This is a genomic window from Pseudomonas sp. PSB11 (assembly GCF_014596605.1).
GTDB lineage: Bacteria > Pseudomonadota > Gammaproteobacteria > Pseudomonadales > Pseudomonadaceae > Aquipseudomonas > Aquipseudomonas umsongensis.
In genome coordinates, this window is record NZ_NOIO01000015.1 from 1 (window position 1) to 112,752 (window position 112,752).

The window sequence follows — 112,752 nt, forward strand, 5'->3', positions numbered from 1 at the left end:
TCGACTTGATCGACGACCGACAATTTAAAAGTCAGTGTGTAATCTCGTTGACTGCGTTTTGTGCCCGTATCCATTGCACCTTCCTGATAAGAAGCCAGAAGGTGTAAACCTTATTCAGGACGAAGCAACGACCACAAAAAAGCCCCTGGACCTTTCGATTCAGGGGCTTTTCGATATTGCTGTCTGGCTCCACGACCTGGACTCGAACCAGGGACCCAGTGATTAACAGTCACTTGCTCTACCAACTGAGCTATCGCGGAATGGCGCCTATGTTACTGATTCAAAAAGAGAAGTCAAGCACCTGATAGTAAAATCGGGGTTTCATCGGGACGGACGGTGATTTATCGCTGATTGGCGGTTACCGGAATTGCTGGCGAGGGCTAACATGGCGACCCGGAAGTGGTTCCACGCGCTGCCGGCCATTCGCCGATAAGGTACGTGCCATGACTTGCTTGACCGTTACAAAGCTTCGACACAATGGGGTATTCCCATGAGCATCGCGCAAATCAGCCTGCCCAAAGGGGTCGGCCCGCACGCCGAAAAACTGTTCGATGCAATCACCCAGGCCAGCAGCGCCGATGAGTTGAACCGTGCAGGGGGCAAGGCCGAGGGTTTTGTCCTGGGCCTGGAAAGCACCAAGGCGATCAAGAGCCAGGTCGCTGAATCGCTGTATGTCGCCTATGACGATGCCGCCAGCCAGCGCGCGACCGAACTTTCCTAGCCGCCGAAGGTAATGGTGCCAAGCATCAGTTTGGCGTAGAGCGCCGTCGCACCCAGTTGCACCAGCCACAGGGCCAAGCCGCCGAGAAACACGCCGGCAGCGACTTGCATCACCAGGTTGTTGCCGCGTTGTCTGGCCGGGGTGCGGGGGATGAAGTCGTCCAGGTCATCGCGATCAGCGCGTAGGTCATCGTTTTTCATATCGGCTCTCGTAAGAAATCTCGGGTGTACACCACACCTTGCAGGAGCGAGCATGCTCGCGAAGAACCTGAGGGCACCGCGGGGCGTCAGGTTTTCCGAGTCATCGTTAACGACCATCGCGAGCATGCTCGCTCCTGCAGTGGATGGATGTGTGCAGTTTAGAGGGCTCGCTCTGGTTGCTGAAAATTATCTGCGCCAAACAAAAAACGGGAAGCCAGAGGCTTCCCGTTTTTCGCATCAGCAGACCAATCAGATCACCTGAACAATTGCATCCGTTACAACCTTGATGTTGCTCTGGTTCAGGGCAGCCACGCAGATACGGCCGGTGTCCAGGGCGTAGATGCCGAACTCATTGCGCAGGCGATGCACTTGTTCAACGCTCAGGCCAGAGTACGAGAACATGCCGCGCTGGCGACCGACGAAGCTGAAGTCACGCTGCGGCGCGTTTTTCGCCAGGGTCTCGACCATTTGCGTGCGCATGCCACGAATGCGCAGGCGCATTTCGGCAAGCTCCGCTTCCCACTGGGCGCGCAGCTCCGGGCTGTTGAGTACGGCGGCGACGATGCTTGCACCGTGGGTTGGCGGGTTGGAGTAGTTGGTGCGGATCACGCGCTTGACTTGCGACAGTACGCGCGCGCTTTCTTCTTTCGATTCGCTGACGATCGACAGGGCGCCAACGCGCTCGCCGTACAGCGAGAACGATTTGGAGAACGAGCTGGAAACAAAGAAGGTCAGGCCCGATTCGGCGAACAGGCGCACGGCAGCGGCGTCTTCATCGATGCCGTCGCCGAAACCTTGATATGCCATGTCGAGGAACGGCACGTGACCCTTGGCTTTTACCACTTCCAGAACGTTGTTCCAGTCCGCTGGGCTCAGGTCCACACCGGTCGGGTTGTGGCAGCAAGCGTGCAACACAATGATCGAGCCGGACGGCAGGGCGTTCAGGTCTTCCAGCAAACCAGCACGGTTCACGTCATGGGTGGCGGCATCGTAGTAGCGATAGTTCTGCACCGGGAAGCCGGCGGTTTCAAACAGCGCGCGGTGGTTTTCCCAGCTTGGGTCGCTGATCGCCACGACGGCGTTCGGCAGCAGTTGCTTGAGGAAGTCGGCACCGATTTTCAGTGCGCCAGTACCGCCAACGGCCTGGGTGGTGATGACTCGGCCAGCGGCGATCAGTGGCGAATCATTGCCAAACAGCAATTTTTGCACGGCCTGGTCGTAGGCGGCGATGCCGTCGATTGGCAGGTAGCCACGGGAAGCGTGTTGAGCGACGCGAATGGTTTCGGCTTCGACAACGGCGCGCAGGAGTGGGATTTTCCCCTCCTCGTTGCAATAAACACCGACTCCCAGGTTGACCTTGTTGGTACGGGTATCGGCGTTAAATGCTTCGTTGAGGCCCAGGATTGGATCGCGTGGTGCCATTTCGACAGCGGAGAACAGGCTCATTTTTGCGGCGGCTCTGAATGGAGAATGGAGGGACGTGTCGCGCTCCAGCCGAATGCACTAGAGCGGTGCACAAACGGGGAGCTAGTATAGAGGCCATCCGCGAGGGATGGCGACAGACGAATCGGCTTTTAAGGTAAGTTTTTTCTATTATTTTTCGACCATTAGTCGATTAGCGCCGTCAAAGGCTTTACGCGTTGTAGGACGTTTACCTTGAAAGCGCCCGCAATCGGCTCCACATTGAGCGCAATCCAGTTTTTTCCTCGGGCGACATCGGTCGTTTGCGGTCTTTCTCGTTCGTGCCGGTTTTTCTGGCAAGAGTGATCCCAGAGGTTTTACATGTCTGAATTCCAGCTAGTCACCCGCTTCGAGCCTGCCGGCGATCAACCAGAGGCCATCCGCCTGATGGTCGAGGGCATTGAGGCCGGTCTGGCGCACCAGACTTTGCTCGGTGTGACAGGTTCCGGCAAGACCTTCAGCATCGCCAACGTGATCGCCCAGGTACAGCGCCCGACCCTGGTACTGGCGCCGAACAAGACCCTGGCGGCGCAGTTGTACGGCGAGTTCAAGGCGTTCTTCCCGAACAATGCCGTCGAGTACTTCGTTTCCTACTACGACTACTACCAGCCTGAAGCGTACGTGCCGTCTTCGGACACCTTCATCGAGAAAGACGCCTCGATCAACGACCATATCGAGCAGATGCGGCTGTCCGCGACCAAGGCTTTGCTGGAACGCAAGGACGCGATCATCGTCACCACGGTGTCGTGCATCTACGGTCTGGGTAGCCCGGAAACCTATCTGAAGATGGTTTTGCACGTGGATCGTGGCGACAAGCTTGACCAGCGTGAATTGTTGCGCCGCCTGGCTGACCTCCAATACACCCGCAACGACATGGAATTTGCCCGTGCGACGTTCCGGGTGCGCGGCGATGTGATCGATATCCACCCGGCGGAATCAGATTTCGAAGCGATCCGCATCGAGCTCTTCGATGACGAAGTGGAGAGCCTGTCGGCCTTCGATCCGTTGACCGGTGAAGTCATTCGCAAGCTGCCGCGCTTCACCTTCTACCCGAAAAGCCACTACGTGACACCTCGGGAAACCTTGCTGGATGCCGTTGAAGGGATCAAGGTCGAGTTGCAGGAGCGCCTGGACTACCTGCGTTCCAACAACAAGCTGGTGGAGGCGCAGCGCCTGGAACAGCGCACCCGGTTTGACCTGGAGATGATTCTTGAGCTGGGTTATTGCAATGGCATCGAGAACTACTCGCGCTACCTGTCCGGTCGCGAAGCCGGGGCGCCGCCGCCGACCCTGTACGATTACCTGCCGTCCGACGCTTTGCTGGTGATCGACGAATCCCACGTCAGCGTGCCGCAAGTGGGCGCCATGTACAAAGGCGACCGCTCACGTAAAGAGACGTTGGTGGAATATGGCTTCCGCCTGCCATCGGCGCTGGACAATCGGCCGATGCGTTTCGATGAGTGGGAAAGCATCAGCCCGCAGACGATTTTTGTCTCGGCGACGCCAGGCAATTACGAGGCCGAGCACGCTGGGCGCGTCATTGACATGGTGGTGCGTCCGACCGGTCTGGTGGACCCGCAGATCGAGATCCGCCCGGCACTGACCCAGGTCGACGATTTGCTGTCGGAAATCACCAAGCGCGTCGCCCTGGAAGAGCGAGTGCTGGTCACGACGCTGACCAAGCGCATGGCCGAGGACTTGACTGACTACCTGGCCGATCACGGTGTGCGCGTACGCTATCTGCACTCGGACATCGACACCGTGGAGCGGGTGGAAATCATCCGCGACTTGCGCCTTGGCACCTTCGATGTGCTGGTGGGGATCAACTTGCTGCGCGAGGGCCTGGACATGCCGGAAGTGTCGCTGGTGGCGATCCTCGATGCCGACAAGGAAGGCTTCCTGCGTTCCGAGCGTTCGCTGATCCAGACCATCGGTCGGGCGGCGCGTAACCTCAATGGCCGGGCGATTCTGTATGCCGACCGGATCACTGGCTCCATGGAGCGGGCGATCGGCGAAACCGAGCGTCGCCGCGACAAGCAGATCGCCTTCAACCTGGCCAATGGCATCACGCCCAAGGGCGTGTTCAAGGACGTTGCCGATATCATGGAAGGCGCCACCGTGCCGGGTTCGCGCAGCAAGAAGCGCAAGGGCATGGCCAAGGCCGCCGAGGAAAACGCCCGGTACGAAGCCGAGTTGCGCTCGCCGGGTGAGATCGCCAAGCGTATCAAGGCGTTGGAAGAGAAGATGTACCAGTTGGCGCGTGACCTGGAATTCGAAGCGGCGGCGCAGATGCGTGACGAGATTGCCAAGTTGCGCGAGCGCTTGATTACAGTCTGAGGTTTGCGTTGCGTGCGCGGGCCTCTTCGCGAGCAGGCTCGCTCCCACAAGGTTTAGCGTAATTCCTGTGGGAGCGAGCCTGCTCGCGAAGGCCGCGACTCGGTCTCAATGTGCTTCCCCAGCCTTCAACCCTGCCGGCAATGTCCTGGTCAACAACACCGCCAACATGCTGATCCCCAGCGCAATCCCGACAAAATGAAACGCATCGTTGTAGGCCATGATTGACGCCTGCTGGTGGGCGATCTCACTGAGTTTGCCCAAAGCCGCTGTTTCGTTGCCCAGGGTGTTGGTCAACGTGGCCAGGCGTTCGGCCACCTGTGGATTGCTTGGCACGATGGACTCGCGCAAATAATCAAAATAGGTCTTGGTCCGTGCATCCAGCAGGGTGGCGAGGAGGGCGATGCCAATGGCGCCGCCGAGGTTACGCAGGATGTTGAACAGGCTCGAAGCCGACCCCGCATCCTGGGGCAGGATGTACGCTGTGGCGATCAGCGAAATGGTGACCATGATCAGCGGCTGGCCCAATGCGCGAATGATCTGGATCTGGTTGAACTGTGGCCCGGCGAAGTCCGGGTTGAGCACGCCGGAGTAGAAACTTGCCAGGCCGAACAAGCCAAAACCGATCGTGCACAACCATTTCGGCGAGACCACCTTCATCAATTTCGGCACCAGGGGAATCAGGAACAGCTGCGGCACGCCCATCCACATGATCACTTCGCCGATCTGCAGGGCGTTGTAGTTTTGGATCTGCGCCAGGTACAGCGGTAACAAATAAATCGAACCGTACAGGCCAACCCCCATTCCGACGCTGGAAATACTCGATAAACCGAAGTTGCGATTGCCCAGGATGCCGAGGTTGATCAGCGGATTGGGCTTGGAAAACTGTACGATCACAAAAGTGATCAAGCTAATTAGCGCGATGCTGCCCAAGGCCACGATCAGGTTGGACTCGAGCCAGTCCTTGCGATGCCCTTCCTCCAGGAACACCTGCAAACAGCCAAGGCCGACGCCCAGGGTAACGATGCCGGCGTAGTCGGTGCTTTTAAGCAATTCCCAGTGGGCCGCTTTCTTTTCCAGGCCGTACATCAGCCCGGCGATCATGAGCAGGCCAGGCGGTATGTTGATGTAGAAAATGTATTCCCAGCCCCAGTTTTCCGTCAGCCAGCCACCGAGCGTCGGGCCGATCGATGGCGCGAAGGTTGCCGTCATCGCAAACATGGCCATGCCTTTGGCGCGGTGATGTTCGGGAAGTTTGATCAGGGTCAGGGTGAAGGCCAGCGGAATCAGCGCGCCGCCCGTGAAGCCCTGCAGTGCGCGAAAGACGATCATGCTTTCCAGGCTCCAGGCCATGGAGCACAGCAGCGAGGCAACGAGAAAACCCAGGGAAACCCACACCGCGAGGCGTCGCGCTGATAACAGCTGAACCAGCCATGCGGTCAGCGGGATCATGATGATTTCCGCCACCAGGTACGAGGTGGAAATCCACGAGCCTTCTTCCAGGGTGGCCGACAGCGCCCCCTGAATATCCTTGAGCGATGAATTGGTGATCTGGATGTCGAGCACCGCCATGAAGGCGCCGAGCATCACGCTCATCACCGCGATCCAGTCCCGCCGGGTCGGTTCCCCGACCGGGCGGATCAGTTGATCACCGGCCATCGTCAAGGGTGTCTTTGCTGCTCACTTTGGTGGTGAGATCTTCCGGGGCGTCCTTGATATTCACCTTGGCGGTCACCGACATGCCCGGGCGGATCTTGCCGCGCAACGGGTTATCGGCGGCGAAGGTCAGCTTCACGGGGATCCGTTGCACGACTTTGGTGAAGTTGCCCGTGGCATTGTCCGGCGGCAACAGGCTGAACTGCGCGCCCGAGGCGGCGAACAGGCTGTCGACCCGGGCTTCGATCGGCGTGTCGCCGTAGGCGTCGAAGGTCAGCTCGGCTTTCTGTCCGGGCTGCATGTGGCCAATCTGGGTTTCCTTGAAGTTGGCCTGAATCCAGATGTCTTCATCAGGCACCACCGACAGTAGATAGGCGCCGGCCTGCACGTATTGGCCATTGCGCGCGGCACGCTGGCCGATCAGGCCGCTGATCGGTGCATGGATTTCACTGCGGGAGAGGTTCAGCTCGGCCTGGGCCAGGTCGGCCCTGGCATTGGCGATCTGCGCGTCGAGGCGTTTGATTTCGGCACTCAACGCGTTGATTTGCTGGCGCTGGCCCTGAGCGTCCGCCTGGGCCTTGAGCAGCTGTGAGCGGGCAATGTGGTTGTCGGCCGAGAGCGTGGTCACGCGTTCTTCCGAGACATAACCGGGCTTGCGCAAGGTTTCGGCGCGGGTCAGATCTATCTGTGAACGGCCCAGGCTCGCCTGGCTGGACGCGACTTGCGCGTCGCTGGCGGCAATCAGGCTGGCCTGCTGGGTCAGTTTGCTCTGGGCTTGCAGGCGTTCGGCCTGGCGGGTGGCGAGCGTCGCATTGGCGCGGTCGACGGCGAGGCGGAAATCATCGCCTTCGAGCCTTATCAGCAACTGGCCTTTCTCGACGTGCTGGTTGTCCTGCACCAACACCTCATCGATGCGCGCCCCCAACTGGCTCGACACGCGGGTGATTTCGCCTTGGACATAGGCGTTATCGGTGCTTTCATAAAACCGCCCGTTGAAAAACCAATGGGCGAGAAAGCCCCCGGCGATCAGCAGGACAATCAACAGGAAGAGGGACAGGCGACGCTTGAGTTGGGCAGGCATGGGGCAAACTGTAGTCGAGAATATGTAAGGAAAGTTATCAGCTGGTGAATCTGGCACACAGCCGATAAACGGTAAATGCCATCGGCTGATATTCGGCCATTCACCACGGCATACAGGCGTTGTAGACGCAAACTTGGCTTAAATGCCCTGTTCACTGGAGCGGGGCGGGTGTCGCCTGTTACCATTCGCCCTTTGTTTGATCTTCTTTTCGAGACTTGCCATGACCACCGTCCGCACGCGCATCGCGCCATCGCCTACCGGGGACCCCCACGTAGGTACCGCTTACATCGCATTGTTCAACTACTGCTTTGCCAAGCAGCACGGCGGTGAGTTCATCCTGCGGATCGAAGACACCGACCAGCTGCGTTCGACCCGCGAGTCCGAGCAGCAGATTTTCGATGCCCTGCGCTGGTTGGGTATCGACTGGAGCGAGGGCCCGGACGTCGGCGGTCCCCACGGTCCGTATCGTCAAAGCGAGCGCGGCGAGATCTATCAGAAGTACTGTCAGCAGCTCGTTGACATGGGCCATGCCTTCCCGTGCTTCTGCACCGCCGAAGAGCTGGACCAGATGCGCGCCGAACAAATGGCCCGTGGCGAAACCCCACGATACGACGGCCGAGCGCTGTTGCTGTCCAAGGAAGAAGTGGCGCGCCGCCTGGCCGCTGGTGAACCGCACGTGATCCGCATGAAGGTGCCGAGCGAAGGCGTGTGCGTGGTGCCGGACATGCTGCGTGGCGACGTTGAAATCCCGTGGGATCGCATGGACATGCAAGTCCTGATGAAGACCGACGGCCTGCCGACGTACTTCCTGGCCAACGTGGTCGATGACCATCTGATGGGCATCACCCACGTATTGCGCGGCGAAGAGTGGCTGCCATCGGCGCCGAAACTGATCCTCTTGTACGAATACTTCGGCTGGGAACAACCGGAGCTGTGCTACATGCCGCTGCTGCGTAACCCGGACAAGAGCAAGCTGTCCAAGCGCAAGAACCCGACTTCGGTGACGTTCTACGAGCGCATGGGCTTTATGCCCGAAGCGATGCTCAACTACTTGGGCCGGATGGGCTGGTCGATGCCGGACGAGCGCGAGAAGTTCTCGCTGCAGGAAATGGTCGATAACTTCGACCTCAAGCGCGTCTCCCTCGGCGGACCGATTTTCGACATCGAGAAACTGTCCTGGCTCAACGGCCAGTGGTTGCGTGACCTGCCGGTGGAAGAGTTCGCTGCGCGCGTGCAGAAGTGGGCATTCAATGCCGAATACATGATGAAGATCGCGCCGCACGTGCAGGGCCGCGTCGAGACGTTCAGCCAGGTTGCACCGCTGGCCGGATTCTTCTTTGCCGGTGGCGTGAATCCGGACGCCAGGCTGTTCGAATCGAAAAAGCTCTCGGGCGATCAGGTTCGCCAGTTGATGCAGTTGATCCTGTGGAAGCTCGAAAGCCTGCGCCAGTGGGAGAAAGACAGCATTACCGCGACCATTCAGGCAGTGGTCGAATCCCTGGAGTTGAAGCTGCGTGATGCCATGCCGCTGATGTTCGCCGCGATCACCGGCCAGGCCAGCTCGGTGTCGGTGCTCGATGCGATGGAAATCCTCGGGCCGGACCTGACCCGATTCCGCCTGCGCCAGGCGATCGACCTGCTGGGTGGCGTGTCGAAGAAAGAAAACAAGGAGTGGGAAAAGCTGTTGGGCGCTATTGCCTGATTCCCACTGTAGGAGCTGCCGCAGGCTGCGATCTTTTGATCTTGCTTTTAAAAGCCAACGTCAAAAGATCGCAGCCTTCGGCAGCTCCTACGGGTCTGCGTTCCTCGCAAACAACCCGATTTTTCGAGGGGAGGGCGGTAAGTGATTGTTATGTCGGCAAAAAATTTTAAATTTTTTGAAAAATAAGTTTGACAGACTTTCGATACGCCCTTAAGATTCGCCCCGTCCTCAGCGATGAAGCCAACGGCAACATCAACGATGAGGGGCTATAGCTCAGCTGGGAGAGCGCTTGCATGGCATGCAAGAGGTCGACGGTTCGATCCCGTCTAGCTCCACCAATTTACACTTCGAGGTCTGGCCACACCGGCCTCGAGGCGATCAACACTCAGCGTTGATCAGTTGTATAGAAGGGTTTGCGTCCCCTTCGTCTAGTGGCCTAGGACACCGCCCTTTCACGGCGGTAACAGGGGTTCGAGTCCCCTAGGGGACGCCAGTTTTACAGAAGCGATGTTGCAAGATCTCGCTCCGCCGCGAGGCGAAAAATCTGGGGCTATAGCTCAGCTGGGAGAGCGCCTGCATGGCATGCAGGAGGTCAGCGGTTCGATCCCGCTTAGCTCCACCAATTTTACAGTTCAAGGTCTGGCCACACCGGCCTTGAATCGATCAGTTCTCAGCGCTGATCATTGTATAGAAGGGTTTGCGTCCCCTTCGTCTAGTGGCCTAGGACACCGCCCTTTCACGGCGGTAACAGGGGTTCGAGTCCCCTAGGGGACGCCACGATTACCCGCTCTGCGGGATTTTATAAGGGTCATTCAATTATTGAATGGCCCTTTTGTTTGTCTGGCGTTTGGCCAAATCTCCCTCTTTCTCCCAAACTGTTCTTCAGACCAGCGGTCACATCCACGACTTGCAGAAAATTATTATGAGAATAATATTCTAGTCGTAATATTCGGAGGCAACGATGAACGATAAAAAAGCTCAAACCCGCGAACGCATTCTCAAGGCAGCCAGCGCCGCGCTGATCCAGCGTGGTCCGGCCGAGCCAAGCGTTGGCGAAGTGATGGGTGCGGCCGGCCTGACCGTCGGCGGCTTTTATGCGCACTTCGAAAGCAAGGACGCGATGATGCTGGAAGCGTTCAAGCAGTTGCTGGGTCACCGCCGTGACCTGATTGCCGACATGGATGCCGAGTTGACCGGTGAAGAGCGTCGCGCGTTGGTTGCAGCGTTTTATCTGTCACGCAAACACCGCGATTCCAGCGAGTCTGCGTGCCCGATCCCGGCCTCGATCGGTGAGCTCGGACGCCTGCCCGAGGCGTTTCGAATTGCACTGAATGAACACATGGAGTTGATGGTCGCGCAATTGGCGGCCAGTCCTGAAGACACCGACAAAGCCCTGGCTGATCTGGCCTTGATGGTGGGCGGCCTGGCGCTGGCACGGGCGCTGGGCCCCGGTGATTTATCCGATCGTTTGCTGCGCGCGGCCAAGTCGGCGGTGCGTTGACCTGAAGGCTGCGGCCTGGGGAGAATGCGATGAGCACGTTGAAGTGGGTTCGTGGCGTTAATGGCACCTTGGGCTGGTTCGCCCCGAAGCTGGTGGCGAGCAAAATGCGATTGGCGTTCATGACGCCGCGCGATTTTCCACCGCGTGATTGGGAACTGCCGCTGCTGGCCAAATCCGAACGCATTACTTTGCGTTTCGGCCTTTCAGCGTTGCGCTGGGGGCAAGGCCCGGCAGTGCTTTTGATGCACGGCTGGGAAGGTCGGCCCACACAGTTTGCCAGCCTGATCACGGCGCTGGTCGATGCCGGGTATTCGGTTGTCGCTTTGGATGGCCCGGCGCACGGTCGCTCGCCCGGGCGCGAGGCGAATGTCGTGCTGTTCGCCCGAGCCCTGCTGGAAGCCGCCGCCGAATTGCCGCCGCTGCAAGCAGTCATCGGCCACTCCATGGGCGGCGCCAGTGCCATGCTTGCCGTGCAAATGGGCCTGCGCACCGAAACCCTGGTCAGCATTGCCGCCCCGGCGCGGATTCTCGGGGTATTGCGCGGTTTCGCCCGCTACGTGGGGCTGCCCCCGAAAGCCCGCTCGGCGTTCATCCGCCAGGTCGAATCTGACGTCGGTATGCGCGCGGCGATGCTGGATGTCGCGCACTACCAGCTCGACATGCCTGGCCTGATCGTGCACGCCGAGGACGACACCCATGTCCCGGTCAAGGAATCACAACTGATCCACGAAGCCTGGTTCGACAGTCGTCTGCTGCGTTTGCAGGAAGGCGGTCATCAGCGGGTGCTGGCTGACCCGCGGGTGATTGATGGCGTGTTATCACTGCTGGCCGGTCGCAGCCTGCAATCGCGCCAATCGGCTTGAGCATCCGTTACACTGCCCCGGTCGAATCAATCTGACCGGGGAGTGGGGCATGGGCTGGGATCGGGCAACGCCGTTTATCATTGATCTGCAAGTGGGCGCCGAGGACATCGACGGGCTGGGGCACGCCAATAACGCGGTGTACGTAACCTGGCTCGAACGTTGTGCCTGGCGCCACTCCCAGCGCCTCGGCCTGGATCTGGTCGAATACCGTCGGCTGGACCGGGCAATGGCGGTGGTGCGCCACGAAATCGATTACCTGGCGGCCGCCTATGAAGGCGACGAGTTGCAGTTGGCGACCTGGATCGTCGATTGGGACCAGCGCCTGAAAATGACCCGGCATTTCCAGTTGAAGCGTCCCAGCGATAATTCGACCTTGCTGCGCGCGCAAACCACGTTCGTTTGCATCGAGCTGTCCACCGGCAAGCCCAAGCGCATGCCTGCCGAGTTCATCGAAGGCTATGGCCCGGCGCTGCAAGCCCCGGCCTGACACCCCCCTGTAGGAGCGAGCATGCTCGCGATGGTCGTCAACGATTACGCTGGGAACCTGACACCCCGCAGCGCTCTCAGGTTCATCGCGAGCAGGCTCGCTCCTACAGGGTTCTGCGATTTCTCGCGATATCCAGTAAACTGCCGCACGTTTTTCGTTGAGTGTGTTTTTCATGCAAATTGCCTTGGCACCCATGGAGGGGTTGGTCGACGATATCCTGCGCGACGTGCTGACCCGAGTGGGCGGTATCGATTGGTGCGTGACCGAGTTCATTCGGGTCAACGATCAACTGCTTACGCCTGCTTATTTCCATAAATTCGGCCCGGAACTGCTGAACGGCGCCCGGACTGCTTCTGGTGTGCCGCTGCGCGTGCAGTTGCTGGGTTCCGATCCGGTGTGCCTGGCGGAAAACGCCGCGCTGGCCTGCGAGCTGGGTTCCGAGGTGATCGACCTCAATTTCGGCTGCCCGGCCAAGACCGTGAACAAGTCCCGGGGCGGCGCTGTGCTGCTCAAGGAACCAGAGCTGCTCAACCAGATCGTCGAGCATGTCCGTCGCGCCGTTCCGGCGCACATCCCGGTAACGGCCAAGATGCGCCTGGGCTTTGATAGCCCGGACGGATCGCTGGTCTGCGCCACGGCGCTGGCTGAAGGCGGTGCCGAGCATATCGTGGTCCACGCCCGGACCAAGACTGACGGCTACAAGCCACCTGCCCACTGGGAGTGGATCCCGCGGGTACAGGACGTGGTCAAGGTGCCGGTGTTCGCCAACGGTGATATCTGGAGCGTCGAAGACTGGCGCCGTTGCCGCGAAATCAGCGGCGTGGAAGACATCATGCTCGGTCGCGGCCTGGTTTCGCGCCCCGATCTGGCCCGGCAAATCGCGGCGGCGAAGGCCGGTGAAGAGGTTGTCGAGATGACCTGGGCCGAGCTGCTGCCGCTGATCCAGGATTTCTGGCTGCAGGCCAAGGCTCAGATGACAGCGCGTCAATCGCCGGGCCGCTTGAAGCAGTGGCTGGCGATGTTGACCCGCAATTATCCTGAGGCGGTCGAGTTGTTCAGCGTCCTGCGCCGTGAGACCGAGCTGGATCAGGTTTCGCGTCTGCTGGGGCTGCAGGTGGCTGAAGCAGCCTGAAATTTTTTGTAAAAAATGCAGAAAATAATCTCTTGAAAACCAATCAGCGGTCCCTATCTAAGGATTACGCGATGCCGAATTCGGGTCGCGGAGACAAAAAAACTTGCTGATCTGTTTTCAGGAGATTTGAATCATGAGTACTGCATTTTCCATGGCACCACTGTTCCGTTCCTCGGTTGGCTTCGACCGTTTCAATGACCTGTTCGAAACCGCCCTGCGCAACGAGCCAGGCAGCACCTACCCACCTTATAACGTGGAAAAGCACGGCGACGACCAATACCGCATCGTCGTAGCGGCCGCCGGCTTCCAGGAAGAAGACCTGGAGCTGCAAGTGGAAAAAGGTGTGCTGACCATCAGTGGGGGCGGCAAACGTGAAGTGAACGAGGGCGTCACTTACCTGTACCAGGGTATCGCACAGCGGGCCTTCAAACTGTCCTTCCGCCTGGCGGACCATATCCAGATCAAGGCCGCCGACCTGAGCAACGGTTTGTTGAGTATCGACCTGTTGCGGGTGATTCCCGAAGAAGACAAAGCCAAGCGCATCCCGATCAACGGGACACAAAAACCGGCTCTGCAGCATTGAGTCGGACCGGGCAGGGTTGTCTGAGGACGACTTGACCGGCTGAAGCAAAAGACCCCGACTTGTCGGGGTCTTTTTTTTTGGAACGGTTTCTTTTAATCAAGTCCACCCATACCGAACCAGATGAAAGAAAATCGGTGCGGCAAAACACACCGAATCCAGGCGATCGAGCATGCCGCCATGGCCTTCGATCATATGCCCCCAATCCTTCACTCCGCGGTCGCGCTTGATCGCCGACATCACGATGCCGCCAGCGAAACCCAGCAGGTTGATCAGCAGGGCGATGAGCAGCGACTGCCAGGCAGTGAACGGCGTGATCCACCACAAGGCGCAGCCGATCAGTGAGGCCAGCAGGATGCCCCCGACAAAACCTTCCACGGTCTTGGACGGCGACAGGTTCGGCGCAATCTTGCGTTTGCCGAACAATTTGCCGCACACGTACTGCAGGACATCCGACATCTGCACCACGATCACCAGATAGGCGATCAACAGCAGGTTGCGCCCCTCGTAACCGGCAATATCGAGGGTCAACAGGGCGGGTACATGGGATACGCAGAATACCGCGATCATCAGGCCCCACTGGACTTTCGAGGCGCGTTCGAGGAAATGCGTGCTGTCGCCGCCCAGGGACGCCAGGATCGGCAGGAGCAGGAACACGTAGACCGGAATGAAGATCGAGAACAGCCCGTACCAGTCGTAGTAAATCAGCAGGTATTGCAGCGGCAGGGCCAGGTAGAAGGCCGCGACCAAAGCCGGATAGTCGCTGCGGCGAGTGGGCGTGAGTGTCATGAATTCGCGCAGGGCGTAGAAGGACACCGTGTAGAACAGCAGGATCACGGCGGTGGTGCCGAGCCAGAAGGCGATCCCGATCACCAGTACCATCACCCACCAGGCGTTAATCCGGGCGTTGAGGTTGTCGATCACCGGATTGGGGGCGCCATGGGTGCGTCGCTTGAGAACGAAACCGATCACCGAGGCCAGCAACAGAAACGCGCCAATCCCGCCGAACAACATCAGGGTTTGTCTATCCATGTCAGGCATGCTCCCCGGCCAGGCTCAGCAGCGCTTCGCGGCTGCGTTCGAGAAAGTGCGTCTTGCTTTCGTCTTCGTCCAGGGTCAACGCGGCGCCAAAGCTGATGGTGCATAAAAGCGGCAGCGGCAGGACCCGCCCCTTGGGCATGACGCGGTTGAGGTTGGCGATCCACACCGGGATCAACTGCGCCTGGGGATATTGCCTTGCCAGGTGGTAAAGCCCACTCTTGAACGGCAATAAACCCTCATCGGGGTTACGCGTGCCTTCGGGAAAAATGATCAGCGAGTCGCCGTTTTCCAGGGCATCGAGCATCGGTTGCAAGGGATTGTCGGCGGGTTCCTTGCGTTCACGGTCAACCAGTACGCCGTTGAACACCTGGTTGATGATGTAGCGCCGCAACGGGCTTTTCAGCCAGTAGTCCGAGCCTGCCACGGGCCGGGTGATGGTGCGCAGGGTCGGCGGCAGCGAGGCCCACAGCAGGACGAAATCGCCATGGCTGCTGTGGTTGGCAAAGTAGATACGCTGTACAGGTTCCGGTGCGCAGCCGAGCCACAGGCTGCGCGCGCCGGTCAGTATGCGCGCGGCCGAGGTGATGAGGGTGGCAACCACGGGTTCGAGCATGGGAACTCCTTATCCGGCAAAGTTCAGCCAAGGGTCGGCCAGAATGAAAAACAGGGTCAACAGCACCTGTGCCGCCACCAGCAGCGCCTGGTTGCGCAACAGCTTCAGGGCGCCGGTGATACGCTCGCTCCAGGGGCGCCCGCCATGCTCGGCGGGCTGCAGGTTCAGCGTTGTCAGGGCTTGATCCAGGGACAGGGTGTGCTCCGGAAGGTTTTCAGCTCGCTCGGCAAGGCGTTGGAACAGATCGGCATCGAATGCCACCCGCAGCGCCCAGTATTTTTGCCCCAGGCCGAGCAACAGCAGCCCACCGCTGCAGGTCGCGCTCCAGAACCCCTGGCCGTCCAGGAGGGACTGGCTCAGGCCGAACAAGGCGCCCAACAAGGTAAGCCCGTTGGACAGTCGATCCAGCATGTCGCCACGACGCAACAGACTGGCTGTCACCTGCAATTGCATATCAATGGACACCGCGTGCCTCCATGTGGGTCGCCAGCGGCTCTAGCGCCTCTCGGTGAAAGGGCCCCAGGACAATTCCCGGGCGCGCGCGCTGGATCAACAAAAAGGCTTCGGCAACACTGCTGGCCCGCCCGGTGTGCAACAGCCAGGCGGCTACGGCCGTGGCGCTGCGCGAATAGCCCAAGGCGCAGCAGACCAGGAGCGGTCCGTGCTGGCGCAGGCTTTCGATAGCCAGTGCGGCTTCCTGGCATTGCGCGGTGGTGGGGGCGGTCAAATCCAGGACAGGCAGTGTGCGGTAGGCGACGGTCCCCGGATCAAGCGACAGCTCGGCGCACAGATCGAACACTGCAGTAAAGGTGCTGCCCTTGAGTTCCCGACGGGTCGGTATGCGCCCGAGCCAGACACCATCGAGCACCTGGTCGGGCTGCGGATTGTTGCGGGTCCACAGGCGCGAGTTGAGCCAGGCGGCAGCCACGTAGGGCATCAGCAACCAGCGCGCGGCGGGGGACAGGCGTCCATCGGCACGCTTTTGAAAACCTCCTGCGTCGAGTACGGCGTAATTGAGCGATACCAACAGCAAGGCCATCGCAGGCCAAGCCAGCCACAGCCAGGCCCCCCCTAAGTAGAAGGCCGGGGCGGCGAACACGGCAGCTCCCGACAGGTAGTACAACGCCAGTCTCCAGCGTTTTTTTACGGTCGCCAGCCGGGCACCGTGCAGAGGCCCTGGTCCCTCCAGCGGCCATAGCCAGACACACAACCAGCCCAGCAGCGCTCCGCTTGGCAGATCAATGAAGTGGTGCTGGTAAGTGGTCAGCACCGAGAGCCCGATCAGGGTAAACCAGACATGCATCAATCCGCGCCATAGGCCCTGCAAGTGCTTGTGATAGCAGGTCCACAGGATGACCAACAGCGCAATGTGCAGCGATGGCGCCTGATTGAACGGCTTGTCGAAACCGGCCAGTACGTCGAACAGCCAACCAAATACACCGTCCAGTTCCGGTCGGGCGAAGGTGAAGCGCAACGGCCAGATCAGAAAGCAACTGACCGCAATGAGTTGCGCGGTCAACAGGCGCAAGGCGTGCCGCTTGAGTTCTTCGCGACTGTTGGGCAACAACAGGGACAACCCGTACAGCAAGTCGATAGACCAGTACGGGACGATGCTCCAGGCCCAGAACGGCATGTGGTTTTCCCAGCCGAACACCAGGCTGCCAACATCGTCGCGCTGGGTGGTGAACCAGGTGGCGAAACCGTAGGTGCCGAAGAACAACGGCGCCAGGAGCAGCAGCCAGAGCACCGCAGGTTTGAGCAGACCAGGCTCGCGTGCCGTCGTTGCACTGAGCAGCATCAAGACACCCGTTGCGCGAGAGCCACGCTGAAAATACCCCATTCGTCGACGCGCATGCCGACCTTGCGAAAGCCGGCCGCCTCCACCAGTTGGTCCATCTCCGCTTGGGTGCGTCGGCGCATTACCCAGGCTTGGCCTTCACGGTGGCTGGTCAAGGCTCGGGCGATCAGTTCCAGTTGCGGGTGCCAGGGTTGGCCGGTGTAGACCAGGTATCCGCCAGGTTCCACCGCGTCCGCCAAGCCCGCCAGGGAAGCACTGACCATCTGATTGTCGGCGAACAGCTCGTACAGTCCGGAGACCACCGCCAGGCTAGGTTTTGGATCCAGCGCAGCCAGGTCGGCACGGTCGAAGGCGTCGCCCTTGACGAACCGAGCGATCCCTTCCAGGCCTTTTTCGCGGATCAACGCGCTTCCGTCGCGCACGTTGATGTCGCTGTAGTCGCGCAACAGGATCGACTCGGGTAACGGGCTGACACCCTGCAAGGCTTCGAGAATGTAGCGCCCGTGTCCGGCGGCGATGTCGACGATGCGCACTTCGCGGCCCTGGTCGCGTAATTGCTGCATCGCCAGGCGCAGCAGTTCTTCGACGTGCAGCTTGCGTTGGCGAATGCCGCGCCAGCCGATGGAGTCGAGGTAGTTGCGATCGATCATGCGGCCGACAGCCGAGGTGCCCGTGGGGGTATTGCGATAGACATAGTCCAGGGTGCTGCCGGAGTCGAAGCCGGTGTCGAAGCCCAGTTTGATCCCGGACGACAGTCGGCTACCCAGGCGCATGCTGGCGCGGGTCATGCGCCAATACAGCTCGCGCAGGGAGTTGCGCGGCAGCGGCGCGGCCAATGATTCGGATTCGGCGCAGGTCAGGCCCAGGCGATCGGCGGCCAGCAGGGAAGGGCGGTCGCTTGGTTGCGCGAAGTTCTGCAGGATGAAGCGTCGTGCGCTGGCGACGGCGTGTCCACGGTTCTTTTCACCCAAGGTGTCGTGGAAGAACCCCGGCAGCACATGTTTTTCCTTGTGCAGAGTGCCCAGGCGCTCGAAAAACTGTTCCTGGGGTTGGCGATGCACGACGAAGTCGGCCCCGGATATCAACAACTGAGTGGGTATCGTTATGGCCTGGGCATCGGCCACCACGCGATCGGCGGCCTCGTACAGGCCGAGCAGGACATTCACTGAAATGGCCTTGGTGATCAGCGGGTCGCTGTCGTAGCTGGCGACGCGCTGCGGGTCATGGCTGAGAAAGCGCGCCTTGACGTAGCTGTTGACGAAAAAGTTACCGCGCCACCGGCGCATCAGTGCCAAGCCCTGGCGGGCGAAGGGCACATAGAGCTTGACCTTGAACGCCGGAGACGCCAGCACCAGCGCCCGTATGCGCGGTGCGTAATCGTGGGCCCAAGTGGCGACGATCACGGCGCCGACGCTCTGAGCGATCACCGCGAGGTTTTCCTCAACGATCTGGTAGGACGCGCTCAGGTGCTCGCAGAAGGTCTGCACGTCCCGCACGCTGGTGGCAAAGCTGGGGCTGTCGCCCCGAGCGCCTGGTGAAAGGCCATGGCCCCGGGCATCCCAGGCGAAAAAATCGAAGCCGGGCAGGTCCAGTTCATCCACCAGGTGGGCAATACGCCCGGAATGCTCGTGGCCGCGGTGGAACAGCAGTACGGCCTTGCGTGGGGTTCCCGGTTCTGGGGGGCCGGGCCAGTGGCGGTAAAACAATTGCACACCGTCGTGGGTGGTGAAGGTCTGTTCCTGTGCTTCGCGCATTGCCATTTCCTTAGGCTGAAGAGCTGTCGATTTGTGCTTCCCTGAGGCCCTGGCGGACCCGGTTGACCACGGTATAAGCCAGCAGCATCGCGATGATCGCGAACACCGCGTTGATCCAGAATGGGCTGATCCAGCCCGCTACGATGCCAGCGGCCACGACCCCCAACACGAAAGCCCGGTCACTTTTGCCCATGGGCCCGTCATAGCGCCGCGAAGCACCGACCATCGGTCCCAGCACGCCGCTGTATTCGCTGAACAAGGCGAGCAAGGTCACCAGCAGCACCAGCCACAGGCTGACGCCGGGCAGCAGGGCAAAGGGCAGGATCAAGGCGCAGTCAGCGGTGATATCGCACAACTCGTTGAGATAGGCCCCCAAGTGCGACTGCTGGTCGAATTCTCGAGCCAGCATACCGTCGATGGCGTTGAGCGCCATGCGCACCAGCATCCAGATCGGAACCAGCACGAATATCCAGGGGTGATGCACGAAACCTGCGATCAGCACGCCCACCAGGATTGAGCCGATGCCGGCGATCAGGGTGATCTGGTTGGCGGTGGTGCCTTTGTCGAACAGGCGCCGGACCAGTGGGCGCAGGAGGTTTTGGAATGCAGGTTTGATCTGGTAGATGCTGGGCACGTTGATGAGATCTCGGCGGAGGCGATATGGTTACTGAGTGTAGATGGCATCCGGGGATGGATTTGGGGGCGGCCCCTGGTGCGTGGGTTTAATGTTCAAGGCTTGCTCTTTCGCGATATCGCAACGTCAGGGATTCGTCCATGGCGTGGCCAGTGACAGCTTGATGAGGTAGCGCTCCTCGGTGGGATGCCTGTAATCCAAGAAGCGATTGACCACCAGCATCACCTGGTACTTGTCGCCAGCATGCCAATAGGATGTTCCGCCCTTGTTCTCGTCGCGCAATTGGGCTCGCCAGAGTGGAGTGTCAGCGAATGGTGGGTCTTCTTCGACGCGGATGGGTACCCAGCCGGCTGTACGCCATTGCTCTTGCAGATCCAGTACGACCTTGAGGGTGTCGTCGAGCAATAGTGGCTCTATTTGTGGGGACATATTGACACCGTTGATTGACTCGTCACGGTTGAAGGTAACCGTGAAGTAGCGCGCCAGCGGAGTTATGAACCCATACTGAGAATCGATGAAACGAAGGCGAGCGTCCGACTTAGGCAAACGCCCCCAAAAATGGCCGGCGATGGCTGGATCAATCGCTGCGGTGGAGCGCTTGCGCATATTTTCCCAAGGTTCGCCAATCAGCAAGGCGATTTCCGGCTCATCCGAAAGTGTTTGTGTAGCCACCACTATCAGGAGGGTCGCGACTGCCAGTGCCAACGCACCCCGTCGCCAGCCCACGCGCTTCAGCAGGCTCATCGCACGCCACCACCCAGGGCGATATCCCGAATCGACCGCTCAATCTGCTCGCTCTGTTCGCTTTGCAGCAGATCATCAAACTGCTTCGCCGCCCTGAGCACGAAGGGCATGCGCTGATTGATATCGGCAAGGTTGGCATTGATGCTGTTGCTGAATCCAATGGTGCGTCCGTCATCGATGCGCCGGCACTGACTGGCCAACGTCAGCTCGACGGCTTCGGCAGCGCCGGCCGGGATTCCAATGACGTAGGAAAAATGGTTACTGCGCAACAGCGCGTTGAGCCGCCAGTCGCTGTACATCGCCGGTTGCAGAATGTTCCGCTGCTCGTGCCAAGCCAGATGCTCAACGCTTTCGGCGATGTTACCGGCTTCAATAGCCTCGAAAGCCAGGAGAATTTCCTTCTGACTAGTACCGAACTCTAGTGTTTTTTGTCCGACCGGCCACAGCACCGGATGCTGACTACTGCCATAGATGTTTTTCCGAGAAGCCAGGCAATCCTTCAGCGCCTCTAACCCCCGCTCTTGGTAGAACACATGCAACGGATACACATCTAAGAACAGCGAGGTATTGCCCATCGCCAGCATCTCTTACACAAACCGGTACATCCGTTGCGAGTAATACAACGGACTCTCGGCCCCCCAATGGGTGAAGCCCCACACCGGGTTGTCACGATTGGCCTCCTCGTACTCGCGTTGGCGCTGCTCAAACTCGCGAATGATCGCGCGTTTTTCCCACTCACTGGGGCTGAGCAACCCCGCCAACCCTTGCCTGCTGCTGTCCTTCAGTTGCTGCATTGCCTCCTCTTCCGCCTGCATTTTCTCGATCGTGTCAGCCGCGTGCAGCAAGCCACAGCCCACCTGCTTGGAGGCGAAGGCTGCCAACCCGGCCCACTGAAACCACGGATCGTGGCGCCACAGCTGGGCGTAAGCGGCATTGATCGCCTTGTTGCGCGCCTTCGGGTCGGCGATCAACTTGCCGCCGGGTGCCACGACGTTTTCGACCCTTTGCTGATACCCGCGCCACAGGTTTTCACAGACCGTCCCTGGCCGTTCGCTGAGCGTCGGTGAGGGTGCTCGTGCTGACGTGAAGCTGGATTGTCGCGGCGCGACTGGATTGTTGGTGGTAGCGGGCGGGGCCTCCTGCGGAGGTGCACCCCTCGCGACTGGCGGCGCAGCATCCTGTCTGGACTCATAGGTGGAGTTGGTAAGCGAAGGAATGAGCCCGGCCTTGCAGGGACAGCTGCTGCGGCTGTCCAACGATCCCGCCACCAGTCTGCCGTGACTGTTGATGAACGAGATGCCGCCGATGATTTCGTAGGTTTCGTCGTTTTTGCCACAGGAAACCCGATCCCCTGCGCGAGCATGGGCGAAGCCGAACATCATGACGCGGGTATCAGCTTCCAGCACCTCGCCGCCGCAAGTGGTCTTGTCGCCCTTGCGAATGAAATACCCCTTAGCCATAGCTGCAACTCCTTGTCTGTTGGCCATCAAATTGCGTCTGCCTCCGAAGGATTGGAGGCAAGGCAAAGTGCAACGCAAGGTTTCTATACGAGGCTGTCAGGCGTAAATCAGACGTTTCCGGAATGTATGTAGGAAAGAGGGATTGAATCGATGGTGGGGATTTTTGTAGGAGCGAGCATGCTCGCGATGAACCTGAGAGCGCCGCGGGGTGTCAGGTTTCCAGCGTTATCGTTGACGACCATCGTCGGAACGCCGCCCGGAGCATGCTCGCTCCTACAGGAGCAGTTTTTGCAGGTCTTCCACCGGCAGCGGCCGGCTATGCAGATACCCCTGATAGAGATGGCAGCCCAGCCCCTGCAAAAACTCAAGCTGTTCCGAGGTCTCCACCCCTTCGGCGATGATTTTCAGCCCGAGGCTGCGGGCCATGGCGACGATGGCGCGGATGATCTCGGCGTCGTTGGGGTCGGTGGTAGCGTCGCGAATGAATGACTGGTCGATTTTCAGGGTGTCGACCGGCAGGCGCTTGAGGTAGGTCAGCGAGGAATAACCGGTGCCGAAATCGTCCATGGCAAAGCTCACGCCGAGTTTTTTCAGGCGCAGCATCTTGTTGATGGTGTCTTCCAGGTTCTGGATGACGATGCCTTCGGTGATTTCCAGCTTCAGTAGCGAGCTGGGCAGGCCGTAGGTGGCGAGGCTGCTTTCGATGCGTTCGACGAAGTCATTCTGGCGGAATTGGCGCGGGCTGATGTTGACGCACAGGCTGAATTTCAGCGGGTCCACCCGGCCATCGGCGATCAGTTGCCTGAAGGCCTGGCAGGCTTCGTCGACGATCCAGGTGCCAACTTCCAGGATCAACCCGCTGTCTTCCAGCACCTTGATGAACTCGGTGGGCGACTGCGCGCCGAGCTCCGGATGGTTCCAGCGCACCAGCGCTTCGGCACCGACAATGCGGTTATCCCGGGCGTCCACCTGGGGTTGATAGTGCACGCGAAACTCGCCGCGCGACAGCGCCAGGCGCAGGTCGGTTTCCATGCGCAGGCGCTCGCTTGCGGCCTTCTGCATGGTGTTGTGGTACATCTGCGCGGTATTGCGCCCTGAATCCTTGGCGCGATACAGGGCGATATCGGCACGCTTGAGCAGGTCGGTCGGCGTGGACCCATGGTCGGGAATCAACGCAATGCCGATACTTGGCGTCACCTGCAGGCGCTGACCGTCGAGGAACATCGGTTCAGACAGCAGCTCACGAATGGTATCGGCCAGCTCGCAGACCTGAGCGCTGACCTCGTTGCGCGAGCCTTCGAGGCCGCTGAGCAGCACCACGAACTCATCGCCGCCCAGGCGCGCGACGGTGTCTTCCATGCGCACGCTGGCTTCCAGGCGTGCGGTGATGATTTTCAGCACCGTATCGCCTACCGGATGACCGAGGGAATCGTTGATGTGCTTGAAGTGGTCGAGGTCGAGGAACATCAAGGCGCCGCGCAGGTTGTGGCGCTTGAGCAGGGCGATCTGCTGGCTCAGGCGATCCATCAGCAGTGCGCGGTTGGGCAGGTTGGTCAGCGGGTCGTGGTAGGCCAGGTGGCGGATCTGCGCCTCGGCATTTTTCAGCAGGCTGACGTCCCGCGCGGTCAATAGCAGGCACGCGGTTTCGTTGAGGGTGATTGGCTCCACCGACACTTCTACTGTCAGCAATTCGCCGCGTTTGTTGCGCCCGAGCATTTCCTGGTGATGTACCCGGCCCTTGATCTGCAGCTCAGCCAGCAGCATCGAGCGTTGTTTCTCTTCGGCCCAGATCCCTACCTGATACACGGTACGGCCGATCACTTCATCGGCGCGGTAGCCGGTCAGGCGGCAAAAGCCGTCGTTGACCTCCAGATAGCGTCCGGTATCGCGTTCGGTGATGGTGATGGCGTCGGGGCTTGAGTGGAAGGCCTTGGCGAACTTCTCTTCGCTGGCCTTGAGCGCCGCTTCCGAGCGTTGCTGCTGGGTGATGTCGCGCAAGGTGGTAACGATGCAGGACTGTTCGCTGACGCTGATCTGACGGCTGGAAATCACGCAGGTCAGCGATTGCCCATCCTTGTGCTGGACGAGGATTGCCACATTGTTCAGGCCTTGTTCGCGAATCACCTGTTCGATCCGCTGCAGGCTTTTTGCCGAAGCGTCCCACAGGCCGATTTCGTCGGCGCTGCGGCCGATCACGTCGGCGGCGCTCCAGCCAAAGGTCTGGGTGAAGCTGGAATTGATCTCGATGAATTGGCCGGTGTCCTGGCGCGTCACGCAGATCGGGTCCGGGCTGACCTGGAACAGGGTAGCGAATTTCTCTTCGGACGCTATCAGTCGCTGTTCGCGCTCGACCTGGTCGGTGATGTCGAGCAAGGTGCCGGCCATGCGCAGGGGGACACCGTTTTCATCGCGGTAGAGGCGGGCGCGGCTTTCCAGGTAGCGAGAGCTGCCATCCGGCATTTGCACCCGATAGGTCAGCTGATAGTTGCCGGCCGGGCCTTCGCGCAGGCTGCGGTACGCATCGCGCATGGTGTCGCGTTCTTCGCCGGGCACGCCTTCGAAAAAGTCGTCGAAGGATTCATGGAATGGAACGGGCTCCATGCCGTGCAACTGGGCGGCGCGCGCCGAGCCATACAGCATGCCGCTGGGTATGTGCCAGTCCCAGGTGCCCAGTTGCGCCGAGTCCAGGGCCAGGTCGAGGCGCTCCTGGCTGTCTTTGAGGGCGTGTTCGGCCGCTTTGCGTTCTGTGGTGTCGAGGAAGGTGCTCAGCAGGTAGGGCTGGCCTTCGAGTTCGACCTTTTGCGCACTGAGGATGCCATCGTGGACCTGCCCGTTGCTGGCGCGAAACTGCACCTCCATATTGGTCAGCTCGCCCTTGGCCTTGGTGGCCTTGACCAATTGGGCGCGTTGCTCGGGGTGCACCCAGAGGCCCAGTTCCAGCGTGGTGCGGCCGATCGCGTCCTGTACCGGCCAGCCGAACAGGCTTTCGAAATACTGGTTGGCTTCGGTGATCAGGCCGTCATCCTGGCGCGTCAGCAGGACCATGTTCGGGCACAGGTGAAACAGCGTCGCGAAGCGTTTTTCCGAACTGCTCAGCGCCTGTTCGCGCAGGCGCTGGTGGGTGATTTCGCGGATTACGCCAATCATTCGGGGGCGGCCGAGTTTGTCCGGCAGCAGGCTGCCGCTGATCTCCAGCCAATGCAGGCTGCCGTCGGGCCAGCGAACGCGGTGGTGCATCGCTTGCTCGAGCGGTGCGCCTGCGATCACGGCATGGAAGGCGCGAAGGGTCTTTGCCCGATCTTCGGCAGGCAGCAAGTCGAGGTATTCGAGGTCGGCCGGCAACGGTTGCCGGGGATCGAAGCCAAACAGCGCCTGCGTGCCCCGGGACCAACTGATCTGCCCACGCTCGATATCCCAATACCACGCGCCCAGCCGTGCGCCATTGAGCGCGGCCAGCAATTGCGAGGCACTTTCCCAGCTTTGTTCGGAGCTTTTCGGGTCAAGCGCCTGGATGCGCGGCATCGGCGGAATACGGTCAACAGATTTCGGCATTGGCAAGCCTTGAGCTGAATTGGGTCTCGGGTACAGAAATTCGGGCTCTATAGGAGTAGCACAAGTTAGCCTTGAGTCCCTGGCAGATCGATCTGGGCATCCAGTAAGGCCATGAAGGCCCGTGCTGCATTCGATAGCGTCCTTTCTGTGTGCAGGATATAGCCTAGCTGGCGAGTCAGTTGTATGCCCGGTAAAGGTATTCGCGCAACCTGGTCGTCGAGCATGGTGCGTGGCAAGACACTCCAGGCCAGGCCGATCGACACCATCATCTTGATGGTTTCAAGGTAATTGGTACTCATGGCGATGTTCGGCGTCAGGCCTTGGGCCTCGAACAGGCGTTGGACAATGTGATGGGTGAACGTGTTGCCACCGGGGAACACCGCCGGGTGTCGGGCGATGTCCGCGAGGCTGACCTTGCCGTTGCCGAGCAACGAATGCTCCGGGGCGACCACAAAGTCCAGCGGGTCGTCCCACACCGGTGTGGCCTTGACCAGGGCATGGGGCTCCGGCGCCAGAGTGATGACCGCCAGTTCAGCCCGACCATGGAGGATTTCTTCGTAGGCCACTTCCGAATCGAGAAACTGGATATCCAGCGCCACCTCGGGATAACGCCGGGTGAACTCTCTCAATAAAGGCGGCAAACGGTGCAGGCCGATATGGTGACTGGTGGCCAAGGTCAGACGACCGGTCACCTCCCCGGTGAGGTTGGTCAGGGCGCGGCGCGTATCATCGAGGACATTCAGGATCTGGTAGGCCCGGGGCAGCAGGGCGCGGCCGGCCTCGGTCAGGCCGACTTCGCGGCCCAGCCGATCGAACAGGCGCACCTTCAATTGCTGCTCCAGGCCAGCGATGCGCTTGCTGATCGCCGGTTGGGTCAGATGCAGTCGCTCGCCGGCGCCGGAGAAGCTTCCGGTCTCGGCGATGGCAATAAAGGCATTGAGATTGGCGAGGTCCATTGCTGTATTCCAGTTGGTTATCCAAAGCATAAAAAATATGAATTTGAGTTATTTAATCTAACCCCATAGGATCAGCCTCACAAGCCAAAGGGTTATTGAATCACTCAAGACCCAGGGCATAGAAACAAGCTGATGAGGAAACCGTCTGATGGCCGGCAAAACGCTCTACGACAAGCTCTGGGATTCGCATTTGGTCAAACAGCGCGACGATGGCTCGGCGCTGATCTACATCGATCGTCACATCATCCACGAAGTGACTTCGCCGCAAGCGTTCGAAGGCCTGCGGCTGGCCGGGCGCAAGCCTTGGCGCATCGATGCCAACATCGCGACCCCGGACCACAACGTACCGACTACCCCTGAGCGCAAGGGCGGCATCGCAGCCATTGCCGACCAGGTCTCGCGTTTGCAGGTCCAGACCCTCGACGATAACTGCGATGAATACGGCATCGTCGAATTCAAGATGAATGACGTCCGCCAAGGCATCGTCCACGTCATCGGCCCGGAGCAGGGCGCTACTTTGCCGGGCATGACCGTGGTCTGCGGCGACTCCCATACCTCGACCCACGGTGCGTTCGGTGCCCTGGCCCACGGTATCGGCACTTCCGAGGTCGAGCACGTGCTCGCCACTCAGTGCCTGGTCGCCAAGAAAATGAAGAACATGCTGGTTCGCGTCGAAGGCCAATTGCCGTTTGGCGTGACTGCCAAGGACATCGTGCTCGCCGTGATTGGCAAGATCGGTACCGCCGGTGGTAACGGCCACGCCATCGAATTCGCCGGCAGCGCGATTCGCGACCTGTCCGTTGAAGGCCGCATGACCATCTGCAACATGTCCATCGAGGCCGGTGCTCGCGTTGGCCTGGTGGCCGCCGATGAAAAAACCGTGGCTTACGTGAAGGGCCGTCCATTCGCCCCGAAAGGCGCGGAATGGGATTTGGCCGTCGAAGCCTGGAAAGACCTGGTGTCCGATGCCGACGCGGTGTTCGACACGGTTGTCGAGCTCGACGCGACCCAGATCAAGCCGCAAGTCAGCTGGGGCACTTCGCCCGAGATGGTCTTGGCGGTCGACCAGCACGTTCCGGACCCTGCGAAGGAAATGGACCTGGTCAAGCGCGGTTCCATCGAACGCGCCCTGAAGTACATGGGTTTGACCGCCAATCAGGCGATCACCGACATTCAGTTGGACCGCGTGTTCATCGGCTCCTGCACCAACTCGCGGATCGAAGACCTGCGCGCTGCGGCGGTGATCGCCAAGGGCCGCAAGGTGGCCTCCACGATCAAGCAGGCCATTGTGGTGCCGGGTTCGGGCCTGGTGAAGGCACAGGCTGAGTCGGAAGGCCTGGACAAGATTTTCCTCGAAGCCGGTTTCGAATGGCGCGAGCCGGGTTGCTCGATGTGCCTGGCGATGAACCCGGACCGCTTGGAGTCTGGCGAGCATTGCGCTTCCACGTCGAACCGCAACTTCGAAGGCCGCCAGGGTGCCGGTGGTCGTACCCACCTCGTGAGCCCGGCCATGGCCGCCGCCGCCGCGGTGAACGGTCGTTTCGTCGACGTCCGTGAATTGATCTAAAGGAGCGCAGCATGAAAGCTTTTACCCAGCACACTGGACTTGTCGCGCCTCTGGATCGTGCCAACGTCGACACCGACCAGATCATCCCGAAGCAATTCTTGAAGTCGATCAAGCGCACCGGTTTCGGTCCGAACCTGTTCGACGAATGGCGTTACCTGGACGTGGGTCAGCCCTATCAGGACAACTCCAAGCGCCCATTGAACAAGGACTTCGTCCTCAATGCCGAGCGTTACCAAGGCGCCAGCGTGCTGCTGGCCCGCGAGAACTTTGGCTGCGGCTCCAGCCGCGAGCACGCGCCATGGGCGCTGGAAGAGTACGGTTTCCGCAGCATCATCGCGCCAAGCTATGCCGACATTTTCTTCAACAACAGCTTCAAGAACGGCTTGCTGCCGATCATCTTGAGCGACGCTGAAGTCGACGAGCTGTTCCAGCAGGTCGAGGCCAATCCGGGCTACCAGCTGCAGATCGATCTGCAGGCCCAGACCGTGACCCGCCCGGACGGCAAAGTGCTGAGCTTTGAAATCGACGCGTTCCGCAAGCACTGCCTGCTCAATGGCCTGGATGACATTGGCCTGACGTTGCAGGACGGTGATGCGATTGCGGCGTTCGAAGCCAAGCACCGTGCCAGCCAGCCGTGGTTGTTTCGCGACGCTTGATTCTCGTTAGTTAGTGCCGGCCTCATCGCTGGCAAGCCAGCTCCTACAGGATTAGCGGTGTTCACAAAACCTGTAGGAGCTGGCTTGCCAGCGATAGGGCCCGGACAGGCACCACAAGACCAAACCCTGAAAAAGGAAGTCCCCATGACCAGCACCGCCCAGCACAGCCAGGTCGTCCAAAAGCAATTCGGTGAACAGGCCGCGGCCTACCTGAGCAGCGCCGTACACGCTCAAGGCACCGAATTCGCGCTGCTGCAGGCCGAACTGGCGGGGCAGGGCGAGGCGCGGGTCCTGGACCTGGGCTGCGGTGCCGGTCACGTGAGTTTTCAGGTGGCCTCGCTGGTCAAGGAAGTGGTGGCCTACGACCTGTCGCAGCAAATGCTCGACGTGGTCGCCGCCGCCGCCATTGATCGGGGTTTGAACAATGTGACCACGGTCAACGGCGCCGCCGAGCGACTGCCGTTCGCCGATGGCGAGTTCGATTTCGTTTTCAGCCGCTATTCGGCGCACCATTGGAGCGATCTCGGCCTGGCCTTGCGGGAAGTGCGCCGGGTGCTGAAACCGGGTGGCGTAGCGGCTTTCATCGACGTGTTGTCACCAGGCAGCCCATTGTTCGACACTTACCTGCAAAGCGTCGAAGTGCTGCGCGACACCAGCCATGTGCGCGACTATAGCGCCGGTGAGTGGTTGCGCCAGGTCAGTGAGGCGGGGCTGCATACCCGCAGCACCAGCCGCCAGCGGCTGCGATTGGAGTACAGCTCCTGGGTCGAGCGCATGCGCACGCCACAGGTGATGCGCGCGGCGATCCGCGAGTTGCAGCAGTCGATGGGTAACGAAGTGCGCGAATATTTTGAGATTGAAGCCGATGGATCGTTCAGTACCGATGTGTTGGTGCTGATGGCTGAAAGATAAGCGACTAACAGACTTTTTCCGGGAGCGCCCGAGGGCGCACCGACTGATGACATGAGGAACGCATGAGCAAGCAGATTCTGATTCTCCCAGGTGACGGTATTGGCCCGGAAATCATGGCCGAAGCGGTCAAGGTGCTGGAACTGGCCAACGACAAGTTCGCCCTGGGCTTCGAGCTGAGTCACGACGTGATCGGTGGCGCGGCCATCGACAAGCACGGCGTGCCTTTGGCCGATGAAACCCTGGAGCGTGCCCGCGCGGCGGACGCCGTACTGTTGGGCGCGGTGGGCGGCCCGAAATGGGACACCATCGAGCGTGACATCCGTCCTGAACGCGGTCTGCTGAAAATTCGTGCGCAACTGGGCTTGTTCGGCAACCTGCGTCCGGCGATCCTGTACCCGCAACTGGCCGAGGCTTCCAGCCTGAAACCGGAAATCGTTGCCGGCCTGGACATCCTGATCGTTCGCGAGCTGACCGGCGGTATCTACTTTGGCGCGCCACGCGGCACCCGCACCCTGGAAAACGGCGAGCGTCAGTCCTACGACACCCTGCCATACAGCGAAAGCGAAATCCGCCGCATCGCCCGTGTCGGTTTCGACATGGCCATGGTCCGTGGCAAGAAGCTCTGCTCGGTGGACAAGGCCAATGTGCTGGCCTCCAGCCAACTGTGGCGTGAAATCGTCGAGGAAGTGGCCAAGGACTATCCACAAGTCGAGCTGAGCCACATGTACGTCGACAACGCTGCCATGCAGCTGGTGCGGGCACCGAAGCAGTTCGACGTGATCGTCACCGACAACATGTTCGGCGATATCCTGTCCGACCAGGCGTCGATGCTCACCGGTTCCATCGGCATGCTGCCGTCGGCATCCCTGGATACCAACAACAAAGGCATGTACGAGCCGTGCCACGGTTCGGCACCGGACATCGCAGGTAAAGGCATCGCCAACCCGTTGGCGACCATTTTGTCGGTGTCGATGATGTTGCGCTACAGCTTCAACCAGCAGGCCGCCGCCGATGCCATCGAAAAAGCGGTAAGCCTGGTATTGGACCAGGGCTTGCGCACCGGTGACATCTGGTCGAACGGTTGCACTAAAGTCGGTACGCAGGAAATGGGCGACGCAGTAGTCGCCGCGCTGCGGAATCTGTAATCTCTCGGGCCCGCTGCCTGATTTCACCCCCTAAAGCAGCGGCCCACATTTCAAGAAGGTGTAGTTGCGATGAAACGTGTAGGTCTGATCGGTTGGCGCGGTATGGTCGGTTCCGTGCTCATGCAGCGGATGCTGGAAGAGCAGGATTTCGATCTTATCGAGCCGGTGTTTTTCACCACTTCCAATGTCGGTGGCCAAGGCCCGTCCGTGGGCAAGGACATTGCTCCGCTCAAGGACGCTTACAGCATTGAAGAGCTGAAGACCCTCGACGTGATCCTGACCTGCCAGGGTGGCGACTACACCAGCGAAGTCTTCCCGAAACTGCGCGAAGCCGGCTGGCAGGGTTACTGGATCGATGCCGCCTCCAGCCTGCGCATGCAGGATGACGCCGTCATCGTGCTGGACCCGGTAAACCGCAAGGTCATCGACCAGCAGCTGGACGCGGGCACCAAGAACTACATCGGTGGCAACTGCACCGTCAGCCTGATGCTGATGGGCCTGGGCGGCCTGTTCGAGGCTGGCCTGGTGGAGTGGATGAGCGCCATGACTTATCAGGCGGCCTCCGGTGCCGGCGCGCAGAACATGCGTGAGCTGATCAAGCAAATGGGTGCGACCCATGCCGCTGTTGCCGATCAACTGGCCGATCCGGCCAGTGCCATCCTCGACATCGATCGTCGTGTGGCTGAAGCCATGCGCAGCGACGCGTACCCGACCGAAAACTTCGGCGTACCGCTGGCTGGCAGCCTGATCCCGTGGATCGACAAGGAACTGCCGAACGGTCAAAGCCGTGAAGAGTGGAAGGCCCAGGCCGAGACCAACAAAATCCTCGGTCGCTTCAAGAGCCCGATCCCGGTGGATGGCATCTGCGTGCGCATCGGCGCCATGCGCTGCCACAGCCAGGCGCTGACCATCAAGCTGAACAAAGACGTGCCGATCGCTGATATCGAAGGGCTGATCAGCCAGCACAACCCTTGGGTCAAGCTGGTGCCGAACAGCCGTGAGACCAGCATCCAGGAGCTGAGCCCGAACAAGGTCACCGGCACCCTGAACATCCCGGTTGGCCGCCTGCGCAAGCTGAACATGGGCTCGCAGTTCGTCGGCGCGTTCACCGTCGGCGACCAGCTGCTGTGGGGCGCGGCCGAGCCGCTGCGTCGCATGCTGCGGATCCTGCTCGAGCGTTGATCGATTGAAGCCATTAAAGAACCCGCGCCTTGAAAGAGGTGCGGGTTTTTTATTCCTGACAGTTTGAAGTTTATTGGTTGCCCAGACCGGCCTCTTCGCGGGCAAGCCCGCTCCCACAAGGACGGCGCTGAACCTGTGGGAGCGGGCTTGCCCGCGAAGGGGTCGGTACAGCCACAGCAAATATCCGGCAGAATTGCCTGCATGCCCCCCACCCGGTAAAGTGCCGCTCCCCCCGTTTCGCCAGAGGTAAAACCATGAGCCAGACCCTTGATATTGCCGTGATCGGTGCCACCGGTACTGTCGGCGAAACGCTTGTGCAGATCCTCGAAGAGCGTGATTTTCCGATCGGCAGCCTGCATCTGCTGGCCAGCAGCGAATCCGCCGGCAGTTCGGTGCCGTACCGCGGCAAGAACGTACGGGTGCGTGAAGTCGATGAGTTCGATTTCGGCAAGGTCCAGTTGGTGTTTTTTGCCGCCGGTCCGGCAGTGACATTGAGTTACGCCGCGCGTGCCACGGCGGCCGGTTGCTCGATCATCGATCTGTCTGGCGCCTTGCCGGCCGAGCAAGCGCCACAGGTGGTCCCGGAAGCGAATGCTTCAGTGCTGGCCGGCCTGAAAAAGCCATTCCAGGTCAGCAGCCCGAGCCCGGCGGCCACCACCCTGGCGGTGCTGCTCGCACCCCTGCTGGGGCTGCTCGATTTGCAACGCATCAACCTGACCGCCAGCCTGGCAGTATCGGCCCAGGGCCGCGAAGCCGTGACCGAGCTGGCCCGGCAAACCGCCGAATTGCTGAACGTGCGCCCACTGGAGCCAACCTTCTTTGACCGGCAGATGGCTTTTAACCTGCTGGCCCAGGTCGGCAAGCCGGATGAACAGGGCCATACCCTGCTGGAAAAGCGCCTGGTGCGCGAACTGCGTCAAGTCATGGCGTTGCCATCATTGAAGATTTCCGTCACTTGCATTCAAGCCCCGGTGTTTTTTGGCGATAGCTATAGCGTGACCCTGCAGTGCGCGAGCGATATCGACCTGGCAAAAGTCAACGCTGCGCTCGAGGCCGCTCCCGGCATCGAGCTGGTGGAAGCCGGCGATTACCCGACGGCGGTCGGCGATGCGGTAGGGCAGGATGTGGTCTACGTTGGTCGGGTGCGCTTGGGGATCGACGAACCGTCGGAACTTAATGTGTGGCTGACGTCAGATAACGTACGCAAAGGCGCGGCGCTCAATGCTGTGCAGGTCGCCGAGTTGTTGATAAAAGACCTGCTGTAAAAGATACTTCCAAACGAGCGTCATGCTTGGCCGTAATGTCGAAGGCGAGCCGCCCTGAAGGGCTTTGCAGGGCATGCATGAAACGATCGCGCGCGGCGACCTTCGCCCGCGCGCAATGCCTTACGGCAGCGGCTATCTGCCTCGCTGGCCGAGGAATGTGAAAACTAAGGATAAGCTATGGTTCAAGTTCGCAAACTGGTGTTAGCAATAGCGGCCGCCTCGGCGCTGTCCTCCGGTATGGCGCATGCCCTCGGGCTCGGGGAACTGACCCTGAAGTCGACGCTGAACCAGCCCCTGGTGGCGGAAATCGAGTTGCTCGACGTCAAGGAGCTCACCGCTGCCGAAGTGGTGCCGAGCCTGGCTTCTCCTGAAGATTTCGCCAAGGCCGGTGTCGACCGCCAGGCGTTTCTCAACGACCTGACCTTTACCCCGGTGCTCAACGCCAGCGGCAAAAGCATCCTGCGTGTCACTTCCAGTAAGCCCCTGACCGAACCGATGGTGAAATTCCTGGTTCAGGTGATGTGGCCCAACGGTCGACTGCTGCGCGATTACAGCGTGCTGCTCGATCCGTCGAAATTCTCGCCGCAGACCGCTGACGCGGCTGCGCAAGCTGAACCTGTTCAAACCGGTACCACGCCCGTCACTGGCGCGACCAAACCGTCCGAATACACCACCACGCGGCGCGATACCCTGTGGGAAATCGCCGCGAAGGCGCGTAACGGCGGTTCGATTCAACAAACCATGCTGGCCATCCAGGCGCTGAACCCGGATGCCTTCATCGATGGCAACATCAACCGGCTCAAAACCGGCCAGGTATTGCGCCTGCCGGATCAGGCACAAAGCACAAGCCTGCCGCAAGCCAAGGCCATCGCCGAAGTGACTGCACAGAACACCGCCTGGCGTCAGGGGCGTCGGTATGTCGCCAAGCCTGGTACTGGCCAGCAGCAACTCGATGCGACCAGTCGCGGCCGCGGTGAGGCGTCTTCGTCGCAAGCCGCTCAGGACAAGCTGAGCCTGGTTTCCGCCGAATCCGGAAAAGCCAAGGGCAAGGGCGTAGCAGGCGATGCCAAGGCCTTGAACAACCAGCTGGCGGTGACCCAGGAAAGTCTCGATACCAAGCGCCGCGACAGTGCTGAGCTGAAAAGCCGCATGACTGATCTGCAAAGCCAGATGGACAAGCTGCAACGCCTCATTGAGCTGAAGAACAACCAACTGGCCAAATTGCAGGCCGAAGGTGCGGCAGGAGCGCCTGCGACAACTGCGACCGCTGCGGCGATCCCGGCTGAGCTGCCTGCCGATCCGGCGGCAACGCCTGCCGAAGCGCCGGCTCCGGTTCCGGCCGAAGCAACGGCCCCCGCGCCTGTTCCGGCTGAAGCGACGCCTGCTGCGGCTCCGGCAGAAACACCGATCGAATCGAAACCTGCAGCCTCCGATGAGCAGAAATTCAATGAGTTGCTGACCAATCCGTGGCTGCTGGGTGTGGCGGGTGGCGGGGCAGTGGTGGTGTTGCTGTTGCTGCTGTTGCTGGCCCGTCGCCGCAAAGCCCAGCAGGAAGCCGAGAAACATCTGCGCATGGCCCGCGCCTTGGCCGAAGAGCAAGCGTTTTCCTCCGAGCTTGACCTGTCAAAAGGCATCTTCGATGACCTGGAGGATGCGCCACCCAGCCCGAAACTGGCCACTGCACCGACTCCAGCACCGACTCCAGCATCGGCGCCAGCTCCCGCTCCGGTGATTGCCCCGGTCGTGGTGACGCCGCCGATTGCCGCGCCACTGGTATCGCCAGCCGCCGAGCATTCCGACGATGTGTTGGGTCGCGCGCAGTCGCACATCGATGGCGGTCGCCTGAATCAGGCTGCCGCGCTGCTTGAAGAGGGCGTCAAGCAGGAGCCGCAACGCAGCGATTTGCGCCTCAAGCTGATGGAAGTCTACGGTTTGCAGGGTGATCGCGACGCGTTCGTGGTCCAGGAGCGGCAGTTGGTCGCCAATGGCGACAATTATGCCCAGGTGGAAAAACTCAAGAGCCGCTTCCCGGCCATGGCGCTGGTCGCTGCGGGCGGTATCGCCGCTGCCGCCGCTGCTGCCGAGCTGGACGCACAGTACGTCAAGGACCTGTTGCTCGACGAGCCGCAGGCGCCGGCTGCATTCGATGACGATTTTGACAGCGCGTTCGACCTGAGTCTGGATGACCTGGAAAATGTCACCCCGGTAACGCCGGTCGCGGTCGAGCCGGCACCAGTACCAGCGCCGGAGCCGGAGCCGGAAACAACCCTGGCCGATCTGGAAGATTTCCCGCTGGACGATGACCTGAGCTTCGAGTCGGTCTTGCAGCAGCAGACTGAAATCAAGGAAAACCTCGATGACCTGTCGGAGTTCGACCTGGACATGGACCTCGGTGGCGAGCCTTCGCCCGCGATCCTGGCCGAGGACGACTTCCTGCTGAGCCTGGATGAAGACGTCAAGGACCTGCCGGCAGCGCCATCGCCGGACGTGCCACAAGTGACCCTGGACGATCTGGACCTGCCGGCGGATTTCGATTTGTCGCTGGCCGATGAGATGGACGTTCCGGCGCCTGAGCAGGCATTTGGCACTGAACTGGATGACGTCAGCGCCGAATTGGAAAGCCTGTCCCAGAGCATCAGTGAGCCAAGCTTCACGGTGGATGACGCCCTCGCAACCGTGGACGATGATGAGCCGGAATTCGATTTCCTGTCCGGTACCGACGAGGTCGCCACCAAACTCGACCTGGCCCAGGCCTACATCGACATGGGCGATAACGATGGTGCGCGTGACATCCTCAACGAGGTGGTGAGCGAAGGCGACGACGGGCAGAAGAGCGAAGCGAAGGAGATGCTTGCGCGCCTGGCTTGAGTGATTGAGCGGTTGTAAGCAAAGCGGCAGCCCATTGAGGCTGCCGTTTTTGTTTGCGGGCGGTGCGATGGTGTCTGTGCTGCCGCCTTCGCGAGCAAGCCCGCTCCCACAGACACCAATCCCCTGTGGGAGCGAGCCTGCTCGCGAAGGCGGCAGCCGATTCGCCACAGTACCTGCTGTTGTACTGGCGTCCTCGACTGGCAGCCTTATAATGCCCCCCTTTGCGTACATCAGCAGGCTGTCACTCCTTGGCAAACATAGATAACCCGGCCGCTGAAATGGCGGCCGACGGCTTTTTCCGGATCGCGTTGGGCGTTGAATACAAGGGCTCGCGTTATCGTGGCTGGCAGCGCCAGGCTTCCGGCGTGCTCACGGTGCAGGAAACCCTCGAAAACGCCTTGTCGAAGGTGGCCGACTCTCCCGTTTCGCTGCTCTGCGCCGGGCGTACCGATGCCGGCGTGCACGCGTGTGGCCAAGTGGTGCACTTCGATACGCAAGTCGAGCGTTCGATGAAAGCCTGGGTCATGGGCGCCAATATCAATTTGCCGCACGATGTCAGCGTCAGTTGGGCCAAGGTCATGCCGGCGCATTTTCATGCCCGGTTCAAGGCCATTGCCCGGCGCTATCGCTACGTGATCTACAACGACCAGATCCGTCCGGCGCACCTGAACGAAGAAATCACCTGGAACCACCGTCCGCTGGACGTTGAGCGCATGGCCGAAGCGGCCCGGTACCTGGTGGGCACCCACGATTTCAGCGCTTTCCGTGCTGGCCAGTGCCAGGCCAAGTCGCCGATCAAGGAGCTGCATCACTTGCGCGTCACGCGCCACGGCAAGATGATCGTGCTGGATATTCGCGCCAGTGCCTTCCTGCACCATATGGTGCGCAACATCGCCGGCGTGCTGATGACCATCGGTGCCGGCGAGCGTCCGGTGGAGTGGATGAAGGAAGTGCTGGAGAGTCGGATTCGCCGTTCCGGCGGGGTGACGGCGCATCCGTTCGGCCTGTATCTGGTGCAGGTCGAGTACCGCGACGAGTTCCAGTTGCCCGAGCGTTACATCGGCCCACATTTCCTTACCGGTTTCAGCGAACTTGACGGCTGACGCCTTCGAACGCTTTTGTTACCATCCGGGACTTTCCCGGATTTACCGTGAGGATTTATCGACATGCCAGCCGTTCGCAGCAAGATTTGCGGGATTACCCGCATAGAAGATGCGTTGGCGGCGGTCGAGGCCGGGGCTGACGCCATCGGCTTTGTGTTCTACGCCAAGAGCCCGCGGGGCGTGACGTTCCAGCAGGCGCGCGCGATCATCAAGGCGTTGCCGCCGTTCGTCACCACCGTGGGTTTGTTCGTCAACGCCAGCCGCTGCGAGCTGGGAGAAATCCTCGACGCCGTGCCACTGGACCTGCTGCAGTTCCATGGCGATGAAAGTGCAGCGGATTGCGAGGGTTGGCATCGCCCGTACATCAAGGCGCTGCGGGTCAAGGCGGGGGATGATATCGCGAAGGCTTGCGCGGCTTATCCGAGTGCCAGCGGTATTTTGCTCGACGCCTATGTCGAAGGTGTTCCCGGTGGAACCGGCCAGGCGTTCGACTGGTCATTGATACCGCAAGGCTTGAACAAGCCGATTATCCTGGCGGGCGGCCTGACTCCGGAAAACGTCGCCGAGGCGGTGGCGCGGGTTCGACCTTATGCCGTGGATGTCAGTGGCGGGGTAGAGGCGAGCAAGGGCATCAAGGATCACGCAAAGATTCAGGCGTTTATCAAGGCAGTCCGTGGCAGCTTGATGTGACGGCTGGCAGACTGCCGCCGTCCACTGCACTGTACAAAACGGCTGAGGATTGATGGGGTGTACGCAGGTCACGCTGCACTGACCCGGCACCCATCGAACATCGCCGCACACATGAATTTAGCTCAAGGGCATACGCGGGGCTGCGAACCAGAGCGTTCGGGCCGCCGGTACTGGAGAAAGAAAGCATGAGCAACTGGTTAGTAGACAAACTGATCCCTTCGATCATGCGTTCCGAGGTCAAGAAGAGCTCGGTGCCTGAAGGTCTTTGGCACAAATGCCCGTCTTGCGAGGCTGTGCTGTATCGTCCGGAGCTGGAAAAAACCCTGGACGTTTGCCCTAAGTGCAATCATCACATGCGTATCGGCGCGCGCGCGCGTATCGATATTTTCCTCGATGCCGAAGGTCGTACCGAGCTGGGCGCTGACCTGGAGCCGGTTGACCGCCTGAAGTTCCGCGACGGCAAGAAGTACAAGGATCGCCTGACCGCGGCGCAGAAGCAGACTGGCGAAAAAGACGCGCTGATCTCCATGAGCGGCACCCTGCTGGGCATGCCTGTCGTGGTGTCGGCGTTCGAATTCTCGTTCATGGGCGGCTCGATGGGCGCCATCGTCGGTGAGCGCTTCGTGCGCGCGGCCAACTACGCGCTGGAAAAGCGCTGCCCGATGATCTGCTTCTCCGCCTCCGGTGGCGCGCGGATGCAGGAAGCCCTGATCTCGCTGATGCAAATGGCCAAGACCTCCGCGGTGCTGGCGCGTCTGCGTGAAGAAGGCATTCCGTTCATTTCCGTGCTGACCGACCCGGTCTACGGCGGTGTGTCCGCCAGCCTGGCGATGCTGGGCGACGTGATTGTCGGCGAGCCCAAGGCCCTGATCGGCTTTGCCGGGCCGCGCGTGATCGAACAAACCGTTCGCGAAAAACTGCCCGAAGGCTTCCAGCGCAGCGAGTTCCTGCTGGAGCACGGCGCGATCGACATGATCATTCACCGTCAGGAACTGCGTCCGCGCCTGGGTAACCTGCTGGCACAAATGATGGGCCTGCCGACGCCGAAATTCGTCGCTGCGCCAATCGAGCCGGTCGTGGTTCCACCGGTACCTGCCAACCTATGACCGAGCGTACCCTTGGCGAGTGGCTCGCCTACCTTGAGCAGTTGCACCCTTCGGCCATCGACATGGGGCTTGAGCGCTCGCAGCAGGTAGCGTCCCGTATGGGATTGGGCAAGCCGGCGCCTCGGGTGATCACGGTCACCGGCACCAATGGCAAGGGCTCTACCTGCGCATTCGTGGCTTCATTGCTGCGGGCGCAGGGCCTGCGCGTCGGTGTCTACAGTTCTCCGCACCTGCTGCGTTACAACGAGCGGGTGCAGGTCAATGGCGTCGAAGCCACTGACGCCGAGCTTTGCCAGGCTTTTGCTGCGGTCGAAGCCGGTCGCGGCGATACCTCCCTGACCTATTTCGAGATGGGGACCCTGGCTGCGTTCTGGCTGTTTCAACAGTCCGGGCTTGACGCCGTGGTCCTGGAAGTGGGCCTGGGCGGACGTCTGGACACCGTCAATGTGGTAGACGCCGACATGGCGTTGGTCACCAGCATTGGCGTGGATCATGCGGATTACCTGGGTGATACCCGCGAGTCGGTGGCCTTTGAGAAGGCCGGCATCTTCCGTCGGGGCGCGCCTGCGCTCTGCGGCGACTTGAATCCTCCGCAACCCCTGCTGGACAAGGCGCGCGAACTCAATTGCCCGTTTTTCCTGCGTGGGCGCGATTTCGACCTGGGTGTTACCGATCAGCATTGGCAATGGCGCGGCGTCGATGCCAGGGGGCAAGCGGTCGAATTGCACGACCTGCCGCTGCTCGACCTGCCGATGGAAAACGCCGCCCTGGCGCTGCAAGCCTATCTGTTGCTCGGGTTGCCTTGGGTAAGCGCGCAGATTGTCCAGGCGCTGCAAGCGACGCGGATAGTGGGGCGACTCGATCGCCGGCAGGTCGACTGGCAGGGTAAGCGCCTCAATTTGTTGCTGGATGTGGGGCATAACCCCCATGCCGCAGAGTATCTGGCCCGTCGCCTGGCCAGCCGTCCACCGGCGGGCAAGCGTCTGGCGGTATTCGGGTTACTGGCTGACAAGGATCTGGAGGGTGTCATTGGCGAATTGAGTGCTAGTGTCGAGCACTGGGCGGTCGCGCCGCTGGATTCGCCCCGGGCGCGACCGGTGGCCGACTTGCGCGACGCGCTGGACAAGCGCGGTGCTTCGGTGACGTCGTATGATAGTGTGGCCACCGCTCTGGAAGGGCAGTGTGCGCAGGCGACGAGTGACGACGAGATTCTGTTGTTCGGATCATTCTATTGTGTTGCCGAGGCCCTTGAGTGGCTGGCCCGGCGCCCCACGGAGGAAGCGGCAAATGGCATTGCTGGATAAGGCTTACAAGCAACGCATGGTCGGTGCCCTGGTCCTGGTCGCCCTGGCCGTGATTTTCCTGCCGATGCTGTTTTCCCGCCAGGATGAACAGCGCCAGGTGGAAGTCCAGGCTCCGGCCGCGCCACAAGCGCCGGCGATGCCGCAAGTGCAGGTAGAGTCCGTGGTGGTGCCTGAGCCCCAGGCCCTGCCACAGGAACCTGTGCCGAGTGACGAAGAAATCGCCCAGCAGGAAGCGCCGGTTGCACCGGTTGCGCCTGTCGCTCCGGCACCCGCCGCCAAGCCGGTCACGCCGCCCCCTGCGCCAGCCCCTGTTCCGGCGCTGGCGGCCAAGCCCGCCACGCCACCGTCGCAACCGATCAGCGCCGCACCGGGCAAGCCGGATACCAGTCAAAGCCGCGTCGACGCCAATGGCCTGTCGGTCAGTTGGTCGGTGCAACTGGCCAGCCTGGCCAATCGCGAAAGTGCGGAAAAACTGCAAAAAACCCTGCGCAGCCAGGGTTATAACGCCTATATCCGCACTGCCGACGGCAAGAATCGCGTGTTTGTCGGGCCGCTGATTGAGCGTGCAGAGGCTGATCGCCTGCGTGACCTGTTGAACCGCCAACAGAACCTCAAGGGGTTTGTCGTGCGCTTTCAACCAGAACGTGGCTAAATCTATCGCCGCGATTTGAAATGCACTGACAATCGCAGCTTACCGATAAGCATGGGCTCTGCTAAAATGCGCCGCCTTATCCGTCTGTAGGCTGCACTGTGCCATTTACCTGGGTTGACTGGGCGATCGTTGCAATCGTCGCCATCTCCGCTTTGATCAGTCTGAGCCGCGGCTTCGTCAAGGAAGCACTGTCGCTGGTGACCTGGATCATCGCAGGAGCCGTTGCCTGGATGTTCGGTGGCTCATTGTCCGAGTACCTCGCCGGATATATCCAGACCCCATCGGCTCGTATAATCACGGGCTGTGCCATCATGTTTGTCGCCACGCTGATCGTAGGCGCAATGATCAATTATCTTATCGGCGAGTTGGTTCGCGTCACCGGGTTGTCCGGGACCGATCGATTCCTCGGCATGGCTTTCGGCGCAGCGCGTGGCGTGCTGCTGGTGGTCGTGGCGGTCGGGCTGTTGAGCCTGGGGCCGGTACAACAGGACGAGTGGTGGAAACAGTCGCAGCTCGTGCCAAAATTTCTATTGGTCGCAGATTGGTCCAAAAACCTGATTCTCGGGTGGAGCAGTCAGTGGCTTGCCAGCGGTATCAGCGTACCCGCTGATATTCCGTTCAAGGAGCAGCTCTTGCCGATGGCCAAAACGCCTCAGTGAGTGTTGTTCAGTTCAGATCCATTAAGTAGGGGTTGCGTCGCATGTGTGGCATCGTCGGTATCGTCGGTAAGTCGAACGTCAATCAGGCGCTGTATGACGCGCTAACCGTCCTCCAGCACCGCGGCCAGGACGCTGCCGGTATCGTGACCAGCCATGATGGCCGGTTATTCCTGCGCAAGGACAATGGCCTGGTGCGTGACGTGTTCCATCAGCGTCACATGCAGCGCCTGGTCGGCCACATGGGCATTGGCCATGTGCGCTACCCGACCGCGGGCAGCTCGACCTCGGCCGAAGCTCAACCGTTTTACGTCAACTCGCCTTACGGCATCACCCTGGCGCATAACGGTAACCTGACCAACGTTGAACAACTGGCCAAGGAGATTTACGAATCTGACCTGCGCCACGTCAACACCAGTTCCGATTCAGAAGTACTGCTGAACGTGTTCGCGCACGAGCTGGCCCAGCGCGGCAAGCTGCAGCCGACTGAAGAAGACGTATTTGCTGCCGTCACCGACGTGCACAATCGTTGCGTCGGTGGCTATGCGGTCGTGGCCATGGTGACCGGTTACGGCATCGTCGGTTTCCGCGACCCGCACGGCATCCGTCCGATCGTGTTCGGCCAGCGTCACACCGACGAAGGCGTCGAATACATGATCGCCTCCGAGAGCGTGTCCCTGGACGTGCTTGGTTTTACCCTGATTCGCGACCTGGCACCGGGCGAAGCGGTCTACATCACCGAAGACGGCAAGCTGCACACTCGTCAGTGCGCAACCAACCCGTCCCTGACCCCGTGCATCTTCGAGCACGTCTACCTGGCGCGTCCAGACTCGATCATCGACGGCGTGTCGGTGTACAAGGCCCGCCTGCGCATGGGTGAGAAGCTCGCCGAGAAGATCCTGCGCGAGCGTCCGGATCACGACATCGACGTGGTCATCCCGATCCCGGACACCAGCCGCACCGCGGCCCTGGAGCTGGCGAACCACCTGGGCGTGAAGTTCCGCGAAGGTTTCGTGAAGAACCGCTACATCGGTCGCACCTTCATCATGCCGGGGCAGGCCGCACGGAAAAAATCCGTACGCCAGAAACTCAACGCCATCGAGCTGGAGTTCCGCGGCAAGAACGTGATGCTGGTGGACGATTCCATCGTGCGAGGCACCACCTGCAAGCAGATCATCCAGATGGCACGCGAAGCAGGCGCCAAGAACGTTTACTTCTGCTCCGCAGCCCCGGCCGTGCGTTTCCCGAACGTCTACGGCATCGACATGCCGAGCGCCCACGAGCTGATCGCCCACAACCGTTCGACCCAGGACGTTGCGGACCTGATCGGTGCCGACTGGCTGATCTATCAGGACTTGCCTGACTTGATCGAAGCGGTCGGTGGCGGCAAGATCAAGATCGACAAGTTCGATTGCGCGGTGTTCGACGGCCAATACGTCACCGGCGACGTCGACGAGGCTTACCTGAACAAGATCGAGCAGGCGCGTAACGATGCCTCCAAGGTCAAGACCCAGGCAGTCAGCGCGATCATCGATCTGTACAACAATTGAGTAACTACCGGCCCTGAGGGGCCGGTTTTGTATCTGGCTTTTAATTTACGAGAATAGGGAAAGGAGTGACAGCATGAGTCAGGATTGGGATGCCGGTCGGTTGGACAGCGACCTCGAAGGCGTAGCGTTCGATACCCTGGCCGTTCGTGCCGGTCAGCACCGTACGCCGGAAGGCGAACACGGTGATCCGATGTTCTTCACTTCGAGCTATGTATTCCGTACCGCCGCCGATGCGGCCGCGCGTTTTGCCGGGGAAGTGCCGGGTAACGTCTATTCACGCTACACCAACCCCACCGTACGTGCCTTCGAAGAGCGTATTGCCGCCCTGGAAAGCGCCGAGCAGGCCGTGGCCACTGCCACCGGCATGGCTGCGATCATGGCGGTGGTGATGAGCCTGTGCAGCGCCGGCGACCACGTGCTGGTGTCGCGTAGCGTATTCGGCTCGACCATCAGCCTGTTCGAGAAGTACTTCAAGCGCTTCGGCATCGAAGTCGACTACGTGCCCCTGGCGGATTTGTCCGGCTGGGATGCGTCGATCAAGGCCAACACCAAATTGCTGTTCGTCGAATCGCCGTCCAACCCGTTGGCTGAGCTGGTGGATATCGCCGAACTGGCGAAAATCGCTCACGCCAAGGGCGCGATGCTGGTAGTCGACAACTGCTTCTGCACCCCGGCGCTGCAACAGCCGTTGAAAATGGGTGCGGACATCGTCGTGCACTCGGCAACCAAGTTCATCGACGGCCAGGGCCGTTGCATGGGCGGTGTCGTGGCCGGGCGCAGCGAGCAGATGAAAGAAGTGGTCGGCTTCCTGCGCACCGCCGGGCCGACTTTGAGCCCGTTCAACGCCTGGATCTTCCTCAAGGGCCTGGAAACCCTCAACCTGCGGATGAAGGCCCATTGCGCCAACGCCCAGCAACTGGCCGAATGGCTGGAGCAGCAGGACGGCATCGAGAAAGTCCATTACGCCGGCCTCAAGAGCCATCCACAGCACGAGCTGGCCCTGCGTCAGCAAAAGGGCTTCGGCGCGGTGGTGAGTTTCGAGGTCAAGGGCGGCAAAGAGGGCGCCTGGCGCTTTATCGATGCGACCCGCCTGATTTCGATAACTGCCAACCTGGGCGACAGCAAGACCACCATCACCCACCCGAGCACCACCTCCCACGGCCGCCTGGCGCCGCAAGAGCGTGAGGCTGCGGGCATTCGTGACAGCCTGATCCGCATTGCGGTCGGCCTGGAAGACGTGGCAGACCTGCAAGCCGACCTGGCGCGCGGTTTGGCTGCCCTGTGATCGAGTTGTCCACGCCATCGGGCACCAATGGCCGTGTGGCACTGGTGACCGGTGCGGCGCGGGGCATTGGCCTGGGGGTTGCGGCCTGGCTGATCAGCGAAGGCTGGCAAGTGGTGCTGACCGACCTGGACCGGGTGCGCGGGTCGAAAGTGGCGAAGGTGCTGGGCGACAACGCCTGGTTCATCGCCATGGACGTCTCGAACGAAGGGCAGGTGGCGCTGGGTGTTGCCGAGGTGCTGGGGCAGTTCGGGCGCCTGGATGCGCTGGTGTGCAATGCCGCGGTCGCCGATCCGCACAACATCACCCTGGAAAGCCTCGACCTGGCTTACTGGAATCGAGTGCTGGCGGTGAACCTCAGTGGGCCGATGCTGTTGGCCAAGCACTGTGCGCCGTACCTGCGGGCCCATAGCGGGGCGATCGTCAACCTGGCATCGACCCGCGCCGCTCAGTCGGAACCCGATACCGAGGCCTATGCCGCGAGCAAGGGCGGCCTGCTGGCCTTGACTCACGCGCTGGCCATCAGCCTTGGCCCGGAGATTCGGGTCAATGCGGTCAGCCCTGGCTGGATCGATGCGCGGGACCCGTCGGTGCGCCGTGCCGAGCCGCTGACCGATGCTGACCATGCCCAGCATCCGGCGGGCAGGGTAGGGACAGTCGAGGACGTGGCGGCGATGGTGGCCTGGCTGCTGTCGAAGAACGCCGGTTTTGTCACCGGCCAGGAATTCGTGGTCGATGGCGGCATGACCAAGAAAATGATCTACAGCGAGTAGGGCGAGCCGGGCATTGATGTTGAACGCGCCATCGTCTTCGCGAGCAGGCTCGCTCCCACATTGGAAGTGCTATCCACTGTGGGAGCGGGCCTGCTCGCGAAAGCGGTCGACACGGTATTGATTGAAAGAATTTTGTCTTTTTCAGAAAAACTTCAATCCTGCTATTGACTTAGGTTCGCTACCTGCGTAAATTTCGCGGCCTCGGAGATGCAAACGGGTGATTAGCTCAGCTGGGAGAGCGTCTGCCTTACAAGCAGAATGTCGGCGGTTCGATCCCGTCATCACCCACCACTCCCGAGAAACTTGCGAAAGCAAGAGGTAGGCTGAAATGCCTCCACCGACGCGCAGCGGTAGTTCAGTCGGTTAGAATACCGGCCTGTCACGCCGGGGGTCGCGGGTTCGAGTCCCGTCCGCTGCGCCATATTCAACGAATCGGATTCATCCGGTTCGCGGTTGAAAAGCACCGAAGCTTTCGACCAAACGAGTTACCTGGACGCAAGTCCACAGCGATACGCAGCGGTAGTTCAGTCGGTTAGAATACCGGCCTGTCACGCCGGGGGTCGCGGGTTCGAGTCCCGTCCGCTGCGCCATATCTGCCCCGAGGCCCACTGAACGCCTTGGAGCTACGAAGAAAGCCACTGCTTTACTTCGCGTCGATAGCAAAGACCCTGGTCGAAAGGCCGGGGTTTTTTGTGTCTGAAATTTGGCTTCTTCTCCTCTGTGATACCTCCCCTCGAATCTTTCTGCGTAACGGCGAACTTCTGAAGCCGTGGCCAACCAGCTGCGTCGAAAAGTCGCGGTTTTTTGATTTTCTGGTCAGTTTTTTGTTTTCCGCGAGCGAATAAACCTTTAAAGTTAACCTTTCGGTCAACTTCGCATTGTCATCACGGCCCCTTGCATCGTCAAAAGGGGCTTCTGCACGACTCGAGATTTCCAGAACATAACCAGAAGGGTGGCCTCCATGGCCGCTCATAGGATGATCCATGTCCAACCGTGAAATATCCCGGCGCTCGTTCCTTCAGGGCGGGCTGGTGGCGGGTGTGAGCGTGACGCTTGCACCGCTGAGCAGTCAGGCGCTGGCAGCCTTGATGGAAAACAGCGTCACCGTGCCGTCCGAGCAATGGCTTGGTAACAACGGCAAGGCACGCGCCCGCAACGACGCCTTGTCCAAGGTCTGCGGCAGCAAGGTCTTTGCCCGCGACATCCGTGCCAAGGACATGCCGGGCTGGCCGCAGCAGCAAGGCCACGCCATGCTGCTGAAAACCATCAAGGCCGACCGTATCTATGACGGCTATGACCTGTCGTGGCTCGGTGCCGACCTGCAGCCCGATCGCATCGTCACCGCCGACGACCTGGTCAAGGATGGCATCGTCTTCCCCGAAGAGCACGCCCCTGACCCACTGTTGCCGGCCGGCAAGGTGCCGATGTTCATCGGTCACCCAGTGGCGATCCTGATCTGGAACGACTTCGAACGTTTCCGCCAGGCCAAGGCTCAGCTCAAGTTCAATGACAAGGCCATTCGCTACGGTGAAAAAGTGCCGTTCTACGAAGGCGATCCCTATGGCAGCTTCCGTTACGTGCGCGTGGGCGGGCCGACCTCGGCGGACGAAGACGAATTCGCCAGCCTCAAGGACTCGATCCTGTTTCCGATGCTGAAAAACCGTCGCCCGGTGTGGAATTCCCAGCCAAACCTGCACGGCAACCTGACCGAGCGTGGCTTGTTCTACGCCGACCGCATGAAGCAGCAGATCGATACGCCGCCAGACAACTGGCTGGTGTTCGACGAGCGCTACAAGACCCCGTCGATCGAACCCGCGGCGATGGAACCGGACAACGGCAACGGCTGGTACGACCCGGCGACCAAGACCCTGCACTTTGTCGTTGCGACACAGTGCCCGCTGGAGACCGCAACCGAGACTGCGAAGATGATCGCGCCGTCGCGTTTCGGCCTGGCGAACCTGAACATGCACCCTGGTTACACCGTCGGGTACGGCTCGAAAGACCACAACATTTTCGTCTACTACGCGGCTTTGGCGGCGTTATACGGCGCCGGCGTTCCGGTACGCCTGGCCAACGACCGCTACGAGCAATTCCAGAGCGGCATCAAGCGTCACCCGTTCGATATCCGCTATCAGTTGGCGGTGGACAAGACCGACCACAGCTTCAAGATCTTCCGCGCCGAGATGAGCGTCGACGGCGGCGGGCGGGTCAACTACAGCCCGTCGGTAGCGGCAGTAGGCGCCACGGCGGCGCAGTCGATCTACTACATGCCGCAGAACGATCTGCAGGTAACCGCCTATCATTCGCGCGCGGTGGAAGCCGGGTCGATGCGTGGCTACGGCACGCTGCAGAGCATGGCGGCCACGGAAATGATGGTCGATGAAATTGCCGATCGCCTCGGGGTCGATGCCATTGAACTGCGGCGCAAGAACGCCCTGCGTTCGGGCATGAAAAACACCCAGGGCGCGATCCCGGCCGGTGCCCTGCGCCTGCACGAGATTCTCGACAAGGCCGCGGTCAACGAAGTCTGGAAAAACCGTCAGGCGATCAAGCAACAACGCGAATCGGCGGACCCGGACCACTGGTATGGCGTCGGTTTCGCCATTTGCCAGAAAGACTTCGGCACCGGCTCCGAAGCGCCGATGGCCAGCATCGAATACACCGTTGACGGTCGCATCACCCTGCGCCACATCGGTATCGAAATCGGTACCGGCATGTCCACCTCGCAGGCGATGGTAGTGGCCGATTTCCTCGGCAGCCCGGCGCACGAAGTGAAGACCGGTGAAACCGAATGGGAAGAATTGCAGCTGATCAGCGGCGGTAACCCGTACATCATGAGCCAGGCCGAGCAGGACAACTTCCTGCGCAACCCGCGCTGGGTCGGCAAGGTCGCGTCGGCGTCGTCGGCGACCAACTCCGCCTATTACTTCAGCCACGCCACCCGTGAAGCGGCGCGTGTGCTGTTCAATCACGGCCTGTGGCCGGCGGCGCTGGAGATCTGGCGCCAAGGCCCCTACGGCGGCCAGGCCAACCCTTACGTGGTGCGCCGCGAGGACGCCCATTGGGTCGACGGCAAGCTCACCGCCAACGGCATGGAACCCTTGCCGTTCGCAGTATTGGCCAAGCGTGCCCACGAACGGGGCCTGGTCACCGGTGCCACGGTGCACGGCTTCAACCGCTGGAGCTGGGCTGAGGCCGAGTACAGCATCGACGGCGTGCGTGAGCGTTTGCCGCTCGATGGCTTGGCGGTCAAGTACGGCGACGGTGCGCCGAAGGCGAAGAAAGCGCAGATGAGCAGCGCCGGTTTCCATCTGCTGGATCGGCAGAACATCGCCTATCCGCCAACCCAGTTGAACAACGCGGCGGTGACTTACTACAGCCCCGTGGCGACGCTGGTGGAAGTGAAGGTGAACAAGGGTTCGAGAGAAGTGTCGGTGCTCAATCACCACTCGTGGGTCGAGTGCGGTCGGGTGCTGGTGGAAGAGTTGGTCAAGGGCCAGGTCGAAGGCGGCATCGCCATGGGCATTGGCCATGCGCTGATGGAAGAAATGCCGCTGTACGAAGGCGGACCGGGGGAGGGTGACTGGAACTTCAACCGTTACCGCTTGCCGATGGCGCGGCACGTGGCGGTGTGGAAACAGACCGCGGAAATCCTGCCGCCGCTATCGCCGAGCGATCCGTCCAAGGGCATCGCCGAGGTGGTGATGATCCCGGTGGTCGGTGCCATTGGCAACGCCGTGGCCCACGCCATTGGCAAGCGTGTCCGCGACCTGCCTATCACTTCTGCACGCATCAAGGAGGCCCTAAATGGCTAACCGTCCGCTTCAACTGACCCTCAACGGTCAATCCGTCGGCCCGGTGGACATCCCTGATGACCTGCCGATGATCGACTACCTGCACGAGTACAAGAACCTCACTGGCTCGCGCTTGGGCTGCGGCCAAGGCATTTGCCACGCCTGCGTGGTGATCGTCGACAACCCCGACGGCACCAGTGAAGAAGTGCGCACCTGCATCACCGGCGCACACTATTTCGAAGGCAAGAAAGTTCGGACCATCGAAGGTCATGCGACCCGTGACGAGCAGGGCAGGGTCACCGAGCTGAACCCGATCCAGCAGCGCTTCGTCGACGAGTTCGCCTTCCAGTGCAGCTACTGCGCGCCAGGTTTTGTGAATGCCGCGACGGTGCTGGTGGAAAAGCTGCAGCGTCAGCCGATCGTCAAGAGCCAGCTGGAAAAAGTCATCGAGGACAGCCTCGGTCACCACATCTGCCGTTGCACCGGATACGTGCGCTACTACAGCGCCACGCGCAACGTGCTGACCGATCTCGGCCTGGTCAAGGAGGGCTAAGCATGAAGCAATTACTTACCCGCCTGACCCTGGCGGTCGGCTTGGCTGCGCCCGTGTTGCTGGCGCAGGCGGATGATCAGGTCAAGCGCGGCGAATACCTCGCCCGCGCGGCTGACTGCATGGCTTGCCACACCGCACCGGGTGGCGCGCCCTATGCAGGCGGCCTGCCGATCGTCTCGCCGTTCGGTACGATCTACGGCACCAACATCACCCCGAGCAAAGAGCACGGCATCGGCTTGTACAGCGATGATGAATTCTTCGCGGCGCTCACCGAAGGCAAGCGACGTGATGGCGCCAACCTATACCCGGCGATGCCCTACACCTCGTATCACCTGGTGCCGCGTGAGGATTCCGACGCGATCCACGCCTACCTGAAAACCGTCGAGCCGATTGAGCGCGCCGCGCCGGTCACAAGCCTGAGTTTTCCGTTCAACGTGCGCCTGGGCCTGCTGGGCTGGAACATGATGTACGGCAAGGACGTGAAGCTGGCTGCGACCGAAGGCAAAAGCGAAGCCTGGAAGCGTGGCCAGTACATGGTCGACGTGCTCGGTCACTGTGGCGAATGTCACACCCCACGTGGTCTGCCGGGTGCGATGCAGCAGGATAAACGCATGACCGGCGGTATTCTCAACGGCTACCTGGCACCAAGTCTCTTGGCCACTGACCTGGCGGCCCGTGGCTGGAATCACCAGGACCTGAGCTCGTTCCTCAAGCACGGCATGAGCGCCCAGGGCACCATGTTCAACGAGATGTTCCCAGTGTTCCACAACAGTACCCAGGGCCTCAGCGATCCGGACCTGGCGGCGATGGCAACCTTCCTCCTCGGCGACCAGCCGCCGGCGGCGAAAGTCTTGACCGACGTGCCGCTGGACCAGCTCAGTGCCAGCGCACAGCGCGGCCGGCAGGACTACCTGAACGTCTGTGCCGGTTGTCACGCGCCGGGTGGTGAAGGCAAACCGCATATTGCCGTCGCCATGCGCGGCAATACCACCCTGCGCCTTGAAGATCCGCGCAACCTGGTTCGGGTGATCGACGATGGCATCGGCGAGCAGAAGTTCGCAGGATTCGAACACATGCAACCCATGCCCGGTTTCGCGCAAAAGCTCACCGACGAGCAGCTTGCGGACCTGTTGAACTACCTGCGCCAGGCGTGGGGCGGTCAACCGGGTGACCTGGCCTTGAACGATGTGCAGAAGTTGCGGGCCGACGCGCCGCCGCTCGAGCACAAGGCGCACTGACATGCAGCATCTGGATCTGCAGGTAGTGCGGCGCGCGCTGGCATGGTCGACGGCCGGACAGCGTGTGTGGCTGTGCAGCGTACTGGCCACCTACGGCTCGGCGCCTCGGGCGCCGGGTTCGTTGCTGGCGGTGAATGCTGGCGGGCAGTGGATCGGATCGCTGTCCGGTGGGTGTGTCGAGGAGGATTTCCTCGAACGCGTCGCCGAAGGTGCGTTCGAGCAAACGGTCAGCGTCGTGCGCTACGGCGAAGGCGATGACCCGCGCTCGCGGATCAGCCTGCCCTGCGGTGGCGTGCTCGAAGTGCTGGTGGAAAAGCTCGAGCCCGTCTGTGAGGTGCAGGCGCATCTGCGGGAGCTGGAGTCGGCGCTATTGGGCCAGCGTCGGCTGATCCGTGAAGTCGACCTGGCCAGCGGCGCGCGCAGTCTGTTCGATGATCGCGAGCAGGGTGTGCGCGTCGAGCGCGAGATCGATCGCGTCAGGCTGCGCATCGGTGCGGCGCAGCGCCTTTTGCTGGCCGGGTACTCCAGTGTCGCGCAGGCCTGCGCGGAGTTCGCCATAGGCCTGGGCTTCGAGGTGATTCTTTGCGATCCGCGGGACGAAGTGCTGGAAGGCGTGGTGCTGGATAACGTGGAGATTCGTCGTCAATTGCCCTCGGTGTTCATCGCCGACGGGGGCTGCCACAGCGACACGGCGGTGGTGGCGCTGACCCACGATCCGCGCATCGACGACCTGGCGATGATGGAAGCGGTGCGTACCGATGCGTTCTACATCGGCGTGATGGGCTCCCTGCAGACTTCGCAAAAGCGTTTCGAGCGCTTGCGGCGCATCGGTGGGTTGGGGGATGCGCAATTGGCGCGGATCCATGCGCCCATCGGGCTGAACCTGGGCAGCAAGACCCCGGCGGAAATCGCCTTGGCCGTGCTCGCCGATATCCTGCGAATTCGCAGCGGGATCGCTCGCGATCGACTGTGATGCAGTCCCTGTCAGGGTTAAGGCTTGTTCGAAAGGAGGCTCGTCGCTTGATTGGACGAGCCTTTTTTGTTGTGCGTCATTCTTGACACTGTCCGGTCAGCTTCTCTAGGATGCTGCCCATGCGCCGATTTAAACAGCTACTTGCGGGGCGCCAGGTAACTCATTGAGTTACCGACAGAAGCTTGAAGCAGGCTTCGAAATACCGCTAAAGCGCTGGTTCGGTGTTGCCTCTCACCTGCCATGCAGACTTTTTGAGGCTGAGACACGACTCGATGAATGCACTAAGCCCTGTTGTACGTCCCGCGCCGATCACGGCACATCTCACCCAGCGCAATCCAAAAATCCTGCTTGGCGGTAAACATCAGCCGACGCTCCTGCGTTATCTCGATGGTTGGCCACGTCGTATCGGTGGGCCAGCAGCTTTCCTGATCCAGTTTGTCGAAGACGGTGAATCCCTGGCGCGTTTTGCCGCGGACAGTTTTGACCTGGCAGTGATTCAGTCGCCAAGCGTCGAAGACGCCCCGGAAATGATCAGGCAACTGACCCGTGTCGCCCGGCAAGGGCTGATTACCCGTCGCTGAGGCCTCAGGGATAGTCGATCTCGACGATGTACACACACTGCTCACCCGTCGGTGTCTGGACCCGTACTTCGGCGTCCAGGGCCTTGCCGATCAGGGCGCGGGCCAAGGGCGAGTCGATGCTGATCAAGCCCTGTTTCAGGTCCAGTTCATCCGGCCCGACGATGCGATAGCGTGATTGCTTGCCATCCTCGTCTTCAATCGTGACCCAAGCGCCAAAATAAACTTTGTTCGGATCGCTGGGCTTTTCACTGACGACCTTGAGGGCTTCCAGGCGTTTGGTCAGGAAGCGCACGCGACTGTCGATTTCGCGCAGCATTTTTTTGCCGTAGGTGTATTCGGCGTTTTCCGAACGATCGCCCTGGGCTGCCGCTTCGCTGACTGCTTGCGTCACTTGGGGGCGGCGTACGTGCCACAGTTCATGAAACTCGGCGCGCATCCGCGCTTCACCTTCGGGGGTGATCAGCGCGGTACCGGCGGTACGGGGAGGGCGATAACGGCTCATGGCAACTTTTCTTCGAATCAGGAGCGCTTGAGTCTATCAACCCTCGCGCAGGACTGTCAGGGGGCTGGCATTCAGGGCGCGCCGGGTGCCGAACACACCAGCACCGCCGATCAGCACGGCGCCGATCAGTGGCAGCACCAGCAGCCATGGATGCGGATGCCAGGGGAGGTCAAAGGCGTAGCGGTAGAGCACCAGGCTGACGACTTCCGAACCGAGTGCCGCGAGCAGGCCGCTGACCGCGCCGAGCAATCCGAACTCGATCCGTCGTGCCTTCACCAGCAGTTGCCGTTCGGCCCCCAGCGCCCGCAGCAGGGCGCCCTGGCGAATGCGTTCGTCCAGGGTCGCCTGCAGGCCGGAAAACAACACCGCCATCCCTGCCGCCAGGACAAACAACAGTACGTATTCCACTGCCAGGGTGACTTGGGCGAGGATGCTGCGCAATTGCGCCAGCAGCGCTTCGACTTGCAGGATCGTCACCGCCGGAAAACTGCGCGACAGGTCGACGATCTGCTGGTCATGCCCTGCCGCCAGATAGAAGCTGGTCAGGTAGGTGGCGGGCAAATCCTTCAGGGTGCCTGGCTGGAAAATCATGAAGAAGTTCGGCTGGAAATTATCCCAGTTGATCTCCCGCAGGCTGGTGACTTTCGCCTCGCGATTGGCCCCGCCGACCGTAAAGACCAGATGGTCGCCGAGCTTGAGTTTCAAGCTCTCGGCGACCTTGCCCTCCACCGACACGCCGGGGATGTCATCCGGCGGTTGCTCTGGCCACCAATGGCCGGCGGTGATCTTGTTGCCCGCGGGCAGGTCTGCCGCCCAGGTCAGGCTCAGGTCACGCTGGATAGCCCGGTCACCCGCCGATTCCTTGGTGACGATTTGCTGCACCGGTTCACCATTGATGCTGATCAGTCGTCCGGGGACTACCGGATACAGTGGCGCCGATTGCGCCGACAACGAGATCAGGCGGTCGGTGAACGCCTGCTTGTCCGCAGGCAGGATATTCAGGGCAAAATAGTTCGGTGCGTTCCTGGGCAGCTGGTTCTGCCAGGTGTCCAGCAACTCGCCGCGCAGCAGGGCGATCAACGCCATCGACAGCAGGATCAGGCCGAATGCCAGGGACTGCCCTGCGGCTGCCAGCGGATGGCGCAGCAATTGGCCCAGCCCCAGGCGCCACGGCAGGGAGGCACGAGCCAGCAGGCGTCGCAGGCTTTTCAATAGCAGCAACAGCAAGCCACCCAATATCAGTGCCGCGACCACGCCGCCGCCGAGCAGGGCGAAGGTCAGCACCAGGTCAAGGCTCAGGCGCCACATGATCAGCCCGAGGGCGCCCAGCGCCGCGCCGTAGACCATCCAGGTGCTGGAAGGGATCGGCAGCAGGTCCCGGCGCAAGACACGCAAGGGGGGAACCCGACCCAACGCCGCCAGCGGCGGCAGGGCAAAACCAGCCAGGGCCACCAGTCCGGTGCCGATACCGGCGATGGCCGGGAGCAGGCCGCCCGGCGGGACATCGGTCGGCAACAAATCGTGCAGCAAGGCGAACAGACCCAATTGCGCCAGCCAGCCGATGACGGCGCCGCCAAGGCTGGCGAGCAGGCCGAGTACGGCCAACTGCAAGCTGAACAGCACCATGGTTTCCCGGCGGGACAGGCCCAGGCAGCGGAGCAGCGCGCTGGCATCGAAGCGGCGGGTGGCGAAGCGCGTCGCTGACAACGCTACGGCCACCCCGGCCAACAATACCGCCACCAGGCTGGCCATATTCAGATAGCGCTCGGCCTTGCCCAGTGCGCCGCCAATCTGCCGGTTGCCGTCGCGGGCATCCTGGATGCGCTGGTTGGCGGCCAGGCCGGGCTTGATCAGTTGGCGATAGGTTTCCAGGGCCGAGGCATCGCCACGCCAGAGTTCGCGGTAGCTGACCCGGCTGCCGGGCTGCACCACGCCAGTGGCTTGCAAGTCGCTGAGATTGATCAGCACCCGCGGCGTCAGGCTGTAGAAGTTGCCGGCGCGGTCGGGCTCGTAGGTCAGTACCCGTGCCAGCTTCAGGGTTTTCATGCCGACATCGATGCTGTCGCCGATCTTCAAGTCCAGCGCCGTCAGCAGCCGGGCTTCGACCCAGGCCTCACCGGGTTTCGGCCCGCCGCCGGATTCTTCCGGGGCGAAAGGCGCAGGGGCGCTTTTCAGCTCACCGCGCAGTGGGTAGACGTCGTCTGCCGCCTTGATGCTGGAGAGCTGTATGCCGTTGTCCGTGGCGATAACACTGGAAAACTCCACCACCCGGGCGTGTTCGAGGCCAAGCTCGGTACCGCTTCTTACTTGCTCGGGGCGCGCTGGCGAGCTGCCTTCGAGCAGCAGGTCGGCTCCGAGAAACTCCGTGGCGCGCAACATCATCGCGCCATTCAGGCGCGCGCCGAAATAGCCGATGGCGGTACTGGCGGCCACCGCGACCACGAGGGCAAAAAACAGCACGCGCAGTTCACCGGCGCGGGCATCGCGCAACAGTTGACGGACGGCGAGACTGAACAGGCGCAACAGCGGCAGGCGTGCCATCAAGGCTCCAGAGGGGCGACCAGCAGGCCGGCTTCAAGGCGGATCAGGCGCCGGCAGCGATGTGCCAGGCGTTCATCATGGGTCACCAGCACCAGGGTCGTGCCGCGTTCCTGGTTGAGTTCGAACAGCAGGTCGCTGATGCGCTCGCCGGTATGGCTATCGAGGTTGCCGGTGGGCTCGTCGGCAAACAGCACGTCGGGTTCGGCCGCAAACGCCCGGGCAATCGCCACACGCTGCTGTTCACCGCCGGAGAGCTGGCGTGGCGAGTGGGTCAGGCGTTGCCCCAGGCCGACCCGTTGCAACAGCTCGGTGGCGCGTCCACGGGCGTCCTGGCGGCCATCGAGCTCCAGCGGCAGCATGACGTTTTCCAGGGCGTTGAGGCTGTCGAGCAGCTGGAATGACTGGAAGACGAAACCCACGTGTTCGGCGCGGATGCGTGCCCGCTGGTCTTCATCGAGGTTGCTCAGGTCCTGGCCGGCGAGGGTGACTTCGCCGCTGCTCGGCAAGTCGAGGCCGGCGAGCAGGCCGAGGAGGGTGGACTTGCCCGAACCGGAGGCACCGACGATGGCCAGGCTGTCGCCCTTGTTCAGTTCCAGGCTGAGTTGGTGCAGGATGGTCAGTTCACCTTCCGCGCTGGGAACCACTTTGCTAAGGTTCTTCGCGGTGAGAATGCTTGCGCCCATGGAGAATCCGATGCGTGTGTGGTTTTTGAGTGCTGGCCTGGCCTTGATGTGCATGGCCCAGAACGCAGCGGCGGGTACAGTCCTGATCGTTGGCGATAGTATCAGCGCCGGTTTCGGACTGGATACCCGCTTGGGGTGGGTGTCGTTGCTCGAGCAGCGGCTCAAGCGCGAAGGTTTCGACGATAAGGTGATCAATGCGTCCATCAGCGGCGACACCAGTGCCGGCGGCCAGGCACGCCTGCCGGCGCTGCTTGCAGAGCATAAGCCTGAGTTGGTGATCCTCGAGTTGGGGGGCAATGACGGCCTGCGCGGCTTGCTCCCAACACAATTGCAACAAAATCTTGCGTCGATGATTCAACAGTCGCAGGACGCGGGCGCCAAGGTGCTGTTGCTCGGCATGCAATTGCCACCCAATTACGGTGCTCGATACACCAAGGCCTTTGCCGACGTCTACAGCAACCTGGCGGATGAGAAAAACGTCCCGTTGGTGCCGTTTTTCCTCGACGGCGTGGGCGGTCATCCGGACCTGATGCAGGCCGATGGCATTCACCCGGCAGCCGGGGCTCAGGACAAGTTGCTGGAAAATGTCTGGCCTACGCTAAAACCACTGTTATGACACTTTTCTAGGAGCGGGCTTTCGGCTAAGGTGGCGCCCCCGATTTGGAGCCCCCGATGCCGCGTTCTGCCTGGTCACTTTATGCCTACCAACTGATCGAGCCTGACGAACAGCTGGATCTGTTCGCCTGCCAGGAAGTGCGGGTACACCTGGTGACCCGACAACTGGAACTGGGCGGCTCGGCAGACCGGACCCTATGCGGCAGCCTGCTGCCGGCTCAACCGCGTTGGTCGAACGTCGATCGCCGGGTGTTCCAGGACCAGCGCCTGTGTTCGTTGTGCCGGGCCATTCTGGAATCGCAGAAGCGTGGCACGTCGCCGATCTGGCCGGAGTTGCGGTTCGAGCTTTGATCTTCTCTGTGGTGGCGGCCCCTGTAGGAGCTGGCTTGCCAGCGAAGGCGGCCTGACAGTCGACCTATGTTTTGTTTACTGTGTACATATCCATTGCTGCGGTCACGGCTACTTATGGTTTCGCCCTTACGGCAAAGCCAAAGCGAGGCGGCCTGACAGCCGACCTGATTTTTGCGGCCGTACCAGATCCCCTGTAGGAGCGAGCATGCTCGCGAAAAACCTGAGAGCACAACGGGGTGTCAGGCTTCCCGCGTCATCGTTGACCTCCATCGTCGGAACGCCGCCCGGAGCATGCTCGCTCCTACGGGCTTTTCCAAGTGACTCGCCGTAAGGGCGAAACCCTAAGTGGCCGTGACCGCAGGAATGGATATGTACTCTGTCAACAAGCAATGTCAGTCTGCCTTGACTGGCAGCCAGCTCTCCGCATGAAATGCCTTGCATCGCCTACACCCCCCGCAACCTCCCCGAAATAACGGCCAGCGGTGTACAATCGCGTTCTTATACCCTATGTCGATCATGCAAAGGATTTTCCGGATGTTGCCGCGCTTTCCCGCCGTCACCCGCTGCCTGACACTTGCCGCCCTCTGTGTAGCGGGTCCCGTCGCAGCATTGGAGCTACCCCTGCCACCGCCTGGTGAAGACATCGTTGGTCAGGTGCAGGTGATCAAGGCCAAGTACGAAGATACCTTCGCCGACCTGGGCACGACCTACGACCTGGGTTATTCGGAAATGGTGGCCGCCAACCCTGGCGTCGATCCATGGTTGCCTGGCGCCGGCACTGAAATCGTGCTTCCAACCCGCTTCATCCTGCCGCCAGGGCCACGTGAAGGTATTGTGATCAACCTCGCCGAGTACCGCCTCTACTACTTCCCGAAAGGGCGGAACGTGGTGTACACCTACCCGCTGGGTATCGGTCGTGAAGGTTGGGGCTCGCCGATTGCCCACACCAGCATCACCGCCAAGACGCCGAACCCGACCTGGACGCCTCCAGCATCGATCAAGGCCGAACATGCCGCCGATGGTGATCCGCTGCCCAACGTGGTGCCGGCCGGCCCGGACAACCCGCTGGGGCCGTTCAAGTTCACCCTGGGGACGCCGGGCTACCTGATCCACGGCTCGAACAAGAAGTTCGGCATCGGCATGCGCACCAGCCATGGCTGCTTCCGCATGTTCAACAATAACGTGCTGGAAATGGCAGGCATGGTGCCGGTTGGAACGTCGGTGCGGATCATCAACGACTCCTACAAGTTCGGCGTGAGTGGCGGCAAGGTCTACCTGGAAGCGCACACGCCGCTGGATGACAAGGGCAACCCGTCGGTGGTCGACAAGCACACTGCGGTGATCAACGCGATGCTCAAGCGTGAAGACATCACCAATAACCTGCGTATGAACTGGGATGTGGTACGCGATGTAGTGGCTGCCGAAGATGGCCTGCCGGTGGAAATCGGCGTGCCGAACACTACCGCGGCCATGGTGACGAGTGCGCCGATCGACCCGCTGCAGTAATGCCTGAAAAAAACCCGCCGACGCAGGCCGCGTCGGCGGGTTTTTTATTGGCTGCAGGAAACTGCAGGCAATAAAAAAGCCGACCCAAAAAATGGGTCGGCTTGATAATAATCCCGAAGGACTATTACTTGCGGCTAGCTTTTTCCAGCATGCGCAGAGCACGCTCGTTAGCTTCGTCAGCAGTCTGTTGTGCTTTTTGAGCAGCAGCCAGAGCTTCATCAGCTTTACGGTAAGCTTCGTCTGCACGAGCTTGGGAGCGAGCTGCTGCGTCTTCAGTAGCGGTCAGACGTGCTTCGGTTTCTTTCGATGCGCTGCTGCAACCGGTAGCCAGAACTGCGGCCAGGGCCAGAGCAGAGAATTTCAGAACGTTGTTCATCGTGTTCCCCTTCAAGGACTTTCTATTAAGTGGCTGTCTCCTCCGAGTGAGGAAATAGCCGGCGTACATACTACCCATTACTTGTCGTAAGTAAACTGACGTGAAGCAAGAAGCAAAAAAAATTGTAGGCGTTGATTCTTTTTCGAGCAACTTTTAACTGCGTTGTATAAAAAATATCCAGCTGCAAGGCCCGAGATGAGCGAGCCGCCAAGGAAAAGTTCCCCAGGCCCAAAGCTCTTTTTCCGGTCTTGGCTAAAGTCCTTCTAGATGCATTCGTCTACACTTTTGTTCGGAAATTGCGCGGTGTCTCTCATATCTTTCTCCATGTTCAGGTGACTTTAACGAGGGGCGCTCGTCTTATGTCTCAACATCCGGCAATGTTCAGGCTACCGATCGGTGCAAGACCTTCGATCGAGCTGTTTCCTGCGTTATCCACAGCAGCACCTGCCAACCAGCATGATGACGAGCGAACCTTGAGCATTTCTGCCAATGGTGCCTACTATTTGTACGTGCTCGGTTGCGCGAGATCGGTGTAGCTCTTCTCGGTGTCGATTCAGGCACGGGGTGGCGTAGTTGTTCCTTCGCCGGAAAAACATCGGTAAGGTAGGGGTCAGAATTCCAGACCCGCGAGGAGTAGTGATGAGCGAGGCGTTGTCCATCCACCATGACCAGGCTGGTCATCAATTCGAGACCAATGTGGACGGTCATCGTGCCTACCTGACCTATATGGATCTGGGGAAACAGACCCTGGATATCTATCGCACATTTGTGCCCAATGCATTGCGCGGTCGCGGCATTGCCGCGGCCCTGACCGAACAGGCGCTGCAGTACGCCGAGGAAATGGGCTATACCGTCATTCCCTCGTGCTCCTACGTCGAGCGCTACATGGAGCGTCACCAGCGCCATGCTGCCAAGCTGAGCCAGTGACCCTCGAGAAAATCGCGGCATAAAAAAACGCCGGGCTCAGCCCGGCGTTTTTTTGTCTGCGGCAAGCGCCAATCAGGTACGTTGGCGTTTTGGCAGTACTTCCTTGAGCTTGGCATGCATGCTGCGCAAGGTGTTTTCGGTAGCAGTCCAGTCGATGCAGGCATCGGTGATCGACACGCCGTATTGCAGGTCGGCGAGGTCTTTCGGGATGGCCTGGCAACCCCAGTTCAGGTGGCTTTCGACCATCAGGCCGATGATCGACTGATTGCCTTCGAGGATCTGGTTGGCGACGTTTTCCATCACCAGCGGTTGCAGGGCCGGGTCCTTGTTGGAGTTGGCGTGGCTGCAATCGACCATGATGTTGGGCTTGATCTTCGCTTTGTTCAGCGCTTGTTCGCACAGGGCTACGCTGACCGAATCGTAATTCGGCTTACCGTTGCCGCCGCGCAGTACGACGTGACCGTAGGCATTGCCCTTGGTGGTAACGATCGACACGCCACCTTCCTGGTTGATGCCCAGGAAACGGTGCGGGCTGGAAACCGATTGCAGGGCGTTGATCGCTACGGTCAGGCCGCCATCGGTTCCGTTCTTGAAGCCGACGGCCGAGGACAGGCCGGAAGCCATTTCACGGTGAGTCTGGGATTCGGTGGTACGCGCACCGATGGCCGACCAGCTGATCAAATCCTGCAGGTATTGCGGGGAGATCGGGTCGAGTGCCTCGGTAGCGGTTGGCAGGCCCATTTCGGCCAGGTCCAGCAACAGCTGGCGACCGATATGCAGGCCGTCCTGGATCTTGAACGAGTCGTCCAGGTAGGGGTCGTTGATCAAGCCTTTCCAGCCAACGGTGGTGCGTGGCTTCTCGAAATACACGCGCATGACCAGATACAAGGTATCGGACACTTCCGCCGCGAGGACCTTCAGGCGCTCGGCGTACTCGTGGGCCGCCTTGATATCGTGGATCGAGCAAGGCCCGATAACCACGAACAGGCGATGGTCGGTCCCATCGAGAATGTTGCGAATGACTTCGCGGCCCTTGGTGACGGTGCGCAGGGCGGCATCGCTCAGGGGGATATCACGCTTGAGCTGGTCAGGAGTGATCAGCGTCTCGTTGGAAGCGACGTTTAGGTCGTTGATCGGTAAATCAGCCATCGTTTACTCGTCAGGTCACGGGTGCCGGCCGCCAGCGAACCCGCGCGGCGGAGCACAGCAAATTAAGCGCGTCGGGGAGCAGAACCTTAGCGCGTTACACCGTGGCTCGACAATGGGCTGGCCCGGTTTAATCCAGTACGGCCTGTGCAAATGCCTGGTGGACCTTGTCGTGGGAGAACTCGTCGGCATGCTGCTGGACCCACTCCAGGGCCAGGGCCTGGATTTCCTGCAAGTCGTTGTGGGCGTCATGCTGGCGGCAGTAGCGCTCGATCTGGCACACCTGCTCACCCATTCTTGCGCTGAAAAGCGTCTGTTCGTCGACGAAGGCAATGCCCACCAGATAGCCTCGCTTGCGTCGCAGGCACCAGGCCACATAGCCCAGAAAGCGCAGGTCCGGGTTCAGGGTCGGCATGCGCACCTCCAGCGCGGTGCCATGGCGCCAGGCGCGGTGATAATTGCAAGCCATGCCCCCGAGGCTGATAGTGTGCAGCTGTTGCCTGGAGATGCACTCAGGTTTGAGCAACGTCAACTCGACAGGTATATCGTCAGGATGAGGAAGAAAACGTCCCATGAGCACGGACTCCATGTGTCGGCCATCTGACATTGTTCCACCCAGTATAGTGGTCGAATTGGAACTGACCGATTTCGACGCCGACCAACGGCTGTTGGCAATGAGCGGCGTATCGCTGGTGATTTTCACCAGTGTCGGCTGCGCCTCCTGTCGTTTTGCCCGTGAGCAGCTGCCTGCGCTCGACCTGGACGTCGATCGCCTGTGCTGGATCGATGCCGGCAACAATGGAGGGGTGGTCGAGCGATATCAGGTCTTTCACTTGCCGGCGCTGTTTGTCGTACGCGACGGCGAATTCTTCGGGGCACTAAAATCGCGCCTGACCGGCGCCGAGCTCAACGCCGCTCTGGGGCGGGCATTGGGTCGAACAGCAGAGGAGTTGCCATGACGGGTGCAGTTGCGAAACCGACAATCGGAATTATCGGGACCGGGGCCATCGGCGGGTTCTACGGGATGATGCTGGCTCAGGCCGGCTACGATGTGCATTTTCTGTTGCGCAGCGAGTTTCGTGCGGTGGCCGAGCGCGGGCTGCAACTGCACAGCGCTGTACATGGAGCGCTGACGCTGAATCCGGTGCAGGCTTACTCGGCGGCCGAAGACATGCCACCTTGCGACTGGTTGCTGGTTGGCGCAAAAACCACCAGTAACCACGATCTCGCGCCCGCCATCGTGCAGGCCGCCGCACCGAATGCCAGGGTGCTGCTATTGCAAAATGGCCTGGATGTCGAAGACAGCCTGCGTGAACTGCTGCCCGATGCGCTGCATGTGCTGGGCGGGCTCTGTTATATCTGCGTCCATCGCCAGGGCCCCGGTGTCATTACTCATCAGGCGCTGGGGGCGGTACATGTCGGCTATCACAGCGGGCCGGCGTCCGATGATCCATCGCGTGCCGCGATTGTCGAGGAGGGGGCCGGGTTGTTTCGCGCGGCTGGCATCGACGCCCAGGCCATGGCTAACCTGCACCAGGCGCGCTGGCAGAAACTGGTCTGGAATATTCCTTACAACGGCCTGTCCGTGCTGCTCGGGGCGAGTACCACGCCGCTGATGGCCGACGCCGACAGCCGTGAGCTGATCAGCTCGCTAATGGCCGAAGTGATCCAGGGCGCAACCGCCTGCGGTCACGAAGTGCCCGCCGGTTATGCCGAGCAGCTTTTGCAGGTGACGCAGAGAATGCCGGACTACTGGCCGAGCATGTACCACGATTTTTTGCACAAGCGTCCGTTGGAACTGGAGGCCATCTACGCCCGGCCACTGGCCGCGGCGAAGGCCGTCGGCTGTGAATTGCCACGGATCGAGGCGATGTATCGCAGTTTGAGTTTCATCGATCGACGTAATACCTGAGTCGATCAACCGGAGGGGGAAGGGGATGCCAAAGTCCATAGACGACAAGTTGGTGCTGGCGATTTCTTCGCGAGCGTTGTTCGACCTGAGTGAAAGCCACAAGGTCTACCTGTCGAGTGGCGTCGAGGCCTACCGGCAATATCAGATTGAACACGAAGAAGAAATCCTCGAGCCCGGTGACGCCTTCCCGCTGGTGCAAAAACTCCTCAACCTCAATGCCCACCTCGGCCGGGCCCGGGTCGAGGTGATCCTGGTGTCGCGCAACAGCGCCGACACCGGCCTGCGCGTGTTCAACTCGATCCATCACTATGGACTGGCGATTTCCCGTGCGGCGTTTGTCGGAGGACGCAGTCCGTATCCGTACCTCAAGGCCTTTGGCTGCGATCTGTTTCTTTCAACCCACGCCGATGACGTACGCAGTGCACTGGACGCCGGATTCGCCGCGGCGACCATTCTGTCCGGCGGCGCCAGCCGTGCGGCCAGCGATGAACTGCGCATTGCCTTCGACGGTGATGCCGTGCTGTTTTCCGACGAGTCCGAGCGGGTCTACCAAGCCGGTGGCCTGGAAGCGTTTCAGGCCAGCGAGCGCGAAGCGGCCCGCGAGCCTTTGCGCGGCGGGCCGTTCAAGGGCTTCCTCGCTGCCCTCAATCTGTTGCAGCGCGAATTCCCGGATGATGCTTGTCCGATTCGCACGGCACTGGTCACGGCACGCTCGGCGCCGGCCCATGAGCGGGTGATCCGTACGTTGCGGGAGTGGGATATTCGCCTGGATGAATCGCTGTTTCTCGGTGGCCTGACCAAGTCGGCCTTTCTCGAAGCCTTTGCCGCCGATGTGTTTTTCGACGATCAGGCGGGTCACTGCGAGTTGGCCCGCGAAGTGGTTGCTACCGGCCATGTGCCGCATGGCATAAGCAACGAGCAAAAGGTTTAAGCCCGCCGTTCAACGTGTTACGCCAGATGTCGCTCTCGCCAAGGCACTGCTAAGCTGAATCAATCTCCGCCATGTTGGCACGCGAGGAGGTCATATGATTCGTTCGATGCTGTATGCCACTGACCTCGGGCTGTACGCACCTGTGGTGATGCAGCATGCCCTGGAATTGGCCCGAACATTCAATGCCGACCTGTATGTGGTGCACGCCGTCGAGCCCATGGGGCTGTTTGCCGAATCGGTGCTGCAGAGTTATCTCGATGAGCAGGCATTGAACGAATTTCACAGCCAGGGTCTTAACGCGGTGATTGCCAGCATCGAGCAACGGGTGCTCGACAATTTTCGCGAAGAGTTGGGTGACGAGGGGGAGCAGGACCTTGAGCGGATCAAGGCGGTACGGGTGCTGCAGGGGGATCCATCGCAGGTGATTCTCGACCAGGCGCAGAAACTCTCGGTGGATTTGCTCATCGTAGGGAGCCACAGCCATGGTGCGGGTGCTGAAACGCCTTTGGGCCGGACCGCAGCGCGTGTGTTGCAACTGGCCAAGGTACCGGTCTACCTGGTGCCGCTGGTGCAGCGTCGTCGCCAAGGGGATCGCTAGAACACGAATAATGGCATTTTGACAAAAAGTTCTAGATTTATTCTTCAAACCATTAATATAGTTATATACCGTCGCTGATGCCCGTGGCGTCTACCTGCTTTGAGGGATTCATATGAAGCTCCAACAATTGCGCTACATCTGGGAAGTGGCGCACCACGACCTCAACGTTTCCGCTACCGCCCAAAGTCTCTACACCTCTCAGCCGGGCATCAGCAAGCAGATCCGTTTGCTGGAAGACGAACTAGGCGTCGAAGTCTTCGCCCGCAGCGGCAAGCACCTGACGCGCGTTACCCCGGCCGGTGAGCGCATTATCACGACCGCTGGCGAGATCCTGCGCAAGGTCGAAAGCATCAAGCAGATCGCCCAGGAATTCTCCAACGAGAAAAAAGGCACCCTGTCGATTGCTACCACCCACACCCAGGCGCGCTACGCGTTGCCGCCGGTGATCAGCAATTTCATCAAGCAGTATCCGGACGTTGCCCTGCACATGCACCAGGGTTCGCCGATGCAGATCGCCGAGATGGCCGCTGATGGCACCGTGGATTTCGCCATTGCCACCGAAGCCCTCGAACTGTTTGGCGACCTGGTGATGATGCCTTGCTATCGCTGGAATCGCTGTGTGGTCGTGCCCCAGGGGCATCCGCTGACCAAACTCTCGAAGTTGACGCTCGAAGCCCTGGCCGAATACCCGATCGTGACCTATGTGTTCGGTTTCACCGGCCGTTCCAAGCTCGACGAAGCCTTCAGCCACCGTGGCCTGACGCCCAAGGTAGTATTCACCGCCGCGGACGCCGACGTGATCAAGACCTACGTGCGCCTGGGCCTGGGTGTGGGTATCGTGGCGAAAATGGCGGTCGATACCAAGCTCGACAACGACCTGGTGGTGCTCGATGCCAGCGAGTTGTTCGAATCCAGCGTGACCAAGATCGGTTTCCGTCGCGGCACCTTCCTGCGCGGTTTCATGTGTGACTTCATCGAGAAGTTCGCCCCGCACCTGACCCGCGAAGTCATGGCCAAGGCCATCCAGTGCCACAACAAACAGGAGCTGGAAGAGCTGTTCGACGGCGTCGAACTGCCGGTTCACTGATAGAGCGGCCCGGCCGCGTTGGCAGGGCAGCCGGTCAAATCACCTCGGTGACAGCAAACTGTTGCCGAGCGCCCGCCACCAGAATCTCCACCTCGTCGCCTGCGAACTTGCCCAGCAGGCTTTTGCCCAGCGGTGAGCGCGGGGTGATGACGGTAATCAGTTGCCCCACCAGGTCAACCTTCAGGCCCGCCGCATCCGGCGCCAGGAACAACCATTGCTCGCGGCCCTTTTCGTCCTCCAGGCCGAGCAGCGCACCTATCTCGATACCCCGTTGCTCGTCGTACGCACGCAATGGCAGGTTCTGGCAAAGCGCCAGTGACTGGCGAATCTCCTCGACCCGCCTGGCTTGGCCTGCAGCCAGGTAAGACGCCTCCAGCCCCAGGGTGTCGTACTTGTTTTCAGCGATGTTTTCTTCGTGGGTCGCGGTTTCGTAAGCGGTTTGCGCCGCGCGCTCGGCAATGTCGAGATCGACCCGCAGTTTGTCGAGAATCAGTTGGTGGACAGTGTGCTTATTCATGATCAATCGCAGAATTGCAGGACGTTGGCGCGGCTTTTTTCACTCGGTGCCGTCTGGTCCTGTTGCAACCAGAACTGGCAGCGGGGGTTCGACAGGTTGCGGTTGCTGCCGCGCGCCTGGTCGAGTCGTTGCGCCTGCTCGTTCTTGCGCAGGTTTTCTTCATACTGCTCGAACAACGGACTCTGTGCGGGGATGTCCGGCACCGGAGGTGCCACCACCGCCGGCTTGGCCAGTTGTTCCACCGCGGCAGCGACCGGCGCCAGTTGCTCGCTGAAAAAAAGCCGGGACACCAGCCAGCCGGTCAATGCGATGGCGATGAAACCCAGCCACAGGCCCAGGGCGATGCTGCCGGTCAGTTGCAGGGCGCTGAGGTGAATCGCAATGGGTCGGCGCGGAGTAGGGCGGTAGGGCATGGTTGCCTCCTGGCGAGGGGTCGCGGGCGAGTGCCGATTGTCGCACGAAGATTAATCGGCGTCGGCTCTTCTGCGCGGGCTGATTTATGCGGACAATTGGCACCTTTGCCAACGGGAGCCTGGAATGCCTGATATGAAAACCCGCTGGGATATTTTTTGCACCGTGGTCGACAATTTTGGCGACATCGGCGTGACCTGGCGGCTGTCCCGGCAACTGGTAGCCGAGCACGGGGTGGAGGTGCGTTTGTGGGTCGACGATCTGCGCGCCTTCGAGCGCCTGTGTCCGCAGATCGACATTCACGCTGGCCGGCAATGGCACCAGGGTGTCGAGGTATGTCAATGGTCGGCCGACTGGCAACCGGTCGAAGCGGCCGATGTGGTGATCGCCGCGTTCGCCTGCCAGTTGCCAGGCGCCTACATGGACGCCATGGCGCAGCGGGACAAAACGCCGCTGTGGATGAACCTCGATTACCTGAGCGCCGAGGATTGGGTGATCGGCTGCCACGGCTTGCCGTCGGTAAAATATAAACACGTCCAGAAGCACTTTTTCTTCCCCGGGTTCCACAAAGGTACGGGCGGCCTGCTGCGTGAAAGCGGATTACTCGAACGGCGCCGGCAATTCCAGCAGAGTCCCGAGGCTCAGCAAACCTTCCTGCAAGGCCTGGGAGTCGATCGGGTGCCCGGTGCGCTACTGATTTCGCTGTTTGCCTATGAAAATGCCGGGTTGGCCAGCTGGCTGGACACCTTGGCGAGCGACTCGATGCCCACTCATCTGCTGGTGCCGCAAGGGCGTATCCTGGGTGACGTCGAGCGTTGGCTGGGCGTGAGGGACCTGCAGGCGGGGGCACTGCATGTGCGCGATGCCTTGACCGTGCAGGTGCTGCCGTTCGTCCGACAGGACCAGTATGACCCGTTGCTCTGGTGCTGTGATTTCAACGCCGTACGCGGCGAAGATTCCTTTGTCCGCGCGCAATGGGCGGGACGGCCGATGTTGTGGCACATCTATCAGCAGGAGGAAGATGTTCATCTGGACAAGCTCGAAGCCTTCCTCGCGCTCTATACCAAGGACCTGACGCCTGCGGCTGGCGAGGCGATCAGCGGTCTCTGGCGGGCCTGGAATGCCGGTGAGACAATGACCGACCACTGGCATTCAACGCGCAAACACTGGCCACAGCTGCAAAAACACGCCGAGACGTGGTGTCTGGAACAGGCCTTGCACACCGATCTTGCCGCAGCGCTGGTACAGTTTTATGTAAATTGGATATGATACGCGGCCTAGATTTTTGTAAATCCCATCCAAATTCGGATATTCGCAATGAAAACTGGTAAAGAACTCAAACCCGGTACCGTGATCCGTATCGACAACGATCCTTGGCTGGTTCAGAAAGCTGAATTCACCAAGTCGGGCCGTAACAGCGCGATCATGAAGACCAAGCTGAAAAACCTGCTGACCGGCTACAAGACCGAAACCGTCTACAGCGCCGACGACAAGCTGGACGACGTGATCCTGGACCGCAAAGAAGCGACCCTGTCCTTCATCAGCGGTGACAGCTACACGTTCATGGACACCACCGACTACACCATGTACGAACTGAATGCCGAAGACATCGAAAGCGTTCTGCCGTTCATCGAAGAAGGCATGACCGACGTTTGCGAAGCCGTGTTCTTCGAAGGCCGCCTGGTTTCCGTAGAGCTGCCGACCACCATCGTGCGTCAGGTTGACTACACCGAAGGTTCCGCTCGCGGCGACACTTCCGGCAAGGTGATGAAGCCTGCCAAACTGAAGAACGGTACCGAGCTGTCGGTTGCTGACTTCATCGAAATCGGCGACATGATCGAGATCGATACCCGCGAAGGCGGTTCCTACAAAGGCCGTGCTAAATAAGCACTGCTTCAGGAATGAAAAAGCCCGACCATCGAGTCGGGCTTTTTTGTGCCTTGTAGGAGGGTGGTGTTATTTCAGGTGTTGCTTGAGCTCTTCAGACGCTTGAAGCATCGCCGAACGCACCGCCGGCACCTGGCTGACCACGTTGAGCAAACCATAGTCGTGGATCATGCCGTTGTAGCGTACCGAGGTTACCGCCACGCCGGCCTCGTCGAGTTTGCGGGCGTAGGCCTCGCCTTCATCGCGCAGTACGTCGGCTCCGGCGGTTTGCACCAACGCAGGTGGCAGGCCCTTGAGTTGCGCCGGGGTCGCCCGCAGCGGCGAAGCGTAGATCTCGTTACGCTGCCTGGCGTCGGTGGTGTAGTTGTCCCAGAACCACTTCATCATGTTGCGAGTCAGGAAATGCCCTTCGGCATACTGGTTATAGGAACCAGTGTCGAAGTTGGCATCGGTCACCGGCCACAACAGGACCTGGAATTTGATTGCCGGTGTACCTTTGTCTTTTGCCATCAGCGCGACCACTGCCGCCATGTTGCCGCCAACACTGTTGCCGGCCACCGCCAGGCGTTTGCCGTCGACGTTGATCTCCTTGCCGTGCTCGGCCACCCATCGGGTCGCGGCGTAAGCCTGGTTGATCGCCACCGGGTAGTGCGCTTCCGGTGACGGCGTGTAGTTGACGAAAACCGCTGCGGCCCCCGAGCCCGCCACCAGATCCCGAACCAGTCGCTCGTGGGTGGGGAAGTCCCCCAGTACCCAGCCGCCGCCGTGGAAGAACATGAACACCGGCAGCTCGCCCTTGACCCCGGCCGGCCGGACGATGGTCAGGTCCAGCGGTTGGCCATCGACCTGGATGGTCTTCTGGCTGACATCGGCTTTTGGCAACGTCAGCTTCACCCCGGATTGCGCGCCCACCAGCACGGCGCGAGCATCTTTGGGCGTCAGCTGTTCCATCGGTTTGCCAGTGCCGGCATTCAGCACATCGAGAAACGCCTGGGTGTTGTGTTCAACGTCGCCGGCGAATGCACTGTGGACAGACAGGGCGAGAAGGGTGCCGGTCAAGACTTTGCTGAAAGTGTTCATGTTCATTTCCTGTTCGGGCCTGAGTGGAAAGCGACGTTAGACCGTTACGTGCAGACGCACTTCGACGTTGCCGCGGGTGGCGTTGGAGTACGGGCAGACCTGGTGGGCAGCCTCGACCAATGTTTGTGCGTCGGCTTGTTCAAGACCCGGCAAGCTGATGTGCAAGTCGATATCCAGGCCGAAACCGCCAGGGATCTGGCCGATGCCGACGTGGGCCGTGATCGACGCGTCATCCGGGATTTTGCGTTTGGTCTGGCTGGCGACGAATTTCAGCGCGCCAATGAAGCAGGCGGAGTAACCGGCGGCGAACAGTTGCTCAGGGTTGGTCGCCGCCCCACCAGCACCACCAAGTTCTTTTGGGGTGGCGAGCTTGACGTCGAGAATGTTGTCGCTGGAGATCGCACGACCGTCGCGGCCACCGGTGGATGTTGCGATGGCGGTGTAGAGAGTTTGCATGGTGAAAGCCTCGTTCGGGTTTGGTTGTTTGCGCTAAATGTTTGCGCGCTAAGTAAGTGCGAGATAAATGTATCGCGCTAATGTTTAGTGCGCAAGATATATTTATGAAAAAATTCGGATCAGTTGAATTTTCACCGCAAACGCAGAACGACTGTGGGAGCGAGCCTGCTCGCGAAGAGGGCGTGTCAGGCAACATCAATATCGCCTGACATGCCCTCATCGCGAGCAGGCTCGCTCCCACAGGGGAGGATTTTCGGGAGGTTTGAAAATTAGAGGCTGTCTTGCAGATGCCGACGCAGTTCCTGCAGTTCTGCCTGGAGTTTCTGCAGTCGCTCCAGCGTCATGCCGCTGGCGCCGAGGATGCATTGCGGAATGTCACGGGCCTTGTCGCGCAAGGCGCGGCCCTGTTCGGTGAGTTCGACGATCACCACGCGCTCGTCCTCACGGCTGCGGGTGCGGCTGAGCAGGCCTTCGGCCTCCAGACGCTTGAGCAGTGGCGTGAGCGAGCCGGGATCGGTCAACAGGCGCGCACTGATTTCACCTACGGTCAAACCGTCCTTCTCCCACAGCACCATCATCGCCAGGTATTGCGGATAGGTCAGGCCCAGCGCCTGCAGCAAGGGCTTGTAGACCTTGGTCATCATCAGCGAGGTGGAATGCAGGGCGAAACAGGCCTGGTTGTCGAGCAGCAGGTCGTCGCAATTGTCCGGTGTGTCGCGCTTGGTGGTCATTGGGGAGCCTTGATCAGTCATCTTCATGAATCTAGCGGGCAAATCTTTAACGCGCCAGACAATTCTGGGCTAGTGCCGGCCCAGATGGGTTTGCAGCTCCAGGTCCCAGGGCGGAATGGGGCTGAAACGGGTTTTCAGGTATTCCAGGAGAAGGCGACTGCGTGAGTTGGGTTGTTGCTGCAGTCGCAAGGCGTAGATCCCGGAACTTTCCGGCTTTGGCAGGCCGTTCTCGCAGAACAACGGCAGCAATTCGCCGCGCAACAGGTATTCGCTGACGAGCCAGGTCGGCAAATGGGCAATGCCCAGGCCGGCCAGTGCGCTGTAGATCAACGCTTCGGCATTGTTGGCGCTCATGCGCACGCGCGACGGCCGATGCAATTGCATCTGGCCGTCCCGTTCAAAGCGCCAGGCGAAGGGAGGGGCCAGGCCGGCCCAGTCCAGGCCATCATGCTCAACCAGTTGCGCCGGATCATTCGGCACGCCGCGGCGTTGCAAGTAGGCGGGGCTGGCGCAGGCGATGCGCACCATGCTCGCCAGCGGCGTGGCCACCAACCGCGTATCGGCCAATTGCCCGGCGCGCAACACCAGGTCGACTTTGCCCAGGTTCAAGCCCTGCATGTCGACAAAGCTGTCGATCAACTGCAATTGCACGTCGAGGCCGGGATAGAGCAGCAGGAAATCCGCAATCACCGGTGCCAGGTGACGCCGCCCGAACGCGGCCGGTGCATCGATACGAATCAGACCTTCCGGAGCACTGCTCAGGGACACCGCTTCGGCCCGGGCCAGGCGCAATTCGGCGACGATCCTGCGTGCGCGCTCAGCGAACGCCATGCCCGCGGGTGTCGCGCGCACCGCATGGGTGCTGCGAATGAACAATTGGCTGCCGACGGCGCCTTCCAGGCTGTCAATGCGCCGCGCCACGGCCGAAGGCGTCAGGGGATGACGGCGTGATGCGGCGGAAAAACTGCCGGTTTCCAGAACGTCGAGAAACAGGCCCAGTTGATCGGTCAGTTGGTTGGGGTTCATGAGTGGCTCGATGCTTGTGCGAGTTTGGCATAGCCATTGTGCGTTGCTGTGCGTTTCGCCGCCAGAACCAGTTGCGTAGGATGAATCGCCTGACGTTTGGGAGAGACACACAGTGATTGAGTTTGTGTTGTACCTGGTTTTCGGCGCCGCCTTGGGAACCCTCGGCGGCCTCTTTGGCATCGGTGGGGGATTGATCGCCATTCCTATGCTGGGCGTGTTGTTCGGTCTCGATCAGCAGATTGCCCAAGGTACCGCATTGGTGATGGTGGTGCCGAACGTGATGCTGGCGCTGTGGCGCTACCACCAGCGCAACAAGATCGAGTTGCGCTACGCGCTGCCGCTGGCCTCGATGGGCTTTTGCTTCGCCTGGCTCGGATCGATCTGGGCGGTGGGTATCGATGCACAAAGCATGCGCATCGGTTTTGTCGCGTTCCTGATCGCGCTGTGCGCCTACAACCTGGTGCGGATGTTCTTCGCCAGTGCAGCGCCTTCAACGCAGATGAACCATTCATGGCCATGGCTGGGCGTGCTCGGTGCCGCATCCGGCACCATGGGCGGGCTGTTTGGCGTGGGCGGGGCGGTGGTGGCCACACCGGTGTTGACCAGCGTGTTCGGCACTACACAGGTGGTTGCCCAGGGCCTATCCCTGGCACTGGCACTGCCGAGCACCGGTGTGACGCTGGTGACCTATGGCGTGCATCACCAGGTGAACTGGATAATCGGAGTGCCACTGGCGATCGGCGGGCTGATGAGTATCAGCTGGGGCGTGAAGATCGCCCACAGCCTGCCGGAGCGCCTGTTGCGCGCCTTGTTTTGCGGCTTCCTGCTGTGCTGTGCGGTCATGCTTGTATTTAAAGCTTGAAGCCTTCGACGATATGCTCCGCCAGGCACTCGGTGATTGGTGACGGATTATGCAGGTTGCGCAACAGCATGATGCTGGCCTCGGGAAGCACTGGCAGGTCCTCGGCTTCACCCAGGATGCGCATGTCCGCAGTGATCAGGCTTTCGAGTTGCGCGGTGACAGCCAGGCCAGCGCTGACCACCGCCATGATCGCCGACAGACTGTCGCTGTTATACGCCACACGATAGTCGCGCCCTTGGGCATCAAGGGCGTTACAGGCCCACATCCGGCAGAAGCAATCGGTATTGAACATCGCCAGGCGCAACGGCGTCTGCTCGTGGGCGCTGTAGCATTGCGCCTCGGCCCAGACCAAACGCTCCTTGCGCAACAACTGGCCGATTTCGCTGCCCGGCTCACGGGTGACGATGGACAGGTCGAGGTCCTGGCGCATCAGCAGTTGTTTTGATGATTCACAATGCACTTCGATCTGGACCAGCGGATAGGATTGGGCAAACTGACGCAGGATCCCCGGCAGAAAACGCATCACGTAGTCGTCCGGGGTGCCAATGCGAACCGTACCGACCATGTGTGGCTCGCGCAGCGTGTTGAATACCTCGCTGTGCAGCTTGAGGATTCGCCGCGCATAACCCAACAGTACCTGGCCTTCGGCCGTGAGCCGCACCTGGCGTCCGTCGCGCTGGAACAATTGGCGCTGCAGCACATCTTCTTCCAGCCGCTTCATCTGCATGCTGACGGCTGACTGGGTACGGTTGACCAATTCACCGGCACGGGTGAAGCCCCCCTGGTCGGCGATGGCGACAAAGGTACGCAGCACTTCGGTATCGATACTCGGGTAGGCAGACATTCATCAATCTCCGAGATGGTTACCATCAGAAACATTCGTTGGATTGATCTTAGACCTGGGCAGAGACTTGAGCCATCCAAACGGAGGGCAACAAGATGAAAGGTCATCATGAAATTCACGGCACTGAAAAACATTCGGTTCACCTGATATCCGACCTGTTGCACAAGTTCAGTCGCTGGTACGAACTGCACCGTGAGCGCGAAATGCTGGCGAGCATGAGTGATGAGGCGTTGAAGGACATCGGCTTGAGTCGTGCCGACGTCGCCCACGAAGCTGAACTGCACTTCTGGCAAGACCCGATGAGCAACGGAAAATAGGCTCGACGACCCATGGAAATGTCCTGTCACTACCCCATTATCCCGGCCAAACCCCGGGCTGGTGGGGTAGGCGCGAGTCCGAAACAGATGGTCATAGAGCTTTGCTGGAGCCTGTTTCTGCGCTGGCCGAAGATCCCCTCCCCAACATTGAGGAGTGGTGTCATGGAACGACAAGGCATTGAACGAAGGCGTGCGAGGCATGGCGTGCGCGATGCGCTGCTCAGGCTCCGACAGCCCGTTTGGGCGGTGGTCACGCGATTGCAGCGCTGGCGCAAACTGAACAGGGATCGAAGAGAACTGGCGCGACTGAGCGATGACTGCCTGCGTGATATTGGCTTGAGTCGAGCCGATGTCCGCAGGGAGTCTGCCCGGCCATTCTGGAATGATCCTCTCAAGCGATGAGGCGTTGGTAGTGGCGTTTTTCCCGCCTGCCGCTAAGGTGGGAAGACCCTTGCCGAAGAGCCGCCAGATGCCTGCATCCCTGTCTTTTTCCTTGAAACAAGCCAGACGCCTGGCGCTGACCGCACAAGGTTTTGGCGGGCGCCAGCCCCCTGTTCCGGTCAAGCCTGCCCGGATCAATCGATTGATCGATCGCCTGGGCATTTTGCAGATCGACTCGGTCAATGCGCTGGTGCGTTCGCACTACCTGCCGCTGTTTTCCCGGCTTGGCCAGTATCGCGCCGACTTGCTCGACCAGGCCGCCTGGAGCCAGGGGCGACAGCGTACCTTGTTCGAATACTGGGGGCATGAAGCGTCCTTGCTGCCCTTGTCGATGTATCCACTGATGCGCTGGCGCATGCAGCGGGCAAGCCGTGGCGAAGACATTTATCAGCAACTGGCGCGTTTCGGTCGTGAACAGCAGGACACGGTTCGCCGGGTGCTGGCCTGCGTTCAGGAGCAGGGCGCGTTGGGCGCTGGCAGCCTGTCGACCCGCCAGGAACGGGCAGGGCCCTGGTGGGACTGGAGTGCGGAAAAGCACGCACTGGAATGGCTGTTCGCCGCCGGCGAAGTGACAGTGGCAGGCAGGCGCGGCTTCGAACGCCTCTATGACCTGCCGGAGCGGGTTATTCCTTCGGCGATACTGGCCCAGCCAATTCTGAGCGAGGCTGAGGCCCAGCGCGGGCTGATACGGCATGCTGCGTCGGCCTTGGGCGTCGGCACCGAGAAAGACCTGAGAGACTATTTTCGCTTGGGTCCTGCTGACAGTCGTCCGCGCCTGGCGGAGTTGGTCGAGGCAGGCGAGTTGCTCTGCTGCGAAGTCGAGGGCTGGCGGCAACCTGCCTATTGCCTGCCTGAGCCAAAGTTGCGGCGCAAGGTCGAGGCCAGTGCCTTGCTTTCACCGTTCGACTCACTGATCTGGGAGCGCAGCCGTACCGAGCGGCTGTTTGATTTTCGTTATCGGCTGGAGATCTACACGCCGCCGGACAAGCGGGTCTATGGCTATTACGTCCTGCCGTTCTTACACAATGAACGGATTGCCGCGCGGGTCGACCTGCGTGCCGAGAGGGCGGCCGGGCGGTTGGCGGTGCATGCGGTGCATGAGGAAGCGTCGGGGCTGGATGACGAGGGAATGCTGGCGTTGGCGGTGAATCTTCGGCGGATGGCGGATTGGCTGGGACTGGCGCAAGTCCAGTTGAACTGCCCGCGGGCGAGTGCGGCGAGGTTGAGGGTGGCATTGGCCAGTATTGATGGTGCCTGAGCCGACCCCTTCGCGAGCAGGCTCGCTCCCACAGTAAACCGAGTTGCCCTGTAGGGCGCGGTCCTCTGTGGGAGCAAGCCTGCTCGGAAAGAATTCAGCGCTATTTAACGCCGAACTTGCTTCAGGGTTTCAGCAATCAGGAAGGCCAGTTCCAGCGACTGATCGGCATTCATCCGCGGGTCGCAATGCGTATGGTAGCGATCCGACAGGCCGTCCTCGGTAATCGGCCGCGCTCCACCGATGCACTCGGTGACGTTTTGCCCGGTCATCTCGATATGAATGCCGCCCGCGTAACTGCCCTCCGCTTCGTGAACCTGGAAGAACTGCTTCACTTCCCCAAGGATCTGCGCAAAGTCGCGGGTCTTGTAGCCACTACTGGCCTTGATCGTGTTGCCGTGCATCGGATCGGAACTCCAGAGCACCTGCCGGCCTTCTCGCTGCACGGCGCGGATCAGTTGTGGCAAATGATCGCCGACCTTGTTCGCGCCCATGCGTGCGATCAGGTTCAGGCGCCCCGGATCGTTGTCGGGGTTGAGCACGTCGATCAGGCGAATCAGGTCCTCGGGATTCATGCTCGGGCCGACCTTGACCCCGATCGGATTGTTCACCCCGCGCAGGAATTCGACATGCGCGCCATCGAGCTGGCGGGTGCGGTCGCCGATCCACAGCATGTGCGCCGAACAGTCGTAATAGTCGTTGGTCAGGCTGTCGCGACGGACGAAGGCTTCCTCGTAATTGAGCAGCAGCGCTTCGTGGGCGGTGAAAAAACTTGTTTCGCGCAGTTGCGGCGAGCTGTCCATACCACAGGCGCGCATGAACGCCAGGGTTTCATCGATGCGGTCGGCGAGGTGGCTGTATTTTTCCGCCAGGGCCGAGTTGGCGATGAAGTCCAGGTTCCATTTGTGCACCTGGTGCAGGTCGGCAAACCCGCCCTGGGCGAAGGCGCGCAGCAGGTTGAGGGTGGCGGTGGACTGGTGGTACGACTGCAGCAGGCGTTCCGGGTCCGGCACGCGGCTTTTTTCATCGAAACCGATGCCGTTGACGATATCGCCACGGTAGGCCGGCAATGTCACGCCGTCGATGGTCTCGTCGTTGGCCGAGCGAGGCTTGGCGAACTGTCCGGCCATGCGCCCGACCTTGACCACCGGGCAGCCGGCCGCGAACGTCATGACAATGGCCATTTGCAGCAGCACCTTGAAGGTGTCGCGGATTTTCGCAGCGGAAAATTCGGCGAAACTTTCGGCGCAATCGCCGCCCTGCAGCAAAAACGCTCGTCCCTGGGTCACTTCGGCGAACTGACGGCGCAATTCCCGGGCTTCCCCGGCAAACACCAGCGGCGGGTAGCTGGCCAGGGTCTGCTCGACGTGCTGCAGATGCGCCGCGTCGGGGTATTGAGGTTGTTGCTGGATCGGCAGGGCGCGCCAGCTGTCAGGGCTCCAGGGTTGGCTCATCATGATCTCTAGTGTTTTCCGCTCGGACGTCCATGTTATCAGCAATTAGTGCGTGACCTGTTCCCGTCGCTTCGCGGACAATCGCGCCTTTGCCGCTTCATGCTGCGGTTTATCGCGTTGCTGTTTGCCCAAGAAGGCCCGGCAACGATCAGGAGACGAAATGACTGAGGAGCGCGTCGAGCATCTGCTCGCCGAGGTGCAGGACGAATATGGCGTGATTCGCGTGCTGGAAGTGGCCGATTACCGCTTCCTCGAATTCGGTGATGCCATCGAGCAAAGTTGCGTGTTCACGGCCGATCCGAGCTGGCTCGAGTACGACTATACCCGGGCGATGCTGATTGGCGCGCTGTGCCATGAACAGCCGGAAAGCGCGCTGTTCCTGGGGCTTGGCGCCGGAACGCTGACCCAGGCCTGCCTCAAGTTCCTGCCCCTGGAAGATGTCGAAGCCATTGAGCTGCGCCCGGATGTGCCGCGCCTGGCCATCGAGTACCTGGGGCTGGACGACGACCCACGCCTGTATATCCGCGTGGGCGACGCGCTGGAGCTGCTCGACACCGCCGAGCCTGCGGACCTGATTTTTGTCGATCTCTACACCGACGTCGGCCCGGGTGTCGGGCATCTGGCCTGGACATTCCTGGAGAACTGTCAGAAGCGCCTGAATCCGGGAGGCTGGCTGGTGATCAACCAATGGGCCACCGACGATGGCAAGCCATTGGGCGCCGCGTTGCTGCGCGGGCTCTACCATCGGCATTACTGGGAGCTGCCGGTGAAGGAGGGCAACGTGATCCTGATCGTGCCATCGGAACTGGATCAGACGCTGGACATGGAAAGCCTGACCGCACGAGCCGAAGCATTGGCGCCGCGGTTGGGGTATTCGTTGCAGTCGCTGATCAAGGCGATTCGCCCGGCGACCTGAGAACACAAATCCCCATGTAGGAGCTGCCGCAGGCTGCGATCCTTTGATCTTAAAAAACAAAATCAAGAGATCGCAGCCTGCGGCAGCTCCTACAGGGGTCAACAACCTTTGAAAATTCCGGGGCGGCGCTCCACCAGTGACCGCACACCCTCCTGTGCATCCTCGCTGGCCAGTAATTTCTTCACCAGCGCCGGCAACCCTTGCGCTGCGGCGGTTTCGCCCTCGTAGCGGGCCTGTCGGGCAGACATCAATGTTGCCTGAACCCCCAACGGCGCCTGCCGGGCAATGCGCTCGGCCAGTTCAAAAGCCCGTGGCAACAAATCCTCGCTGGCCATGACTTCCTGCACCAGGCCCAGGTGCAAGGCATCATGGGCATCGAATTCGTCGCCGGTCAGCATCCAGCGCATGGCATTGCCCCAGCCGGCCACCTGATGCAGGCGCAAGGTGGCACCACCGAAGGGGAAGATGCCGCGTTGCACTTCCATTTGCGCAAAGCGGGTGTTGCTGGCGCACAGGTTGATATCGGCGGCCAGCATCAACTCGATGCCGATGGTCAGGCAGTAGCCCTGGGCGGCGACGATCACCGGTTTGCTGACCCTGGGCCCGGCGAAGACCCCCCAGGGGTCGCAGCCACCGGGTGGGGCTTGCCAACCTTCGGACAGTGCCGCGCTGGCGCTGACCAGGTCCAGGCCGGCGGTAAAATGCTCGCCATGCCCGAAGACCACGGCCACCCGTGCTTCACTGTCAGCTTCGAATTCACCGTAGGCCAGGCTCAACTCGTTGAGCAGGTCGAGATCAAAGGCGTTGCGCTTGGCGACCCGGTCCAGTCCGATCAACAGGACATGACCACGCTTTTCCCGACTCACACGGCTGGTATTGAGCTCTTTCATGGTGCATTTCCTCGAGCGGCTGAGGGCGCGCAGACTCAAGGTCTGTGGCGGGTGGGTGAACCGTTTTAGCGTCATCGCCCACGGGGCAGGGCCTTTGAAAAGTAGACGCTCGAGCGATTATCCGCAAAGCCTGCGATAGAACGCCGTGCGCGGGAGTTTTGCGATAAAAAAAGCTCCCTTTTTCGGCAAATTCCGGTATAGTGCGCGCCGGCCTTTAGCCGGGCCGCGTTTAGGTGGCGCAATTCCCCGAAGTCAGATTCGGTTGCACGTTCGCCCAGCGAACTCTTCCTAAACGATTCTTTCATTCATTCGTTTTCGCAAATCCCCGCCGACAAAGCTGCCAGGGCGACTCTTGAGTCTCAACACGGCATGCGCAGCTTTGGAGCATGGGTCTTTGCGGATGCACTTAGAGGCAGACCCATGACCCAGGAAATCGGCGGCTTCGCCGCTCTTGAACTTCACCCTAATATTGTCGCTGCAGTAGTCGCTACCGGCTATGAAGAGCCTTCGGCCATTCAGCAGCAGTCGATCCCGATCATTCTCGCCGGTCACGATATGATTGGCCAGGCGCAAACCGGTACCGGTAAAACCGCTGCCTTTGCCCTGCCTATCCTGCACCGCATTGATCCGTCCAAGCGCGAGCCGCAAGCTCTGATCCTGGCCCCAACTCGTGAGTTGGCGCTACAAGTTGCAACCGCTTTCGAAACCTACGCCAAGCAAATGCCGGGCGTAACTGTTGTGGCTGTCTACGGCGGCGCGCCGATGGGCCCACAATTGAAAGCAATCCGTAATGGCGCACAAATCGTTGTCGCCACTCCGGGCCGTCTGTGCGACCACCTGCGTCGCGACGAAAAAGTTCTGGCGACCGTGAACCACCTGGTTCTCGACGAAGCAGACGAAATGCTCAAGCTGGGCTTCATGGACGACCTGGAAGTCATCTTCAAGGCCATGCCGGAAACCCGTCAGACCGTACTGTTCTCGGCCACCTTGCCGCAATCGATTCGTGCCATCGCTGAGCGCCACCTGCGCGATCCGAAACACGTCAAGATCCAGAGCAAGACCCAGACCGTTACCGCGATCGAGCAGGCTCACCTGCTGGTTCACGCTGACCAGAAGACTTCCGCCGTTCTCAGCTTGCTGGAAGTGGAAGACTTCGACGCCCTGATCATGTTCGTGCGCACCAAGCAAGCGACCCTGGACCTGGCCAGCGCCCTGGAAGCCAAAGGCTACAAAGCCGCTGCGCTGAACGGTGACATTGCCCAGAACCAGCGTGAGCGCGTGATCGACTCCCTCAAGGATGGCCGTCTGGACATCGTTGTGGCGACCGACGTTGCTGCTCGTGGCCTGGACGTTCCGCGCATCACTCACGTGTTCAACGTTGACATGCCGTACGACCCTGAGTCCTACGTTCACCGTATCGGTCGTACCGGCCGTGCCGGTCGCGAAGGTCGTGCCTTGCTGCTGGTGACTCCACGTGAGCGCCGCATGCTGCAAGTGATCGAGCGTGTAACCGGTCAGAAGGTTGCTGAGGTTCGCCTGCCGGACGCTCAAGCCGTTCTGGATGCGCGCATCAAGAAACTGACCAACAGCCTGTCGCCGCTGGTGGCTGAAGCCGAATCGACTCACGGTGATCTGCTCGATCGCCTGACCGCCGACATCGGTTGCAGCCCGCGTGCCCTGGCCGCAGCCCTGCTGCGCAAGGCAACCAACGGTCAAGCGTTGAACCTGGCCGCTATCGAGAAAGAGCGTCCACTGGTGCCGAACAACGCACCGCGTGGCGATCGTCCAGAGCGTTCCGGTGATCGTCCTGAGCGTGGTGACCGCGAGCGTCGCGCACCAATCCCTCTGGCCGAAGGCCGTGCTCGTTGCCGTACCGCGCTGGGTGCGCGTGATGGTATCGCTGCCAAGAACCTGCTGGGCGCGATCCTCAACGAAGGTGGTCTGGCGCGTGAAGCTATCGGTCGCATCCAGGTGCGTGACAGCTTCAGCCTCGTCGAATTGCCGGAAGACGGTCTTGAGAAGTTGCTGAGCAAGCTGAAGGACACTCGCGTTGCCGGTAAGCAGTTGAAGCTGCGTCGCTACCGCGAAGATTGATCCGCTCTCGGGCTGATTGATCGAACATAAAAAATCCCCGACTGGTTCGGGGATTTTTTATGTCTGCGATTTGTTGTTGTTGTAGGAGCAGCCGGTCGACGCTCCTACATTATGGGGTTATTCGGCAGTTGGCCCGCCACCCGCCGTCACCACCTGAATGCTCATGCGCGGTGTCGCCAGATCCAGTCCGGCTTCATCCAGATGCCGTTTGAGCGACAGGTTGAATGCCCGTGAAACTTCCCATTGCTTGATCGGAGCGGTCTTGAATCGAGCCCGCAGAATCGCGTTGCCGGACTCGAAGCTCTCCACGCCCTGAAACTCCAGGGGCGACCAGATATTGCGTCGTTGCAGCGGGTCGGTGCGCATTTTCTGGCCGACGTCGCGCATCAGCTTGATCGCATTGTCGATGTCCATGCTGGCAGGCACCGCGACCCGGAATATCGCGTAGCCAAATTCCCGGGAGTAGTTCTTGATGCTCTTGATTTCGCTGAACGGAATGGTGTGGACGATGCCGTCGATGTCCCGCAGGCGCACGGTGCGGATGGTCAGGCCCTCGACGGTGCCCAGGTGGCCGCCGACGTCCACGTAGTCGTCGATGGCAAGGGAGTCTTCGATGATGATGAACAGGCCGGTGATCAGGTCGGCGACCAGCGATTGGGCGCCAAAGCCGATGGCCAGGCCGATCACACCGGCACCGGCCAGCAGTGGCGTAACGTTCATGCCCATGTTCGCCAGGGCGACGATCAGCGCGATGATGAAAATCGCCACGAACAGCACGTTGCGGATCAGCGGCATCATGGTTTGCGCGCGGGCGTTGGCCAGGCCTTTGCGCGAGCGGGTGAGGGCGTGATGCACGGCAGTGTCGCTGAGGATCCAGATCAGCCAGGCAAAGATCAGGGTGCCAATAAGGCTGAACAGCTTGACGCTGACCTCATGTCCTTCGCCTTCGGTAAAGCCGATCAGTGACATGCCCCACACCCGCAGGCCCAGTTCGATGAATGCCAGCCATACCACTAGATGGGCCAGGGTATAGAAGAAGTTTTTCAGGCGTTCCGAATACAGCGCGTGACGCTTCGCGCCGCGTTGCGGTTTGAGGGCGTGGCGGCGCACCAGGCCATTGATGACCATGCACAACACCAGCAACACGGTGCAGATCAGCGACTGGCGCAGCGCGGTGCTGGTGTCGCCTGCCGAGACGAAGGTGGCGAACAGCGAGATCCCCACCAGCACCAGTGCCGGTACAAACCAGAAGGTGCCGAGAATTTCGATGGTGTCGCTGAGGGCGCGGCGGGTTAGGCGCCGGGACAGTGGCTGATTGCGGATCAGGTGGGCAATCGGGCGCCGGAAACGCAGGATGAACAGCCCCGTGGACAACGCCGCCAACACATTGGCCACCGTCGCCGCAGTGTGCGCCAGGTGTACGCCAAGGCTTTCAACCAGGCGTGGGTCGCTCAAGGCCTCACCAAAAGCGGCGAAACTGCCGATCAACCATAGTGGTCGGAAGGCCTGGTGCCGCAGGATGTACAGGGCCCGGTGGCGGTGTGGGCCGTCGAGCAGGGAAAAGGCAATCACACAGATTGCTGAGAAACAGGTGCCGACCACCAGTGCATAGGCCAGCACCATGGCCAGGCTTTTACCGAGTGACGATGGCAGGGCGTAACTCATGTAGACGGTGATGACCAAGGCAATCAACCACGGCCCCAGCTTGCGCAGGGCAAAGCGCAGCATATCCACGGCCCGGGGGTGTTGCGGCAATTCCTCGGTCAGGCCGAAGCGCATCCGTACCCGATGGCTGACCCAGATCAGCACCGCCGCCAGCAGGCTCCAGACCATCAGGATCATGGCAAAGGCGAAGATGATCGGCAGCCACTCGCTGGCCGGCAGCACCAGTGCCGCCAATTCATCCTTGGCCAGGTCGAATTCGGCGGACCAGCGAGTGATTGGGCTGTCGGCGCCGGAGAATTGCTTTTCGAAACTGGCCAGGGTCCCGCCAATCAGGCCCAGCACGCCTTCCTCTGCGACCGGTTGGGCTTTTTTTGTGGCGTCGCGCAGCTTCTTCAGATCAGCCAGCAGCTTGCTGCGCTGCTGATCGTTCTCCAGTGACTTGATGACTTCGTCGAGGGATTGCCCAAGGGGTTCCTGCGCCTCGGGTTGGGTTTTTGCCGGGCTGCCAAGCAGGCCCGGCAACCCGACAGCCTGGGCAGGCGCTGATGCCATCAGGGTCATCAGGCAGATTAGGAAAAGACATGGCAGGGCGAGCAGGCGAGCGAACACTAGGCGGTCAACCTCGAAATGGGCAGGTCGACCGAGTGTACGAGCCCGTCAAAACCAATGCGAGCGGGGTGGGGATTTTATTCGTTGAGTTTGGCGAGGATCTTGAAGATCACCGTGGCCAGGATCAACAGCATGCCGAGCCACATGGCGAGCACGCCGGCGTTCTTGTCGCGAAAATTGAAACCGACTGCCAGCATGATCATCCCGATAAGAATGGGGATGAGCATGGCGTGAAATGAAGACATTGTGATCATGGCGACTGCCTTGTCAAAGGAGTGGTTGAAGTCTAGGTGGCTTTTTGCAGGGTGCTGTCTGCAGGAGCGAGCATGCTCGCTCCTACAGATGCAGATGCAGATTCATGCGCGGTTATGGCAATTCGCGGCAGGCGTAGAACGCGCTGAGCACCTTGACCAGATGCGCCAGGTCATGGCTGCCGCACAATTCGCGAATCGAATGCATGGCGAAGGTCGGCAGGCCGATGTCCACGGTACGCACCCCCAGGTGGCTGGCGGTGATCGGGCCGATGGTCGAGCCGCAACCCATGTCGCTGCGCACCACGAAGCTCTGCACCGGCACTTCTTCGGCCATGCACAGGTGGCGGAAGAACCCGGCGGTTTCGCTGTTGGTGGCGTAGCGCTGGTTGCTGTTGACCTTGATCACAGGGCCGGCGTTGAGTTTCGGGCCGTGATTGGCATCGTGCTTGTCGGCGTAGTTGGGGTGCACGCCGTGGGCGTTGTCGGCCGAGACCAGCAGGGATTTCTGGATGGTGCGTACGAATTCATCACCTTCTGGCAGCAGGCGGCGCAACGTCTGCTCCAGCATCGGGCCGTCGGCACCGCAGGCCGAGCAGGACCCGACTTCCTCGTGGTCATTGCAGACCAGGACGCACGTTTCGTCGGTGTCCGTGGTCAGCAGCGCTTGCAGGCCGGCATAGCATGACAGCAGGTTGTCCAGGCGCGCGCCGGCGATGAAATCACCATGCAGGCCGATGACGGCCGCGCTTTGGGTGTCGTAGAAACTCAATTCGTAATCCAGCACGACGTCGGCGTTCAGGCCGTGTTCGCGGGCCAACTGGTCGGTGAGCACCGCGCGGAAATCCACGCGCTCGTCCCCGGCGAATTGCGCCAGTACCGGGGGCAGTTCGGTCTGGGCGTTGATCGCCCAGCCCATGTTGGCTTCACGATTGAGGTGAATGGCCAGGTTAGGGATGATCGCGATCGGTGCCTTGAAGTCGATCAGCTGGCTCTCGACCTTTCCATCACGACGGAAGGTGACGCGGCCGGCCAGGGACAGGTCGCGGTCGAACCAGGGGGCCAACAGGGCGCCGCCATAGACTTCGACGCCCAGTTGCCAGAAACCCTGGCGTTGCAGTTCCGGCTGCGGCTTGACCCGCAGGCACGGGCTGTCGGTGTGGGCTCCGACCAGGCGAATGCCGCCGTGCAGTGGCGAGTGCCGGCCCATCTTGATCGCGACGATCGAGGAGTCGTTACGGGTGACGTAGTAGCGACCATTGGCTTCGGTGCTCCATGGCTCGCGTTCGTCCAGGCGTTGGAATCCCGCCGCTTCCAGTCGCTGAACAAGGCTGGCGGTGGCATGAAACGGGGTAGGGGAGGCCTTGAGGAAATCGATCAGGCCTTGGTTCAACTCTTCGCGCATAAGTAGCTCCAGACAGCAATGGCGCCAGTTTAACGTATTGGCCCGGTGCATTGGACAAGAGCTTGCAGCAACGGGCCTGGTCGGGCGCTCAATGGGTCATTCGCTCGCGCAGGTAGGCAATGATGGTTTGTTCGTCCCCGGATTTTGCCGGTCGCGGCAGATGTTTTGGCCAGCGACCCTTTTCCGTGCCGAAAAACCTTCTTTGTTTGTCTTCGTCCCAGCGCAAGATTTCGCGGGAGGCGGACTCCCACCATTCATGGCGGCACACTTCGTAATACGGATGTTCGGGCGCCGCGCTTCCGTACAGCAGGTCGCGACCGACCTTTTTCACGCTCTTGCGCTTGTTGCGCAGCTTCCACTTGATGCGCAGGCGCTGCCAGGGTGAGGGCACGGGCTTGCAGCGCGGGACTTCTGTGCACAGCGCCGGCAGCTCGGCACGGAATTGCTCGCCATGGCGGGAGAAAAAATGCTTCTGCATGGCATGGAAGAAGCGTTTTTCAGCGAAGTAGTGATAGACGAACTTCTTTGCTTCCTGAACCGGTTGGTTGCGCATCGCGAACGACAGGGCGATTTGCTCGATGGTGTGGATATCGAATGAGTCTCGGGTCCATTCATCGATCAGGCGGATTGATTCATCGAGCAACCGCGTATCACCGTCGGTGACACCGCACAGCCCGCTGTTATACAGCTTGAAACTGTTGTTGGCCGAGATGCCATGAGCTTGCAGGCAGCGGCCGAGCTTGACGTAGTCCGGGCGTTCGCAGACGTAGCTCCAGTCGTACTCAAAACGGTCCATGACATAACGCCCGGGCGCGATTCGGTCGAAGACGCGATGCGGCGATTCCAGGAACAGTGTATCGGTGTCGACGAACAGCGTCTTTTGCGCAAGCTTCAGCCCTTGGGCAATGGCGCAGGCCTTGCGTCGATGGTGATAGCCGTTTTCGCCCTGCCACTGGGTCATGGTCTGCTCGCTCAGGGCGATCGTGTCCACCGGCCAGCCAGCATAATCTTCCGGGCGATCGGTCATGACCCTGATGCACAGCGACTCGCCCCGTTTGAGTTGTGCCAGGGCGGTGAGCATGCTGAACTTGGCTTCGCGCCGGTAGACATCCTGGTTGCCATAGATGAGGTAGAGCAACTGGTGCGGTGTTTTTTCCAGGGGGGGCAGCGCTTCGCGCATAAGTAGCTCCAGGCAACAGTGACGCGAGTTTACCGTATTGGTCCGGGGCAATGCAGGTGCACTGTTCTCAGTAATGTTGTAACAACAAATGAAAAACGCCCTTCATTGCAAGGGCGTTTTCAATGGGCTTTCAGTGGTCGCCCACTCAAAAAGGCGCAGGGCACTCGAAGCGCAGTCGCTCACCGCTTTGCGGGTGAGTGAAGCTGAGCATGCTGGCATGCAGGCACAGGCGTGGCCAGGCGTCCAGGGCTTGCTCATGGGCGTAGAGTCCGTCGCCCAGCAATGGATGACCGATCGACAGCATGTGCACGCGCAATTGGTGCGAACGGCCGGTGATCGGCGTGAGTTCGACGCGACACCAATCGCCGCAGCGCTCCAGCACGCGCCAGAAGGTCAGGGCGTGTTTGCCGAATTCATGGTCCACCACGTGACGTGGCTTGGTCGGCGGGTCGTAGCGCAGCGGCAAGTCGATGCTGCCACTGTCGAGCTCCGGCTGGCCCCAGCACAATGCGGTGTAGGCCTTTTCCGTTTCGCGGTCGTGAAATTGCCGAGACAATTCACGGTGCGTATCGGGATCCCGGGCCAGCAGGATGATGCCGGAGGTTTCCCAGTCCAGTCGGTGGACGATTCGCGCTTCCGGGTAGCCGTTTTCCTGCAGGCGGGTAATCAGGCAGTCCTTATTGTCTTCGGCCCGACCGGGCACGGAGAGCAACAGGGTGGGTTTGTTGACCACCAGGACAGCAGCGTCCTCATGGATGATGTGAATATTGGACAGCGGCATCAAACAGCCTCGTTACAAACGCCAACGGCGGTTCAGGCCTGCAGGCCTGAACCGCCGTGGTTCCACCCGGATCGACTCAGCGATCTGGCAGGGTGATATTGAGTTCCAGAATCGAGCAGCTGCCCTGGCTTTCCAGTGCGACGTGCACGTCATCGGACCCGATATTGACGTACTTGCGAATCACCTCGACCAGTTCCTTCTGCAAGGCTGGCAGGTAATCCGGGGTACTGCGTTGGCCGCGTTCGTGCGCCACGATGATCTGTAGACGCTCTTTCGCTACCGACGCGGTGCTTTGCTTTTTGTTGGCACGAAAGAAGTCAAAAAGGTTCATTGGTTAGTTGCCTCCAAACAGGCGCTCGAAGAATCCCTTCTTCTGTACATCAAGGAAACGATGTTCCACGGTTTTACCCAGCAGGCGGTCCACGGTATCGCTGTAGGCCTGGCCTGCATCGCTCTGGTCGTCGAGAATCACCGGAACGCCCTGGTTGGATGCCTTGAGCACCGCCTGGGATTCAGGGATCACGCCGAGCAGGGCCACAGAGAGAATCTCCTTGACGTCTTCGACGCCGAGCATTTCGCCCTTGCTCACGCGCTCTGGATGGTAACGGGTAATCAGCAGGTGTTCCTTGATCGGGTCTTCGCCACGCTCGGCTCGACGGGACTTGCTGGCCAGCAGGCCAAGCATGCGGTCGGAGTCGCGCACCGAGGAGACTTCCGGGTTGGTCACCACGATCGCTTCGTCAGCGAAGTACATGGCCAGGTGAGCACCTTTTTCGATACCCGCCGGGGAGTCGCAGACCACGAACTCGAAGTCTTCCTTGAGTTGCATCAGGACTTTTTCCACGCCTTCGACCGTCAGTGCGTCTTTGTCGCGGGTCTGGCTGGCGGCCAGTACGTAGAGGTTTTCCAGGCGCTTGTCTTTGATCAAGGCCTGTTGCAGGTTGGCTTCGCCGTTCACTACGTTGACGAAGTCATACACCACGCGGCGCTCGCAACCCATGATCAGGTCGAGGTTACGCAAACCGACGTCGAAGTCGACAATGACTGTTTTGTGACCGCGCAGAGCGAGGCCGGTACCGATAGCGGCGCTGGTGGTGGTCTTACCCACACCACCCTTGCCGGATGTAACCACGAGAATCTTGGCCAAGGTGTTTCACCCCTAAGGAAAAAGGACTTTTAGCCCCTGAAAAACATCTCTTGAAAACTACAGCAGTTGGACAGCCTTGGCTGGAATATGGCCGCAGACGGCATTTACCCCCGGTAAACACTGTTTGTAGCCTGTTTCCTACTTCGTTTGAGCCGTTTTCGCTACGTTTTAGAGATGCTTGGAAAATGCGGCAGTATCCGTTAAAGCCGAATGATGTTCAACACGTCGCCAGACAGGCTGACCTGCACACCCGAGCCCCACAATGGGTCGCGGCGCAGATCTTCGGAAACCTTGTAATGTCCGGCAATAGAGATCAGTTCAGCGCTCATTTGCTGGCAGAAAATCCGTGCCTTGGTGTCGCCTTTGACGCCGGCCAGCACACGACCGCGCATCGGGCCGTATACATGGATGTTCCCATCGGCGAGAAGTTCCGCCCCCGGGCTGACCGAGGAGATCACTACCAGGTCACTGCCCTGGGCATAGATCTGCTGGCCACCGCGCACTGGCGAAGTGATGATTTTCGTCGGCTTGATGGTCGGTTCCGCTGGTTTTTCCGGTTTTTTCGCAACGACACCTTCGTTCATGTCCAGCGCCCGTTCACGGGCCCCGGATGGCGGCAACACCGGCAGGTCGACGGCGATGGCGGCCGCGATGTCTTCGATGCGGCTGGCACGGATGGCCAGGGTACGCAGGCCATGCTGGCGGCAGATGCGCATCAGGCCGGGCAGATCGACGGCACCACCGTTGGCCGGGAGTTTGTCCAAAGCCAGGACCAGCGGTGCATTACTGAAGAAGTTCGGCGCCTGAGCGACTTTGGCGGCCAGTTGCCGATCGAGGCCTTCAAGGTCATTTCGGGCCAGTTCCAGCACCGTTATGGCAAGCATGCTGCCCTTCAACTGGAACACGGGATCTTGGTCAAGCGGTTCGGTTTGGCTCATGGTCGGCATACAACGACTTGTCACTAAAAGTGCCCAGACTTATAACGAGAACGCCCGCGAGCCGCAAGCCGGGTCGAACGATGTAGAATGCGCGGCCAATGTCTTTTCGGAACCTTTAATGGATCGCCCGCGTTTTCGAACAACTTTTCTGATGCCGCGTTTCTGGCCACTCTGGTGCGGCCTGGGGCTGTTATGGTTGATTGTCCAGCTGCCGTACCCTGCATTGCTGTGGATCGGTCGGGTCCTGGGTGCCTTGATGTATCGGGTAGCGGCCGACCGGCGGCGCATTGCCAAGCGCAATCTCGAACTGTGCTTCCCGGAAAAATCCGCGGCAGAGCGCAAGCGTCTGCTCAAGGAAAACTTCGCGTCCACCGGTATCGCCTTCTTTGAAATGGCGATGAGCTGGTGGTGGTCACGCGAGCGGTTGGCGAAACTGGCCCATGTCGAAGGCCTGGAGCACCTGAAGAATGCCCAGCGTGAGGGCAAGGGCGTGATCCTGATGGCCGTCCACTTCACCACGCTGGAAATCGGCGCGGCGCTGCTCGGCCAGCAACACACCATCGACGGTATGTACCGCGAGCACAAGAACCCGCTGTTCGACTATGTGCAGCGTCGCGGTCGCGAGCGGCACAATCTGGATTCGTTGGCGGTGGAGCGTGAGGATGTGCGCGGCATGCTCAAGTTGCTACGCGCCGGCCGTGCGATCTGGTATGCGCCGGACCAGGACTATGGCGCCAAGCAAAGCATTTTCGTGCCGTTGTTCGGCATACAGGCCGCCACCGTCACCGCCACCAGCAAGTTCGCGCGGTTGGGCAAGGCGCTGGTGGTGCCGTTCACCCAGGAACGCCTGGCGGACGGCAGTGGGTATCGCCTGGTCATCCACGCGCCGCTCGAAGGCTTCCCGGGCGAAACCGAGGAAGCCGACTGCTTGCGCATCAACCAGTGGATAGAAGGCGTCTTGCGTGATTGCCCAGAGCAATACCTCTGGGCCCATCGCCGCTTCAAGAGCCGTCCGCCCGGTGAACCGAAGCTGTACCCAAAGCGCGGCTGAACGGCCGCACCCCGCAGGAGCGAGCATGTCGAATCGTCGCACCGTCGCGATGGTCGTCAACGATAATGCTGGCAGCCTGACACCCAGCGGCGTCCTCGGGTCCATCGCGAGCATGCTCGCTCCTACAAGGGACGATCCCCATCAATGAGCATGGAGCGTTACTCATGAATCCCGCTGAACCGGTTACAGGCTTGATCCTTTCCGGCGGCGGGGCTCGGGCGGCCTATCAAGTGGGGGTGCTGGCGGCGATTGCCGAGTTGCTGCCATTGGGTGCGGACAATCCTTTTCCGGTGATCGTCGGCACGTCCGCCGGCGCTATCAATGCCGTCAGCCTGGCCAGCGGGGCGACGGATTTTCGCGCGGCCATCGAGCGGCTGACGGCGTTCTGGCAGGGTTTTCGCAGCCATCTGGTGTTGCGCAGCGACTGGCCGGGCGTGATCAGCCAGGCTGCCCGGTTCGTCAGTCACAGTTTGTTGGGCCTTGGCGCCCCGGTGCCCGTGGCGTTGCTCAACAGCTCGCCGCTACGCGGATTACTCGACGACAAACTGCACATGGGCGACATTGCCCACGCCATCGAGCAGAAGCAGTTGCAGGCCGTCGCGGTCACGGCGTTCGGCTATGAATCCGGTCAGGCGGTGACGTTCTATCAGGGCGGCGGCACTATAGACGCCTGGTTGCGCCATCGGCGGATCGGCGTTCCCACACAACTGTCGGTCGACCATTTACTCGCCAGTTCGGCCATTCCGCTGCTGTTCGCTCCGGTGAAAATCGGCGAGGAATATTTCGGCGACGGCGCGGTGCGCCAGTCGGCACCGATCAGCCCCGCCCTGCATCTGGGCGCCAACCGGGTGCTGGTGGTGGGTGTCAGCGGCAACCCGCGCGGCATCGACCCGGAGCAGCCGCTGCAACGCGCCTATTCCGGTCAGCAGCCAACCTTGGCGCAGATCGGTGGGCATTTGCTCAACAGCACGTTCATCGATAGCCTGGAAAGTGATATCGAACTCTTGCAGCGCTTGAATCAGTTCAGTCGCCTCATGCCCGATGGCACGCCGATCCGTACGTTGGGGGTGGCGCCAGTGGAGGTGTTGGTGATTTCGCCCAGCCAGCCGATCGACGAAATCGCCGCACGCCATCGCCAGGAACTGCCAGCGGCGCTGCGCCTGTTCTTGCGTGGGCCGGGAGCGACCAAGACCAGTGGGGCGGGGGTGTTGAGTTATCTGCTGTTCGAGGCGGGGTATTGCAGCGAGTTGATTGATCTGGGACGTCGGGATGCGTTGGCCAAGCGCGGGGAGATTTGCCGGTTTCTCGGGTTGGCGGAACCTGTGGTTTCGGCTTGAGATTGGCGGTGCGGCATTCGCGAGCAGGCTCGCTCCCACAGTGAATCTTCAGTGCGACAAAGATCAAATGTGGGAGCGAGCCTGCTCGCGAAGCTTTTACATCAGAAGTGCACCTTGACCAGGAAGCTGGTCACGCTCTGGTCGGTCTTGAAGCCCTGGCTGTCTTCGATACCGTACTTGTTTTTCCAGTAGTCATACTCGACACCGACGTACAGCTGCTTGGCGCCCAGGTTCAGCACCTTGCCCAGGTCGTATTTGATCTGTGGGTTGAAGTGCAGGTTGGCGTGGTATTCGCCTTTCTTGTTGACGTCGTTGTCAACGACCCAGTCCATGAAACCGTCGATCAGCACATCCGAGTCACCCACTGGAAGGGTATAGGACCAGACCGGGGTGACTTGCCAGATGTTGTCACCCGGGCGGTCGCCTTCGGTATGACGGTTGTAGAAGTTCAGCTGGAAGTAGTCAAAGCCGGGGATGGCCAGGTCGAAACCCGGACCGATCAGATACGACTCGGTATCGTCTTCACCGAACTCATAGGTCATGGCCAGCAGCACGTCCTTGATCGGACCGAACTCCAGCTTCTGATCGAAAATCTTGTTGAACGACAGGCGCGGGCTGAATTCACCATAGTGAGTGTTCTTGCCTGCGAAGGCGTCTTCCTTGCCGTTGTAGAAGATTTTGTCGATGAAGAAGAAGTTGTCGCCGTATTTCCAGCCGTCGGCGTGTTCGAAGGTCACCGTCTGCTGGATGCGTGGGTTGACCTGGAAGTCCTTGCCATACAGGTAGGTCAGGCTGTTGTTCTGCCATTGCAGCAAGTCGCCGGCCATGGCCTGACCCCCCGCCAGCAACGATCCTGCCAGCATCAGGCTAGTGCACGTACGTTTCATTCGGTTGCTCCCAAAAAGTAGTGGTTTCACGTTATTTTTTTAAGGTCGACGCTCTGGTGTGGCGCCTTTTTCCGTAGCTGCAAAAAAATCATCCATTCGGTCAGCTTTATGCTGTTAGCAAGAGCTGCGCCAAGGCTTTCAGAAAACAAAAAAACTCCCGTTCGGCGGCTCTGGAGCAGTCGATTGAGAGTGGTTTGGGGGTGCCTTGGTACCGTCCAGAGCCGGGATAAGTTGGCTTTCTGGTCAGGAATTAAATCCGGGCTTTTTTTTAAAGCGGATTCAGGCGGCCGCGGAGAATACTGACTCCCCGGCCAGGTCTCAAGTGCTCCGCAACAGCGCACCGACGACAGGTTTGGGGCACGGTTGCGGATCATCTTAGAAATGCACCTTCACCAGCAGGCTGGTGGTGCTTTCGTGGGTATCGAGGTTGTTGTTATTTTCGATGCCGTACTTGTCTTTCCAGTAGCTGTATTCGACGCCGACATACACCTGCTTTTCCCGCCAACCGAGGGTTTTGCCCAAGTCATATTTGACCTGGGGGTTGAAGTGCAGGTTGGCGTGATACGTGCCGCGCGAGTTCTGGTCATTGTCGACGACCCAGTCCAGGTAGCCGTCGATCAACAGGCTCGAGTTGCCCAGGGGCACGGTGTAGGACCAGGCCGGCGAGATCTGCCAGACGTCATCACCGGGGCGCGAGCCTTCGGTCTGGCGATAGTAGAAGTTCAAGGTGAAAAAGTTGAAGCCCGGTACCGCGAGGTCGAAACCGGGGCCGATCAGGTACGCCTCGCTGTCGTCTTCGCCATTTTCGTAGGTCAAGGCCAGCAACACATCCTTGATCGGGCCGAGTTCGAATCGGCGGTCGAGAATCTTGCCGAAGGAGAGGCGCGGACTGAACTCGCCGTAATAGGCGTGTACGCCTTTGTTGCGGTCCTTCTCGCCGTTGTAGTAGGTGCTGTCGATGAACATGAAGTTGTCGCCATACTTCCAGCGGTCGGCGTGTTCGAAGGTGATCGTCTGCTGGATCGGCGGGTTGACCGCAAAATCCTTGCCGTACAGATAGCTCAGGCTGTTGGTTTGCCACAGCAGCAAATCGCCGGCCATGGCTTGGCTCGCAGCCAGGAGGCCAGCACCCAACAGCATGTTTTTCTGTGTCCGAATCATCTGTTGCTCCCTCTTGTTTTTATTTTTCAAGGCGCAGGAAACCCCAACCCCTGTAGGAGCGAGCATGCTCGCGATGGTCGTCAACGATTACGCGTGGTGTCTGGTTAACGCGTTGTCTTTACGTCCATCGCGAGCATGCTCGCTCCTACAGTGGGGGGGGCGTTTCTGTCTTAGTGGGCGTGACAGTCGTTGATGGCCGCGCGTTCGGCGCCACCGAGGATGTTGAACAGCAAGTTCAGGGTCAGCGCGCTAAGCGTGGCCATGGCGATACCGCTGTGGGTGATCGGGCTCATCCACACCGGCAGGTGGGCGAAAAACTCCGGTCGTACCACCGGAATCAGGCCCATGCCGATGCTCACCGCCACCAGCAATTGGTTGCGTCGGTCACCGATGTCGGCTTCCTGCAGGATCTTGATACCGGTGGCGGCGACCATGCCGAACATCGCGATCGCCGCGCCGCCCAGCACCGCCGGTGGAATCGAGGCCACGAGGAACGCGGCCTTGGGTAGCAGGCTCAGCACGATCAACAAGCCGCCAGCAACGATGGTTACTGAGCGGCAACGTACGCCGGTCATCTGCACAAGGCCGATGTTCTGCGCGAAGGAGGAGTGGGTGAAGGTGTTGAAGAAGCCGGCGAAGAACGAGGCGCCGGCGTCACACAACAAGCCGCGACGCAACATGCGCGGGCAGACTTCCTGGCCGGTGATCTTGCCCAGGGCCAGGAACATCCCGGTGGACTCGACGAAAATGATCACCACCACCAGGCACATCGAGAGGATTGGCGCGAGCTCGAATTTCGGCATGCCAAAGTGCAACGGCGTGACAAATTGCAGCCATGGCGCCTGGGCCATGCCGCTGAGGTCGACCATGCCCAGCACGCCACAAAGCACATAGCCCAGGCACATGCCGATCAATACGGAAATGTTGACCCAGAAGCCGCGCATGAAACGATGCACCAGCAGGATGGTGCCCAGCACCAATGCGGCGATGGTCAGGTAGATCGGTGAGCCGAATTGAGCGGCTTGAGCACCACCGCCGGCCCAGTTCACGGCCACGGGGAACAGCGACAAACCGATCGAGGTGATGACCGTGCCAGTAACCAGCGGCGGGAAGAAGCGCACGACCTTGGACATGAATGGCGCGATGAGCATGCCGAAGAACCCGGCGGCGATGGTCGCGCCGAAGATCCCCTGCAGGCCGATGCCCGGCATGCCGGCCATGGCGACCATGCTGCCGACGGCGGCGAAACTGGCGCCCATCATCACCGGCATGCGAATGCCCATGGGGCCGATACCGAGAGACTGGACGATGGTGGCGATGCCGGCGACCAGCAGGTCGGCGTTGATCAGGAAGGCGATTTCTTCACGATTCAGGCCAGCGGCCTGTCCGATGATCAGCGGCACCGCAATGGCGCCGCCGTACATCAGCAGAACATGTTGCAGACCGACCAGGATCAGTTGCAAAAGGGGCAAACGCTGAATGGCGGGTGCGTCGGGGATGCGTGCTGGGGAGAGCTCGGACATGCAACACCTCGGATCATTTTTATTCTTGTGATTTTTTGCATCAGGGTCGACCGCGGTGCGGCCATTCGCGAGCAGGCTCGCTCCCACAGGTTTTGTATTGTCTGTGTGGGAGCGAGCCTGCTCGCGAAGCTTTTATTGCTTAATTGGTCGGGGCACCCTGAACGATCCAGGCGCCGATCAGGTCACGTTCCTGCTGGGTCATCTGGGTGATGTTGCCCAAAGGCATGATTTGACTGGTGACGGCCTGGGCCTGGATGCGCGCCGCGTTCTGGCGGATCTGCTCGGGGGTGTCGAACATCACGCCGGCGGGAGCGGCGCTGAACAGCGGGCTGGTCGGTTTGGCCGAATGACAGACTGCGCAACGTTCCTGGATCACGCTGTGCACCTTGTCGAAACCAGGGCCGGCGTTGGACGCCTGAGCTGGCGCGGTTGCAGGGGCTTCGGCAGGTTTTGCTTCAGCCGGTTTCAAACCACCACCCACTGCTGTTTCCGGCAGAGGCTGGTACTCGATCGCGGCAGGTGCCTTGGCCACTTCAGGCGCGCTGGACATCGGCTTCGGACCAGACACATAGGCCAGGCAAATCATGCCCACCGCTGCCACCGGCAGGGTCCAGGCGAACTTGTGGCTGTCGTGACGGGTGTTGAAGTAGTGACGCACCAACACCGCCAGTACCGCGATCCCGGCCAGGATCAGCCAGTTGTATTGGCTGCCGTAGGTGCTCGGGAAGTGGTTGCTGATCATGATGAACAGCACCGGCAAGGTGAAGTAGTTGTTGTGGCGCGAACGCAGCAGGCCTTTGGCCGGCAGCGCCGGATCGGGCGTGCGGTTCTCGGCGATGGCCGCCACCAGTGCGCGCTGCGCCGGCATGATGATGCGGAACACGTTGCCGACCATGATGGTGCCGATGATCGCGCCGACGTGCAGGTATGCACCGCGACCGCTGAACACCTTGCTGAAGCCATAGGCGGCGCCAATGATCAGTACGAACAGGATGAAACCGAGCAGGGCAGGGCGTTTGCCCAGGGCCGAGTCACAGAGGAAGGAGTAGATGAACCAGCCGATGAACAACGAGCCGATACCGATGGCCACGCCTTCAGGGCCGCTCAGGGTGCTGCCCGGAGCCAGCAGGTAGAGCGTCGGGTTGGAGTAGAACACCACGCACAGCAGCGCGATACCCGACATCCAGGTGAAGTAGGCTTCCCATTTGAACCAGTGCAGGTTGTCCGGCATGGTCGGTGGAGCCAGTTTGTATTTTTCCAGGTGGTAGATACCGCCGCCGTGGATCGCCCACAGATCACCGGCCAGACCGCTTTTCGGGTTGACCCGATTGAGGTTGTTTTCCAGCCAGACGAAGTAGAACGATGCGCCGATCCAGGCCACGCCAGTAATCATGTGAACCCAGCGCACGCTCAGGTTCAGCCATTCCAACAGATGTGCTTCCACAGTCTTTACCTCTCGCCTGTCACTCTGTTGTCGAGTGATCAGACCTTCTCTTATTGGTGGGGGGCGAGGATCAAACGCTCATCCTCTTTGAAAAAATGCTCATCGCAGTTGTTGCCTGTGCCACTGCGATCAACCACCAGGAAGTCATCCCGCTTTTCGATCGTCAGCACCGGGTGGTGCCAGACGCCGCGATGGTAATTAATGCCCTGCCTGCCGTTGGTGACGAAGGCGCGGACCAAGCCTGATACAGGTTCATCGCCAAGTGGCGCGACCACGATCAGAAAGGGGTTGCCGAGCAGCGGAATGAAAGCCTGGCTGCCCAGCGGATGACGCTCCAGCATGCTGACGGTCAGCGGCATGTCCTGCGCGTCGGCGCGGAAGATGCTGATGATCGCCTTGTCCTCTGGCGTGGCGGTTTCCACCGTCGCCAGTTTGTGAAAGCGCATGGTCGAACCGTTGTTGATCATGAAGTGATCGCTGCCGTCGGTTTCGATCACGTCACCGAAAGGGGCGAAGGCTTCTTTGGTCAGCGGTTCAATCGTCAGTGTGCGCATGCTGGTCTTCTTATCCAAAATTTGTGTTGTTTGATCTGACGCCTTCGCGAGCAAGCCCGCTCCCACAGGGGAATGCATTTCAAATGTGGGAGCGGGCTTGCTCGCGAATGGCCTCAGCGCTTATTTAGCGACCTTGCCGAGGACGCGCAGGCGGCTCACACCACCGTCGGGGAACACGTTCAGGCGGATGTGGGTGATCGGGCCCAGGGCCTTGATCTGCTCGGCGAAGGTGTGTTCGGCGTGCATTTCCAGCTTCTGGCTTGGCAGCAGTTCACGCCAGAACAGCGACTGGGTTTCGATCTGGCTGTCAGTACCGCCCTTCACGAACGCGCCCTGGATCGAGCAACTGTCCGGGTAGTTGCCCTTGAAGTGCAGGGTGTCGACGATGATTTTCTCGATCTCGCCCGGATGGCCCAGGGCGACGATCACCCAGTCATTGCCTGGCGTGCGACGACGTGCGGTTTCCCAGCCGTCGCCCATGTTGATGCCACGGCCCGGGTTGAGGATGTTGCTCATGCGGCCGAAGTGCTCGTCGGAGCAGGCGAGGGCGCGGCCACCGTTGAGGGCTGCCGCCAGGTCGACCTGCTCGTTGTCACCCACCGCCGACCAGTCGCGGAACGGGATGCCGTACACGCGCAGGCGAGCCACGCCGCCATCCGGGTAGATGTTGAAGCGCAGGTGGCTGAACGCCTGGTCGTTGCTGATTTCGTGGTAGTGGTGGCTGTTGCCTTGCAGCTCGACGGCCGACAGCACTTCGGTCCACTGGGTGTTTTCATTCGGCTCGCCTTCGGCCAGGAAGCAGGCTTCCAGGGAAGCCGACGGCGGGAAGTTGCCGGTGAAGAATGAAGTGTCGATGTCCACGCCTTTGATCGAGCCAGGCACGCCCAGGCGAATCACGGCGCTGTCGTAGCCTTCGAAGCGCTTGCGGCGCGACTCCCAGCCGTCCATCCACTTGCCGTTATCATCGAACACGCCCTCCTTCCACACGGCCGGGGTCGGTTGAAACAGACGGTTGGCGTCTGCGAACCAGTCATCGGTGACCGAGATGATCTTGGTGCCCAGGCGGGCGTCGGCCAGGTTGACGAACTTCTCGAAAGGTACGGCGTAAGCTTTCATTCTTCTTGTCTGCCTTTAATAAGTTGGCTTGGGATGCTTGCAGTGCCCTGGGTGCTTCAGCGTTTTTAACACTCGGGCAAAACTCGCTATAGGGTCAGTAATCGGAACAGGGCGATCTTGTTGATCTCCGCCAGCGCGCACTTGAACTCGGTATCTACCGGGTTGTGGATGCGCGTTTCGAACGCCGCGAGGATCTGATGCCGGTTGCTGCCTTTTACCGCCATGATGAAGGGAAACTTGAACTTGGCCTTGTAGGCGTCGTTCAGCTCGGTGAAGCGCTGGAACTCTTCGGCCGTGCATTGGTGAATACCGGCGCCAGCCTGTTCATGGGTGCTGGCTTCGGTCAATTGGCCCTGGACGGCAGCTTTGCCAGCCAGGTCCGGGTGAGCGTTGATCAGGGCCAACTGGCTTTCGTGATCAGCGCTCAACAGGATGTCGCTCATGCGCTGGTACAGGGTTTCGATCTGGTCGATCGAGGCATCCTGGCCCAGGTCAAAGGCCTTCTCGGCCACCCATGGCGAATGTTCGTAGATGTCGGCGAAGGCTTTGACGAAGGCGTCGCGGCTCAGGGTCGAGGGTTTCAATGTTTGAAAGGCGCTCATTTCGCGGCCCCTTGGTACGGGTGGGTTTCCTGCCAGTGGCGTGCAATGTCGACGCGGCGGCTGAACCACACCTGTTCATGACTTTTAGCGTATTCGATAAAGCGCTTGAGCGAAGCCAGACGCGCCGGACGGCCGATCAGGCGGCAGTGCAGGCCGATCGACAGCATTTTCGGGGCTTCGGCGCCTTCGGCGTAGAGCACGTCGAACGCATCCTTGAGGTATTCGAAGAAATCGTCGCCCTTGTTGAAACCCTGCACCTGGGTGAAGCGCATGTCGTTAGTGTCCAGGGTGTACGGGATCACCAGGTGCGGCTTGCCGGTCGGATTGTTCGGTTCCCAGTAGGGCAGGTCGTCGTCGTAGGTGTCGCAGTCGTAGAGGAAACCGCCTTCCTCCATCACCAGCTTGCGGGTGTTGGGGCCGGTGCGACCGGTGTACCAGCCCAGCGGACGCTCGCCGGTGATTTCGGTGAGGATGCGGATCGCTTCGAGCATGTGCTCGCGTTCCTGGGCTTCGTCCATGTACTGGTAGTCGATCCAGCGGTAGCCGTGGCTGCAGATTTCGTGGCCGGCATCGACCATCGCGCGGATCACATCCGGGTGACGCTGGGCGGCCATGGCCACGGCGAAGATGGTCAGCGGAATGTCGAATTCCTTGAACAGCTTCAGAATCCGCCAGACGCCGGCGCGGCTGCCATACTCGTAAAGCGATTCCATGCTCATGTTGCGCGCGCCCTGTAGCGGCTGGGCAGACACCATTTCCGAGAGGAATGCTTCGGACTCTTTATCGCCGTGCAGGATATTGCGCTCGCCGCCTTCTTCGTAGTTGAGAACGAATGACAGGGCGATGCGGGCATTGCCCGGCCAGTGTGGGTGCGGAGGGTTACTGCCGTAACCGATCAGGTCGCGAGGGTAGTCAGCGCTCACTGCAGTCTTCCTTCTTATATTCGTGGTGACAGTTGGTGTGACGCGACTAAAGGTTGGATCACTGGGTGGCGTCACAGCGATGGGGTGATTGTATACAACTTTATATTCACTTTGTAAGCCTGATTTTTTGCATTTTTCGTTAACGGTCATCTTTGCGTGTTAGCGACACGCACCTGCAAGAAACTTGCCTGGCTGGTCAGTTATTGATTGCAGGGTTTGGAGGGGGCGGGCTTCGCAGGAAATTCGCGGGATTTTTATCGTTGGCGGCATCAGGCGCAAAAATGCCGTTTTTATTGTGTACAATTTTTTTGAAAAGTGTCTTAATCAATCGCTCGCCGCAGCTTTTCGTGCTCCGAATCGGTGCGGTCTCCTTTCATCTGACTTCGGGAGGCGCGAAGCCTGGCTGCTCCACGCAGGCAGGTGCGCAGAATCAATGGGACGTTTGACTACACATGTTTTGGACGCTGCACATGGTTGCCCGGGCAGCTCGATCAAGGTCGAGTTGTACCGCGTTGAAGGTTCGCAGCTGGAATTGGTCGCCAGCGCGATAACCAACAGCGATGGTCGTGTCGATGCGCCGCTGCTGCAAGGCGATGAGTACCGGACCGGTGTCTACCAGGTTCAGTTTCATGCGGGCGACTACTACCGCGCCCGTGGTGTCCAGTTGCCGGAGCCGGCATTCCTGGATGTGGTGGTGCTGCGTTTTGGTATCTCTGCCGAGCAGGATCATTACCATGTGCCGCTGCTCATTTCGCCCTACAGCTATTCAACGTACCGAGGAAGCTGATCCCCCAAGCAGCTTTCTCCACCTGGAAGCGACTGCGCATATAGCTTCTTTGGTCTTTCGCCCGCTCACACTGCGGGCTTTTTTTCGCAAAAAATCCTGGGTGGCAAAGGCCGGATCCGCTGCTACATAAAGCCCATCCCGCCAAAACAGGGTGTGACGAAGACAATTCAGTTACTTATTGAGCAGGCAAAAAGGCGATTCATGTAGTATAACTACAAGCGTGCTACATCCCCGGCGCCTGCCAAATAAAAAAGAGTCCAGCCCTTTGAATCTGCTGCAACACATCGCCCAGTCTCGCCACCTGTTACGCAAGTCGGAGCTCAAGGTCGCCGATCACGTTTTGCTTGATCCTGCGGCCGTGATGCACAGTTCCATGGCGGACCTGGCCCACAGCGTGGGGATCAGTGAGCCAACCATCGTGCGCTTTTGCCGCGCCATCGGTTGCTCGGGTTTCCAGGACTTGAAGCTCAAGCTGGCCCAGAGCCTGGCGGCGGGCGCGAGTTTCGGGCAGTTCGCGATCCATGAGGACGATTCGGTAGCGGACTACAGCCTGAAGATTTTCGACACCACCCTGCACACGCTGATGGAGGTTCGCGAGAAGCTCGATCCGCTGGAGTTGCAGCGTGCGGTGACGCTCATGTCCCAGGCCCAGCGCGTCGAATTCTATGGTTTCGGCGCCTCGGGTGCGGTGGCGGCAGATGCGCAGCACAAGTTCTTCCGCTTGCTGCTCACGGCGGCGGCGTATTCCGATCCGCACATGCAGGCGATGTCGGCGGTCACCCTGAAACCAAGCGACGTGGCGATTTGCATTTCGCAGTCCGGCCGCTCCAAGGATTTGCTGATCACCGCCAACCTGGTGCGTGAGAGTGGCGCCTCGTTGATCACCTTGTGCCCTAGCCAGACGCCTTTGGCTGAACTGTCGACCGTCAACCTGGCCATCGACGTGCACGAAGACACCGAAATCTACACGCCGCTGACCTCGCGCATCGCCCACCTGGTGGTGATCGATGTGTTGGCCATGGGCGTGGCCATGGCCCGCGGGCCGAGCCTGGTCAACCACCTCAAGAGCGTCAAGCGCAGCCTGCGCAGCTTGCGCCTGTCGCCCAAGTCGGTGAAAGCGCTGGACGACTAAGGTCAAAAGATCGCAGCCTGCGGCAGCTCCTACAGGTGTTCACAAATCCCTGTAGGAGCTGCCGCAGGCTGCGATCTTTTGATTGTTCATCTCTCTGTCACCGACCCGCCGCCAAACCGTCATCCCTCGCGCCTATCTTGAAACTCCCGTATTCGACTTGGGAGAACGCAAATGGCCCAGCCCTACGAAGAGCGCAACAGTGTCGTCAAAACCTGTCGCCAGCAGGAAGACCGGCGCCGCATGGCGTTTCGCCGTGCGATCGAAGATCGTTGTGAGCAGCGTCAGCTTCTGGCCGAGATCGCCGATTTTACTGGCGACCTTGAGCTCAATTACTGGCAGGCGGCAGCGACAACTTCCCGTCGAAGCGCTCAACCAGCGCGCTGATCTGAATTCTTTCGCTTCGAATGAACGCAAGGAAGGCGTGAGCCACCGGTGACAGGCGCTTGGCCTTGGCCTGTACCAGGCACCAGCTGCGGTAGAGCGGCAGTTCTTCGATCGGCAATTCGATCAAGCCGCCGGTGGCCAATTCAAGGTTCAGGGCGTGGCGCGTCAACAGTGCCACGCCCAGGCCCGCCAGCACACATTCGCGCTGGGCTTCGGCCGAGGAGACCTCCTGGGTCTGGTTGAAATGCACACGTTTCTCCTTGAAGTATTCTTCGCAGGCCAATCGCGTGCCCGAACCCACCTCGCGCATCAGCAAGGTGTAAGGCTCAAGATCCTGTAGGCGCAACGGCCCCTGATGGCACAGCGGGTGGTCCGGCGGGGCCACCGCAACGATCGGATTGTTCAAGAACGGCAGGAACTCCAGCCCCATGTCCTGCGGCACCATGGACATGATCACCAGGTCGTCGCGGTTGTCCGACAGTCGTCGAATCACCTGGGCGCGATTGACCACCGTCAGTTGCAGGTTCACTTCCGGATGCTGGCGCTTGAAGGCGGCAAACAGATGCGGTACGAAATACTTGGCGCTCGATTCCACCGCCAGTTTTAGTTGGCCTTGCAGGGAGCCCTGCATGTCCGACAGTTGCATGTCGAGGTTTTCCAGGCGCCCGAAAATGTCCCGGCTCGCTCGTTGCAGCGCTTCTGCGGCCTCGGTCATGTAGAGTTTTTTGCCGACATAGTCGAACAGCGGCTGGCCAACCAGCTCTTCAAGTTGACGAATCTGCAGGCTAACGGCCGGTTGCGTGAGGGACATTTCGTCGGCTGCCCGGCTGTAGGACCTCAGGTCACAGACTTCGTTGAAGATCTGCAATTGACGTAATGTCATACGCATCAAGGACTTACGCATTTTTTGAACACTCTGGCCACGGGCTGGTGTGTCAACTATAAGTCTTTACTTATGCATGACCCAATAATTATTCATTTTTGTTAATCCCTTGTGAGCGCTAGTGTGGCGGTGCGACCAAATTGAAACATTTGGTCACTCGTCGACCTGGTCTAGCAGGTCGTGGGTACCACCGGATCAAGGGAAACTCCAAGTGATAAAAAAGATCCTGATCGCCAACCGCGGTGAAATTGCCGTACGAATCGTACGCGCTTGTGCCGAAATGGGCATTCGCTCGGTCGCGATCTATTCCGACGCCGATCGCCATGCCCTGCATGTCAAACGTGCGGATGAGGCCCACAGTATTGGTGCCGAGCCACTGGCCGGTTACCTGAACCCGCGCAAGCTGGTGAACCTGGCGGTGGAAACCGGTTGCGATGCCTTGCACCCCGGTTACGGATTCCTCTCGGAGAACGCTGAACTGGCCGACATCTGCGCCGAACGCGGGATCAAATTCATCGGTCCATCGGCTGAAGTCATTCGCCGCATGGGTGACAAGACCGAAGCTCGCCGCAGCATGATCAAGGCGGGTGTCCCGGTCACCCCGGGTACCGAAGGCAACGTTTCGGGCATCGAAGAAGCCCTGACCGAGGGTGACCGTATCGGCTACCCGGTGATGCTAAAGGCTACCTCCGGTGGTGGCGGTCGCGGTATCCGTCGCTGCAACAGCCGTGAAGAACTTGAACAAGCGTTCCCGCGCGTCATTTCCGAAGCCACCAAGGCGTTCGGTTCCGCGGAAGTGTTCCTGGAAAAGTGCATCGTCAACCCCAAGCACATTGAAGCGCAGATCCTCGGCGACAGCTTTGGCAACGTTGTGCACCTGTTCGAGCGTGACTGCTCGATCCAGCGCCGCAACCAGAAGCTCATCGAAATCGCGCCGAGCCCGCAACTGACCCCGGAACAGCGCGCCTACATCGGTGACCTGTCGGTGCGCGCAGCCAAGGCCGTGGGTTACGAGAACGCCGGTACCGTGGAGTTCCTGCTCGCCGAGGGCGAGGTGTACTTCATGGAAATGAACACCCGGGTGCAGGTGGAACACACCATCACCGAAGAAATCACTGGCATCGACATCGTCCGCGAGCAAATCCGCATTGCATCCGGCCTGCCGCTCTCGGTGAAACAGGAAGACATCCAGCATCGCGGTTTCGCGCTGCAGTTCCGGATCAACGCCGAAGACCCGAAAAACAACTTTTTGCCCAGCTTCGGCAAGATCACTCGTTATTACGCACCCGGCGGCCCGGGCGTACGGACCGACACGGCGATCTACACCGGCTATACCATTCCACCGTTCTACGATTCCATGTGCCTGAAACTGGTGGTCTGGGCGTTGACCTGGGAAGAAGCGATGGACCGCGGCCTGCGCGCGCTGGACGACATGCGCGTGCAAGGGGTCAAGACCACCGCGGCCTACTACCAGGAAATCCTGCGTAACCCGGAATTCCGTAGCGGCCAGTTCAACACCAGCTTCGTCGAAAGCCACCCTGAACTGACCAACTACTCGATCAAGCGCAAACCCGAAGAGCTGGCCCTGGCCATCGCCGCCGCCATTGCCGCCCACGCAGGCCTGTGAGGAATAGAACAATGTCCAAGAAGATTTTCGTAACCGACACCATCCTGCGCGACGCCCACCAATCGCTGCTCGCGACCCGCATGCGCACTGAAGACATGCTGCCGATCTGCGACAAGCTCGACAAGGTCGGCTATTGGTCGCTGGAATGCTGGGGCGGCGCAACGTTCGACGCCTGCGTACGCTTCCTCAAGGAAGACCCGTGGGAGCGTCTGCGCCAACTGCGCGCCGCGCTGCCTAACACTCGCCTGCAAATGCTCCTGCGCGGCCAGAACCTGCTGGGCTATCGCCACTACAGCGACGACGTGGTCAGGGCTTTCGTCGCCAAGGCAGCGGTCAATGGCATCGACGTGTTCCGCATCTTCGACGCCATGAACGACGTGCGTAACCTGCGTACCGCCATCGAAGCGGTGAAAGCCGCCGGCAAGCACGCCCAGGGCACCATCGCCTACACCACCAGTCCGGTGCACACCATCGACGCGTTCGTGGCACAGGCCAAGCAGATGGAAGCCATGGGTTGCGACTCGGTGGCGATCAAGGACATGGCTGGTTTGCTGACCCCCTACGCCACCGGTGAACTGGTCAGGGCGTTGAAGGCCGAGCAATCGCTGCCAGTGTTCATTCACTCGCACGACACCGCCGGCCTGGCAACCATGTGCCAGCTCAAGGCGATTGAAAACGGCGCCGACCACATCGACACCGCAATCTCCAGCTTTGCCTCCGGTACCAGCCACCCAGGCACCGAGTCGATGGTCGCGGCCCTCAAAGGCACCGAGTACGACACTGGCCTGAATCTCGAGCTGATCCAGGAAATCGGCCTGTACTTCTACGCCGTGCGCAAGAAGTACCACCAGTTCGAAAGCGAATTCACCGCGGTCGACACCCGTGTTCAAGTCAACCAGGTGCCGGGCGGGATGATTTCCAACCTGGCCAACCAGTTGAAAGAGCAGGGCGCCCTGAACCGCATGAGCGAAGTGCTGGCAGAGATCCCGCGGGTTCGCGAAGACCTCGGCTTCCCGCCACTGGTGACCCCGACTTCGCAAATCGTCGGCACCCAGGCGTTTTTCAACGTGCTGGCCGGCGAGCGCTACAAGACCATCACCAACGAAGTGAAGCTGTACCTGCAAGGTGGCTACGGCAAGGCGCCGGCCCCGGTGAACGAGCAACTGCGTCGCCAGGCTATCGGCAGCGAAGAAGTGATCGACGTGCGCCCAGCCGACCTGCTCAAGCCGGAAATGGCCAAGCTGCGTGCCGACATCGGTGCCCTGGCCAAGTCTGAAGAAGACGTGCTGACCTACGCCATGTTCCCGGACATCGGGCGCAAGTTCCTCGAAGAGCGTGCAGCGGGCACCCTGACCCCGGAAGTGCTGTTGCCGATTCCGGAAGCCGGTGGCGTCGCTTCGGCTGGCGGCGAAGGCGTGCCGACCGAGTTCGTCATCGACGTCCACGGCGAAACCTACCGCGTCGACATCACCGGTGTGGGCGTCAAGGCTGAAGGCAAGCGTCACTTCTACCTGTCCATCGACGGCATGCCGGAAGAAGTGGTGTTCGAGCCGCTCAACGAATTCGTCGGCGGCGGCAGCAGCAAGCGCAAGCAGGCCAGCGCACCAGGCCACGTCAGCACCACCATGCCGGGCAACATCGTCGATGTGCTGGTCAAGGAAGGCGACAGCGTCAAGGCGGGCCAGGCTGTGCTGATCACCGAAGCGATGAAGATGGAAACCGAAGTCCAGGCCGCCATCGCCGGCAAAGTCACCGCCATTCACGTGGCCAAGGGCGACCGGGTGAATCCGGGCGAGATCCTGATCGAGATCGAAGGCTGAGTTAACGGCCGCGATACAACGCTTTAAACCTCGGGGGGGCATGTGCTCCCCTTTTTTTTTGCCCGGACATTTACCATTGGTCCCTTGGGCACCTTCCTCCAATGTTTTTGAACAACCTACGGCACTCGCGCGAGCTGTGATGGCCTAAGCATCAGGGCGCAACGTTGCGTCCGGTGACTGGCCAGGATCGGATATGAACGAAGAGACGCTAAAAGATAAATCGCTGGCGGTTTTGCTGGTGTTGGTGAGCATCGCGTTCATCTGGATCCTGCTGCCTTTCTACGGTGCGGTGTTCTGGGCGGTGATCCTGGGGATTGTCTTTGCGCCCATGCAGCGCCGGCTGCAGCTGAAGTTCGGCTGGGAGCGCAACCTGACTTCGTTTTGTACGTTAAGCATCTGCCTGGTGAGTGCGATCCTGCCGGTGATCATCATCAGCTTCCTGCTGGTTCAGGAAGGCACCGCGCTGTACAAGAGTATCGAGAGCGGTGAGCTGGACATTGCCGCGTATGTAACGCAGTTCAAGCATCACCTGCCGCCGTATTTCCAGCATTTGCTCGATCGGTTCGGCGTGGGTGAGTTGAACGGGCTACGGGAGAAAATCGTCAAGAGCGCGATGGCAGGCGGCGAGGTGACAAATCGGGTGTTCAGTCTTGGCCAGGGTACATTCGAGTTCATCGTCAGCTTTTTCATCATGCTCTACCTGTTGTTTTTCTTCCTGCGCGACGGCGCTGAACTCGCGCGCAAGGTACGCATGGCCGTGCCACTGGAGGAACACCAGAAACGCCGTTTGCAGCTCAAGTTCAATCGCGTGGTGCGAGCCACGGTGAAGGGCAACCTGTTGGTAGCGATTACCCAGGGTGCATTGGGCGGAATGATTTTCTGGTTTCTCGACATTCCGAGCGCGTTGGTCTGGGCGGTGTTGATGGCGCTTCTGTCCTTGTTGCCGGCGGTCGGGGCAGGGATTGTCTGGGCGCCGGTGGCGGCGTTTTTCCTGTTGACCGGCGCAGTCTGGCAAGGCGTGGTGCTGGGGTTGTTCGGGGTGTTCGTGATCGGCCTGGTGGATAATGTGCTGCGCCCGATCCTGGTGGGCAAGGACACGAAGATGCCGGACTACATGATCCTGATCTCGACCCTGGGCGGCCTGGCGTTGTTCGGGCTCAACGGGTTTGTCATCGGTCCGTTGATCGCGGCCCTGTTCATGTCGAGCTGGGCCATTTTCATCGAGACCAAACCGCGGGTTCAGTTGCCTTAGGCACTGAGCTTGCCTGGCTGTCCCGTGCCGATTTGCAGGGACAACGCCTGGGCGTCCGGTAGTGAGGTCAGCGGGCCGCTGATTTGTTCGCCGTCCTGGACCAGGTACCAGCAGGCGAGCAACCCAAGCGCTCTGAGCGGTGCGGGAACGGCGCTGCCGATAACGGACATGATCTGAATCTGAGACATCATAGGGACCTCCATCAATCTGTGGAGTCACCTTACGGTCCGCATGCGTCGAGGGAAAATCAACGTTTTCAATAGTGGTCATTGATGCCAGTGAGGTCAGATCACCGGCTGACGCTCAGACGACCACCTGGTCGAGCATATGAACCACTTCCTGCTCGCTGAGCAGCCCCTTTCTCACCAGGTTCTGCGTCAGCAGCGAAAGGAACTTGGCGCTGCGATGACCTTCGAGCTGCTTGAGTTCCGTCAGGGCGTTGTAGACCTTGCTGCAAGTGCACAGGCCATTGATGCGGTGCGGGTTTTGCGTGGGCATGAGCTCGTCCTTGTTGTTATTGACCCGTTGCAGGCGCCGTTATTGCTGTTGCTGGCGCAAAAGGGAAGGGCGAGTCAATCTTGCCGACTTCACCGGTCGACACTGTCCCGAGAACGACGCCGACAGGATCTTTCCAGACCTGTGGCGACGAACGGCGGATTGCGCGCGCGGGATTACCAGCGGCCGTAACCGTGGGGCGGACCGTAGTAGCCGCGAGGTGGGCCGTAGTAACCACGGGGTGGGCCGTAGTAGACCGGTGCCGGGCGGTAGTAGATCGGTTGCCCCACATACACCGGTGCGGGTTGGTAGTAGACCGGTGGGGGCGGCGCCATGTAAACCGGCTGCGGTTGCGCATAAACCGGCTGGGCGTAGACCGGTTGCGGCGTCACGTACACAGGCCGGTTGCTGTTGATGATTGCCGAGCCAACGATGGCAGAGCCGACGATCGCGCCAAATACCGCCGGACCTTCCCAACCGCCACCGCCATGGGCCTCTGCCTGGCCTGCGACCGCGAAGGCGCCGATCAGCAAAGCCACTGTGGGGATTCTACGGATCATGATGATTCCTCGGTGCTTCGCCCCGGCGCTTGTGTCAGCAATAGACTCAAGGAATGTCGCGGGGATACTTCTAAGACAGCTTTTTTTTAAAAATCAGCACAGCCGCCGGGTAAATTTTGTGTAAGGTCTGTGTCGTCATCCTTACGGTCACGCGGCGTCCGCCAGTGCACGCAAATATGATTGATCAGAACCCGATGGGCAGGCTAATCCCGTCCATCCGAAAGTGCAGCACAAGGAGATTCATATGCAGATGAACCCCAACAGAGACACCCAGCTGTGCATGTCCCTCTCCGGACGCCCTGGGAACTTTGGCCTGCGATTTCACAATCACCTGTATGAGCAGTTGGGGCTGAATTTCTACTACAAGGCGTTTTCCAGTCAGGATCTGCCGGGCGCCGTTGGCGGCATTCGCGCCCTGGGAATTCGCGGTTGCGGTGTATCGATGCCGTTCAAGGAAGCCTGCATAGCCCTGGTCGATGAACTGGACCCTTCTGCCGCAGCCATCCAGTCGATCAATACCATCGTCAATACCGACGGCCATCTCAAGGCCTTCAACACCGACTACATCGCCATTGCCCAGTTGCTGCAGACCCACCAGGTATCCAAGGACACCACGTTTGCGTTGCTTGGCAGTGGCGGCATGGCCAAGGCAGTGGCCAGCGCCTTGCGCGATGGCGGTTACCGCAACGGCTTGATCGTGGCGCGTAATGAGCGCGCGGGCCAGGCATTGGCCCAGTCGCTGGGTTACCCGTGGCAAGCCGAGCTCGGTGAACAACGTCCGCAAATGCTCATCAACGTCACGCCCATCGGCATGACCGGCCCACATGCCGAGCAGTTGGCGTTCGATGTCCATGCCATTGCGGCTGCGGATATCGTCTTCGATGTCGTCGCGGTCCCTGCGGAAACTCCGCTGATCGTGCGCGCTCGTACCGAGGGCAAACATGTCATCACCGGGCTCGAAGTGATTGCGATCCAGGCACTGGAGCAATTCGTGCTTTATACCGGTGTGCGCCCGACCGACGAGCAGTTTCAAAAAGCCGTGGAGTTTGCCCGCAGCAGCCTTGCCTATTGATTGACGGGCAGCCGCAATTGCCGCCCGCAAAGGCTCGCCCCTTTATTCGAGGCGTGCCAAGCGCTCTTCCAGCGCGGCAATTCGTGCTTCGAGCTCCTCGATCCGCTCCACCGACACAGCGCCGCCAGCACCACGCTCCGGCGCGTTTTGGCGGGCCGCGAGGATCGCTTCGATATCTGCCGGATCGCCCAGTGCATGGGTATAACGATCTTCGCGCTGTCCGGCCTGACGCGGGATCAGCACTGCCAGGCCACGGGCGATCAGGCGTTCCAGCTGATGCACGACCTGCTCGGCATCCTCGAAATCATGCATGCGCCCGCTGCGGGTCAGCAGTTCGTTGACCGTCTGCGGCCCCCTCAGAAACATCAGCCCGGTCAGGATCACCTGCGCTGGCACCAGTTCCAGTGCCTTGTCCACCTTGTGCTCCCAGCGATCGGCACGGCTGCCCATCACCAGTCGGGCGAAGCCGCGTCCTTCGAGGGCGCGCAGGCTCTGGCCGACCTGGCCCTGGGTGAGGTTCATCACCGGCTCGCGGCTGGTTTTCTGATTGCAGGCAATCACCAGGGCATTGAGGGTCAGCGGGTAGGTTTCCGGGCTGGTGGCCTGTTTTTCGATCAGGGAACCCAGAATGCGGATTTCCGTACTGTTCAGGCGTGGTTCGTCGAAAGTCGTTTCTTGCTCAGTACTCACAGTGTCTGGAACCTCGCTAAGGGTTGGTCTGGATTTTCTCGGCTTATAAGACCTCGTTGATGGAGGTTAGTCGAGCCTTGCCTGCGTGCAGCGCTTCATTGTCCACGGCATCGCTCGTTCGGACTAGGCAAGGCTGACGATTTCACCGCGTCCGCACAGCGGCAGACTTCATGTTCAAAGGGGTGTTGCGCCACGCGTGCCCCACCAGACGAGCAGAAGGCGCCGCGATGGAGTTTGCATTCAGCGACGAACAGGAAATGATCCGCGCATCGGCCGAGGGCTTGCTCGCCGATGTCTCGGATTCGGCCGCCGTGCGAGCGGCAATGGTCAGCGAACGGGGTTTCGACGAGGTCCTCTGGCAGCGGTTATGCCAGGAAATGTGTTGGCCGGCGATCCATATTCCCGAAGCCTATGGCGGCCTCGGGCTGGGCTTTGTCGAGCTGGCAATCCTGCTGGAGCAGATGGGGCGGCGATTGTTGTGCTCGCCGTTTTTCGCCACGGCTTGCATGGCCACACCTGCGTTATTGCTGGCTGCCAATGATCAACAGAAGCAGCGTTGGTTGCCTTCGATTGCTGACGGCAGCCTGACCGCGACCCTGGCGTTCAGCAGTGCCAATGGTTGGTCGGCTGGCGACGTCCAGGCCACGGCGGTGGCTGAGGGCGACGGTTTTGTCCTCGACGGCACGCTCAAGCATGTACTGGATGGCCATGGTGCCGACCTCTTGATCATTGCCGCACGGCAACCCGGATCGACCGGCGCGGCGGGCATCAGTCTGTTCGCCGTTGACGGCGCGCGAGCGGGCATCGAGCGGCAAATGCTGCCGACCATGGACCAGACCCGGCGCCAGGCTCGCATCGAGCTCAAGGGCCTGTACCTCGAAGCCGACTGCCTGCTGGGTACATTCGGCAACGGCTGGACGCACCTGGAGCAGGTCCTGCAACTGGCCTGCATCGGCCTGGCTGCCGAACAGACCGGCGGCGCGCAGCAGGTGCTCGACCTCAGTGTGGCCTACATGCAGGAACGCCAGCAGTTCGGTCGCCCCATCGCCAGTTTCCAGGCGCTCAAGCACCGTGCCGCCGACATGATGCTGCAAGTCGAATGCGCACGTTCGGCCTGCTACTACGCGGCGTGCGTCGCTCAGGAAGCCCTTGATCCCCGGGGCGATGCCGACGTGGCGGGCGAACTGCCGCTGGCCGCAGCGCTGGCCAAGGCGCAGTGCTCGGAAACCTTTTTCCACTGCGCGTCCGAGTCGATCCAGCTGCATGGCGGCGTCGGTTTCACTTGGGAATATGACCCACACCTCTACTTCAAGCGCGCCCGCGCCAGCGAGAGCTTCCTCGGGCTGCCGGCCTGGCATCGCGAGCGGATCGCCGCGGTAATTCTTGGAGAGCAACCATGAAAATCAGTTTCAGCGAGCAAGACGAGTGCTTTCGCCAGGAAGTCGCCGACTGGATGAGCGTCAACCTCTGCGGTGAATTCGAGTCCCTGCGCTTTCGCGGCGGCCCGGGCGATGAGCACATGTTTCCCCAGGAGCGCAAAGCCTGGGAGCGCAAACTGGCCGAGGGCGGCTGGACATGCGTTGGCTGGGCGCCGGAGCATGGCGGGCGTGGGCTGTCGATCACCCGCCAGGTGATTTTTCACGAAGAGTACGCTCGCGCTGGCGGCCCAGGGCGCATGGGGCATATCGGCGAAGGCCTGGCCGGGCCGACTATCGCCGCGTTCGGCACGGTCGAGCAGCAACAGCGTTTTCTGCCAGGGATCGTCAACGGCACGAGCTTCTGGTGCCAGGGCTATTCCGAGCCTGGAGCCGGCTCCGATCTGGCCAACGTCAAGACCCGCGCAACCCTGGACGAAGCGACCGGCAGTTGGGTGATCAACGGGCAGAAAGTCTGGACCTCCCTGGCCCATGAATCGGATTGGTGCTTTGTGATTGCTCGCACTGAACCGGGCAGCGTCGGCCATCGCGGTTTGTCTTTCTTGCTGGTCCCGATGGCCCAGACTTCAATCACCGTGCGACCGATCGAGCAACTGACCGGCACCTCGGAGTTCAACGAAGTGTTCTTCGATGACGCCCGCACCGACGCCGCCAATATTATCGGCGCGCCGGGCGACGGCTGGAAAATCGCCATGGCGTTGCTGGGGTTCGAGCGTGGCGTGTCGACCCTCGGCCAACAGATGCAGTTCCAGAACGAACTCAACGAAATCATCGCCATCGCCAAGCGCAACGGGGCTGCCCGCGATCCGATCCTGCGCCAACGCCTGGCCGAGGCCTGGAGCGGGTTGCGCATCATGCGCTACAACTCGCTGCGCATGCTCTCGGGTAGCCAGGACGGTTCTCTGCGCAAGGAGGCGACCATCTACAAGCTGTTCTGGTCGACCTGGCATGCCAGCCTCGGCAAGCTGGCGATGGACGTACTGGGCGCCGAGGCGGAACTGCTCGAGGCCGCGCCTTATCAACTGACTCGGCTGCAGTCCCTGTACCTGTTCAGCCGCGCCGACACCCTCTATGGCGGCAGCAACGAGATCCAGCGCAACATCATTGCCGAGCGCGCCTTGGGCATGCCCAGGGAGGCGCGTGCGGGCAAGTAACAAAAAGAGCGATCTCGGGAGGACCGCGCACGGCTATAATCGGCCGACGTTTTCCTCCTGTCATCACACGAGACTGCCATGACCATTTCCCTGTACGACGCCTCCGTTCCTGTTTTCCAGCAAATGCTCAACGCCCTGAGCGACGTGCTGAAAAAAGCCGAGGCCCACGCCACTGCGAAAAACATCGACCCGAACGCTTTCCTGCAAGCGCGCCTGTACCCGGACATGTTCCCACTGGTGCGTCAGGTGCAGATCGCCGTTGATTTCGCCAAAGGCGTGACTTCCCGTCTGGCTGAAGTCGAACTGCCGAAGTACGACGACAGCGAAACCACCTTCGCCGAACTGCAAGCACTGATCGCCAAGGTCCTGGCCTACATCGGCGAGTTCACGCCCGAGCAGATCAACGGCAA

108 protein-coding genes, 8 tRNA genes and 2 pseudogenes (1 of these 118 only partly in view) are annotated in these 112,752 nt (G+C 60.5%); 65 read left to right on the plus strand and 53 right to left on the minus strand.

All coding sequences use genetic code 11. From position 1 onward, the window contains the following. Positions 1-184: 184 nt before the first annotated feature. Positions 185-260, minus strand: a tRNA-Asn gene (locus CGA21_RS17575). Positions 261-490: 230 nt separating this feature from the next. On the opposite strand from CGA21_RS17575, the gene CGA21_RS17580 reads away from it, so the two are divergent. Continuing rightward, positions 491-721 (plus strand): hypothetical protein, encoded by a 231-nt coding sequence (locus CGA21_RS17580; protein WP_110749209.1) that lies wholly within the window; start codon positions 491-493, stop codon positions 719-721. Here the strand turns inward: CGA21_RS17580 and CGA21_RS17585 are convergent. From CGA21_RS17585 to CGA21_RS17595, 3 genes and pseudogenes are all read right to left on the minus strand, one after another. Then, a complete protein-coding gene (locus tag CGA21_RS17585) occupies positions 718-921 on the minus strand; it encodes a hypothetical protein (protein ID WP_020795512.1) in 204 nt (67 codons plus the stop codon). The two genes, CGA21_RS17580 and CGA21_RS17585, sit on opposite strands and share 4 nt — an antisense overlap. A 42-nt stretch (positions 922-963) precedes the next feature. Further along, a pseudogene (locus CGA21_RS29980) lies at positions 964-1,047 on the minus strand (outer membrane lipoprotein carrier protein LolA); the annotation flags it as partial. Positions 1,048-1,170: 123 nt separating this feature from the next. Then, positions 1,171-2,367 (minus strand): amino acid aminotransferase, encoded by a 1,197-nt coding sequence (locus tag CGA21_RS17595; protein WP_033042130.1) that lies wholly within the window; start codon positions 2,365-2,367, stop codon positions 1,171-1,173. Between the two features lie 336 nt (positions 2,368-2,703). On the opposite strand from CGA21_RS17595, the gene uvrB reads away from it, so the two are divergent. Beyond that, positions 2,704-4,719: an excinuclease ABC subunit UvrB gene (uvrB, locus tag CGA21_RS17600; RefSeq protein WP_188264700.1), complete on the plus strand. Its 2,016-nt coding sequence runs from the start codon at positions 2,704-2,706 to the stop codon at positions 4,717-4,719. Positions 4,720-4,824: 105 nt separating this feature from the next. Here the strand turns inward: uvrB and CGA21_RS17605 are convergent, their stop codons facing one another. Beyond that, positions 4,825-6,315 (minus strand): MDR family MFS transporter, encoded by a 1,491-nt coding sequence (locus CGA21_RS17605; RefSeq protein ID WP_177411591.1) that lies wholly within the window; start codon positions 6,313-6,315, stop codon positions 4,825-4,827. A 49-nt stretch (positions 6,316-6,364) separates the two neighbouring features. Next, complete coding sequence (locus CGA21_RS17610) at positions 6,365-7,453, minus strand: HlyD family secretion protein (protein ID WP_110749205.1); 1,089 nt, start codon at positions 7,451-7,453, stop codon at positions 6,365-6,367. Between the two features lie 220 nt (positions 7,454-7,673). Between CGA21_RS17610 and gltX the strand changes: the two genes are divergently transcribed. The 10 genes from gltX (at position 7,674) to CGA21_RS17660 (ending at position 13,721) form a co-directional block, all read left to right on the plus strand. After that, the gene (gene gltX / locus CGA21_RS17615) at positions 7,674-9,155 is read left to right on the plus strand and encodes a glutamate--tRNA ligase (protein WP_020795507.1); all 1,482 of its coding nucleotides are present in this window, start codon (positions 7,674-7,676) and stop codon (positions 9,153-9,155) included. Between the two features lie 262 nt (positions 9,156-9,417). Beyond that, positions 9,418-9,493 (plus strand) — tRNA-Ala (locus tag CGA21_RS17620). Between the two features lie 79 nt (positions 9,494-9,572). Beyond that, positions 9,573-9,648, plus strand: a tRNA-Glu gene (locus CGA21_RS17625). A 53-nt stretch (positions 9,649-9,701) separates the two neighbouring features. Further along, positions 9,702-9,777, plus strand: a tRNA-Ala gene (locus CGA21_RS17630). A 79-nt stretch (positions 9,778-9,856) separates the two neighbouring features. Beyond that, positions 9,857-9,932 (plus strand) — tRNA-Glu (locus CGA21_RS17635). A gap of 184 nt (positions 9,933-10,116) precedes the next feature. Beyond that, positions 10,117-10,656: a TetR/AcrR family transcriptional regulator gene (locus CGA21_RS17640; protein ID WP_020795506.1), complete on the plus strand. Its 540-nt coding sequence runs from the start codon at positions 10,117-10,119 to the stop codon at positions 10,654-10,656. Positions 10,657-10,685: 29 nt separating this feature from the next. After that, positions 10,686-11,519 carry an alpha/beta fold hydrolase gene (locus CGA21_RS17645; protein WP_020795505.1) on the plus strand — a complete coding sequence of 278 codons (834 nt, stop codon included), beginning with the start codon at positions 10,686-10,688 and terminating at the stop codon, positions 11,517-11,519. Positions 11,520-11,568: 49 nt separating this feature from the next. Next, positions 11,569-12,006, plus strand: coding sequence for an acyl-CoA thioesterase (locus CGA21_RS17650; RefSeq protein ID WP_008056333.1), 438 nt, complete (start codon positions 11,569-11,571; stop codon positions 12,004-12,006). Positions 12,007-12,178: 172 nt separating this feature from the next. Beyond that, positions 12,179-13,138, plus strand: coding sequence for a tRNA dihydrouridine synthase (locus CGA21_RS17655; RefSeq protein ID WP_110749203.1), 960 nt, complete (start codon positions 12,179-12,181; stop codon positions 13,136-13,138). 133 nt (positions 13,139-13,271) lie between these two features. Beyond that, positions 13,272-13,721, plus strand: a complete 450-nt coding sequence (locus tag CGA21_RS17660) for an Hsp20 family protein (RefSeq protein WP_020795502.1) — start codon at positions 13,272-13,274, stop codon at positions 13,719-13,721. A 96-nt stretch (positions 13,722-13,817) separates the two neighbouring features. Here CGA21_RS17660 and CGA21_RS17665 read toward each other — a convergent pair whose 3' ends face one another. From CGA21_RS17665 to CGA21_RS17710, 10 genes and pseudogenes are all read right to left on the minus strand, one after another. After that, complete coding sequence (locus tag CGA21_RS17665) at positions 13,818-14,750, minus strand: phosphatidate cytidylyltransferase (protein ID WP_188264701.1); 933 nt, start codon at positions 14,748-14,750, stop codon at positions 13,818-13,820. 1 nt (position 14,751) lies between these two features. Next, positions 14,752-15,372, minus strand: a complete 621-nt coding sequence (locus CGA21_RS17670; RefSeq protein WP_020795500.1) for a lysophospholipid acyltransferase family protein — start codon at positions 15,370-15,372, stop codon at positions 14,752-14,754. A 9-nt stretch (positions 15,373-15,381) separates the two neighbouring features. Next, positions 15,382-15,837 (minus strand): hypothetical protein, encoded by a 456-nt coding sequence (locus tag CGA21_RS17675; protein ID WP_033042383.1) that lies wholly within the window; start codon positions 15,835-15,837, stop codon positions 15,382-15,384. Beyond that, entirely contained in the window at positions 15,827-17,170 is a 1,344-nt protein-coding gene (locus tag CGA21_RS17680; RefSeq protein ID WP_188264702.1) for a phosphatase PAP2/dual specificity phosphatase family protein, read from the minus strand. The genes CGA21_RS17675 and CGA21_RS17680 overlap by 11 nt, the downstream gene beginning before the upstream one ends. After that, the gene (locus tag CGA21_RS17685; RefSeq protein WP_188264703.1) at positions 17,170-18,924 is read right to left on the minus strand and encodes a bifunctional alpha/beta hydrolase/class I SAM-dependent methyltransferase; all 1,755 of its coding nucleotides are present in this window, start codon (positions 18,922-18,924) and stop codon (positions 17,170-17,172) included. Before CGA21_RS17685 ends, CGA21_RS17680 begins: the two co-directional genes overlap by 1 nt. A 10-nt stretch (positions 18,925-18,934) precedes the next feature. After that, positions 18,935-19,558 (minus strand): CDP-alcohol phosphatidyltransferase family protein, encoded by a 624-nt coding sequence (locus tag CGA21_RS17690; RefSeq protein WP_188264704.1) that lies wholly within the window; start codon positions 19,556-19,558, stop codon positions 18,935-18,937. Between the two features lie 126 nt (positions 19,559-19,684). Further along, positions 19,685-20,302: a hypothetical protein gene (locus CGA21_RS17695; protein WP_188264705.1), complete on the minus strand. Its 618-nt coding sequence runs from the start codon at positions 20,300-20,302 to the stop codon at positions 19,685-19,687. Next, a pseudogene (locus tag CGA21_RS17700) lies at positions 20,299-21,762 on the minus strand (PAAR domain-containing protein). Before CGA21_RS17700 ends, CGA21_RS17695 begins: the two are co-directional and overlap by 4 nt. 273 nt (positions 21,763-22,035) lie before the next feature. Next, complete coding sequence (locus CGA21_RS17705; protein ID WP_110749188.1) at positions 22,036-25,314, minus strand: EAL domain-containing protein; 3,279 nt, start codon at positions 25,312-25,314, stop codon at positions 22,036-22,038. A 65-nt stretch (positions 25,315-25,379) separates the two neighbouring features. After that, positions 25,380-26,270, minus strand: coding sequence for a LysR family transcriptional regulator (locus CGA21_RS17710; RefSeq protein WP_020795491.1), 891 nt, complete (start codon positions 26,268-26,270; stop codon positions 25,380-25,382). A gap of 148 nt (positions 26,271-26,418) precedes the next feature. On the opposite strand from CGA21_RS17710, the gene leuC reads away from it, so the two are divergent. The 24 genes from leuC (at position 26,419) to CGA21_RS17830 (ending at position 52,120) form a co-directional block, all read left to right on the plus strand. Next, positions 26,419-27,837: a 3-isopropylmalate dehydratase large subunit gene (leuC, locus tag CGA21_RS17715; RefSeq protein ID WP_020795490.1), complete on the plus strand. Its 1,419-nt coding sequence runs from the start codon at positions 26,419-26,421 to the stop codon at positions 27,835-27,837. An 11-nt stretch (positions 27,838-27,848) separates the two neighbouring features. Continuing rightward, positions 27,849-28,493 carry a 3-isopropylmalate dehydratase small subunit gene (gene leuD / locus CGA21_RS17720; RefSeq protein ID WP_008056361.1) on the plus strand — a complete coding sequence of 215 codons (645 nt, stop codon included), beginning with the start codon at positions 27,849-27,851 and terminating at the stop codon, positions 28,491-28,493. Positions 28,494-28,637: 144 nt separating this feature from the next. Further along, a complete protein-coding gene (locus CGA21_RS17725) occupies positions 28,638-29,405 on the plus strand; it encodes a class I SAM-dependent methyltransferase (protein WP_083349499.1) in 768 nt (255 codons plus the stop codon). A 62-nt stretch (positions 29,406-29,467) separates the two neighbouring features. Further along, the gene (leuB, locus tag CGA21_RS17730) at positions 29,468-30,550 is read left to right on the plus strand and encodes a 3-isopropylmalate dehydrogenase (protein ID WP_083349498.1); all 1,083 of its coding nucleotides are present in this window, start codon (positions 29,468-29,470) and stop codon (positions 30,548-30,550) included. Positions 30,551-30,619: 69 nt separating this feature from the next. Then, positions 30,620-31,732: an aspartate-semialdehyde dehydrogenase gene (gene asd / locus CGA21_RS17735; RefSeq protein ID WP_007975660.1), complete on the plus strand. Its 1,113-nt coding sequence runs from the start codon at positions 30,620-30,622 to the stop codon at positions 31,730-31,732. 254 nt (positions 31,733-31,986) lie between these two features. Next, entirely contained in the window at positions 31,987-32,997 is a 1,011-nt protein-coding gene (locus tag CGA21_RS17740; RefSeq protein ID WP_110749187.1) for an aspartate-semialdehyde dehydrogenase, read from the plus strand. A gap of 177 nt (positions 32,998-33,174) precedes the next feature. Continuing rightward, a complete protein-coding gene (locus tag CGA21_RS17745) occupies positions 33,175-35,865 on the plus strand; it encodes a FimV family protein (RefSeq protein ID WP_188264706.1) in 2,691 nt (896 codons plus the stop codon). Between the two features lie 278 nt (positions 35,866-36,143). Further along, positions 36,144-36,968 (plus strand): tRNA pseudouridine(38-40) synthase TruA, encoded by an 825-nt coding sequence (gene truA, locus CGA21_RS17750; RefSeq protein WP_033039317.1) that lies wholly within the window; start codon positions 36,144-36,146, stop codon positions 36,966-36,968. A gap of 63 nt (positions 36,969-37,031) precedes the next feature. Further along, entirely contained in the window at positions 37,032-37,658 is a 627-nt protein-coding gene (locus CGA21_RS17755; RefSeq protein WP_110749183.1) for a phosphoribosylanthranilate isomerase, read from the plus strand. Positions 37,659-37,843: 185 nt separating this feature from the next. Then, a complete protein-coding gene (gene accD, locus CGA21_RS17760) occupies positions 37,844-38,764 on the plus strand; it encodes an acetyl-CoA carboxylase, carboxyltransferase subunit beta (RefSeq protein WP_020795483.1) in 921 nt (306 codons plus the stop codon). Then, positions 38,761-40,068: a bifunctional tetrahydrofolate synthase/dihydrofolate synthase gene (folC, locus tag CGA21_RS17765; protein ID WP_188264707.1), complete on the plus strand. Its 1,308-nt coding sequence runs from the start codon at positions 38,761-38,763 to the stop codon at positions 40,066-40,068. The genes accD and folC overlap by 4 nt, the downstream gene beginning before the upstream one ends. Beyond that, complete coding sequence (locus CGA21_RS17770; RefSeq protein ID WP_110749179.1) at positions 40,052-40,720, plus strand: SPOR domain-containing protein; 669 nt, start codon at positions 40,052-40,054, stop codon at positions 40,718-40,720. Before folC ends, CGA21_RS17770 begins: the two co-directional genes overlap by 17 nt. 98 nt (positions 40,721-40,818) lie before the next feature. Next, complete coding sequence (locus tag CGA21_RS17775) at positions 40,819-41,379, plus strand: CvpA family protein (protein WP_110749177.1); 561 nt, start codon at positions 40,819-40,821, stop codon at positions 41,377-41,379. A gap of 41 nt (positions 41,380-41,420) precedes the next feature. After that, a complete protein-coding gene (gene purF, locus CGA21_RS17780; protein ID WP_020795479.1) occupies positions 41,421-42,926 on the plus strand; it encodes an amidophosphoribosyltransferase in 1,506 nt (501 codons plus the stop codon). 73 nt (positions 42,927-42,999) lie between these two features. Next, positions 43,000-44,211: an O-succinylhomoserine sulfhydrylase gene (locus CGA21_RS17785; RefSeq protein WP_188264708.1), complete on the plus strand. Its 1,212-nt coding sequence runs from the start codon at positions 43,000-43,002 to the stop codon at positions 44,209-44,211. Then, entirely contained in the window at positions 44,208-44,981 is a 774-nt protein-coding gene (locus CGA21_RS17790; RefSeq protein ID WP_188264709.1) for an SDR family oxidoreductase, read from the plus strand. The genes CGA21_RS17785 and CGA21_RS17790 overlap by 4 nt, the downstream gene beginning before the upstream one ends. A 215-nt stretch (positions 44,982-45,196) precedes the next feature. Further along, positions 45,197-45,272, plus strand: a tRNA-Val gene (locus CGA21_RS17795). Positions 45,273-45,325: 53 nt separating this feature from the next. Beyond that, a tRNA-Asp gene (locus CGA21_RS17800) sits at positions 45,326-45,402 on the plus strand. Between the two features lie 92 nt (positions 45,403-45,494). Further along, positions 45,495-45,571, plus strand: a tRNA-Asp gene (locus CGA21_RS17805). Between the two features lie 393 nt (positions 45,572-45,964). Then, complete coding sequence (locus CGA21_RS17810) at positions 45,965-48,796, plus strand: xanthine dehydrogenase family protein molybdopterin-binding subunit (RefSeq protein WP_188264710.1); 2,832 nt, start codon at positions 45,965-45,967, stop codon at positions 48,794-48,796. After that, positions 48,789-49,328 (plus strand): (2Fe-2S)-binding protein, encoded by a 540-nt coding sequence (locus tag CGA21_RS17815; protein ID WP_188264711.1) that lies wholly within the window; start codon positions 48,789-48,791, stop codon positions 49,326-49,328. The genes CGA21_RS17810 and CGA21_RS17815 overlap by 8 nt, the downstream gene beginning before the upstream one ends. A gap of 2 nt (positions 49,329-49,330) precedes the next feature. Further along, positions 49,331-50,566, plus strand: a complete 1,236-nt coding sequence (locus tag CGA21_RS17820; RefSeq protein ID WP_188264712.1) for a c-type cytochrome — start codon at positions 49,331-49,333, stop codon at positions 50,564-50,566. 1 nt (position 50,567) lies between these two features. Further along, the gene (locus tag CGA21_RS17825) at positions 50,568-51,539 is read left to right on the plus strand and encodes an XdhC family protein (RefSeq protein WP_110749169.1); all 972 of its coding nucleotides are present in this window, start codon (positions 50,568-50,570) and stop codon (positions 51,537-51,539) included. 272 nt (positions 51,540-51,811) lie between these two features. Further along, positions 51,812-52,120 carry a class I SAM-dependent methyltransferase gene (locus CGA21_RS17830; protein WP_188264713.1) on the plus strand — a complete coding sequence of 103 codons (309 nt, stop codon included), beginning with the start codon at positions 51,812-51,814 and terminating at the stop codon, positions 52,118-52,120. 4 nt (positions 52,121-52,124) lie between these two features. Here CGA21_RS17830 and greB read toward each other — a convergent pair whose 3' ends face one another. The 3 genes from greB to CGA21_RS17845 are packed head-to-tail and all read right to left on the minus strand — an operon-like array spanning position 52,125 to position 55,846. Continuing rightward, entirely contained in the window at positions 52,125-52,622 is a 498-nt protein-coding gene (gene greB / locus CGA21_RS17835) for a transcription elongation factor GreB (RefSeq protein WP_020795466.1), read from the minus strand. A gap of 36 nt (positions 52,623-52,658) precedes the next feature. Then, positions 52,659-55,163 (minus strand): ABC transporter permease, encoded by a 2,505-nt coding sequence (locus CGA21_RS17840; RefSeq protein ID WP_188264714.1) that lies wholly within the window; start codon positions 55,161-55,163, stop codon positions 52,659-52,661. Further along, positions 55,163-55,846, minus strand: a complete 684-nt coding sequence (locus tag CGA21_RS17845; RefSeq protein ID WP_020795464.1) for an ABC transporter ATP-binding protein — start codon at positions 55,844-55,846, stop codon at positions 55,163-55,165. Before CGA21_RS17845 ends, CGA21_RS17840 begins: the two co-directional genes overlap by 1 nt. 10 nt (positions 55,847-55,856) lie before the next feature. Here CGA21_RS17845 and CGA21_RS17850 point away from each other — a divergent pair, with 10 nt between their 5' ends. The 3 genes from CGA21_RS17850 (at position 55,857) to CGA21_RS17860 (ending at position 58,318) form a co-directional block, all read left to right on the plus strand. Then, positions 55,857-56,462: an arylesterase gene (locus tag CGA21_RS17850; RefSeq protein WP_188264715.1), complete on the plus strand. Its 606-nt coding sequence runs from the start codon at positions 55,857-55,859 to the stop codon at positions 56,460-56,462. A gap of 56 nt (positions 56,463-56,518) precedes the next feature. After that, entirely contained in the window at positions 56,519-56,812 is a 294-nt protein-coding gene (locus CGA21_RS17855) for a hypothetical protein (protein WP_008055299.1), read from the plus strand. Positions 56,813-57,346: 534 nt separating this feature from the next. Further along, complete coding sequence (locus CGA21_RS17860; RefSeq protein WP_020800381.1) at positions 57,347-58,318, plus strand: L,D-transpeptidase family protein; 972 nt, start codon at positions 57,347-57,349, stop codon at positions 58,316-58,318. A gap of 124 nt (positions 58,319-58,442) precedes the next feature. Here CGA21_RS17860 and oprI read toward each other — a convergent pair whose 3' ends face one another. Then, positions 58,443-58,694 (minus strand): outer membrane lipoprotei OprI, encoded by a 252-nt coding sequence (oprI, locus tag CGA21_RS17865; protein ID WP_003183784.1) that lies wholly within the window; start codon positions 58,692-58,694, stop codon positions 58,443-58,445. A gap of 639 nt (positions 58,695-59,333) precedes the next feature. Between oprI and CGA21_RS17870 the strand changes: the two genes are divergently transcribed. Further along, complete coding sequence (locus CGA21_RS17870) at positions 59,334-59,621, plus strand: GNAT family N-acetyltransferase (protein WP_020800382.1); 288 nt, start codon at positions 59,334-59,336, stop codon at positions 59,619-59,621. Positions 59,622-59,693: 72 nt separating this feature from the next. Here the strand turns inward: CGA21_RS17870 and CGA21_RS17875 are convergent, their stop codons facing one another. Both CGA21_RS17875 and CGA21_RS17880 read right to left on the minus strand, forming a co-directional pair. Continuing rightward, on the minus strand, positions 59,694-60,770 hold the full coding sequence (locus CGA21_RS17875; protein ID WP_020800383.1) for a 3-deoxy-7-phosphoheptulonate synthase: 1,077 nt from the start codon (positions 60,768-60,770) through the stop codon (positions 59,694-59,696). 127 nt (positions 60,771-60,897) lie between these two features. Next, the gene (locus CGA21_RS17880) at positions 60,898-61,341 is read right to left on the minus strand and encodes a PilZ domain-containing protein (RefSeq protein ID WP_020800384.1); all 444 of its coding nucleotides are present in this window, start codon (positions 61,339-61,341) and stop codon (positions 60,898-60,900) included. On the opposite strand from CGA21_RS17880, the gene CGA21_RS17885 reads away from it, so the two are divergent. The 5 genes from CGA21_RS17885 (at position 61,340) to cysB (ending at position 65,295) form a co-directional block, all read left to right on the plus strand. After that, the gene (locus CGA21_RS17885; RefSeq protein WP_083349446.1) at positions 61,340-61,726 is read left to right on the plus strand and encodes a thioredoxin family protein; all 387 of its coding nucleotides are present in this window, start codon (positions 61,340-61,342) and stop codon (positions 61,724-61,726) included. The genes CGA21_RS17880 and CGA21_RS17885 overlap by 2 nt on opposite strands. Continuing rightward, the gene (locus CGA21_RS17890) at positions 61,723-62,679 is read left to right on the plus strand and encodes a putative 2-dehydropantoate 2-reductase (RefSeq protein WP_188264716.1); all 957 of its coding nucleotides are present in this window, start codon (positions 61,723-61,725) and stop codon (positions 62,677-62,679) included. Before CGA21_RS17885 ends, CGA21_RS17890 begins: the two co-directional genes overlap by 4 nt. 25 nt (positions 62,680-62,704) lie before the next feature. After that, the gene (locus CGA21_RS17895; protein WP_110749161.1) at positions 62,705-63,610 is read left to right on the plus strand and encodes a 5'-nucleotidase; all 906 of its coding nucleotides are present in this window, start codon (positions 62,705-62,707) and stop codon (positions 63,608-63,610) included. Between the two features lie 94 nt (positions 63,611-63,704). Continuing rightward, positions 63,705-64,208: a universal stress protein gene (locus tag CGA21_RS17900; RefSeq protein ID WP_188264717.1), complete on the plus strand. Its 504-nt coding sequence runs from the start codon at positions 63,705-63,707 to the stop codon at positions 64,206-64,208. 112 nt (positions 64,209-64,320) lie between these two features. Next, positions 64,321-65,295: an HTH-type transcriptional regulator CysB gene (gene cysB / locus CGA21_RS17905; protein WP_008057010.1), complete on the plus strand. Its 975-nt coding sequence runs from the start codon at positions 64,321-64,323 to the stop codon at positions 65,293-65,295. Positions 65,296-65,329: 34 nt separating this feature from the next. Here cysB and CGA21_RS17910 read toward each other — a convergent pair whose 3' ends face one another. Both CGA21_RS17910 and CGA21_RS17915 read right to left on the minus strand, forming a co-directional pair. Continuing rightward, positions 65,330-65,812, minus strand: a complete 483-nt coding sequence (locus tag CGA21_RS17910; RefSeq protein WP_110749157.1) for a GreA/GreB family elongation factor — start codon at positions 65,810-65,812, stop codon at positions 65,330-65,332. Positions 65,813-65,814: 2 nt separating this feature from the next. Continuing rightward, a complete protein-coding gene (locus CGA21_RS17915; RefSeq protein WP_110749155.1) occupies positions 65,815-66,225 on the minus strand; it encodes a hypothetical protein in 411 nt (136 codons plus the stop codon). 124 nt (positions 66,226-66,349) lie between these two features. Between CGA21_RS17915 and earP the strand changes: the two genes are divergently transcribed. After that, positions 66,350-67,492, plus strand: coding sequence for an elongation factor P maturation arginine rhamnosyltransferase EarP (gene earP, locus CGA21_RS17920; protein WP_188264718.1), 1,143 nt, complete (start codon positions 66,350-66,352; stop codon positions 67,490-67,492). Between the two features lie 48 nt (positions 67,493-67,540). Next, positions 67,541-68,110 (plus strand): elongation factor P, encoded by a 570-nt coding sequence (gene efp, locus CGA21_RS17925; RefSeq protein WP_008057003.1) that lies wholly within the window; start codon positions 67,541-67,543, stop codon positions 68,108-68,110. Positions 68,111-68,179: 69 nt separating this feature from the next. On the opposite strand, the gene CGA21_RS17930 is transcribed toward efp, so the two are convergent. The 4 genes from CGA21_RS17930 to CGA21_RS17945 all read right to left on the minus strand — a co-directional run bounded on the left by CGA21_RS17930 (position 68,180) and on the right by CGA21_RS17945 (position 71,403). Beyond that, complete coding sequence (locus CGA21_RS17930; protein WP_188264719.1) at positions 68,180-69,190, minus strand: alpha/beta hydrolase; 1,011 nt, start codon at positions 69,188-69,190, stop codon at positions 68,180-68,182. A 36-nt stretch (positions 69,191-69,226) separates the two neighbouring features. Beyond that, positions 69,227-69,646, minus strand: coding sequence for an organic hydroperoxide resistance protein (locus CGA21_RS17935; RefSeq protein WP_110749149.1), 420 nt, complete (start codon positions 69,644-69,646; stop codon positions 69,227-69,229). A gap of 269 nt (positions 69,647-69,915) precedes the next feature. Continuing rightward, positions 69,916-70,377 (minus strand): MarR family winged helix-turn-helix transcriptional regulator, encoded by a 462-nt coding sequence (locus CGA21_RS17940; protein ID WP_020800394.1) that lies wholly within the window; start codon positions 70,375-70,377, stop codon positions 69,916-69,918. 69 nt (positions 70,378-70,446) lie between these two features. Next, a complete protein-coding gene (locus tag CGA21_RS17945; protein ID WP_188264720.1) occupies positions 70,447-71,403 on the minus strand; it encodes a LysR family transcriptional regulator in 957 nt (318 codons plus the stop codon). Positions 71,404-71,515: 112 nt separating this feature from the next. On the opposite strand from CGA21_RS17945, the gene CGA21_RS17950 reads away from it, so the two are divergent. Further along, positions 71,516-72,265: a TSUP family transporter gene (locus CGA21_RS17950; protein WP_110749146.1), complete on the plus strand. Its 750-nt coding sequence runs from the start codon at positions 71,516-71,518 to the stop codon at positions 72,263-72,265. On the opposite strand, the gene CGA21_RS17955 is transcribed toward CGA21_RS17950, so the two are convergent. After that, entirely contained in the window at positions 72,255-73,109 is an 855-nt protein-coding gene (locus CGA21_RS17955; RefSeq protein WP_110749144.1) for a LysR substrate-binding domain-containing protein, read from the minus strand. The two genes, CGA21_RS17950 and CGA21_RS17955, sit on opposite strands and share 11 nt — an antisense overlap. A gap of 95 nt (positions 73,110-73,204) precedes the next feature. Between CGA21_RS17955 and CGA21_RS17960 the strand changes: the two genes are divergently transcribed. From CGA21_RS17960 to CGA21_RS17970, 3 genes are all read left to right on the plus strand, one after another. Then, on the plus strand, positions 73,205-73,426 hold the full coding sequence (locus tag CGA21_RS17960; protein ID WP_020800398.1) for a DUF1127 domain-containing protein: 222 nt from the start codon (positions 73,205-73,207) through the stop codon (positions 73,424-73,426). A gap of 162 nt (positions 73,427-73,588) precedes the next feature. Next, complete coding sequence (locus tag CGA21_RS17965) at positions 73,589-73,828, plus strand: DUF1127 domain-containing protein (protein WP_110749142.1); 240 nt, start codon at positions 73,589-73,591, stop codon at positions 73,826-73,828. 67 nt (positions 73,829-73,895) lie between these two features. Continuing rightward, on the plus strand, positions 73,896-75,125 hold the full coding sequence (locus CGA21_RS17970; RefSeq protein WP_188264721.1) for a winged helix-turn-helix domain-containing protein: 1,230 nt from the start codon (positions 73,896-73,898) through the stop codon (positions 75,123-75,125). Positions 75,126-75,229: 104 nt separating this feature from the next. On the opposite strand, the gene CGA21_RS17975 is transcribed toward CGA21_RS17970, so the two are convergent. Next, positions 75,230-76,576 (minus strand): class II 3-deoxy-7-phosphoheptulonate synthase, encoded by a 1,347-nt coding sequence (locus tag CGA21_RS17975; RefSeq protein WP_110749138.1) that lies wholly within the window; start codon positions 76,574-76,576, stop codon positions 75,230-75,232. A gap of 160 nt (positions 76,577-76,736) precedes the next feature. Here CGA21_RS17975 and CGA21_RS17980 point away from each other — a divergent pair, with 160 nt between their 5' ends. Beyond that, the gene (locus tag CGA21_RS17980; RefSeq protein ID WP_110749136.1) at positions 76,737-77,492 is read left to right on the plus strand and encodes a spermidine synthase; all 756 of its coding nucleotides are present in this window, start codon (positions 76,737-76,739) and stop codon (positions 77,490-77,492) included. Positions 77,493-77,590: 98 nt separating this feature from the next. Here the strand turns inward: CGA21_RS17980 and CGA21_RS17985 are convergent, their stop codons facing one another. Further along, positions 77,591-78,382 (minus strand): crotonase/enoyl-CoA hydratase family protein, encoded by a 792-nt coding sequence (locus CGA21_RS17985; protein WP_033038621.1) that lies wholly within the window; start codon positions 78,380-78,382, stop codon positions 77,591-77,593. Positions 78,383-78,802: 420 nt separating this feature from the next. On the opposite strand from CGA21_RS17985, the gene CGA21_RS17990 reads away from it, so the two are divergent. After that, complete coding sequence (locus CGA21_RS17990; protein WP_020800404.1) at positions 78,803-80,476, plus strand: DEAD/DEAH box helicase; 1,674 nt, start codon at positions 78,803-78,805, stop codon at positions 80,474-80,476. Between the two features lie 117 nt (positions 80,477-80,593). Here CGA21_RS17990 and CGA21_RS17995 read toward each other — a convergent pair whose 3' ends face one another. The 8 genes from CGA21_RS17995 to minC form a co-directional block, all read right to left on the minus strand. After that, positions 80,594-82,750, minus strand: coding sequence for a mechanosensitive ion channel family protein (locus CGA21_RS17995; protein WP_188264722.1), 2,157 nt, complete (start codon positions 82,748-82,750; stop codon positions 80,594-80,596). Positions 82,751-82,827: 77 nt separating this feature from the next. Further along, a complete protein-coding gene (locus tag CGA21_RS18000; RefSeq protein ID WP_008056983.1) occupies positions 82,828-83,004 on the minus strand; it encodes a hypothetical protein in 177 nt (58 codons plus the stop codon). Between the two features lie 112 nt (positions 83,005-83,116). Further along, positions 83,117-84,406 carry a M18 family aminopeptidase gene (locus CGA21_RS18005; protein ID WP_110749133.1) on the minus strand — a complete coding sequence of 430 codons (1,290 nt, stop codon included), beginning with the start codon at positions 84,404-84,406 and terminating at the stop codon, positions 83,117-83,119. A gap of 88 nt (positions 84,407-84,494) precedes the next feature. After that, positions 84,495-85,586, minus strand: coding sequence for a hypothetical protein (locus CGA21_RS18010; protein ID WP_188264723.1), 1,092 nt, complete (start codon positions 85,584-85,586; stop codon positions 84,495-84,497). A gap of 145 nt (positions 85,587-85,731) precedes the next feature. After that, positions 85,732-86,367: an RluA family pseudouridine synthase gene (locus CGA21_RS18015; protein WP_110749129.1), complete on the minus strand. Its 636-nt coding sequence runs from the start codon at positions 86,365-86,367 to the stop codon at positions 85,732-85,734. Positions 86,368-86,443: 76 nt separating this feature from the next. Beyond that, complete coding sequence (gene minE / locus CGA21_RS18020) at positions 86,444-86,698, minus strand: cell division topological specificity factor MinE (RefSeq protein ID WP_007974947.1); 255 nt, start codon at positions 86,696-86,698, stop codon at positions 86,444-86,446. Between the two features lie 3 nt (positions 86,699-86,701). After that, entirely contained in the window at positions 86,702-87,514 is an 813-nt protein-coding gene (gene minD, locus CGA21_RS18025; RefSeq protein WP_008056976.1) for a septum site-determining protein MinD, read from the minus strand. Positions 87,515-87,714: 200 nt separating this feature from the next. Further along, positions 87,715-88,452, minus strand: coding sequence for a septum site-determining protein MinC (gene minC / locus CGA21_RS18030; protein ID WP_110749398.1), 738 nt, complete (start codon positions 88,450-88,452; stop codon positions 87,715-87,717). A 118-nt stretch (positions 88,453-88,570) separates the two neighbouring features. Here minC and CGA21_RS18035 point away from each other — a divergent pair, with 118 nt between their 5' ends. After that, positions 88,571-89,503, plus strand: a complete 933-nt coding sequence (locus CGA21_RS18035; protein WP_020800412.1) for a lipid A biosynthesis lauroyl acyltransferase — start codon at positions 88,571-88,573, stop codon at positions 89,501-89,503. A gap of 164 nt (positions 89,504-89,667) precedes the next feature. Continuing rightward, the gene (locus tag CGA21_RS18040; RefSeq protein WP_110749127.1) at positions 89,668-90,840 is read left to right on the plus strand and encodes a patatin-like phospholipase family protein; all 1,173 of its coding nucleotides are present in this window, start codon (positions 89,668-89,670) and stop codon (positions 90,838-90,840) included. Positions 90,841-90,941: 101 nt separating this feature from the next. Here CGA21_RS18040 and CGA21_RS18045 read toward each other — a convergent pair whose 3' ends face one another. The 9 genes from CGA21_RS18045 to puuE all read right to left on the minus strand — a co-directional run bounded on the left by CGA21_RS18045 (position 90,942) and on the right by puuE (position 99,050). After that, entirely contained in the window at positions 90,942-91,727 is a 786-nt protein-coding gene (locus CGA21_RS18045) for an outer membrane protein OmpK (RefSeq protein ID WP_110749125.1), read from the minus strand. Between the two features lie 26 nt (positions 91,728-91,753). Next, the gene (locus CGA21_RS18050) at positions 91,754-92,101 is read right to left on the minus strand and encodes a hypothetical protein (protein ID WP_188264724.1); all 348 of its coding nucleotides are present in this window, start codon (positions 92,099-92,101) and stop codon (positions 91,754-91,756) included. Between the two features lies 1 nt (position 92,102). Beyond that, positions 92,103-92,888 carry an outer membrane protein OmpK gene (locus CGA21_RS18055; protein ID WP_020800417.1) on the minus strand — a complete coding sequence of 262 codons (786 nt, stop codon included), beginning with the start codon at positions 92,886-92,888 and terminating at the stop codon, positions 92,103-92,105. Positions 92,889-93,058: 170 nt separating this feature from the next. Beyond that, positions 93,059-94,411 (minus strand): nucleobase:cation symporter-2 family protein, encoded by a 1,353-nt coding sequence (locus CGA21_RS18060; protein WP_110749123.1) that lies wholly within the window; start codon positions 94,409-94,411, stop codon positions 93,059-93,061. Between the two features lie 139 nt (positions 94,412-94,550). Then, positions 94,551-95,855, minus strand: coding sequence for a urate hydroxylase PuuD (locus CGA21_RS18065; protein ID WP_188264725.1), 1,305 nt, complete (start codon positions 95,853-95,855; stop codon positions 94,551-94,553). Between the two features lie 50 nt (positions 95,856-95,905). Next, entirely contained in the window at positions 95,906-96,409 is a 504-nt protein-coding gene (locus CGA21_RS18070) for an ureidoglycolate lyase (protein WP_007988150.1), read from the minus strand. A 120-nt stretch (positions 96,410-96,529) separates the two neighbouring features. After that, positions 96,530-97,525, minus strand: coding sequence for an allantoicase (alc, locus tag CGA21_RS18075; protein ID WP_056853842.1), 996 nt, complete (start codon positions 97,523-97,525; stop codon positions 96,530-96,532). An 86-nt stretch (positions 97,526-97,611) separates the two neighbouring features. Next, positions 97,612-98,127, minus strand: a complete 516-nt coding sequence (uraD, locus tag CGA21_RS18080; protein WP_188264726.1) for a 2-oxo-4-hydroxy-4-carboxy-5-ureidoimidazoline decarboxylase — start codon at positions 98,125-98,127, stop codon at positions 97,612-97,614. Further along, positions 98,124-99,050, minus strand: coding sequence for an allantoinase PuuE (gene puuE / locus CGA21_RS18085; RefSeq protein ID WP_020800423.1), 927 nt, complete (start codon positions 99,048-99,050; stop codon positions 98,124-98,126). The genes uraD and puuE overlap by 4 nt, the downstream gene beginning before the upstream one ends. A 433-nt stretch (positions 99,051-99,483) precedes the next feature. Here puuE and uraH point away from each other — a divergent pair, with 433 nt between their 5' ends. From uraH to CGA21_RS18100, 3 genes are all read left to right on the plus strand, one after another. Beyond that, a complete protein-coding gene (gene uraH, locus CGA21_RS18090; RefSeq protein ID WP_020800424.1) occupies positions 99,484-99,837 on the plus strand; it encodes a hydroxyisourate hydrolase in 354 nt (117 codons plus the stop codon). 265 nt (positions 99,838-100,102) lie between these two features. Next, positions 100,103-100,969 (plus strand): transcriptional regulator HexR, encoded by an 867-nt coding sequence (hexR, locus tag CGA21_RS18095; protein ID WP_008056956.1) that lies wholly within the window; start codon positions 100,103-100,105, stop codon positions 100,967-100,969. 171 nt (positions 100,970-101,140) lie between these two features. Further along, a complete protein-coding gene (locus CGA21_RS18100; RefSeq protein WP_188264727.1) occupies positions 101,141-101,353 on the plus strand; it encodes a PA3496 family putative envelope integrity protein in 213 nt (70 codons plus the stop codon). Here CGA21_RS18100 and CGA21_RS18105 read toward each other — a convergent pair. Beyond that, entirely contained in the window at positions 101,295-102,257 is a 963-nt protein-coding gene (locus CGA21_RS18105) for a LysR family transcriptional regulator (protein ID WP_110749117.1), read from the minus strand. The two genes, CGA21_RS18100 and CGA21_RS18105, sit on opposite strands and share 59 nt — an antisense overlap. A gap of 190 nt (positions 102,258-102,447) precedes the next feature. Here CGA21_RS18105 and CGA21_RS18110 point away from each other — a divergent pair, with 190 nt between their 5' ends. From CGA21_RS18110 to CGA21_RS18120, 3 genes are all read left to right on the plus strand, one after another. Next, positions 102,448-103,863 (plus strand): acetyl-CoA carboxylase biotin carboxylase subunit, encoded by a 1,416-nt coding sequence (locus tag CGA21_RS18110; RefSeq protein ID WP_008056950.1) that lies wholly within the window; start codon positions 102,448-102,450, stop codon positions 103,861-103,863. Between the two features lie 11 nt (positions 103,864-103,874). Continuing rightward, on the plus strand, positions 103,875-105,683 hold the full coding sequence (gene oadA / locus CGA21_RS18115; RefSeq protein ID WP_020800427.1) for a sodium-extruding oxaloacetate decarboxylase subunit alpha: 1,809 nt from the start codon (positions 103,875-103,877) through the stop codon (positions 105,681-105,683). A 193-nt stretch (positions 105,684-105,876) separates the two neighbouring features. After that, the gene (locus tag CGA21_RS18120) at positions 105,877-106,935 is read left to right on the plus strand and encodes an AI-2E family transporter (protein WP_188264728.1); all 1,059 of its coding nucleotides are present in this window, start codon (positions 105,877-105,879) and stop codon (positions 106,933-106,935) included. On the opposite strand, the gene CGA21_RS18125 is transcribed toward CGA21_RS18120, so the two are convergent. From CGA21_RS18125 to CGA21_RS18135, 3 genes are all read right to left on the minus strand, one after another. Further along, positions 106,932-107,123, minus strand: a complete 192-nt coding sequence (locus CGA21_RS18125) for a hypothetical protein (protein ID WP_032831464.1) — start codon at positions 107,121-107,123, stop codon at positions 106,932-106,934. The genes CGA21_RS18120 and CGA21_RS18125 overlap by 4 nt on opposite strands. Before the next feature lie 115 nt (positions 107,124-107,238). Next, positions 107,239-107,433 (minus strand): hypothetical protein, encoded by a 195-nt coding sequence (locus CGA21_RS18130; RefSeq protein ID WP_020800429.1) that lies wholly within the window; start codon positions 107,431-107,433, stop codon positions 107,239-107,241. 173 nt (positions 107,434-107,606) lie between these two features. Further along, positions 107,607-107,990 (minus strand): hypothetical protein, encoded by a 384-nt coding sequence (locus tag CGA21_RS18135; protein WP_110749113.1) that lies wholly within the window; start codon positions 107,988-107,990, stop codon positions 107,607-107,609. Positions 107,991-108,234: 244 nt separating this feature from the next. Between CGA21_RS18135 and CGA21_RS18140 the strand changes: the two genes are divergently transcribed. Then, positions 108,235-109,062: a shikimate 5-dehydrogenase gene (locus CGA21_RS18140; RefSeq protein ID WP_110749112.1), complete on the plus strand. Its 828-nt coding sequence runs from the start codon at positions 108,235-108,237 to the stop codon at positions 109,060-109,062. A gap of 42 nt (positions 109,063-109,104) precedes the next feature. Here CGA21_RS18140 and CGA21_RS18145 read toward each other — a convergent pair whose 3' ends face one another. Next, a complete protein-coding gene (locus CGA21_RS18145; RefSeq protein ID WP_020800432.1) occupies positions 109,105-109,752 on the minus strand; it encodes a YceH family protein in 648 nt (215 codons plus the stop codon). Positions 109,753-109,979: 227 nt separating this feature from the next. Between CGA21_RS18145 and CGA21_RS18150 the strand changes: the two genes are divergently transcribed. The 3 genes from CGA21_RS18150 to CGA21_RS18160 all read left to right on the plus strand — a co-directional run. Continuing rightward, positions 109,980-111,152 (plus strand): acyl-CoA dehydrogenase family protein, encoded by a 1,173-nt coding sequence (locus CGA21_RS18150; RefSeq protein WP_188264729.1) that lies wholly within the window; start codon positions 109,980-109,982, stop codon positions 111,150-111,152. Beyond that, complete coding sequence (locus tag CGA21_RS18155; protein ID WP_188264730.1) at positions 111,149-112,342, plus strand: acyl-CoA dehydrogenase family protein; 1,194 nt, start codon at positions 111,149-111,151, stop codon at positions 112,340-112,342. Before CGA21_RS18150 ends, CGA21_RS18155 begins: the two co-directional genes overlap by 4 nt. Before the next feature lie 78 nt (positions 112,343-112,420). Beyond that, positions 112,421-112,752, plus strand: partial view of a DUF1993 family protein gene (locus CGA21_RS18160; RefSeq protein WP_020800435.1) — the 5' portion only. 178 nt of this gene lie beyond the right edge of the window; the window shows 332 of its 510 coding nt (coding positions 1-332); its start codon is at positions 112,421-112,423; the stop codon falls past the right edge of the window.

Bases quoted from the DNA above. Each gene is read 5' to 3' on its own strand.
- CGA21_RS17970 (WP_188264721.1), top strand. From the start codon at position 73,896: ATGCCTGCATCCCTGTCTTTTTCCTTGAAACAAGCCAGACGCCTGGCG.
- CGA21_RS17595 (WP_033042130.1), bottom strand. From the start codon at position 2,367: ATGAGCCTGTTCTCCGCTGTCGAAATGGCACCACGCGATCCAATCCTG.
- cysB (WP_008057010.1), top strand. From the start codon at position 64,321: ATGAAGCTCCAACAATTGCGCTACATCTGGGAAGTGGCGCACCACGAC.
- CGA21_RS17755 (WP_110749183.1), top strand. From the start codon at position 37,032: ATGCCAGCCGTTCGCAGCAAGATTTGCGGGATTACCCGCATAGAAGAT.
- CGA21_RS17695 (WP_188264705.1), bottom strand. From the start codon at position 20,302: ATGAGCCTGCTGAAGCGCGTGGGCTGGCGACGGGGTGCGTTGGCACTG.
- CGA21_RS18070 (WP_007988150.1), bottom strand. From the start codon at position 96,409: ATGCGCACACTGACGATTGAACCGCTGACCAAAGAAGCCTTCGCCCCT.
- CGA21_RS17870 (WP_020800382.1), top strand. From the start codon at position 59,334: ATGAGCGAGGCGTTGTCCATCCACCATGACCAGGCTGGTCATCAATTC.
- accD (WP_020795483.1), top strand. From the start codon at position 37,844: ATGAGCAACTGGTTAGTAGACAAACTGATCCCTTCGATCATGCGTTCC.
- CGA21_RS17850 (WP_188264715.1), top strand. From the start codon at position 55,857: ATGCGTGTGTGGTTTTTGAGTGCTGGCCTGGCCTTGATGTGCATGGCC.
- CGA21_RS18045 (WP_110749125.1), bottom strand. From the start codon at position 91,727: ATGAAACGTACGTGCACTAGCCTGATGCTGGCAGGATCGTTGCTGGCG.
- CGA21_RS17710 (WP_020795491.1), bottom strand. From the start codon at position 26,270: ATGGACCTCGCCAATCTCAATGCCTTTATTGCCATCGCCGAGACCGGA.
- CGA21_RS18105 (WP_110749117.1), bottom strand. From the start codon at position 102,257: ATGCGTAAGTCCTTGATGCGTATGACATTACGTCAATTGCAGATCTTC.
- CGA21_RS17955 (WP_110749144.1), bottom strand. From the start codon at position 73,109: ATGTCTGCCTACCCGAGTATCGATACCGAAGTGCTGCGTACCTTTGTC.
- CGA21_RS17685 (WP_188264703.1), bottom strand. From the start codon at position 18,924: ATGCGCGAAGCACAGGAACAGACCTTCACCACCCACGACGGTGTGCAA.
- CGA21_RS18035 (WP_020800412.1), top strand. From the start codon at position 88,571: ATGGATCGCCCGCGTTTTCGAACAACTTTTCTGATGCCGCGTTTCTGG.
- CGA21_RS17860 (WP_020800381.1), top strand. From the start codon at position 57,347: ATGTTGCCGCGCTTTCCCGCCGTCACCCGCTGCCTGACACTTGCCGCC.
- CGA21_RS17855 (WP_008055299.1), top strand. From the start codon at position 56,519: ATGCCGCGTTCTGCCTGGTCACTTTATGCCTACCAACTGATCGAGCCT.
- CGA21_RS18040 (WP_110749127.1), top strand. From the start codon at position 89,668: ATGAATCCCGCTGAACCGGTTACAGGCTTGATCCTTTCCGGCGGCGGG.
- CGA21_RS17940 (WP_020800394.1), bottom strand. From the start codon at position 70,377: ATGACCACCAAGCGCGACACACCGGACAATTGCGACGACCTGCTGCTC.
- CGA21_RS17725 (WP_083349499.1), top strand. From the start codon at position 28,638: ATGACCAGCACCGCCCAGCACAGCCAGGTCGTCCAAAAGCAATTCGGT.
- CGA21_RS17645 (WP_020795505.1), top strand. From the start codon at position 10,686: ATGAGCACGTTGAAGTGGGTTCGTGGCGTTAATGGCACCTTGGGCTGG.
- CGA21_RS17980 (WP_110749136.1), top strand. From the start codon at position 76,737: ATGACTGAGGAGCGCGTCGAGCATCTGCTCGCCGAGGTGCAGGACGAA.
- CGA21_RS17930 (WP_188264719.1), bottom strand. From the start codon at position 69,190: ATGAACACTTTCAGCAAAGTCTTGACCGGCACCCTTCTCGCCCTGTCT.
- uraH (WP_020800424.1), top strand. From the start codon at position 99,484: ATGGGACGTTTGACTACACATGTTTTGGACGCTGCACATGGTTGCCCG.
- CGA21_RS17830 (WP_188264713.1), top strand. From the start codon at position 51,812: ATGAATGCACTAAGCCCTGTTGTACGTCCCGCGCCGATCACGGCACAT.
- leuC (WP_020795490.1), top strand. From the start codon at position 26,419: ATGGCCGGCAAAACGCTCTACGACAAGCTCTGGGATTCGCATTTGGTC.
- purF (WP_020795479.1), top strand. From the start codon at position 41,421: ATGTGTGGCATCGTCGGTATCGTCGGTAAGTCGAACGTCAATCAGGCG.
- CGA21_RS18150 (WP_188264729.1), top strand. From the start codon at position 109,980: ATGGAGTTTGCATTCAGCGACGAACAGGAAATGATCCGCGCATCGGCC.
- minC (WP_110749398.1), bottom strand. From the start codon at position 88,452: ATGAGCCAAACCGAACCGCTTGACCAAGATCCCGTGTTCCAGTTGAAG.
- leuB (WP_083349498.1), top strand. From the start codon at position 29,468: ATGAGCAAGCAGATTCTGATTCTCCCAGGTGACGGTATTGGCCCGGAA.
- CGA21_RS17770 (WP_110749179.1), top strand. From the start codon at position 40,052: ATGGCATTGCTGGATAAGGCTTACAAGCAACGCATGGTCGGTGCCCTG.
- oprI (WP_003183784.1), bottom strand. From the start codon at position 58,694: ATGAACAACGTTCTGAAATTCTCTGCTCTGGCCCTGGCCGCAGTTCTG.
- CGA21_RS18010 (WP_188264723.1), bottom strand. From the start codon at position 85,586: ATGCGCGAAGCGCTGCCCCCCCTGGAAAAAACACCGCACCAGTTGCTC.
- CGA21_RS17885 (WP_083349446.1), top strand. From the start codon at position 61,340: ATGAGCACGGACTCCATGTGTCGGCCATCTGACATTGTTCCACCCAGT.
- CGA21_RS17900 (WP_188264717.1), top strand. From the start codon at position 63,705: ATGATTCGTTCGATGCTGTATGCCACTGACCTCGGGCTGTACGCACCT.
- CGA21_RS17665 (WP_188264701.1), bottom strand. From the start codon at position 14,750: ATGGATAGACAAACCCTGATGTTGTTCGGCGGGATTGGCGCGTTTCTG.
- CGA21_RS17810 (WP_188264710.1), top strand. From the start codon at position 45,965: ATGTCCAACCGTGAAATATCCCGGCGCTCGTTCCTTCAGGGCGGGCTG.
- CGA21_RS18140 (WP_110749112.1), top strand. From the start codon at position 108,235: ATGCAGATGAACCCCAACAGAGACACCCAGCTGTGCATGTCCCTCTCC.
- CGA21_RS18000 (WP_008056983.1), bottom strand. From the start codon at position 83,004: ATGATCACAATGTCTTCATTTCACGCCATGCTCATCCCCATTCTTATC.
- oadA (WP_020800427.1), top strand. From the start codon at position 103,875: ATGTCCAAGAAGATTTTCGTAACCGACACCATCCTGCGCGACGCCCAC.
- folC (WP_188264707.1), top strand. From the start codon at position 38,761: ATGACCGAGCGTACCCTTGGCGAGTGGCTCGCCTACCTTGAGCAGTTG.
- CGA21_RS18055 (WP_020800417.1), bottom strand. From the start codon at position 92,888: ATGATTCGGACACAGAAAAACATGCTGTTGGGTGCTGGCCTCCTGGCT.
- CGA21_RS17840 (WP_188264714.1), bottom strand. From the start codon at position 55,163: ATGGCACGCCTGCCGCTGTTGCGCCTGTTCAGTCTCGCCGTCCGTCAA.
- CGA21_RS17935 (WP_110749149.1), bottom strand. From the start codon at position 69,646: ATGCAAACTCTCTACACCGCCATCGCAACATCCACCGGTGGCCGCGAC.
- truA (WP_033039317.1), top strand. From the start codon at position 36,144: ATGGCGGCCGACGGCTTTTTCCGGATCGCGTTGGGCGTTGAATACAAG.
- CGA21_RS18050 (WP_188264724.1), bottom strand. From the start codon at position 92,101: ATGATCCGCAACCGTGCCCCAAACCTGTCGTCGGTGCGCTGTTGCGGA.
- earP (WP_188264718.1), top strand. From the start codon at position 66,350: ATGCCTGATATGAAAACCCGCTGGGATATTTTTTGCACCGTGGTCGAC.
- CGA21_RS18130 (WP_020800429.1), bottom strand. From the start codon at position 107,433: ATGCCCACGCAAAACCCGCACCGCATCAATGGCCTGTGCACTTGCAGC.
- CGA21_RS17880 (WP_020800384.1), bottom strand. From the start codon at position 61,341: ATGGGACGTTTTCTTCCTCATCCTGACGATATACCTGTCGAGTTGACG.
- CGA21_RS18125 (WP_032831464.1), bottom strand. From the start codon at position 107,123: ATGTCTCAGATTCAGATCATGTCCGTTATCGGCAGCGCCGTTCCCGCA.
- greB (WP_020795466.1), bottom strand. From the start codon at position 52,622: ATGAGCCGTTATCGCCCTCCCCGTACCGCCGGTACCGCGCTGATCACC.
- CGA21_RS17985 (WP_033038621.1), bottom strand. From the start codon at position 78,382: ATGAAAGAGCTCAATACCAGCCGTGTGAGTCGGGAAAAGCGTGGTCAT.
- CGA21_RS17585 (WP_020795512.1), bottom strand. From the start codon at position 921: ATGAAAAACGATGACCTACGCGCTGATCGCGATGACCTGGACGACTTC.
- uraD (WP_188264726.1), bottom strand. From the start codon at position 98,127: ATGAGCGCCTTTCAAACATTGAAACCCTCGACCCTGAGCCGCGACGCC.
- gltX (WP_020795507.1), top strand. From the start codon at position 7,674: ATGACCACCGTCCGCACGCGCATCGCGCCATCGCCTACCGGGGACCCC.
- alc (WP_056853842.1), bottom strand. From the start codon at position 97,525: ATGAAAGCTTACGCCGTACCTTTCGAGAAGTTCGTCAACCTGGCCGAC.
- CGA21_RS17845 (WP_020795464.1), bottom strand. From the start codon at position 55,846: ATGGGCGCAAGCATTCTCACCGCGAAGAACCTTAGCAAAGTGGTTCCC.
- CGA21_RS18120 (WP_188264728.1), top strand. From the start codon at position 105,877: ATGAACGAAGAGACGCTAAAAGATAAATCGCTGGCGGTTTTGCTGGTG.
- CGA21_RS18015 (WP_110749129.1), bottom strand. From the start codon at position 86,367: ATGCCGCTGTCCAATATTCACATCATCCATGAGGACGCTGCTGTCCTG.
- CGA21_RS17915 (WP_110749155.1), bottom strand. From the start codon at position 66,225: ATGCCCTACCGCCCTACTCCGCGCCGACCCATTGCGATTCACCTCAGC.
- CGA21_RS17910 (WP_110749157.1), bottom strand. From the start codon at position 65,812: ATGAATAAGCACACTGTCCACCAACTGATTCTCGACAAACTGCGGGTC.
- CGA21_RS17640 (WP_020795506.1), top strand. From the start codon at position 10,117: ATGAACGATAAAAAAGCTCAAACCCGCGAACGCATTCTCAAGGCAGCC.
- CGA21_RS18155 (WP_188264730.1), top strand. From the start codon at position 111,149: ATGAAAATCAGTTTCAGCGAGCAAGACGAGTGCTTTCGCCAGGAAGTC.
- CGA21_RS17740 (WP_110749187.1), top strand. From the start codon at position 31,987: ATGAGCCAGACCCTTGATATTGCCGTGATCGGTGCCACCGGTACTGTC.
- leuD (WP_008056361.1), top strand. From the start codon at position 27,849: ATGAAAGCTTTTACCCAGCACACTGGACTTGTCGCGCCTCTGGATCGT.
- CGA21_RS17895 (WP_110749161.1), top strand. From the start codon at position 62,705: ATGCCAAAGTCCATAGACGACAAGTTGGTGCTGGCGATTTCTTCGCGA.
- CGA21_RS17965 (WP_110749142.1), top strand. From the start codon at position 73,589: ATGGAACGACAAGGCATTGAACGAAGGCGTGCGAGGCATGGCGTGCGC.
- CGA21_RS17610 (WP_110749205.1), bottom strand. From the start codon at position 7,453: ATGCCTGCCCAACTCAAGCGTCGCCTGTCCCTCTTCCTGTTGATTGTC.
- CGA21_RS17705 (WP_110749188.1), bottom strand. From the start codon at position 25,314: ATGCCGAAATCTGTTGACCGTATTCCGCCGATGCCGCGCATCCAGGCG.
- CGA21_RS17680 (WP_188264702.1), bottom strand. From the start codon at position 17,170: ATGCTGCTCAGTGCAACGACGGCACGCGAGCCTGGTCTGCTCAAACCT.
- CGA21_RS17975 (WP_110749138.1), bottom strand. From the start codon at position 76,576: ATGAGCCAACCCTGGAGCCCTGACAGCTGGCGCGCCCTGCCGATCCAG.
- CGA21_RS17945 (WP_188264720.1), bottom strand. From the start codon at position 71,403: ATGAACCCCAACCAACTGACCGATCAACTGGGCCTGTTTCTCGACGTT.
- CGA21_RS17580 (WP_110749209.1), top strand. From the start codon at position 491: ATGAGCATCGCGCAAATCAGCCTGCCCAAAGGGGTCGGCCCGCACGCC.
- CGA21_RS18005 (WP_110749133.1), bottom strand. From the start codon at position 84,406: ATGCGCGAAGAGTTGAACCAAGGCCTGATCGATTTCCTCAAGGCCTCC.
- CGA21_RS17960 (WP_020800398.1), top strand. From the start codon at position 73,205: ATGAAAGGTCATCATGAAATTCACGGCACTGAAAAACATTCGGTTCAC.
- minE (WP_007974947.1), bottom strand. From the start codon at position 86,698: ATGAACCTTTTTGACTTCTTTCGTGCCAACAAAAAGCAAAGCACCGCG.
- CGA21_RS17745 (WP_188264706.1), top strand. From the start codon at position 33,175: ATGGTTCAAGTTCGCAAACTGGTGTTAGCAATAGCGGCCGCCTCGGCG.
- CGA21_RS17825 (WP_110749169.1), top strand. From the start codon at position 50,568: ATGCAGCATCTGGATCTGCAGGTAGTGCGGCGCGCGCTGGCATGGTCG.
- asd (WP_007975660.1), top strand. From the start codon at position 30,620: ATGAAACGTGTAGGTCTGATCGGTTGGCGCGGTATGGTCGGTTCCGTG.
- CGA21_RS17820 (WP_188264712.1), top strand. From the start codon at position 49,331: ATGAAGCAATTACTTACCCGCCTGACCCTGGCGGTCGGCTTGGCTGCG.
- CGA21_RS17655 (WP_110749203.1), top strand. From the start codon at position 12,179: ATGCAAATTGCCTTGGCACCCATGGAGGGGTTGGTCGACGATATCCTG.
- uvrB (WP_188264700.1), top strand. From the start codon at position 2,704: ATGTCTGAATTCCAGCTAGTCACCCGCTTCGAGCCTGCCGGCGATCAA.
- CGA21_RS18135 (WP_110749113.1), bottom strand. From the start codon at position 107,990: ATGATCCGTAGAATCCCCACAGTGGCTTTGCTGATCGGCGCCTTCGCG.
- efp (WP_008057003.1), top strand. From the start codon at position 67,541: ATGAAAACTGGTAAAGAACTCAAACCCGGTACCGTGATCCGTATCGAC.
- CGA21_RS17990 (WP_020800404.1), top strand. From the start codon at position 78,803: ATGACCCAGGAAATCGGCGGCTTCGCCGCTCTTGAACTTCACCCTAAT.
- CGA21_RS18100 (WP_188264727.1), top strand. From the start codon at position 101,141: ATGGCCCAGCCCTACGAAGAGCGCAACAGTGTCGTCAAAACCTGTCGC.
- CGA21_RS17670 (WP_020795500.1), bottom strand. From the start codon at position 15,372: ATGCTCGAACCCGTGGTTGCCACCCTCATCACCTCGGCCGCGCGCATA.
- CGA21_RS17890 (WP_188264716.1), top strand. From the start codon at position 61,723: ATGACGGGTGCAGTTGCGAAACCGACAATCGGAATTATCGGGACCGGG.
- CGA21_RS17650 (WP_008056333.1), top strand. From the start codon at position 11,569: ATGGGCTGGGATCGGGCAACGCCGTTTATCATTGATCTGCAAGTGGGC.
- CGA21_RS17785 (WP_188264708.1), top strand. From the start codon at position 43,000: ATGAGTCAGGATTGGGATGCCGGTCGGTTGGACAGCGACCTCGAAGGC.
- CGA21_RS17875 (WP_020800383.1), bottom strand. From the start codon at position 60,770: ATGGCTGATTTACCGATCAACGACCTAAACGTCGCTTCCAACGAGACG.
- CGA21_RS17660 (WP_020795502.1), top strand. From the start codon at position 13,272: ATGAGTACTGCATTTTCCATGGCACCACTGTTCCGTTCCTCGGTTGGC.
- CGA21_RS17815 (WP_188264711.1), top strand. From the start codon at position 48,789: ATGGCTAACCGTCCGCTTCAACTGACCCTCAACGGTCAATCCGTCGGC.
- CGA21_RS18060 (WP_110749123.1), bottom strand. From the start codon at position 94,411: ATGTCCGAGCTCTCCCCAGCACGCATCCCCGACGCACCCGCCATTCAG.